Origin of the sequence: Enterobacter sp. ODB01 (assembly GCF_001623605.1) — a bacterium.
In the GTDB taxonomy this organism is placed as follows: domain Bacteria; phylum Pseudomonadota; class Gammaproteobacteria; order Enterobacterales; family Enterobacteriaceae; genus Enterobacter; species Enterobacter kobei.
Window position 1 is genome coordinate 2,180,703 of sequence record NZ_CP015227.1, and the last position, 114,796, is coordinate 2,295,498.

The 114,796-nt window shown below is 54.4% G+C and carries 105 protein-coding genes, 5 tRNA genes, 2 pseudogenes and 1 riboswitch (2 of these 113 only partly in view); of the genes and pseudogenes, 64 read left to right on the forward strand and 48 right to left on the reverse strand.

Features of this window, described 5'->3' with window-relative positions:
• From mngA to pnuC, 20 genes are all read left to right on the forward strand, one after another.
• On the forward strand, positions 1-242 hold the end of the coding sequence (gene mngA / locus A4308_RS10380) for a PTS 2-O-a-mannosyl-D-glycerate transporter subunit IIABC (protein ID WP_045134253.1). Its footprint begins 1,675 nt before the window's first position; only the last 242 of its 1,917 coding nucleotides appear in the window; its start codon lies beyond the left edge, outside the window; it ends in the stop codon at positions 240-242.
• Positions 243-265: 23 nt separating this feature from the next.
• Positions 266-2,896, forward strand: a complete 2,631-nt coding sequence (mngB, locus tag A4308_RS10385; protein WP_045134252.1) for a mannosylglycerate hydrolase — start codon at positions 266-268, stop codon at positions 2,894-2,896.
• A gap of 672 nt (positions 2,897-3,568) precedes the next feature.
• Positions 3,569-5,137 (forward strand): cytochrome ubiquinol oxidase subunit I, encoded by a 1,569-nt coding sequence (gene cydA / locus A4308_RS10390; RefSeq protein ID WP_014883043.1) that lies wholly within the window; start codon positions 3,569-3,571, stop codon positions 5,135-5,137.
• A 15-nt stretch (positions 5,138-5,152) separates the two neighbouring features.
• Positions 5,153-6,292, forward strand: coding sequence for a cytochrome d ubiquinol oxidase subunit II (gene cydB / locus A4308_RS10395; protein WP_014883044.1), 1,140 nt, complete (start codon positions 5,153-5,155; stop codon positions 6,290-6,292).
• A 14-nt stretch (positions 6,293-6,306) separates the two neighbouring features.
• Positions 6,307-6,420, forward strand: coding sequence for a cytochrome bd-I oxidase subunit CydX (cydX, locus tag A4308_RS10400; protein WP_003858598.1), 114 nt, complete (start codon positions 6,307-6,309; stop codon positions 6,418-6,420).
• The gene (ybgE, locus tag A4308_RS10405) at positions 6,420-6,710 is read left to right on the forward strand and encodes a cyd operon protein YbgE (RefSeq protein ID WP_010428735.1); all 291 of its coding nucleotides are present in this window, start codon (positions 6,420-6,422) and stop codon (positions 6,708-6,710) included. Before cydX ends, ybgE begins: the two co-directional genes overlap by 1 nt.
• 148 nt (positions 6,711-6,858) lie before the next feature.
• Positions 6,859-7,263, forward strand: a complete 405-nt coding sequence (gene ybgC, locus A4308_RS10410; RefSeq protein ID WP_003858593.1) for a tol-pal system-associated acyl-CoA thioesterase — start codon at positions 6,859-6,861, stop codon at positions 7,261-7,263.
• Positions 7,260-7,952, forward strand: a complete 693-nt coding sequence (gene tolQ, locus A4308_RS10415) for a Tol-Pal system protein TolQ (protein ID WP_008501101.1) — start codon at positions 7,260-7,262, stop codon at positions 7,950-7,952. Before ybgC ends, tolQ begins: the two co-directional genes overlap by 4 nt.
• Before the next feature lie 3 nt (positions 7,953-7,955).
• On the forward strand, positions 7,956-8,384 hold the full coding sequence (tolR, locus tag A4308_RS10420) for a colicin uptake protein TolR (RefSeq protein WP_003858589.1): 429 nt from the start codon (positions 7,956-7,958) through the stop codon (positions 8,382-8,384).
• A gap of 28 nt (positions 8,385-8,412) precedes the next feature.
• Positions 8,413-9,681: a cell envelope integrity protein TolA gene (gene tolA / locus A4308_RS10425; RefSeq protein ID WP_045281592.1), complete on the forward strand. Its 1,269-nt coding sequence runs from the start codon at positions 8,413-8,415 to the stop codon at positions 9,679-9,681.
• A gap of 130 nt (positions 9,682-9,811) precedes the next feature.
• On the forward strand, positions 9,812-11,104 hold the full coding sequence (tolB, locus tag A4308_RS10430; protein ID WP_013097529.1) for a Tol-Pal system beta propeller repeat protein TolB: 1,293 nt from the start codon (positions 9,812-9,814) through the stop codon (positions 11,102-11,104).
• Between the two features lie 35 nt (positions 11,105-11,139).
• Positions 11,140-11,661 carry a peptidoglycan-associated lipoprotein Pal gene (gene pal, locus A4308_RS10435; protein WP_003858578.1) on the forward strand — a complete coding sequence of 174 codons (522 nt, stop codon included), beginning with the start codon at positions 11,140-11,142 and terminating at the stop codon, positions 11,659-11,661.
• 9 nt (positions 11,662-11,670) lie between these two features.
• Positions 11,671-12,468 carry a cell division protein CpoB gene (cpoB, locus tag A4308_RS10440; RefSeq protein ID WP_023332428.1) on the forward strand — a complete coding sequence of 266 codons (798 nt, stop codon included), beginning with the start codon at positions 11,671-11,673 and terminating at the stop codon, positions 12,466-12,468.
• Positions 12,469-12,629: 161 nt separating this feature from the next.
• Positions 12,630-12,705: transfer RNA gene (locus tag A4308_RS10445), tRNA-Lys, on the forward strand.
• A gap of 26 nt (positions 12,706-12,731) precedes the next feature.
• A tRNA-Val gene (locus A4308_RS10450) sits at positions 12,732-12,807 on the forward strand.
• A 3-nt stretch (positions 12,808-12,810) separates the two neighbouring features.
• Positions 12,811-12,886, forward strand: a tRNA-Lys gene (locus A4308_RS10455).
• Positions 12,887-13,032: 146 nt separating this feature from the next.
• A tRNA-Lys gene (locus A4308_RS10465) sits at positions 13,033-13,108 on the forward strand.
• Between the two features lie 23 nt (positions 13,109-13,131).
• Positions 13,132-13,207, forward strand: a tRNA-Lys gene (locus A4308_RS10470).
• 191 nt (positions 13,208-13,398) lie between these two features.
• Positions 13,399-14,442 carry a quinolinate synthase NadA gene (nadA, locus tag A4308_RS10475; RefSeq protein ID WP_032637167.1) on the forward strand — a complete coding sequence of 348 codons (1,044 nt, stop codon included), beginning with the start codon at positions 13,399-13,401 and terminating at the stop codon, positions 14,440-14,442.
• Between the two features lie 22 nt (positions 14,443-14,464).
• Positions 14,465-15,184 (forward strand): nicotinamide riboside transporter PnuC, encoded by a 720-nt coding sequence (gene pnuC, locus A4308_RS10480; protein ID WP_014883049.1) that lies wholly within the window; start codon positions 14,465-14,467, stop codon positions 15,182-15,184.
• Here the strand turns inward: pnuC and zitB are convergent.
• Together zitB and A4308_RS10490 are read right to left on the reverse strand one after the other, a co-directional pair.
• On the reverse strand, positions 15,181-16,119 hold the full coding sequence (gene zitB, locus A4308_RS10485; RefSeq protein WP_045281113.1) for a CDF family zinc transporter ZitB: 939 nt from the start codon (positions 16,117-16,119) through the stop codon (positions 15,181-15,183). The two genes, pnuC and zitB, sit on opposite strands and share 4 nt — an antisense overlap.
• Positions 16,120-16,224: 105 nt before the next feature.
• On the reverse strand, positions 16,225-16,605 hold the full coding sequence (locus A4308_RS10490; protein WP_014883051.1) for a protein YbgS: 381 nt from the start codon (positions 16,603-16,605) through the stop codon (positions 16,225-16,227).
• A gap of 303 nt (positions 16,606-16,908) precedes the next feature.
• On the opposite strand from A4308_RS10490, the gene aroG reads away from it, so the two are divergent.
• Entirely contained in the window at positions 16,909-17,961 is a 1,053-nt protein-coding gene (gene aroG, locus A4308_RS10495; protein ID WP_014883052.1) for a 3-deoxy-7-phosphoheptulonate synthase AroG, read from the forward strand.
• Between the two features lie 61 nt (positions 17,962-18,022).
• Here aroG and gpmA read toward each other — a convergent pair whose 3' ends face one another.
• The 7 genes from gpmA to modE form a co-directional block, all read right to left on the reverse strand.
• Positions 18,023-18,775, reverse strand: coding sequence for a 2,3-diphosphoglycerate-dependent phosphoglycerate mutase (gene gpmA, locus A4308_RS10500; RefSeq protein WP_063308510.1), 753 nt, complete (start codon positions 18,773-18,775; stop codon positions 18,023-18,025).
• Positions 18,776-18,980: 205 nt separating this feature from the next.
• A complete protein-coding gene (gene galM, locus A4308_RS10505) occupies positions 18,981-20,024 on the reverse strand; it encodes a galactose-1-epimerase (RefSeq protein WP_045281112.1) in 1,044 nt (347 codons plus the stop codon).
• Entirely contained in the window at positions 20,018-21,166 is a 1,149-nt protein-coding gene (gene galK, locus A4308_RS10510; protein WP_045281111.1) for a galactokinase, read from the reverse strand. Before galK ends, galM begins: the two co-directional genes overlap by 7 nt.
• A gap of 3 nt (positions 21,167-21,169) precedes the next feature.
• The gene (gene galT / locus A4308_RS10515) at positions 21,170-22,216 is read right to left on the reverse strand and encodes a galactose-1-phosphate uridylyltransferase (protein WP_023332433.1); all 1,047 of its coding nucleotides are present in this window, start codon (positions 22,214-22,216) and stop codon (positions 21,170-21,172) included.
• Positions 22,217-22,225: 9 nt separating this feature from the next.
• Positions 22,226-23,242 (reverse strand): UDP-glucose 4-epimerase GalE, encoded by a 1,017-nt coding sequence (gene galE, locus A4308_RS10520; RefSeq protein ID WP_023332434.1) that lies wholly within the window; start codon positions 23,240-23,242, stop codon positions 22,226-22,228.
• 200 nt (positions 23,243-23,442) lie between these two features.
• Positions 23,443-24,915, reverse strand: coding sequence for a molybdate ABC transporter ATP-binding protein ModF (modF, locus tag A4308_RS10525; protein WP_023332435.1), 1,473 nt, complete (start codon positions 24,913-24,915; stop codon positions 23,443-23,445).
• A gap of 67 nt (positions 24,916-24,982) precedes the next feature.
• Positions 24,983-25,771, reverse strand: coding sequence for a molybdenum-dependent transcriptional regulator (gene modE / locus A4308_RS10530; RefSeq protein WP_023332436.1), 789 nt, complete (start codon positions 25,769-25,771; stop codon positions 24,983-24,985).
• A gap of 127 nt (positions 25,772-25,898) precedes the next feature.
• On the opposite strand from modE, the gene A4308_RS10535 reads away from it, so the two are divergent.
• From A4308_RS10535 to modC, 4 genes are all read left to right on the forward strand, one after another.
• Entirely contained in the window at positions 25,899-26,048 is a 150-nt protein-coding gene (locus tag A4308_RS10535) for an AcrZ family multidrug efflux pump-associated protein (RefSeq protein WP_014883059.1), read from the forward strand.
• A gap of 176 nt (positions 26,049-26,224) precedes the next feature.
• Positions 26,225-26,998 (forward strand): molybdate ABC transporter substrate-binding protein, encoded by a 774-nt coding sequence (gene modA / locus A4308_RS10540; protein WP_049010795.1) that lies wholly within the window; start codon positions 26,225-26,227, stop codon positions 26,996-26,998.
• Positions 26,998-27,687, forward strand: a complete 690-nt coding sequence (modB, locus tag A4308_RS10545; protein WP_023332437.1) for a molybdate ABC transporter permease subunit — start codon at positions 26,998-27,000, stop codon at positions 27,685-27,687. The genes modA and modB overlap by 1 nt, the downstream gene beginning before the upstream one ends.
• 2 nt (positions 27,688-27,689) lie before the next feature.
• Entirely contained in the window at positions 27,690-28,748 is a 1,059-nt protein-coding gene (modC, locus tag A4308_RS10550; RefSeq protein ID WP_032637159.1) for a molybdenum ABC transporter ATP-binding protein ModC, read from the forward strand.
• Here modC and A4308_RS10555 read toward each other — a convergent pair whose 3' ends face one another.
• Complete coding sequence (locus tag A4308_RS10555) at positions 28,749-29,567, reverse strand: pyridoxal phosphatase (RefSeq protein ID WP_045281109.1); 819 nt, start codon at positions 29,565-29,567, stop codon at positions 28,749-28,751.
• A 140-nt stretch (positions 29,568-29,707) separates the two neighbouring features.
• Here A4308_RS10555 and pgl point away from each other — a divergent pair, with 140 nt between their 5' ends.
• Positions 29,708-30,703, forward strand: a complete 996-nt coding sequence (gene pgl, locus A4308_RS10560; protein WP_023338174.1) for a 6-phosphogluconolactonase — start codon at positions 29,708-29,710, stop codon at positions 30,701-30,703.
• Positions 30,704-30,791: 88 nt separating this feature from the next.
• On the opposite strand, the gene A4308_RS10565 is transcribed toward pgl, so the two are convergent.
• A complete protein-coding gene (locus A4308_RS10565) occupies positions 30,792-32,075 on the reverse strand; it encodes a putative acyl-CoA thioester hydrolase (RefSeq protein ID WP_032637155.1) in 1,284 nt (427 codons plus the stop codon).
• 225 nt (positions 32,076-32,300) lie between these two features.
• On the opposite strand from A4308_RS10565, the gene hutI reads away from it, so the two are divergent.
• From hutI to hutH, 5 genes are all read left to right on the forward strand, one after another.
• On the forward strand, positions 32,301-33,521 hold the full coding sequence (hutI, locus tag A4308_RS10570) for an imidazolonepropionase (protein ID WP_045281108.1): 1,221 nt from the start codon (positions 32,301-32,303) through the stop codon (positions 33,519-33,521).
• On the forward strand, positions 33,518-34,456 hold the full coding sequence (gene hutG / locus A4308_RS10575; RefSeq protein ID WP_045281107.1) for a formimidoylglutamase: 939 nt from the start codon (positions 33,518-33,520) through the stop codon (positions 34,454-34,456). The genes hutI and hutG overlap by 4 nt, the downstream gene beginning before the upstream one ends.
• 19 nt (positions 34,457-34,475) lie before the next feature.
• The gene (locus A4308_RS10580) at positions 34,476-35,210 is read left to right on the forward strand and encodes a histidine utilization repressor (protein WP_014883068.1); all 735 of its coding nucleotides are present in this window, start codon (positions 34,476-34,478) and stop codon (positions 35,208-35,210) included.
• Positions 35,211-35,337: 127 nt separating this feature from the next.
• A complete protein-coding gene (gene hutU, locus A4308_RS10585; protein WP_063308511.1) occupies positions 35,338-37,026 on the forward strand; it encodes a urocanate hydratase in 1,689 nt (562 codons plus the stop codon).
• Positions 37,023-38,543, forward strand: a complete 1,521-nt coding sequence (gene hutH / locus A4308_RS10590) for a histidine ammonia-lyase (RefSeq protein ID WP_063308512.1) — start codon at positions 37,023-37,025, stop codon at positions 38,541-38,543. Before hutU ends, hutH begins: the two co-directional genes overlap by 4 nt.
• Positions 38,544-38,626: 83 nt before the next feature.
• Here hutH and A4308_RS10595 read toward each other — a convergent pair whose 3' ends face one another.
• Positions 38,627-39,103 (reverse strand): kinase inhibitor, encoded by a 477-nt coding sequence (locus A4308_RS10595; RefSeq protein ID WP_014883071.1) that lies wholly within the window; start codon positions 39,101-39,103, stop codon positions 38,627-38,629.
• Positions 39,104-39,151: 48 nt separating this feature from the next.
• Positions 39,152-40,441: an adenosylmethionine--8-amino-7-oxononanoate transaminase gene (gene bioA, locus A4308_RS10600; protein WP_072251790.1), complete on the reverse strand. Its 1,290-nt coding sequence runs from the start codon at positions 40,439-40,441 to the stop codon at positions 39,152-39,154.
• Positions 40,442-40,527: 86 nt separating this feature from the next.
• Here bioA and bioB point away from each other — a divergent pair, with 86 nt between their 5' ends.
• The 4 genes from bioB to bioD are packed head-to-tail and all read left to right on the forward strand — an operon-like array spanning position 40,528 to position 44,155.
• Positions 40,528-41,568 (forward strand): biotin synthase BioB, encoded by a 1,041-nt coding sequence (bioB, locus tag A4308_RS10605; protein WP_008501133.1) that lies wholly within the window; start codon positions 40,528-40,530, stop codon positions 41,566-41,568.
• Positions 41,565-42,722 carry an 8-amino-7-oxononanoate synthase gene (gene bioF, locus A4308_RS10610; protein ID WP_014883073.1) on the forward strand — a complete coding sequence of 386 codons (1,158 nt, stop codon included), beginning with the start codon at positions 41,565-41,567 and terminating at the stop codon, positions 42,720-42,722. The genes bioB and bioF overlap by 4 nt, the downstream gene beginning before the upstream one ends.
• Positions 42,706-43,461: a malonyl-ACP O-methyltransferase BioC gene (bioC, locus tag A4308_RS10615; protein ID WP_045281105.1), complete on the forward strand. Its 756-nt coding sequence runs from the start codon at positions 42,706-42,708 to the stop codon at positions 43,459-43,461. Before bioF ends, bioC begins: the two co-directional genes overlap by 17 nt.
• On the forward strand, positions 43,454-44,155 hold the full coding sequence (gene bioD / locus A4308_RS10620) for a dethiobiotin synthase (protein ID WP_045269738.1): 702 nt from the start codon (positions 43,454-43,456) through the stop codon (positions 44,153-44,155). Before bioC ends, bioD begins: the two co-directional genes overlap by 8 nt.
• Here bioD and A4308_RS10625 read toward each other — a convergent pair.
• Positions 44,118-44,840 (reverse strand): ABC transporter ATP-binding protein, encoded by a 723-nt coding sequence (locus tag A4308_RS10625; RefSeq protein WP_023332449.1) that lies wholly within the window; start codon positions 44,838-44,840, stop codon positions 44,118-44,120. The two genes, bioD and A4308_RS10625, sit on opposite strands and share 38 nt — an antisense overlap.
• 750 nt (positions 44,841-45,590) lie before the next feature.
• Here A4308_RS10625 and uvrB point away from each other — a divergent pair.
• Positions 45,591-47,606, forward strand: a complete 2,016-nt coding sequence (gene uvrB, locus A4308_RS10630) for an excinuclease ABC subunit UvrB (RefSeq protein ID WP_014883077.1) — start codon at positions 45,591-45,593, stop codon at positions 47,604-47,606.
• A gap of 73 nt (positions 47,607-47,679) precedes the next feature.
• Here uvrB and yvcK read toward each other — a convergent pair.
• Positions 47,680-48,587 (reverse strand): annotated as a pseudogene (yvcK, locus tag A4308_RS10635) (uridine diphosphate-N-acetylglucosamine-binding protein YvcK).
• A gap of 226 nt (positions 48,588-48,813) precedes the next feature.
• Positions 48,814-48,948, forward strand: a riboswitch (molybdenum cofactor riboswitch).
• Here yvcK and moaA point away from each other — a divergent pair.
• The 6 genes from moaA (at position 48,936) to A4308_RS10665 (ending at position 52,415) form a co-directional block, all read left to right on the forward strand.
• The gene (moaA, locus tag A4308_RS10640) at positions 48,936-49,925 is read left to right on the forward strand and encodes a GTP 3',8-cyclase MoaA (RefSeq protein WP_063308513.1); all 990 of its coding nucleotides are present in this window, start codon (positions 48,936-48,938) and stop codon (positions 49,923-49,925) included. It overlaps the preceding riboswitch by 13 nt.
• Before the next feature lie 24 nt (positions 49,926-49,949).
• Positions 49,950-50,462, forward strand: a complete 513-nt coding sequence (moaB, locus tag A4308_RS10645) for a molybdenum cofactor biosynthesis protein B (protein WP_032637144.1) — start codon at positions 49,950-49,952, stop codon at positions 50,460-50,462.
• Positions 50,463-50,465: 3 nt separating this feature from the next.
• On the forward strand, positions 50,466-50,951 hold the full coding sequence (gene moaC, locus A4308_RS10650; protein WP_014883081.1) for a cyclic pyranopterin monophosphate synthase MoaC: 486 nt from the start codon (positions 50,466-50,468) through the stop codon (positions 50,949-50,951).
• Entirely contained in the window at positions 50,944-51,189 is a 246-nt protein-coding gene (gene moaD / locus A4308_RS10655) for a molybdopterin synthase sulfur carrier subunit (RefSeq protein WP_014883082.1), read from the forward strand. The genes moaC and moaD overlap by 8 nt, the downstream gene beginning before the upstream one ends.
• 1 nt (position 51,190) lies before the next feature.
• Positions 51,191-51,643: a molybdopterin synthase catalytic subunit MoaE gene (gene moaE / locus A4308_RS10660; RefSeq protein WP_063308514.1), complete on the forward strand. Its 453-nt coding sequence runs from the start codon at positions 51,191-51,193 to the stop codon at positions 51,641-51,643.
• A 64-nt stretch (positions 51,644-51,707) separates the two neighbouring features.
• Positions 51,708-52,415: a Bax inhibitor-1/YccA family protein gene (locus A4308_RS10665; RefSeq protein WP_014883084.1), complete on the forward strand. Its 708-nt coding sequence runs from the start codon at positions 51,708-51,710 to the stop codon at positions 52,413-52,415.
• Positions 52,416-52,504: 89 nt separating this feature from the next.
• Here the strand turns inward: A4308_RS10665 and A4308_RS10670 are convergent, their stop codons facing one another.
• The 3 genes from A4308_RS10670 to A4308_RS10680 are packed head-to-tail and all read right to left on the reverse strand — an operon-like array spanning position 52,505 to position 55,463.
• Complete coding sequence (locus A4308_RS10670; protein WP_045281102.1) at positions 52,505-53,467, reverse strand: lysylphosphatidylglycerol synthase transmembrane domain-containing protein; 963 nt, start codon at positions 53,465-53,467, stop codon at positions 52,505-52,507.
• Entirely contained in the window at positions 53,467-54,705 is a 1,239-nt protein-coding gene (gene clsB, locus A4308_RS10675; protein ID WP_023332453.1) for a cardiolipin synthase ClsB, read from the reverse strand. Before clsB ends, A4308_RS10670 begins: the two co-directional genes overlap by 1 nt.
• Entirely contained in the window at positions 54,702-55,463 is a 762-nt protein-coding gene (locus A4308_RS10680) for an endonuclease/exonuclease/phosphatase family protein (protein WP_045268578.1), read from the reverse strand. Before A4308_RS10680 ends, clsB begins: the two co-directional genes overlap by 4 nt.
• A 133-nt stretch (positions 55,464-55,596) precedes the next feature.
• Between A4308_RS10680 and A4308_RS10685 the strand changes: the two genes are divergently transcribed.
• The gene (locus A4308_RS10685; protein WP_014883088.1) at positions 55,597-56,007 is read left to right on the forward strand and encodes a YbhQ family protein; all 411 of its coding nucleotides are present in this window, start codon (positions 55,597-55,599) and stop codon (positions 56,005-56,007) included.
• On the opposite strand, the gene A4308_RS10690 is transcribed toward A4308_RS10685, so the two are convergent.
• Genes A4308_RS10690 through cecR form a run of 5 tightly spaced genes read right to left on the reverse strand, consistent with a single transcriptional unit; the run spans position 55,969 to position 61,609 of the window.
• On the reverse strand, positions 55,969-57,075 hold the full coding sequence (locus A4308_RS10690; RefSeq protein WP_023332455.1) for an ABC transporter permease: 1,107 nt from the start codon (positions 57,073-57,075) through the stop codon (positions 55,969-55,971). The two genes, A4308_RS10685 and A4308_RS10690, sit on opposite strands and share 39 nt — an antisense overlap.
• A gap of 9 nt (positions 57,076-57,084) precedes the next feature.
• Complete coding sequence (locus A4308_RS10695) at positions 57,085-58,218, reverse strand: ABC transporter permease (protein WP_063308515.1); 1,134 nt, start codon at positions 58,216-58,218, stop codon at positions 57,085-57,087.
• Complete coding sequence (locus A4308_RS10700) at positions 58,208-59,947, reverse strand: ATP-binding cassette domain-containing protein (protein ID WP_045281101.1); 1,740 nt, start codon at positions 59,945-59,947, stop codon at positions 58,208-58,210. The genes A4308_RS10695 and A4308_RS10700 overlap by 11 nt, the downstream gene beginning before the upstream one ends.
• Positions 59,940-60,935: a secretion protein HlyD gene (gene hlyD, locus A4308_RS10705; RefSeq protein WP_023332458.1), complete on the reverse strand. Its 996-nt coding sequence runs from the start codon at positions 60,933-60,935 to the stop codon at positions 59,940-59,942. The genes A4308_RS10700 and hlyD overlap by 8 nt, the downstream gene beginning before the upstream one ends.
• A complete protein-coding gene (gene cecR, locus A4308_RS10710) occupies positions 60,932-61,609 on the reverse strand; it encodes a transcriptional regulator CecR (RefSeq protein ID WP_014883093.1) in 678 nt (225 codons plus the stop codon). Before cecR ends, hlyD begins: the two co-directional genes overlap by 4 nt.
• Before the next feature lie 208 nt (positions 61,610-61,817).
• Here cecR and rhlE point away from each other — a divergent pair, with 208 nt between their 5' ends.
• On the forward strand, positions 61,818-63,200 hold the full coding sequence (gene rhlE / locus A4308_RS10715) for an ATP-dependent RNA helicase RhlE (protein WP_023332460.1): 1,383 nt from the start codon (positions 61,818-61,820) through the stop codon (positions 63,198-63,200).
• A gap of 97 nt (positions 63,201-63,297) precedes the next feature.
• Positions 63,298-65,475 (forward strand): ATP-dependent DNA helicase DinG, encoded by a 2,178-nt coding sequence (gene dinG / locus A4308_RS10720; RefSeq protein WP_014883095.1) that lies wholly within the window; start codon positions 63,298-63,300, stop codon positions 65,473-65,475.
• Here dinG and A4308_RS10725 read toward each other — a convergent pair.
• The 5 genes from A4308_RS10725 to A4308_RS10745 form a co-directional block, all read right to left on the reverse strand.
• The gene (locus A4308_RS10725) at positions 65,462-65,974 is read right to left on the reverse strand and encodes a fimbrial protein (RefSeq protein ID WP_045281117.1); all 513 of its coding nucleotides are present in this window, start codon (positions 65,972-65,974) and stop codon (positions 65,462-65,464) included. The two genes, dinG and A4308_RS10725, sit on opposite strands and share 14 nt — an antisense overlap.
• 5 nt (positions 65,975-65,979) lie before the next feature.
• On the reverse strand, positions 65,980-66,969 hold the full coding sequence (locus A4308_RS10730) for a fimbrial protein (protein ID WP_063308516.1): 990 nt from the start codon (positions 66,967-66,969) through the stop codon (positions 65,980-65,982).
• A gap of 20 nt (positions 66,970-66,989) precedes the next feature.
• On the reverse strand, positions 66,990-69,500 hold the full coding sequence (locus tag A4308_RS10735) for a fimbria/pilus outer membrane usher protein (RefSeq protein WP_045281099.1): 2,511 nt from the start codon (positions 69,498-69,500) through the stop codon (positions 66,990-66,992).
• A 74-nt stretch (positions 69,501-69,574) separates the two neighbouring features.
• Positions 69,575-70,249, reverse strand: a complete 675-nt coding sequence (locus A4308_RS10740; protein ID WP_023332465.1) for a fimbrial biogenesis chaperone — start codon at positions 70,247-70,249, stop codon at positions 69,575-69,577.
• A 68-nt stretch (positions 70,250-70,317) separates the two neighbouring features.
• Complete coding sequence (locus tag A4308_RS10745; protein ID WP_014883100.1) at positions 70,318-70,854, reverse strand: fimbrial protein; 537 nt, start codon at positions 70,852-70,854, stop codon at positions 70,318-70,320.
• Between the two features lie 252 nt (positions 70,855-71,106).
• Between A4308_RS10745 and ybiB the strand changes: the two genes are divergently transcribed.
• Positions 71,107-72,069, forward strand: a complete 963-nt coding sequence (gene ybiB, locus A4308_RS10750; RefSeq protein ID WP_014883101.1) for a DNA-binding protein YbiB — start codon at positions 71,107-71,109, stop codon at positions 72,067-72,069.
• 118 nt (positions 72,070-72,187) lie between these two features.
• On the opposite strand, the gene ybiJ is transcribed toward ybiB, so the two are convergent.
• The 3 genes from ybiJ to mcbA form a co-directional block, all read right to left on the reverse strand.
• Positions 72,188-72,448, reverse strand: coding sequence for a DUF1471 family protein YbiJ (gene ybiJ, locus A4308_RS10755; protein WP_014883102.1), 261 nt, complete (start codon positions 72,446-72,448; stop codon positions 72,188-72,190).
• Positions 72,449-72,733: 285 nt separating this feature from the next.
• Entirely contained in the window at positions 72,734-73,000 is a 267-nt protein-coding gene (locus A4308_RS10760; protein WP_014883103.1) for a DksA/TraR family C4-type zinc finger protein, read from the reverse strand.
• A gap of 123 nt (positions 73,001-73,123) precedes the next feature.
• Positions 73,124-73,390 carry a DUF1471 family periplasmic protein McbA gene (mcbA, locus tag A4308_RS10765; RefSeq protein WP_014883104.1) on the reverse strand — a complete coding sequence of 89 codons (267 nt, stop codon included), beginning with the start codon at positions 73,388-73,390 and terminating at the stop codon, positions 73,124-73,126.
• A gap of 243 nt (positions 73,391-73,633) precedes the next feature.
• Here mcbA and rlmF point away from each other — a divergent pair, with 243 nt between their 5' ends.
• Positions 73,634-74,545 carry a 23S rRNA (adenine(1618)-N(6))-methyltransferase RlmF gene (rlmF, locus tag A4308_RS10775; RefSeq protein ID WP_023332468.1) on the forward strand — a complete coding sequence of 304 codons (912 nt, stop codon included), beginning with the start codon at positions 73,634-73,636 and terminating at the stop codon, positions 74,543-74,545.
• A 47-nt stretch (positions 74,546-74,592) separates the two neighbouring features.
• On the opposite strand, the gene ybiO is transcribed toward rlmF, so the two are convergent.
• The 6 genes from ybiO to rhtA all read right to left on the reverse strand — a co-directional run bounded on the left by ybiO (position 74,593) and on the right by rhtA (position 81,197).
• Complete coding sequence (ybiO, locus tag A4308_RS10780; RefSeq protein ID WP_045281098.1) at positions 74,593-76,806, reverse strand: mechanosensitive channel protein; 2,214 nt, start codon at positions 76,804-76,806, stop codon at positions 74,593-74,595.
• 123 nt (positions 76,807-76,929) lie between these two features.
• Positions 76,930-77,652: a glutamine ABC transporter ATP-binding protein GlnQ gene (glnQ, locus tag A4308_RS10785; RefSeq protein WP_014883107.1), complete on the reverse strand. Its 723-nt coding sequence runs from the start codon at positions 77,650-77,652 to the stop codon at positions 76,930-76,932.
• Positions 77,649-78,308 (reverse strand): glutamine ABC transporter permease GlnP, encoded by a 660-nt coding sequence (gene glnP / locus A4308_RS10790; RefSeq protein WP_003858462.1) that lies wholly within the window; start codon positions 78,306-78,308, stop codon positions 77,649-77,651. The genes glnQ and glnP overlap by 4 nt, the downstream gene beginning before the upstream one ends.
• Before the next feature lie 93 nt (positions 78,309-78,401).
• Positions 78,402-79,145, reverse strand: a complete 744-nt coding sequence (glnH, locus tag A4308_RS10795; protein WP_014883108.1) for a glutamine ABC transporter substrate-binding protein GlnH — start codon at positions 79,143-79,145, stop codon at positions 78,402-78,404.
• 361 nt (positions 79,146-79,506) lie between these two features.
• A complete protein-coding gene (gene dps / locus A4308_RS10800) occupies positions 79,507-80,010 on the reverse strand; it encodes a DNA starvation/stationary phase protection protein Dps (RefSeq protein WP_008501171.1) in 504 nt (167 codons plus the stop codon).
• Between the two features lie 299 nt (positions 80,011-80,309).
• A complete protein-coding gene (gene rhtA, locus A4308_RS10805) occupies positions 80,310-81,197 on the reverse strand; it encodes a threonine/homoserine exporter RhtA (protein WP_045281097.1) in 888 nt (295 codons plus the stop codon).
• Positions 81,198-81,552: 355 nt separating this feature from the next.
• Here rhtA and ompX point away from each other — a divergent pair, with 355 nt between their 5' ends.
• A complete protein-coding gene (gene ompX, locus A4308_RS10810; protein WP_014883110.1) occupies positions 81,553-82,071 on the forward strand; it encodes an outer membrane protein OmpX in 519 nt (172 codons plus the stop codon).
• Between the two features lie 110 nt (positions 82,072-82,181).
• Here ompX and A4308_RS10815 read toward each other — a convergent pair whose 3' ends face one another.
• Both A4308_RS10815 and mntS read right to left on the reverse strand, forming a co-directional pair.
• The gene (locus tag A4308_RS10815; RefSeq protein WP_045281096.1) at positions 82,182-83,765 is read right to left on the reverse strand and encodes a phosphoethanolamine transferase; all 1,584 of its coding nucleotides are present in this window, start codon (positions 83,763-83,765) and stop codon (positions 82,182-82,184) included.
• A 283-nt stretch (positions 83,766-84,048) separates the two neighbouring features.
• The gene (gene mntS, locus A4308_RS10820; RefSeq protein WP_014831181.1) at positions 84,049-84,177 is read right to left on the reverse strand and encodes a manganase accumulation protein MntS; all 129 of its coding nucleotides are present in this window, start codon (positions 84,175-84,177) and stop codon (positions 84,049-84,051) included.
• A gap of 183 nt (positions 84,178-84,360) precedes the next feature.
• Here mntS and mntR point away from each other — a divergent pair, with 183 nt between their 5' ends.
• The 9 genes from mntR to A4308_RS10865 all read left to right on the forward strand — a co-directional run bounded on the left by mntR (position 84,361) and on the right by A4308_RS10865 (position 95,011).
• The gene (mntR, locus tag A4308_RS10825) at positions 84,361-84,834 is read left to right on the forward strand and encodes a manganese-binding transcriptional regulator MntR (RefSeq protein ID WP_014169260.1); all 474 of its coding nucleotides are present in this window, start codon (positions 84,361-84,363) and stop codon (positions 84,832-84,834) included.
• Positions 84,831-85,940: an anion transporter gene (locus A4308_RS10830; protein WP_023332471.1), complete on the forward strand. Its 1,110-nt coding sequence runs from the start codon at positions 84,831-84,833 to the stop codon at positions 85,938-85,940. Before mntR ends, A4308_RS10830 begins: the two co-directional genes overlap by 4 nt.
• Positions 85,941-86,041: 101 nt before the next feature.
• Positions 86,042-87,136 (forward strand): HlyD family secretion protein, encoded by a 1,095-nt coding sequence (locus A4308_RS10835; protein ID WP_014883112.1) that lies wholly within the window; start codon positions 86,042-86,044, stop codon positions 87,134-87,136.
• Entirely contained in the window at positions 87,133-88,704 is a 1,572-nt protein-coding gene (locus A4308_RS10840) for a DHA2 family efflux MFS transporter permease subunit (RefSeq protein WP_023332472.1), read from the forward strand. Before A4308_RS10835 ends, A4308_RS10840 begins: the two co-directional genes overlap by 4 nt.
• Positions 88,704-90,224 (forward strand): efflux transporter outer membrane subunit, encoded by a 1,521-nt coding sequence (locus A4308_RS10845; protein WP_063308517.1) that lies wholly within the window; start codon positions 88,704-88,706, stop codon positions 90,222-90,224. Before A4308_RS10840 ends, A4308_RS10845 begins: the two co-directional genes overlap by 1 nt.
• 102 nt (positions 90,225-90,326) lie before the next feature.
• Positions 90,327-91,367 carry an aldo/keto reductase gene (locus A4308_RS10850; protein ID WP_014883115.1) on the forward strand — a complete coding sequence of 347 codons (1,041 nt, stop codon included), beginning with the start codon at positions 90,327-90,329 and terminating at the stop codon, positions 91,365-91,367.
• A gap of 161 nt (positions 91,368-91,528) precedes the next feature.
• Positions 91,529-92,905 (forward strand): glycoside hydrolase family 1 protein, encoded by a 1,377-nt coding sequence (locus A4308_RS10855; RefSeq protein ID WP_023336963.1) that lies wholly within the window; start codon positions 91,529-91,531, stop codon positions 92,903-92,905.
• Between the two features lie 51 nt (positions 92,906-92,956).
• Positions 92,957-94,279 (forward strand): PTS sugar transporter subunit IIC, encoded by a 1,323-nt coding sequence (locus A4308_RS10860; protein WP_014883117.1) that lies wholly within the window; start codon positions 92,957-92,959, stop codon positions 94,277-94,279.
• A gap of 15 nt (positions 94,280-94,294) precedes the next feature.
• On the forward strand, positions 94,295-95,011 hold the full coding sequence (locus A4308_RS10865; RefSeq protein WP_014883118.1) for a GntR family transcriptional regulator: 717 nt from the start codon (positions 94,295-94,297) through the stop codon (positions 95,009-95,011).
• Positions 95,012-95,052: 41 nt separating this feature from the next.
• Here the strand turns inward: A4308_RS10865 and ldtB are convergent, their stop codons facing one another.
• Positions 95,053-95,973: a L,D-transpeptidase gene (gene ldtB / locus A4308_RS10870; RefSeq protein WP_014883119.1), complete on the reverse strand. Its 921-nt coding sequence runs from the start codon at positions 95,971-95,973 to the stop codon at positions 95,053-95,055.
• A gap of 667 nt (positions 95,974-96,640) precedes the next feature.
• Between ldtB and A4308_RS21795 the strand changes: the two genes are divergently transcribed.
• On the forward strand, positions 96,641-97,363 hold the full coding sequence (locus A4308_RS21795) for a YagK/YfjJ domain-containing protein (RefSeq protein ID WP_063929238.1): 723 nt from the start codon (positions 96,641-96,643) through the stop codon (positions 97,361-97,363).
• Positions 97,364-98,131: 768 nt separating this feature from the next.
• On the opposite strand, the gene A4308_RS10880 is transcribed toward A4308_RS21795, so the two are convergent.
• The 3 genes from A4308_RS10880 to A4308_RS10890 all read right to left on the reverse strand — a co-directional run bounded on the left by A4308_RS10880 (position 98,132) and on the right by A4308_RS10890 (position 102,961).
• A complete protein-coding gene (locus tag A4308_RS10880) occupies positions 98,132-99,889 on the reverse strand; it encodes an ATP-dependent helicase (RefSeq protein WP_231867136.1) in 1,758 nt (585 codons plus the stop codon).
• A gap of 16 nt (positions 99,890-99,905) precedes the next feature.
• Positions 99,906-101,690, reverse strand: coding sequence for an ATP-dependent nuclease (locus A4308_RS10885; protein ID WP_045339457.1), 1,785 nt, complete (start codon positions 101,688-101,690; stop codon positions 99,906-99,908).
• 656 nt (positions 101,691-102,346) lie between these two features.
• Entirely contained in the window at positions 102,347-102,961 is a 615-nt protein-coding gene (locus tag A4308_RS10890) for a recombinase family protein (protein ID WP_029464057.1), read from the reverse strand.
• A 695-nt stretch (positions 102,962-103,656) separates the two neighbouring features.
• On the opposite strand from A4308_RS10890, the gene A4308_RS10895 reads away from it, so the two are divergent.
• The 5 genes and pseudogenes from A4308_RS10895 to A4308_RS10910 all read left to right on the forward strand — a co-directional run bounded on the left by A4308_RS10895 (position 103,657) and on the right by A4308_RS10910 (position 107,281).
• Entirely contained in the window at positions 103,657-104,595 is a 939-nt protein-coding gene (locus A4308_RS10895; protein WP_001198019.1) for a cation diffusion facilitator family transporter, read from the forward strand.
• 18 nt (positions 104,596-104,613) lie between these two features.
• The gene (locus A4308_RS10900) at positions 104,614-105,087 is read left to right on the forward strand and encodes a cytochrome b562 (protein ID WP_000923859.1); all 474 of its coding nucleotides are present in this window, start codon (positions 104,614-104,616) and stop codon (positions 105,085-105,087) included.
• Between the two features lie 463 nt (positions 105,088-105,550).
• Positions 105,551-105,781 (forward strand): annotated as a pseudogene (locus A4308_RS22755) (IS3 family transposase); the annotation flags it as partial.
• Positions 105,782-105,875: 94 nt separating this feature from the next.
• The gene (locus A4308_RS10905) at positions 105,876-106,457 is read left to right on the forward strand and encodes a cytochrome b/b6 domain-containing protein (protein ID WP_001004932.1); all 582 of its coding nucleotides are present in this window, start codon (positions 105,876-105,878) and stop codon (positions 106,455-106,457) included.
• 134 nt (positions 106,458-106,591) lie between these two features.
• Positions 106,592-107,281 carry a VIT1/CCC1 transporter family protein gene (locus tag A4308_RS10910; protein ID WP_000549951.1) on the forward strand — a complete coding sequence of 230 codons (690 nt, stop codon included), beginning with the start codon at positions 106,592-106,594 and terminating at the stop codon, positions 107,279-107,281.
• Positions 107,282-107,438: 157 nt separating this feature from the next.
• On the opposite strand, the gene A4308_RS10915 is transcribed toward A4308_RS10910, so the two are convergent.
• The 4 genes from A4308_RS10915 to A4308_RS10935 form a co-directional block, all read right to left on the reverse strand.
• On the reverse strand, positions 107,439-108,035 hold the full coding sequence (locus A4308_RS10915) for a hypothetical protein (protein WP_016537359.1): 597 nt from the start codon (positions 108,033-108,035) through the stop codon (positions 107,439-107,441).
• On the reverse strand, positions 108,019-108,387 hold the full coding sequence (locus A4308_RS10920) for a hypothetical protein (protein ID WP_029464058.1): 369 nt from the start codon (positions 108,385-108,387) through the stop codon (positions 108,019-108,021). Before A4308_RS10920 ends, A4308_RS10915 begins: the two co-directional genes overlap by 17 nt.
• Complete coding sequence (locus tag A4308_RS10925) at positions 108,377-109,138, reverse strand: lysozyme inhibitor LprI family protein (protein ID WP_029464059.1); 762 nt, start codon at positions 109,136-109,138, stop codon at positions 108,377-108,379. The genes A4308_RS10920 and A4308_RS10925 overlap by 11 nt, the downstream gene beginning before the upstream one ends.
• A 517-nt stretch (positions 109,139-109,655) precedes the next feature.
• Complete coding sequence (locus A4308_RS10935; RefSeq protein WP_029464060.1) at positions 109,656-111,143, reverse strand: recombinase family protein; 1,488 nt, start codon at positions 111,141-111,143, stop codon at positions 109,656-109,658.
• 58 nt (positions 111,144-111,201) lie between these two features.
• Here A4308_RS10935 and A4308_RS10940 point away from each other — a divergent pair, with 58 nt between their 5' ends.
• Positions 111,202-112,773, forward strand: a complete 1,572-nt coding sequence (locus A4308_RS10940; RefSeq protein ID WP_176602071.1) for an ABC-F family ATPase — start codon at positions 111,202-111,204, stop codon at positions 112,771-112,773.
• Between the two features lie 78 nt (positions 112,774-112,851).
• Here the strand turns inward: A4308_RS10940 and A4308_RS10945 are convergent, their stop codons facing one another.
• On the reverse strand, positions 112,852-114,796 hold the 3' portion of the coding sequence (locus tag A4308_RS10945; RefSeq protein ID WP_045281094.1) for a glycoside hydrolase family 31 protein. The gene runs 419 nt beyond the window's last position; the window shows 1,945 of its 2,364 coding nt (coding positions 420-2,364); its start codon lies off the right edge, out of view; its stop codon occupies positions 112,852-112,854.

A 114,796-nucleotide genomic window follows, 5' to 3' on the forward strand; every position in this document is an offset into this window, starting at 1 on the left:
TGCTCGGCTCCATGGTAACCGGCGCGATTGTTGGGGCGATGGGGATCGGGCTGTCTACCCCGGGGGCGGGTATTTTCTCCCTCTTTTTACTTCACGACGCAGGGCTGACCGGTGTGGTTGCCGCAGCGGGCTGGTTTGGCGCGGCGCTGCTGGGGGCCGCTATCTCCACGTTTGTTCTGCTGCTCTGGCGACGCCAGGCGGTAAAAAAGGGCAAATACGTCACTGAAGACGCCATACGGTAAAAACTCACACACAGGAAACGAAGATGAAAGCTGTATCTCGCGTTCATATCACACCGCATATGCACTGGGACCGTGAGTGGTATTTCACCACCGAAGAGTCACGTATTCTTCTGGTCAATAATATGGAAGAGATCCTGACCCGCCTGGAGCAGGATGACGAGTATAAATATTACGTCCTTGATGGGCAGACGGCGGTGCTGGAGGATTATTTTGCCGTCGTGCCTGAAAACCGCGCGCGCGTGAAGGCCCTGGTCGAGCGCGGAAAACTGATTATCGGCCCCTGGTATACCCAGACTGATACCACCCTCGTCAGCGGCGAGTCGATCGTCCGCAACCTTATGTATGGCATTCGCGACTGTATGGCGTTCGGCGAGCCGATGAAAATCGGCTATCTGCCGGATTCATTTGGTATGTCCGGTCAGCTTCCGCATATTTATAACGGGTTTGGCATAACGCGGACCATGTTCTGGCGCGGCTGCTCGGAACGACACGGAACCGATAAAACGGAATTTCTCTGGCAGAGCCAGGACGGCAGCGAAGTGACGGCACAGGTGCTGCCGCTGGGCTACGCGATTGGTAAGTACTTACCGGAGGACGAAGCGGGGCTGCGAAAGCGGCTCGACAGCTATCTCGAGGTGCTGGAAAGCGCCTCCGTCACCAAAGAGATTTTGCTGCCCAACGGTCACGATCAGATGCCGCTGCAGCAGAATATTTTTGCAGTAATGGACAAGCTGCGAGAAATCTATCCCCAGCGTCAGTTTGTGATGAGTCGGTTCGAAGAGGTATTTGACCACATCGATGCGCACCGCGATGAACTGGCGACGGTAAAAGGGGAGTTTATCGACGGGAAATACATGCGCGTTCACCGGACAATCGGCTCTACGCGCATGGACATCAAAATCGCCCATGCGCGTATTGAGAACAAAATTGTCAATATCCTCGAGCCGCTGGCGACCCTTGCCTGGACGCTGGGCTTCGATTACCACCACGGTCTGCTGGAGAAAATGTGGAAAGAGATCCTCAAAAACCACGCTCACGACAGCATCGGTTGCTGCTGCAGCGACAAAGTGCATCGTGAGATTGTCTCCCGCTTCGAACTGGCTGAAGACATGGCAGACAACCTGGTGCGTTTCTATATGCGCAAGATTGTCGACAACATGCAGCAAAGCGATGCCGATAAGCTGGTGATGTTCAACCTGATGCCCTGGCCGCGTGAAGAGGTGATGAACACCACCATCCGACTGCGTGCCAGCCAGTTCCGTCTGCGGGATGATAAAGGCAATGAGATTCCGTATTTCATTCGCAGCGCACGCGAACTCGACCCCGGTCTCATCGACCGACAGATTGTCCATTACGGCAATTACGAACCGTTTATGGAGTTTGATATTCAGCTCAGCCAGATACTGCCGTCGATGGGGTACCGTACGTTGTTTATCGAACCGAACGTGGCCGGGAAGCAGCGCCCAGAGGTGAAAAACACAGAATCCTTACTTGAAAATGCGTTCTGGCAGGTTGATTTCAATGAAGACGGCACGCTGCGCCTGCGTGACAAAGAAACCGGGCTGATTTATGACCGCGTACTGGAAATCGAAGAGAGTTCGGATGATGGCGATGAGTACGACTACTCGCCTGCCCGGGAAGAGTGGAGGCTCACTTCAGCACAGGGCGAGCATCAGGTTGAGGTGACGCATGAAGGCTGGCAGAGCAGGGCGGTGATCCGTCATCGGATCGCTGTTCCGGCTAATCTGGCCGAACGCACGGCACGTCAGAGGAACGGTTCTCTCAGCGCTGAGTTTGAAATAACGCTTAGCCACAACAGCAGACGCATTGATGTGGCGGTTCGTCTGGACAATCAGGCTGACGACCACCGCGTTCGCGTGCTGATCCCAACGCCGTTTACAACCCTGGAGGTGTTAGCGGATACGCAGTTTGGTACGGTCACGCGTGCTGCGCAGGATCCCGCCATGCAAAACTGGCAGGAGGAGGGCTGGAAAGAAGCGCCGGTTCCCGTCTGGAACTTACTCAATTACGCCGTCCTGCAGGAGAAACGAAACGGGCTGGCGCTGTTCACCGAGGGACTGCGCGAATTTGAAGTGGTGGGCGAGGATAAAAAAGCCTTTGCCGTAACCTTGTTGCGTGGCGTGGGGCTACTCGGCAAAGAAGATTTGCTGTTGCGTCCCGGCAGACCATCAGGGATCAAACTGCCCGTTCCTGACTCCCAGGTTCGGGGCGCGCTAAGCTGTCGCTTTAGTCTCTTCAGTTTCAGCGGTACGCCGGAAAATGCGGGTGTCGCGCAGCAGGCTAAATCGTGGTTAACGCCTGTACAGTGCTACAACAAAATTCCCTGGGATGCCATGAAACTGAACCGCGCACCGTTTACCACGCCGGAAAGTTACAGTTTGTTAGCGCTTTCGCCAACGGGATGTGTGCTCAGTGCTCTCAAAAAGGCGGAAGATCGTGATGAGCTTATTCTTCGTCTGTTTAACCCGTCAGCGTCCAGCGCATGTGATGCGACGTTATCTGTGAATCCGACGGTGAAACGGTGCTGCGAAACGGACATGAATGAACAGGTGTTAGCGCAGCATGAAGGCGAGGGCATTGCCGGGGTATTCAGGCCTGGACAGTCACGCACCTTTAGCGTGCTTGTCGGCTGAAAACAGTGATAAAAAGGCTGCAGCGTTAGCGGCCTTTTTTCATTGAATAGTCACACCGTGGTGTTAACTTATGGGGTGATAAAGGTAAATTAAATGTAATTTCTAAGAGTTGAAGAAAAGCAATGGAAAAATAATCTGGCTCGACTACGCTTTATTGTTGGTCGCGCTTGAAAAGGACAATTTCTCTCGCGTTAATAAAAATCACTTCTGTTTATATTTTTTCCTTCTTCGATAACCTATCACATCCTTGCATGTACATATCGTTAACATGGTTTTTACCATTCTCACCGCGTTTAAACATGATTAACATTGCTGCTTGTTTTTGATTTAAATCAATGTTTAATCCTTGGAAAAAGGCGTTGAAAAGCGCTAAATTGTTCCCGATCAAAATGGCCGAAAAGTGGTAATTTTGCTATAAATTGATCGCCGTCGAAAAACGTAAATGTGATTCAATAAAAACCTGTTTATTGTAAGGGTTTTGCAGCGTATTATATTTGCGGGATCAATTTGAGTTTTTTATTAACCTATTTGTAACCTGACGTCATCGTTTTTATCCTTCTTCAGGGTAATAACGACGACCAGGATGCGAATAATTTGTATTGGGGCATGCGTGTGGATCTCTTCTGACGGGGTTCACTCTCGGAGTCTTCATGCGATGAGCAAGGAGTCATAATGTTAGACGTAGTCGAACTGTCGCGCTTACAGTTTGCCTTGACCGCGATGTACCACTTCCTGTTTGTGCCGCTGACGCTCGGTATGGCGTTCCTGCTGGCCATTATGGAAACGGTTTACGTCCTCTCCGGCAAACAGATTTATAAAGATATGACCAAGTTCTGGGGCAAGTTGTTTGGTATCAACTTCGCACTGGGCGTGGCCACCGGTCTGACCATGGAGTTCCAGTTCGGGACTAACTGGTCATACTATTCCCACTATGTAGGGGACATCTTCGGTGCGCCGCTGGCCATTGAAGGTCTGATGGCCTTCTTCCTCGAATCCACCTTTGTAGGTCTGTTCTTCTTCGGCTGGGACCGTCTGGGTAAAGTCCAGCATATGGCCGTCACCTGGCTGGTGGCATTAGGTTCGAACCTGTCCGCGCTGTGGATCCTGGTGGCGAACGGCTGGATGCAGAACCCCATCGCGTCTGATTTCAACTTCGAGACCATGCGTATGGAGATGGTCAGCTTTGCCGAGCTGGTCCTGAACCCGGTTGCACAGGTGAAATTCGTTCACACCGTGGCTTCTGGTTACGTGTGCGGCGCGATGTTCATTCTGGGCATCAGCTCTTACTACATGCTGCGCGGTCGTGACTTCGCCTTTGCTAAGCGCTCCTTTGCTATCGCTGCAAGCTTCGGTATGGCTGCCATCCTCTCTGTTATCGTTCTGGGTGATGAATCCGGTTACGAAATGGGTGACGTGCAGAAAACCAAACTGGCTGCAATCGAAGCTGAATGGGAAACTCAACCCGCGCCTGCTGCCTTTACGCTGTTCGGTATTCCCGATCAGGACGCGCAGGAAAACCGCTTCGCGATTCAGATCCCTTACGCGCTGGGTATCATCGCCACCCGTTCTGTTGATAAGCAGGTCACTGGTCTGAAAGAGCTGATGGTTCAGCACGAAGAGCGTATCCGTAACGGTATGAAAGCCTACTCGCTGCTGGAACAGCTGCGTGCCGGTTCGACCGATCAGGCGGTACGTGACCAGTTCAACGACGTGAAGAAAGATCTGGGTTACGGTCTGCTGCTGAAACGCTATACCCCGAACGTTTCTGATGCGACGGAAGCGCAGATCCAGATGGCGACCAAAGACTCCATTCCGCGTGTTGCGCCACTGTACTTCGCATTCCGTATCATGGTGGGCTGCGGCATCATCATGCTGCTGATCATTGCGGCTTCCTTCTGGTCCGTCATTCGTAACCGCATCGGCGAGAAAAAATGGCTGCTGCGCACGGCGCTGTACGGTATTCCACTGCCGTGGATCGCTATCGAATCCGGCTGGTTTGTTGCGGAGTATGGCCGTCAGCCATGGGCCATTGGTGAGGTACTGCCAACGGCGGTAGCGAACTCTTCCCTGACTGCAGGCGACCTGATCTTCTCCATGCTGCTGATTTGCGGTCTGTACACCCTGTTCCTGGTGGCTGAACTGTTCCTGATGTTCAAGTTCGCGCGCCTTGGCCCAAGCAGCCTGAAAACCGGTCGCTATCACTACGAGCAGTCCACTGCGACTACTCAGCCGGCACGCTAAGACAGGAGTCATCAAATGATCGATTATGAAGTATTGCGTTTTATCTGGTGGCTGCTGATTGGCGTTCTGCTGATCGGTTTCGCTGTCACCGATGGTTTCGACATGGGGGTGGGGATGCTCACTCGTTTCCTCGGTCGTAATGACACCGAGCGTCGAATCATGATCAACTCCATCGCCCCGCACTGGGACGGTAACCAGGTGTGGCTGATCACCGCAGGCGGCGCGCTGTTTGCTGCCTGGCCGATGGTCTACGCGGCTGCGTTCTCCGGCTTCTATGTGGCGATGATTCTGGTGCTGGCCTCTTTATTCTTCCGTCCGGTCGGTTTCGACTACCGTTCCAAGATTGAAGACACCCGCTGGCGCAACATGTGGGACTGGGGCATCTTCATTGGTAGCTTCGTTCCACCGCTGGTGATCGGCGTGGCGTTCGGTAACCTGTTGCAGGGTGTACCGTTCCACCTGGACGAATACATGCGTCTTTACTACACCGGTAACTTCTTCCAGTTGCTGAATCCGTTTGGTCTGCTGGCGGGTGTGGTGAGCGTGGCGATGATCATCACGCAGGGCGCAACATACCTGCAGATGCGTACGGTGGGTGAACTGCACCTGCGTTCCCGTGCGACGGCTCAGGTTGCTGCACTGGTGACGCTGGTCTGCTTCGCACTGGCAGGCGTATGGGTGGTGTACGGTATTGATGGTTATGTCGTGACGTCTGCAATCAACCATACGGCACCGTCTAACCCGCTGACCAAAGAAGTGGCGCGTCAGGCTGGCGCATGGCTGGTGAACTTCAATAACATGCCTGCACTGTGGGCGATCCCGGCTCTGGGTGTACTGCTGCCTCTGCTGACCATGCTGACGTCTCGTCTGGAGAAAGGCGCGCTGGCGTTCCTGTTCTCCTCGCTGACCCTGGCGTGCATCATCCTGACGGCGGGTATTGCCATGTTCCCATTCGTCATGCCATCCAGCACCATGCTGAATGCTAGCCTGACCATGTGGGATGCAACCTCCAGCCATATGACGCTGAACTTAATGACTTACGTTGCTTGCGTGTTCGTTCCGATTGTTCTGGCTTACACCATCTGGTGTTACTGGAAAATGTTCGGTCGTATCACCAAAGAACATATCGAAAGCAACACCCACTCTATGTACTAAGTAAGGAGCTGAATATGTGGTATTTCGCATGGATTTTAGGGACGCTTCTTGCCTGTGCTTTTGGTGTCATCACCGCCCTGGCGCTTGAGCATGTTGAAGCGACGAAAGCGGGTGAAGAAAAACACTGATGAATATTATCGCGACGCTTTACGCGGTAATGGATAAGCGCCCGTTACGGGCGCTTTCTTTAGTGATGGCATTACTGCTGGCAGGCTGCATCTTCTGGGACCCGTCGCGTTTCGCGGCAAAAACCAGCGAACTGGAAATCTGGCATGGCTTCCTCATTATGTGGGCAGTGTGTGCTGGGGTGATCCACGGCGTGGGCTTTCGTCCGAAAGCGGTACACTGGCAGGGCATTTTCTGCCCGCTGATTGCCGATCTGGTTCTCCTCGCCGGTTTGATTTTCTTCTTCTTCTGAATAAGAAATGTCCTATAACGATATGGGCTTACCCGAGCCCATAAAAATTTACTCTCCGTTTACTTTCTCCCATTCCAAACCATCTTTCCCGCGCGTATAGTAGCGAAGTTTGAAAGCTCCAACTTTTCTTGTATTACTGGGATGTAAAGTGAATACAACGCTGTTTCGATGGCCGGTTCGTGTCTATTACGAAGATACCGATGCCGGTGGTGTGGTTTACCACGCCAGCTACGTTGCTTTTTATGAACGGGCACGCACAGAGATGCTGCGCCATCATCACTTTAGTCAACAGGTGCTGTTGGCTGAGCGAGTTGCCTTCGTGGTACGCAAGATGACGCTTGAGTATTTTGCGCCTGCCAGACTCGACGACATGCTCGAAGTCCAAACTGAAATTACATCAATGCGCGGGACCTCACTGGTTTTCACGCAGCGGATAGTCAACGCAGAGAACACCGTACTGAACTCAGCTGAAGTACTGATTGTTTGTGTTGATCCAACCATAATGAAGCCTCGTGCGCTTCCTAAGTCTATTGTCGCGGAGTTTAAGCAGTGACTGACATGAATATCCTTGATTTGTTCCTGAAGGCAAGCCTTCTGGTTAAACTTATCATGTTGATTTTGATTGGTTTTTCAATCGCATCCTGGGCCATCATCATCCAGAGAACGCGTATCCTCAATGCTGCTGGCCGTGAAGCGGAAGCGTTTGAAGATAAGTTCTGGTCGGGTATTGAGCTTTCTCGCCTGTATCAGGAGAGCCAGGGGCGCCGTGAAAACCTGACCGGCTCCGAACAAATTTTCTATAGCGGCTTCAAAGAGTTTGCTCGCCTGCATCGCGCAAATAACCATGCGCCGGAAGCGGTTGTGGAAGGCGCTTCTCGTGCGATGCGTATCTCCATGAACCGTGAGCTGGAAAATCTTGAAACGCACATTCCTTTCCTCGGTACTGTCGGCTCCATCAGCCCGTATATCGGCCTGTTTGGTACAGTATGGGGGATCATGCACGCCTTTATCGCGCTGGGTGCGGTGAAGCAGGCGACGTTGCAGATGGTTGCACCGGGTATCGCTGAAGCACTGATTGCGACCGCTATCGGTCTGTTTGCGGCAATCCCGGCGGTAATGGCTTACAACCGCCTGAACCAGCGCGTGAACAAACTGGAACTGAACTACGACAACTTTATGGAAGAGTTCACTGCGATTCTGCACCGTCAGGCGTTTACCAGCACCGAGAGCAACAAGGGGTAAACCATGGCCAGATCGCGTGGACGAGGTCGTCGCGAGCTCAAGTCCGAAATCAATATCGTTCCACTGCTGGACGTCCTGTTGGTACTGCTGCTGATCTTCATGGCAACAGCGCCAATCATAACCCAGAGCGTGGAGGTGGATCTGCCGGATGCGACAGAATCACAGGCGGTGAGCACCAATGACGATCCTCCGGTCATCATTGAAGTTTCCGGCGTAGGGCAGTACAGCGTGGTGGTAGAAAAAGATCGTATGGATCAGCTTCCACCGGAGCAGGTGATAGCTGAGGCGCAGCGTCGCCTGGAGTCAAATCCGAAAACGGTCTTCTTAATCGGTGGCGCGAAAGACGTACCCTACGATGAAATTATTAAAGCGCTGAACTTGCTACATAGTGCGGGTGTTAAGTCAGTTGGCTTAATGACTCAACCTATTTGATCATCCGCGTAGTTTTTGGGAACCGATAGTGTCAAAGGCAACCGAACAGAACGACAAGCTTAAGCGAGCGATAATCGTCTCCGCAGTACTGCACGTGATTCTTTTTGCAGCGCTGATCTGGAGTTCGTTCGATGAGCATATTGATGCATCAGGCGGCGGTGGAGGGTCTTCCATCGATGCCGTTATGGTGGATCCCGGTGCGGTAGTGCAAAACTATAATCGCCAACAGCAGCAGAAGGCGAGTGCAAAACGGGCTGAAGAACAGCGTGAAAAACAGGCGCAACAGCAAGCGGAAGAGCTGCGTGAAAAGCAGGCCGCGGAGCAGGAACGTCTGAAGCAGCTTGAGAAAGAACGTTTGCAGGCGCAGGAAGCGGCGAAAGAGCAGGCGGAACAGCAAAAGCAAGCTGAAGAGGCCGCGAAAAAAGCGCAGGAGCAGCAAAAGCAGGCGGAAGAAGCGGCCGCTAAAGCCGCAGCGGATGCCAAAGCGAAGGCTGATGCCCAGGCAAAATTAGCGGCTGAAGCAGCGAAGAAAGCGGCTGCCGATGCCCAGAAAAAAGCTGAAGCCGAAGCCGCGAAGAAAGCCGCTGCTGATGCTCAGAAGAAAGCCGAAGCCGAAGCGGCGAAGAAAGCGGCTGCTGACGCTCAGAAGAAAGCTGAAGCCGAAGCGGCGAAGAAAGCCGCTCAGGAAGCAGAGAAGAAAGCAGCGGCTGACGCTGCGAAGAAAGCGGCTGCTGCCGAGAAGGCCGCGGCTGAAAAAGCGGCTGCGGCTGAAAAAGCTGCTGCTGATAAAAAAGCGGCTGCCGAGAAAGCTGCAGCAGATAAAAAAGCGGCTGCCGAAAAGAAAGCTGCGGCTGAAAAAGCCGCTGCCAAAAAGGCCGCTGCAGATAAAGCGGCTGCGGCTGCCGGCGTCGACGATTTGCTGGGCGACCTGAGTTCAGGTAAGAACGCACCAAAAGCGGGTGGCGGGGCGAAAGGGAACGGTCAGCCGTCTAAAGACAGCGGGACCTCCGGCGCCAACGGCGGGGCAACGGGTGCAGATATCAGCGCTTATGCGAAGCAGATTCAGGTGGCGATCCAAAGCCGTCTGTTTGATGCGGGCCTGTATCAGGGCAAACAGTGCGTGCTGCATATCAATCTTGCCCCAGATGGACGGTTGAAAAGCGTCACTTCTGAAGGGGGCGATCCTGCGCTTTGTCAGGCAGCGTTAGCCGCAGCAAGATCGGCGAACATTCCTAAACCGCCGAGTGAGGCTGTTTACGATAAGATAAAAGATGCCAAACTAGACTTTAAGCTGTGATCGTCTTTCCTTTGGGAAGTATAGAAAACCGACTATTGTCATAGCCAGGATCGTGTAGTTTTGTCTATTTGAGTTTGTTAACATTCTGCTAAATTATCGTGGGTAAGGTTACCCGGATAAGGGAGATATGATGAAGCAGGCATTACGTGTAGCATTTAGTTTTTTAATGCTGTGGGCAGCTGTGCTGCACGCAGAAGTACGTATCGAGATCACCCAGGGGGTGGACTCGGCACGCCCAATCGGTGTTGTTCCGTTCCAGTGGGCCGGTCCTGGCGCTGCACCTGAAGATGCCGGTGGCATCGTGGCGGCTGACCTGCGTAACAGCGGTAAATTCAACCCGTTAGATCGTTCTCGTCTGCCTCAGCAGCCGGGCAGCGCACAGGAAGTACAGCCTGCTGCATGGTCTGCGCTGGGTATTGATGCGGTCGTTGTGGGTCAGGTTACCCCTAACCCGGACGGCTCTTACAACGTGGCCTGGCAGCTGGTAGATACCGGCGGTGCACCGGGTACCGTTCTGGCACAGAACTCTTACAAGGTCACTAAACAGTACCTGCGCTACGCGGCTCACGCGGCCAGCGATGCGGTATTCGAAAAACTGACCGGCATTAAAGGTGCGTTCCGTACCCGTATTGCTTATGTGGTGCAGACCAACGGCGGTCAGTTCCCGTATGAGCTGCGCGTCTCTGACTACGACGGCTACAACCAGTTCCTGGTGAAACGTTCTTCCCAGCCGCTGATGTCTCCAGCCTGGTCTCCGGACGGTTCTAAACTGGCATACGTGACTTTCGAGAGCGGTCGTTCTGCGCTGGTTATCCAGACGCTGGCTAACGGTGCTGTGCGTCAGGTAGCGTCGTTCCCACGTCACAACGGTGCGCCTTCCTTCTCTCCGGACGGCTCTAAACTGGCCTTTGCGCTGTCTAAAACCGGTAGCCTGAACCTGTATGTGATGGATATTGGCTCTGGCCAGATCCGCCAGGTGACCGATGGTCGCAGCAACAACACCGAACCTTCATGGTTCCCGGACAGTCAAAACCTGGCGTTTACCTCTGACCAGGCTGGCCGTCCACAAATCTATAAAGTAAACATCAACGGCGGTGCTCCGCAGCGTATTACCTGGGAAGGTTCGCAGAACCAGAACGCAGACGTGAGCAGCGACGGTAAATTCATGGTAATGGTCAGCTCCAACGGTGGGCAGCAGCACATTGCCAAACAAGATCTGGTAGCGGGTGGCGTTCAAGTTCTGTCGTCAACGTTCCTGGATGAAACGCCAAGTCTGGCACCTAACGGCACTATGGTAATCTACAGCTCTTCTCAGGGGATGGGATCTGTGCTGAATCTGGTTTCTACAGATGGGCGTTTCAAAGCGCGTATTCCGGCCACTGATGGACAGGTAAAATCACCTGCCTGGTCGCCGTATCTGTAAATAATAATTAATTGATTACTAAAGGAATCATAGAAATGCAACTGAACAAAGTGCTGAAGGGGCTGATGATCGCTCTGCCTGTAATGGCAATCGCAGCGTGTTCTTCTAACAAGAACGCAAGCAATGACCAGAGCGGCGAAGGCATGATGGGTGCCGGTACCGGTATGGACGCGAACGGCAATGGCAACATGTCTTCTGAAGAGCAGGCGCGTCTTCAGATGCAGCAGCTGCAGCAGAACAACATCGTTTACTTCGATCTGGATAAATACGACATCCGTTCTGACTTCGCTGCGATGCTGGATGCTCACGCTAACTTCCTGCGTAGCAACCCATCTTACAAAGTCACCGTAGAAGGTCACGCGGACGAACGTGGTACCCCAGAGTACAACATCTCCCTGGGTGAACGTCGTGCTAACGCTGTTAAAATGTACCTGCAGGGTAAAGGCGTTTCTGCTGATCAGATCTCCATCGTTTCTTACGGTAAAGAAAAACCTGCAGTACTGGGTCACGACGAAGCGGCTTACTCCAAAAACCGTCGTGCCGTACTGGTTTACTAAGAGAATGGCATGAGCAGTAACTTCAGACATCATCTGTTGAGTCTGTCGTTACTGGTTGGAATAGCGGCCCCCTGGGCCGCTTTTGCTCAGGCACCAATCAGTAGTGTCGGCTCAGGCTCGGTAGAAGACCGGGTCACTCAACTCGAGCGTATTTCTAACGCTCACAGTCAGCTTTTAACCCAACTCCAGCAACAACTTTCCGATAACCAAAACGATATTGACTCACTCCGCGGTCAGATTCAGGAAAGTCAGTATCAGCTTAACCAGGTTGTGGAACGTCAGAAGCAAATCTTGTTGCAGATAGATAGCCTGAGCAGCGGTGGTGGTGCAGCAGCACAACCCGCAGCAGGCGATCAGAGCGGAGCGGCGACATCCGCGCCCGCGCCGTCTGCGGATGCTTCCGCTTCCACAGGCGCGCCTGTACAGAGCGGTGACGCGAATACGGATTACAATGCGGCCATTGCCCTCGTGCAGGATCAATCTCGTCAGGACGACGCGATTGCTGCGTTTCAGAACTTTGTTAAGAAATACCCTGATTCAACCTACCAGCCAAATGCCAATTACTGGCTTGGTCAGTTGAATTACAACAAGGGTAAAAAGGATGATGCGGCGTTTTATTTTGCCTCCGTGGTGAAAAATTACCCAAAATCGCCGAAAGCGCCAGATGCGATGTATAAGGTTGGCGTGATCATGCAGGACAAAGGTGACACTGCGAAAGCCAAAGCGGTTTATCAGCAGGTGGTCGCCAAATTCCCTGGTACCGAAGGTGCCAAACAGGCGCAAAAACGTCTGAATTCGATGGGATGATTATCGCATGACCAGAAATCGCGTTATTTCTGGTCGTGCAGCATGATTCGTAAGCAGTTAAGTGATCTTCATCGAAATTTTTGTTGCGCAGAATTCTTAAATCAGTAATATATGCCGCCGTTGCCACGGGATATCAAACAACGTGAAAACAGCGTAAAAGTGGGTCGTTAGCTCAGTTGGTAGAGCAGTTGACTTTTAATCAATTGGTCGCAGGTTCGAATCCTGCACGACCCACCACTTAAGCAGTTCCGGTAGTACAGAGTGGGTGATTAGCTCAGTTGGTAGAGCATCTCCTTTACACGGAGGGGGTCGGCGGTTCGAGCCCGTCATAACCCACCACTCGGGTCGTTAGCTCAGTTGGTAGAGCAGTTGACTTTTAATCAATTGGTCGCAGGTTCGAATCCTGCACGACCCACCAATTTTAATGTCTTACTCAGATATTAAACGTGAAGGATAACGTTGCTTTAGCAACGGCCCGAAGGGCGAGGCGAAGCCGAGTCATCCTGCACGACCCACCACTTAAACGTGGTACCGAGTAAAAATCTTCGAAGTCAGCACCCGAATGGGTCGTTAGCTCAGTTGGTAGAGCAGTTGACTTTTAATCAATTGGTCGCAGGTTCGAATCCTGCACGACCCACCACTTCGAAGAAAAAATCCCGCAAGGGGTCGTTAGCTCAGTTGGTAGAGCAGTTGACTTTTAATCAATTGGTCGCAGGTTCGAATCCTGCACGACCCACCAATGTAGAAAGGCGCCCTAAAGGCGCCTTTTTGCTATCTGCAATTCTATAAATGCTCCACACCTCTATTCCCGGTGACTTTTCACTCCAGATTCGCTATCTTGTTTAGTATACAAAACACAATTGCCATGCGTTTTGCTATGTCAGGCAAAAGAAAGGCAATATTGTTAAGCCCGTAAAACGAGAAGCCATAATGAGTGTGATGTTTGATCCCGAAGCCGCCATCTATCCGTTTCCGCCAAAACCTGTTCCGCTAAGCCAGGACGAAAAACAGTTCTACCGCGAGAAGATCAAACGTCTTCTGAAAGAGCGAGACGCGGTGATGGTGGCGCATTACTACACCGACCCGGAAATCCAGCAACTGGCGGAAGAGACCGGGGGCTGCATCTCTGACTCTCTGGAGATGGCGCGCTTTGGCGCAAAACATCCTGCTTCCACGCTGCTTGTTGCTGGCGTGCGTTTTATGGGCGAAACGGCGAAAATTCTCAGCCCGGAAAAAACCATTTTGATGCCGACGCTGAATGCCGAGTGTTCGCTCGATCTTGGCTGCCCGATTGACGCGTTCACCGCCTTCTGCGACGCCCATCCTGACCGTACCGTGGTGGTTTATGCCAACACCTCCGCGGCGGTAAAAGCGCGGGCAGACTGGGTCGTGACCTCCAGCATCGCCGTTGAGCTGATTGAGCATCTGGACAGCCTGGGTGAGAAAATTATCTGGGCACCTGACCGACATCTCGGCAATTATGTTCAGAAGCAGACAGGCGCTGACGTCCTCTGCTGGCAGGGGGCCTGTATTGTGCACGACGAATTCAAAACCCAGGCGCTGGCACGCATGAAGGCGCTTTATCCTGACGCCGCCATTCTTGTTCACCCTGAATCCCCCCAGTCCATTGTCGACATGGCGGATGCCGTGGGTTCAACCAGCCAGCTTATCAACGCGGCCAGAACGCTGCCGCACAAGCAGCTCATCGTGGCGACCGATCGCGGTATCTTTTATAAGATGCAGCAGGCCGTGCCGGAGAAAGAGCTCCTTGAGGCCCCAACGGCAGGCGAGGGCGCGACGTGTCGCAGCTGCGCGCATTGCCCGTGGATGGCGATGAACGGTCTGAAAGCGATTGCCGAAGGGCTGGAGACGGGCGGCGCCGCGCATGAAATTCATGTCGATGCTGCGCTGCGCGAAGGTGCGTTAATTCCGCTTAACCGCATGCTGGATTTTGCGGCTACACTACGTACTTAATTCAAAACGTTCCGGGGAAAAGATGGATTTTTTTAGCACGCAGAACATTCTGGTTCATATACCGATTGGTGCAGGTGGCTATGACCTGTCATGGATTGAGGCCGTCGGCACGCTGGCGGGTTTACTCTGCATCTGGCTGGCAAGCCTGGAGAAAATCAGCAATTACGCGTTCGGGCTGATTAACGTTACGCTGTTTGCGATTATCTTCTTCCAGATCCAGCTGTACGCCAGCCTGCTTTTGCAGTTGTTCTTCTTCGCCGCCAATATTTACGGCTGGTACGCATGGTCGCGGCAGAACAGCCAGCAGGAGGCTGAGCTACAGATCCGCTGGCTACCCCTGCCGAAAGCCATTGCCTGGTTTGTCGCTTGCGTGGTTGCTATTGGTTTCATGACCGTTTATATCAACCCGGTGTTTGCCTTCCTGACCCGTGTGGCCGTTTCGGCTATGTCCGGTATCGGCCTGAGCGTAACGATGCCAGAACTTCAGCCGGATGCTTTCCCGTTCTGGGATTCCTGCATGATGGTGCTGTCAATTGCGGCGATGATCCTGATGACCCGTAAATACGTTGAGAACTGGCTGCTGTGGGTCATCATCAACGTTATCAGCGTGGTCATTTTCGCGCTGCAGGGCGTCTATGCGATGTCGCTGGAATATCTGCTGCTGACCTTCATTGCCCTGAATGGCAGCCGTATGTGGATTAAGAGCGCGCGTGAGCGAGGCTCTCACGCGCTTTCCCGCTAATGGTGATGATGATGTGAATGGTCGGGCTGCGCCTCGTTAAGGTGACAGTCCGGCCCGTTACAGGCCTGATACTCCATCTGGACGGTGGCGTGGCCAATCTCGTAATGATGTTCCAGGAAGTGATGAATGCGTTCCAGTAATGCATCATGATCGTGAGGTGGGATCACCTGAACGTGTAGCGTCATCACCGGTTTTTCGCCTACCTGCCAGACATGCACATGATGAACATTGCGCACTTCCGGGACAGAACGGCGCAGGTTACGCTTCAGCTCGTCAATGTCCATGGATGCGGGTGCCCCTTCAAGCAGTTCATTGACGCTCTCCTTCAGCAGACTCCAGGCGCTACGTAAAACCAGACACGATACCAGCACGGAGAGAATTGGGTCGACTGGCGTCCAGCCGGTATAGAGGATCACCAGCGCGGCGACTATCGCCCCGACTGAGCCGAGCAAATCCCCCAGCACATGCAGGGCAGCAGCGCGCACGTTGAGGTTCTTTTCTCCGCTGCCGCGATGCAAAATCCAGAATGCCAGAATATTCGCCAGCAGCCCCGCGACGGCAATCACCATCATTGTCGTTCCGGCTATTGGCTGCGGGTGCCTGAAGCGTTGGATGGCTTCCCAGACGATAAGAATAGTAATGACCACCAGCGCGATGGCGTTAACAAACGCGGCAAGCGTAGTCAGCCTCAACCAGCCGAAGGTATGGCGTGCGTTCGGAGGACGATGAGCAAATTGCACTGCCAGCAGAGCGAAGAGTAGCGCTGCGGCATCGGTCAGCATGTGACCGGCATCAGCCAGCAACGCCAGCGAGCCGGAGACCAGACCGCCAATGACCTCGATAACCATAAACGTGGCCGTAACGCCGAAGGCCAGCATGAGTCGTTTTACGTTGTCATTTCCGGGAGAAGATGCGTGTGAGTGGGTGTGCGCCATGTCTGCTTTCCTGTTTCGTTATTTTTTAGTGTAGCGTTTTTAACAGGTTATTCCAAAAAGAAAGGAGAGCCTGGGCTCTCCTTTCGCATTTAAAGCACTGACGACTTACTGGGTTGTGCCATCGGTTTTGGTATTGGCATCGTTACCCACTTTGTCGTTAGGGTCGGGACATTTGCCGTCCTTACACATTGAGTTCTTATGAACTTCATCTGAACTCATATTGTCGTGATTCATGGTGCCGGAATCACTGCCGTTCGGATGCAGCATGGTGCCCCCGGTATTGGTGTTGCCGGTATTGATCTGGCTGTTATCGACATTATTTGGGGCGATATTCTGTTTCGCATCAGGGGCGACCTGGCCTGCTTCTGCTGCCGCATTGGCATCACCGTTGCTGTCTGAGGTGCCCGTTTCAGCAGCCAGGACGCTGCCGCTTGCCAGGGTGAGAGTGGCGGTCAGGAAGAGGGTTGCCAGTTTTGTCATTTTCATCATGGTGCTCCTGTTCTTGTCGTTACGCTGGATAACTTTCTCCAACAGTGCATCTTTTTAGAGGCGAAAGATTCCGCCTTACGGACTTACGTCAGTAGGGAATCGCGTTTAGGCGTATAAAATTGGTTGTTACAGTTAAAAAGCTTAGGTTAGATCTCATTTTTCGCTATTTTGTGGCGATTTTTAGGCGAATTCCAGGAATTATCTGCGTGAAGTGTAAAACCGTGTTTACACTTCCTGGTCGACAAGATAGATTGAAAGGATTGCTTTCATTACTAAAGATATGGCAGAGCTGGAAAGAAAATGAATTATCAGAACGACGATTTACGCATTAAAGAGATCAATGAGTTATTACCTCCTGTAGCGCTCCTTGAGAAATTCCCCGCCACTGAAAATGCCGCAAACACGGTTTCTCATGCTCGCAAAGCGATCCATAAGATCCTGAAAGGTAATGACGATCGTCTTCTGGTGGTGATTGGTCCATGCTCTATCCACGATCCTGCTGCGGCAAAAGAGTATGCGGCAAGGCTGCTTCAGCTGCGCGAAGAGCTGAAGGATGAGCTGGAAATCGTCATGCGCGTCTATTTTGAAAAACCGCGTACGACCGTTGGCTGGAAAGGGCTCATTAACGATCCGCACATGGATAACAGCTTCCAGATCAACGACGGTCTGCGTATTGCGCGCAAGCTGCTGCTGGAGATCAACGACAGTGGCCTGCCTGCTGCCGGTGAGTTCCTGGATATGATCACGCCACAATACCTGGCTGATTTGATGAGCTGGGGCGCAATTGGTGCCCGTACCACGGAATCTCAGGTTCACCGCGAACTGGCATCCGGTCTCTCTTGTCCGGTTGGTTTTAAAAACGGCACTGACGGCACCATTAAGGTGGCTATCGACGCCATTAACGCAGCGGGTGCACCGCACTGCTTCCTGTCCGTGACCAAATGGGGTCATTCCGCCATCGTGAACACCAGCGGTAACGGGGATTGCCATATTATTCTGCGTGGCGGCAAAGAGCCAAACTACAGTGCAAAACATGTGGCCGACGTGAAGGTCGGGCTGGAAAAAGCCGGGCTGCCACCGCAGGTGATGATCGATTTCAGCCATGCCAACTCCAGCAAGCAGTTTAAAAAGCAGATGGACGTCGGGGCTGATGTCTGTCAGCAGATTGCCGGCGGTGAGAAGGCGGTGATTGGCGTGATGATTGAAAGCCATCTGGTCGAAGGTAACCAGAACCTGGAAGGCAGCGAGCCGCTGGTGTACGGCAAGAGCGTCACGGATGCCTGCATCGGCTGGGACGATACCGACACCCTCCTGCGTCAGCTGGCGAACGCGGTGAAAGCACGTCGCGGTTAAGTCCTGAGGCAGAAATAAAAAAGCGCGGAAGGTTCCGCGCTTTTTTTATGTCTGGCGAAAATTACTTCGCTTTACCCTGGTTCGCGACAGCCGCGGCTTTCGCTGCGATTTCATCCGCGTTACCCAGATAGTAGTGTTTGATTGGTTTGAAGTTTTCGTCGAACTCATACACCAGCGGTACGCCAGTTGGGATGTTCAGTTCAAGAATTTCGTCTTCACCCATGTTGTCCAGGTATTTCACCAGCGCACGCAGGGAGTTACCGTGAGCGGCGATGATCACGCGCTCACCGCTTTTCAGGCGTGGCAGAATGGTTTCGTTCCAGTAAGGCACAACGCGGTCGATGGTCAGCGCCAGGCTTTCGGTGGTTGGCAGCTCAGCGTCAGTCAGTTTCGCGTAACGCGGGTCGTGGCCCGGGTAGCGCTCGTCATCTTTGGTCAGCTCTGGTGGGGTTACCGCGAAGCCGCGACGCCACTGTTTAACCTGCTCGTCACCGTATTTCTCAGCGGTTTCGGCTTTGTTGAGACCCTGCAGCGCACCGTAGTGACGCTCGTTCAGTTTCCAGGATTTCTCAACCGGCAGCCAGGCCTGATCCAGTTCGTCGAGCACGTTCCACAGCGTGTGGATGGCGCGTTTCAGCACAGAGGTGTAAGCAAAATCAAAGCTGAAGCCTTCTTCCTTCAGCAGTTTACCTGCTGCTTTTGCTTCGCTTACGCCTTTCTCAGACAGATCAACGTCGTACCAACCGGTAAAGCGGTTTTCGTTGTTCCACTGGCTTTCGCCGTGACGCAACAGGACCAGCTTAGTAATAGCCATCTCTTACTCCTCAAGCATTTTTAGAATGATAACAATTCTCATTATATTGCTGTGGCCAGGCCAGCAGCAACGCTTAACCCTAACCATAGCGAAAATAGTCTCCGAGTGTAAGATGCTTGTGAATCCAGGGTTATGATTTTGTCTGCGATCGGCGCTATTTTCAGCAAGGGGAGCAGAAAAAAGCCCTCTATGTGAGGGCCTGTCGTTAAGCGCGCGGAATGAAATGATACTCGGTGACGCTCACGTACTCTTCACCCGGGCGCAGAACGCAATCTGGCTGCGGCCATTCCGAATGATTCGGGCTGTCAGGCAGGAACTCGCTCTCCAGTGCCAGACCCTGCCAGTCGCTGTATTCATTGTGTTCGCGTGCCGTTGTGCCGCCAAGATAGTTACCTGAGTAGAACTGCAGGGCAGGGGCGGTGGTATAAACGGTCATCTGCAGCTTCTCATCAGCAGACCAGACCTGCGCGGCGGGCTGGCTGAGATCGCCTTTGGCCTGCAACAGGAAAGCGTGGTCGTAGCCTTTCACCTTGCGCTGATCGTCATCACTCAGGAAATCCTGTGCGATAGCTTTCGCATTGCGGAAGTCGAAGCTGGTGTCGTTCACCTGCTTCAGGCCCTTATACGGTATGCCCATTTCGTCAACCGGCAGGTACGCCTCCGCAAGGATTTGCAGCTTGTGGTTGCGCACGTCGCACTGGTTGCCGTCCAGATTAAAGTAGGCATGGTTAGTCAGGTTAACCGGACACGGCTTGTCGACCGTGGCACGGTATTCGATGGCGATTCGGTTGTCGTCGGTCAGCGTGAAGCGTGCGGAGGCGATAAGGTTGCCCGGGAAGCCCTGATCGCCATCAGGTGAATCCAGCGAGAACAGCACTTCGCTGTCATTTTGACGGACAATTTTCCAGCGGCGTTTATCAAACCCTTCCGGTCCGCCGTGAAGCTGGTTCTCACCCTGACTTGGAAGGAGAGGGTACGCCACGCCGTCGAGTTCGAAACGGCTTTTAGCGATGCGGTTGGCATAGCGGCCGACGGACGCTCCCAGAAAAGCCGATTGGTTAATATACAGCTCAGGCGATGCACAGCCGAGCAGCGTTTCACGCACGCTGCCGTCCGGCATCGGTACGCGGGCGGAGAGCAGGGTTGCACCCCAGTCCATCAGCGTAACCACCATCCCCGCGCGGTTGCGCAGGGTTAACAGGCGATACGGCAGACCATCCGGTGCGAGGGTAGGTGTTTCGTTTAGCACTGTCCGGCTCCTTGTGATGCTTTACATACATAGAAGGTTTCTTTAATACCTGTCTTTGCTTCGTACTGCTTCGTCACGGCATCCTGTACGGCAGGGACCAGCTCTTCCGGTACCAGCGCAACGATGCAGCCCCCGAAGCCGCCGCCGGTCATGCGCACGCCGCCTTTATCGCCGATGGTCGCTTTGACGATCTCAACCAGGGTATCAATTTGCGGGACGGTGATTTCAAAGTCATCGCGCATGGAGGCATGCGATTCAGCCATCAGTTCTCCCATGCGTTTCAGGTCGCCTTTCGCCAGCGCGGACGCGGCTTCAACGGTACGGGCGTTCTCCGTCAGCACGTGACGAACGCGTCTGGCGACAACCGGATCCAGCTCATGCGCAACCTTATTGAATTCATCAAGCGTCACGTCGCGCAGGGCGGGCTGCTGGAAGAAGCGTGCACCGGTTTCACACTGCTCGCGGCGGGTGTTGTACTCGCTGCCCACCAGCGTGCGCTTAAAATTACTGTTGATAATCACAACAGCCGCGCCTTTGGGCAGCGGAACGGCTTTGGTGCCAAGCGAGCGGCAGTCGATCAGCAGCGCGTGCTCTTTTTTGCCCAGCGCGGAGATCAGCTGGTCCATAATGCCGCAGTTACAGCCCACGAACTGGTTTTCTGCTTCCTGACCGTTAAGGGCGATTTGCGCCCCGTCCAGCGGCAGATGATAAAGCTGCTGGAACACGGTCCCCACGGCGACTTCCAGAGAGGCAGAGGAGCTTAAGCCCGCGCCCTGTGGCACGTTGCCGCTGATCACTAAATCCGCACCGCCAAAGTTCTTGTTACGCTTCTGCAGATGCTTCACCACGCCGCGCACATAGTTAGACCACTGCTGGCTGTCGTGCGTCACAATGGGGGCATCAAGGGAAAACTCGTCGGTTTCGTTACCGTAATCCGCCGCTATTACGCGGACGTTACGGTCGTCGCGCTTTGCGCAACTAATAACCGTCTGGTAATCAATGGCACACGGCAGCACAAAACCGTCGTTGTAGTCAGTATGTTCACCGATCAGATTGACGCGGCCAGGCGCCTGAATAACATGGGTGGCAGAGTAGCCAAATTTCTCAGCAAACAGGGATTGTGTTTTATCTTTCAGACTCATTTTTTAGACTCCTGATTCGCGATAGTGGACGTCACTCACGGCACGCAGACGTTCGGCTGCCTGTTCCGCCGTCAGGTCACGCTGGGTTTCCGCCAGCATTTCATAGCCCACCATGAACTTACGTACCGTCGCAGAGCGAAGCAGTGGCGGATAGAAATGGGCATGCAGCTGCCAGTGTTGGTTCTCTTCACCGTTAAACGGTGCGCCGTGCCAGCCCATGGAATACGGGAAAGAGCACTGGAACAGGTTGTCGTAACGGCTGGTCAGTTTCTTCAGCGCCAGCGCAAGGTCGTCGCGCTGTGCGTCGCTGAGATCGGTCATGCGCTGTATGTGCGCTTTCGGCAACAGCAGCGTTTCAAACGGCCAGGCGGCCCAGTAAGGTACGACGGCGAGCCAGTGTTCGGTTTCCACCACGGTACGGCTGCCATCGGCCAGCTCACGCTGGGTGTAATCAACCAGCATGGGTGAGCCGTTTTCCTCGAAATAGGCTTTTTGCAGGCGGTCTTCGCGTTCGGCTTCGTTAGGCAGGAAGCTGTTCGCCCAGATCTGGCCGTGCGGATGCGGGTTGGAGCAGCCCATCGCCGCACCTTTGTTTTCAAATACCTGCACCCATGGGTAAGTCTGCCCCAGCTCAGCGGTTTGCGCCTGCCAGGTGCCGATCACCTCTTTCAGTGCCTCAACGCTCAGCTCCGGCAGCGTTTTGCTGTGATCGGGCGAGAAGCAGATCACGCGGCTGGTACCCCGCGCGCTTTCACAGCGCATCAGCGGGTCATGGCTCGCAGGCGCGTCCGGCGTGTCGGTCATTAGCGCAGCAAAATCGTTGGTGAAGACGAAGGTGCCTTTGTAGTCCGGGTTTTTATCTCCGGTGACGCGCGTGTTGCCCGGACACAGGAAGCAATCCGGGTCATGCTGCGGTAGCGTTTGTTTCGCAGGCGTCTCTTGCGCCCCCTGCCAGGGGCGCTTGGCGCGATGCGGAGACACCAAAATCCATTGTCCGCTTAACGGGTTAAAACGACGATGCGGATGATCGACGGGATTAAACGAAGTCATGAAGGATCCTTAGTCCGGATAGCCTTGCGGGTGGCGTGACTGCCAGTGCCAGGTATCCTGTGCCATTTCATCAAGCGTGCGGGTAACACGCCAGTTAAGCTCTTTGTCGGCTTTAGTGGCATCCGCCCAGTAAGCGGGCAGGTCACCATCACGACGCGGTGCGAAGTGGTAGTTCACTGGCTTACCGCAGGCTTTGCTGAAGGCGTTAACCACGTCCAGCACGCTGCTGCCGACCCCGGCGCCGAGGTTGTAAATATGCACGCCCGGTTTATCTGCCAGCTGTTGCATGGCCGCAACGTGACCGTCGGCCAGATCCATCACGTGGATATAGTCGCGCACGCCGGTGCCGTCCTGGGTTGGGTAGTCGTTACCAAAAATCGCCAGCGACTCACGACGGCCTACCGCCACCTGGGCGATATACGGCATCAGGTTGTTCGGGATGCCCTGCGGATCTTCACCCATATCGCCAGACGGATGGGCGCCGACCGGGTTGAAGTAGCGCAGCAAGGCGATGCTCCATTCCGGCTGCGCTTTTTGCAGATCGGTCAGGATCTGTTCCACCATCAGCTTGCTTTTGCCGTACGGGCTTTGTGGCGTGCCTGTCGGGAAACTTTCAACGTAGGGGATTTTTGGCTGATCGCCATAGACGGTGGCGGAGGAGCTGAAGATAAAGTTTTTAACGTTCGCCGCACGCATGGCGGAGATGAGACGCAGGGTACCGTTGACGTTGTTGTCGTAATACTCAAGCGGCTTCGCAACGGATTCACCGACGGCTTTCAGACCTGCGAAGTGGATCACCGCTTCAATGGCGTGGTCGTGAAGGATTTCGGTCATCAGCGCTTCGTTGCGGATGTCGCCTTCCACGAAAGTGGGTTGTTTCCCGCCAAGACGTTCAATCACCGGCAGCACGCTGCGCTTACTATTGCACAGGTTGTCGAGGATGATCACATCGTGACCATTTTGCAGCAGTTGCACACAGGTATGACTTCCGATGTAACCGCTACCACCTGTTACCAGAACTCGCATGATTCGCTCCATTAGGCTTATGGTATGTAATAACCATAGCATAACAGAGACGCTAAAAGTGTGACATGGGATAAAATAGTGGAATCGTTTACACTCGTTTTCAAACTCGCTTTTTCAATCACTCAGACCATTCTAGATCAAAGAGATAGTGTTGTAATGATGCAAGTTATCTGAAAAGAGGAGGGCGGGGCCCTCCACGGTTAGTCGATGTGGCTGAGAAGGTAGCGATAGCGCTCGCCGTCCGGAATGAACTCAAGACGATGGGTGATACAGGAAGGGGCATCCTCGGCATGGTGTGAAACAAACAGCAGTTGGGTTTCACCCTCGGCAATGAGAATATCCACAAAGCGACGAATCAGCTGGCGATTTAGCGGATCCAGACCCTGCAGGGGCTCATCCAGAATTAACAGTGTCGGGTGTTTTACCAGCGCGCGAACGATCAATGCCAGGCGCTGCTGCCCCCATGACAAACTGTGAAACGGCGCGTCAGCCACCCGGCTATCCATCCCCAGAATATCCAGCCACTGCTGGGCCAGCTTGTGCTGCTTGTCCGACACCGCCTGATAAATTCCGATGGAGTCAAAATACCCGGAGAGGATCACGTTACGTACCGTGGTACTGACCCGGTAATCCAGATGTAGGCTGCTGCTGACGTAGCCGATATGTTTTTTAATATCCCAGATGGTTTCACCGCTGCCGCGACGACGGCCAAACAACGTGAGATCGTTGCTATAGCCCTGCGGATGGTCGCCGGTGATGAGGCTCAGCAGCGTGGATTTTCCCGCGCCATTCGGGCCGACAATCTGCCAGTGCTCGCCCGGATTCACCGTCCAGCTAAGATGGTTAAGGATCGGGCGGTCGTCATAAGAGACGATACCATCACGCAGCACGATGCGTGGCTGGTGAGGATCGAGCGCGTGGCGGGCTGACGGGGCATCGGGTTCCGGAAGGGTGATGCCGTCGAGCTGTTCACTGTGCGCGAGCTGGGCAATCAGCGCCTGCTTAAGCAGCGCCGACTTTTCGCCCGTCTCGGTCAGATGACAGTCGGCCAGCACACCGGCATGCTGGACAAAATCCGGAATCTCATCAAAGCGGTTAAGTACCAGCACAAGGGTATATCCCTGCTGATTAAGCGAGCCCAGCAGATGCGCCAGCTGCGCCCTGGACTGGACGTCAAGGCCGTCGAACGGTTCGTCGAGGATCAGCAGCTCAGGCTCGCTCATCAGCGCCTGGCAAAGCAGGGTTTTCCGCGTTTCGCCGGTAGAAAGATATTTGAAGCGTCGGTTGAGCAGGGCGGTAATGCCGAACTGTTCAGCCAGGCGCTGACAGCGGGCAGGATCTTTCACCTCATCCTGGATAATTTCCGCCGTTGTACGGCCGGTATCTTCTTCTCCAGGACTGAGTAAATCGGTATTGTTGCGCTGCCATTCGTCGCTCACCAGCTTTTGCAGTTGTTCAAAAGAGAGGCGCGTCAGGCGCGTAACGTCGCTCTGGTATTCCCCTTTGAGGAGGGTGAGCTCCCCCGCCAGCGCACGGGCCAGCGCGGATTTACCGCTGCCGTTAGTGCCAACAAACGCCCAGCTTTCACCCGCGCGTATTGTCAAATCAGCAATCGCCAGCGTCCGGGTATCGCTAAGACGAAACGTACCTTGCGAAATATGCAATAATGCCATGATTTATCCCATTTTTTGCAGCAACAGATGTCAGGGATACTCACTGTCAGCGCGGTTGTCAATGCGCTCAGCACAATGTGGCGATAATCACCCGGTCTGCGTTGAAATATGCGGTGACGACAGCACCTTCTTCTAAGCCGTCCGCCTCGCTGCAAGGTACCGTCGCGCAGAGTGATTGTCCGTCCGCCAGCGTCATAAGCACTTCGCATTGCGCCTTGCCGCGTTCAATATGGCTGATTGCGCCCGATAGCTGGTTATCCGCTGCCTGTGCCGTGTCGGGGTTACGCGTGATATTGACCCATGGCGCTTTCAGTAACACCAGCACCTCTTTACCTTCATCCAGGCCAAGGCGCTCTGCACTCTGCGCGGTGATTGCGGCTTTCAGACGCGTTGTTCCATCGGCAAGCAGGATCTCAACATGCTGTTGTATCTGAAGATTATCGCGCGCCGTCACCGTACCAAACCACTGGTTGCGGGCGCTGGTTTGTAACGAGAAGCGGGAAATGGCGGCCAGCAAACTGTCCAGTGGAACGCTATCGTCATCACTCAGAACATCAAACGCTTTTTGCTGGATCTGGCCCAGAAGATCGTAAAGCTGAATCAGGCGCTGGCCGTAGCGCGTCACCCTGGCGCCGCCACCGCCCTTACCGCCCGTGGCTCTGTCGACCAGCGGGTGTTCGCTCAGGGTGTTCATTTCATTGATGGCATCCCAGGCGCTTTTATAGCTGATCCCGGCATTCTTTGCCCCCTGGCTAATCGAGCCCGTTTGTTCTATTTGTTTAAGCAGGGCTATACGTCTGGGGTCGGCAAAAAGCTTTTGCTGTAGTCGGAGAGTAAGAAGAATTTCGGCCTGCATAACAGTGTCCTGGCAAAAAGGATATTGTGACCCAAATGGTGCGGGGCGCAAAGGCTACCGCACAAAAGGGGATGTTTTTCTTACTTTTCAGGGTAGAATAAGCCCTTCACAATATCTGGAGAAAACCATGTTAGAGTTGTTGAAAAGTCTGGTATTCGCCGTGATCATGGTGCCAGTAGTGATGGCCATCATCCTCGGTGCCATCTACGGCCTGGGTGAAGTGTTCAACCTCTTTTCGAACATTGGTCACAAAGACCAGGCTAAAAAGCAGCATTGATTCCCTTCAAAACGCCCGGCTAGCCCGGGCGTTTTGCTCTCAAGCTTTTCTCATTTTCTCCGATAGTATTAAGAATCAGTCCAGCTTACCCCTTGAGCGGTACGATATAGCGCTGGGATCTCTATGAAGATATCGTTATATTATCGTCTATATAACGCTATATACAGGAGCTACAAATGGCACGTTCATGGGGACGTCTTTTCGCTGGGGCAACGCTGACGCTTTCACTTGCCGGGCAGGCGCTGGCGGACGACGGAAAAATTACGGTTTTTGCGGCGGCGTCGCTGACCAACGCGCTGCAGGATATTGCGGCGGCGTATAAAAAAGAGAAAAACGTCGATGTTGTCTCCTCTTTCGCCTCTTCATCTACGCTTGCGCGCCAGATAGAAGCGGGGGCACCGGCGGATCTGTTCATTTCAGCCGATCAGAAATGGATGGATTACGCGGCGGAGAAGAAATCAATTGATCCGGCAACCCGCGAAACGCTGCTGGGGAATAGCCTGGTTGTGGTGGCACCAAAAGCCAGCGCGCAGGCGGATATTACCATTAACAAAGAGACCAACTGGATGAGCCTGCTTAACGGTGGCCGTCTGGCGGTGGGCGATCCGGAGCATGTTCCGGCGGGGATCTACGCCAAAGAAGCGCTGCAAAAACTGGGCGCGTGGGAGACATTGTCGCCGAAACTGGCGCCGGCGGAAGATGTACGCGGTGCGCTGGCGCTGGTGGAACGCAACGAAGCCCCGCTGGGGATTGTATATGGCTCTGATGCCGTTGCCAGCAAGGGTGTGAAAGTGGTTGCAACGTTCCCGGAAGACTCCCACAAGAAAGTGGAATATCCTGTCGCGATTGTTGATGGACATAAAAACGCGACCGTGACGGCCTTTCGCGATTACCTGAAGGGGCCAGAAGCGTCCGCAATCTTTAAACGTTATGGATTTACGACTCACTGATGATATTGACCGATCCTGAATGGCAGGCTGTTCTGCTGAGCCTTAAAGTCTCTTCCCTGGCGGTTGCGCTGAGTTTGCCCTTTGGGATCTTCTTTGCCTGGTTACTGGTGCGCTGCCGGTTTCCCGGCAAAGCGCTGCTCGACAGCGTACTTCATCTCCCGCTCGTTTTACCCCCCGTGGTGGTCGGCTATCTGTTGCTGATTTCGATGGGGCGACGCGGTTTTATCGGCGAGAAGCTCTACGACTGGTTTGGGCTGACGTTCGCCTTTAGCTGGCGCGGTGCGGTACTGGCCGTGGCGGTGATGTCATTTCCGTTGATGGTGAGGGCGATCCGCCTCGCGCTGGAAGGGGTGGACATGAAGCTCGAACAGGCGGCCCGCACGCTGGGTGCCGGGCGCTGGCGCGTCTTTTTCACCATCACGCTCCCGCTTACGCTGCCGGGGATTATAGTTGGCACGGTACTGGCGTTTGCCCGTTCGCTGGGCGAGTTCGGCGCGACCATCACGTTTGTATCGAACATTCCCGGCGAGACGCGAACGATTCCGTCAGCCATGTACACCCTGATTCAAACACCCGGCGGAGAAGGCGCGGCGGCGCGACTGTGCATCATTTCAATCGTCCTGGCCCTGGCTTCGCTGCTGGTGTCTGAATGGCTGGCGCGGCTGAGTCGCGAACGGATGGGGAAATAAGGATGCTGGAACTGAATTTCACCCAGACGCTGGGGAACCACACGCTGACGCTTAACGAGACGCTGCCTGCAAGCGGCATCACCGCCATTTTTGGCGTCTCCGGTGCGGGAAAAACCTCTCTGATTAATGCGATTAGCGGCCTGACACGCCCGCAGTCAGGGCGAATTGTTCTGAATGACCGCGTTCTGAATGACGTGGAGAACAAAATATACCTCTCGCCGGATAAACGTCGCATCGGCTATGTTTTCCAGGACGCGCGCTTGTTCCCGCACTACAGCGTGCGCGGCAACCTGCGCTACGGTATGGCCAAAAGTATGGCCGGGCAGTTTGATAAGCTGGTGACGCTGTTAGGTATTGAGCCTCTGCTCGACAGGCTGCCTTCCTCGCTTTCCGGTGGAGAAAAACAGCGTGTGGCGATTGGCCGTGCCTTGCTGACCGCGCCCGAGCTGCTGTTGCTCGACGAACCGCTGGCTTCGCTGGATATTCCGCGTAAACGTGAACTGCTGCCCTACCTGCAGCGCCTGACCCGCGAGATTAACATTCCCATGCTCTACGTCAGCCACTCGCTGGATGAGATCCTCCATCTGGCCGACAAAGTGCTGGTACTGGAAGAGGGCAGCGTAAAGGCCTTTGGCAACCTGGAAGAGGTGTGGGGAAGCAGCGTGATGCATCCCTGGCTTCCAAAGGAGCAGCAGAGCAGTATCCTGAAAGTGAGCGTGCTGGAACACCACCCGCATTATGCGATGACCGCGCTGGCGCTGGGCGACCAGCATCTGTGGGTGAACAAGGTCGACAAGCCGTTACAGTCCGCGCTGCGTATTCGCATTCAGGCATCGGACGTCTCGCTGGTGCTGCAACCGCCGCTGCAAACCAGCATTCGTAATATTCTGCGCGCCAAAGTGGCGGAGTGCTTTGATGATAACGGTCAGGTGGAAGTGAAGCTTGAGGTGGGAAGCAGGACGCTCTGGGCGCGCATCAGCCCGTGGGCCAGGGACGAGTTAGGTATCAAGCCCGGCCTGTGGCTTTACGCGCAAATCAAGAGCGTCTCGATCACTGCCTGATTACAGCAGGTGGGTATAAATGTACTGCGCGATGCTATCGGTGGTGTTATCGCCAATCACCACGTTAGCGCGCGCTTTCACCGCGTCATCGGCGTTGCCCATCGCCACGCCGGTACCGGCAGCCTCCAGCATACTGATGTCGTTATAGTTATCGCCAAAGGCAATCACGTCACGCATCGACCCTCCCTGAGATTCCACGTACTGCGTCAGGCGCTTGCCCTTGCTGTTGCCTTTGCGGGCAATATCTACCTGATCGTGCCAGGACCATTCACATTCCAGACCCAGGGTCTGTTCAACCTGTTTCGCGAAGGTATTCAGTTTGGTGGTGTCTTCATCCGTCAGGGCGAATTTCCAGATAGCGTCAACTTCCTGAGCGGCCTGGCGCAGGGAGGACACCTGGGTAAAGACCGGACGCTGCGCTTCTGGCAGCGAAAGTGCCCAGTTACTGGTGCGCACCACATGGCCTGTAGGGCGCTCGTACAGCATCGCGTTGTCCACATACATCAGGCCATGAATGGCATGCTCATCCAGCAGATCAATCAGTTGCAGCGCCTGAGGAACCGGTAGCGGGTCGGAAGCTAAAACCTTTTTTGCCTGATAATCATACAAATAAGTGCCATTACAACAAATTGCAGGTGTATCTAACGCCAGTGCCTGATAAAAAGGATGAATGGCAACGTGATGTCGACCCGTTACGATAAGGAGTTGATACCCGGCTTCCTGGGCTCGTTTAAGCGCTTCAAGGGAGGAGGGGAGCAGGGTTTTCTGAGGGGTCAGTAATGTTCCGTCTAAATCCAGGGCAATCACACGCGAGGTCATTTGTTCTTCCGGGTTAATGTTGAATTTTAGGTCTCAGGCGATGTTACACCGAGAGTAAATCGCTGCAAAATTCCTGGCTAAAATTCAGCATTCACCGTTAAAAATAATCACTTTCACGCGCAGTGAGGAAAGGAGTATTCATGAAACAAACCGTTTATACCGCCAGTCCTGAAAGTCAGCAGATCCACGTCTGGCGTTTGAATGCAGAAGGTTCGCTCACGCTGGTTCAGGTTGTTGATGTTCCGGGGCAAGTACAGCCAATGGTCGTCAGCCCGGATAAACGTTTTCTCTATGTTGGCGTACGTCCTGAGTTCCGGGTGCTGGCCTACCGCATCTCGCCGGACGACGGCGCGCTGACCTACACTGCCGAAGCGCCGCTGCCGGGCAGCCCGACCCACATCTCGACCGATCGTAAAGGGCGTTTCATCTTTAGCGGCTCTTACAATGCGGGCTGCGTCAGCGTGACCCGCCTTGACGACGGCATTCCGGTCGACACAGTCGACGTGGTGGAAGGACTGGAAGGGTGTCACTCGGCGAATATCTCTCCGGACAACCGCACGCTGTGGGTGCCTGCACTGAAGCAGGATCGCATCTGCCTGTTTACCCTGAGCGACGATGGTCACCTGGTGGCGCAAAACCCGGCTGAAGTGACTACCGTTGAGGGCGCAGGCCCACGCCATATGGTCTTCCACCCGAACCAGCAGTATGCCTATGTGGTAAACGAACTGAACAGTTCGGTAGACGTGTGGGAGCTGAAAGATCCAAACGGTCAGATCGAATGCGTGCAGACGCTGGATATGATGCCGTCTGACTTCTCTGACACCCGCTGGGCGGCGGATATCCACATTACGCCTGACGGCCGTCATCTGTATGCCTGCGACCGTACCTCCAGCCTGATTACCGTCTTCAGCGTCTCCGAAGATGGCAGCGTGCTGGCCATTGAAGGTTTCCAGCCAACGGAAACTCAGCCGCGTGGCTTTAATATCGATCACAGCGGTAAATACCTGATTGCGGCAGGGCAGAAATCCCACCATATCGCGCTGTATGAAATCAAAGGCGTACAGGGTCTGCTGGAAGAAAAAGGACGCTACGCCGTAGGCCAGGGACCGATGTGGGTCCTGGTCAACGCTCACTAGGTGGCCTGAAACAAAAAACCTCGCGAATGCGAGGTTTTTTTTATCTCTGTAGGCCGGGTAAGGCGAAGCCGCCACCCGGCAAAACAGCTTACTGCTTCGGCTCTGCAACCACCTTGCTACCCAGACCGCGGTTGTTGTATTCCCACATGCGGTTGAAGTTCGCGTCATTCAGATTGCGCTGGACGTTCCCTTTATCATCCACCGCACCGGTATTGCCGGAGAACGGACGTTTGGAGATCGCGGCATCAGCCCACGGCTTCGCCATGTTAAAGCCTTCGTTGATCACGCTGTCGCGGATCACGACCTGACCGTTAGTGGCAGAGTCCACATCCAGGGAGCGACCCAGCTGTGCCACGCCGTCACCGGCAGCGTTAAAGCGGCTGTTAACGGCCAGGAAGCCGTAGAACAGGTTAGACTGTGTTGCTGGCGCAAACACGTAACCTTCCTGCTGAGTGCGCGAGTTCACCACGCGGAAATCGGTGTTTTCAAATACCACCGCGCCGCGACCGGACACCAGATCCACGTCACCTTCAACGTAGCTGTTGGTTACCAGCGTACGGGTCAGGCGGTTGTTCTGCAGCGTGTTCTTAACATCGCTGTTGGTCACGAAGAAGGTATTCTGACGACCCAGAATGTTGACGTTGTTAATCTGCACCTTATCGCCATCACTACGCAGCGCGACGGCCTGGTGGGTACCGGCATCGACGCTGTCGCCGAGGGTATTTTGAATGGTCAGGTTTTGCAGCTGCAGGCCATTATTTTGGGACCAGAATACCGCCGAGCACATCAGGCCAACGGTAGCGGAACGCTTGCTCTGGCAGTTATCAAACATGTACCACGCCGGTTTACCTGGCATATATTTACCGGCCGGGTTCACCAGGCGACGCCAGGTGGTGCTGTCGATTTCGGAATCAATCGCCAGGCCAATTTTCACGTCGATTGCTTTTTCGCCCAGACCGTAAAGGGTGATGCTGCCTGGTGCGGCCGGAACATACACGGTGCCTTCGTATTCACCCGGCAGGATCGCGATGTACTGGCGAGAGGCGCTGTGTTTGGTAATGGCCGCGTCAACCGCTGCCTGAATGGACGTGTGCGTTACGCCCTGGGCGCCAGCCGGGCCAACCACGAAGTCAGGCTGTTTCGGCAGGTTAATAGAAGACGGTGTCCACGGCGCAGCGTTAGGATCCATCGCTGAGAAGTAGTGGGCACGGTCGAAGTTCTTCGCTTCATCAGCGGACAAAATCGGGCGGGACGCGGTGCCCGGTGCTACCTGCTCAGAAGGCAGCTGATCCGGTGGTGTTGAACTGCATGCGGATAAGGTCACGCCAAAGGCGAGCGCTAACGCCAGACGGGAAATCCTGGAAATGTTCAAGGTGGAGCTCCTGGGTATGCAAGTCTTAAACGGGATAGACGAAATAGCCTGCTTTTTTATACTAAGTTGAGCGAAACGGGAAGATAAAAAGGGTAAAAGTTGCATTTTTTACCCCCGGGAGGCGGGAAAGTCATCACAAATAAATAACATTTTCTACCAGAACGGTTGACAGCAGACGGCGGATGAAAATAAATGTCTATACAACCTATGACAAGTGGAATGCCCATGCAGCTTCATCCTGACGATGTAATATGGCGAAATGCGCGACTGGCAACGATGGTTCCCGATGCCTCCGCACCCTATGGTCTGAAAGCGCAACACGCCCTGGTCGTGCGCGGTCAAACCATCCTGGCCGTGATCCCTGAATCTGACATTCCTTCCGGACACCGTCACTGCATCGATCTACAGGGGCGTCTGGTGACGCCGGGGCTGATTGATTGCCATACCCATCTGGTGTTTGGCGGCGACCGCGCGGCAGAGTGGGAGCAGCGCCTGAACGGTGTCTCTTATCAAACCATCAGCGCGCAGGGCGGCGGGATTAACGCCACCGTGACTGCGACACGCAACAGTTCGCCGGAAACCCTGTTGAAGCTGGCGCAGCAGCGGCTAGAGCGTCTGATGAATGAAGGCGTGACGACCATAGAAATTAAATCGGGATACGGACTTAACGCGGATGCCGAAGAGAAAATGTTGCTGGTTGCTCGCCAGCTTAGTCTGAGTAATCTGGTCGAGATTAGCCCGACGCTTCTGGCGGCACATGCCGTCCCTGCGGAATACCGACAGGATCCGGATGCGTATCTCACGCTGGTCTGCGAGCAGATCATGCCCACGCTGTGGCAAAAAGCGTTATTTGAAGCGGTAGATGTGTTTTGTGAAAACGTCGGCTTTACCCCGTCGCAAACCGAGCGCCTTTTCCAGGCCGCCACCGCGCTGGGTATTCCGGTGAAAGGGCATGTTGAGCAGCTGTCTAATCAGGGCGGTGCGGCGCTGGTCAGCCAGTATAAAGGGCTGTCAGCGGATCATATCGAATATCTCGACGACGCAGGCATTCAGGCGATGGCGCAAAGCGGTACGGTGGCGGTATTGCTCCCCGGCGCGTTCTATTTCCTTCAGGAGCGCCAGCGCCCGCCGGTTGAACAGCTCAGAAAACAGGGAGTGCCGATGGCGGTGGCCACCGACTATAACCCCGGCACCAGCCCGTTTGCGAGCCTGCACCTGGCGATGAATATGGCCTGCGTCCAGTTTGGCCTGACCCCTGAAGAGGCCTGGGCTGGCGTCACGCGACACGCCGCGCAGGCGCTGGGTCGCGGCGCAACCCACGGGCAATTGCAGGCGGGGTATGTGGCCGATTTTATCGTCTGGGATGCTGACCATCCGGTTGAGATGGTCTATGAACCGGGTCGCAATCCGTTGTATCAGCGTATTTTCCGTGGGGAGGCAGTATGAGGTTATGGCGGCCCGTAGCCGAAACGGTCTGGCAGGGGCGTGACGACAGCGCCGAGGCCAGCAATGCAAAGCGTATCTTTCAGACGATACAGCAGCAGGCGCAGTTTACGCCGCTTTCCTCTGGCATCGCGCTGATCGGGTTTGAATGCGATGCAGGGGTTAAACGCAATCAGGGCAGGCCTGGCGCCGTGCAGGCCCCTGATATCCTGCGCAACGCGCTGGCGAATATGGCCAGCCATCAGGGACACGAACGGCTTGCGGATATGGGGTCCGTGTATGTCGAAGGTGATGAACTTGAAGCGGCACAGCGGGTTTTAAGCGATGCGGTGACGGCCTGCCAGCAGTCCGGGATGCGCACGCTCATCTTTGGCGGCGGGCACGAGACCGCCTGGGCGCATGGTCGGGGCATTCTCGATGCCTTCCCGAACGAGCGCGTGGCGGTGATTAATCTTGATGCCCATCTCGATCTGCGCAAGGCCGAGCGTGCAACATCCGGTACCCCGTTTCGTCAACTGGCCCATTACTGCGAGGACCACGGTCGGGCGTTTCGCTACGCCTGCTTTGGCGTCAGCCGGGCAGCCAACACGCAGGCACTCTGGGATGAAGCGGAACGCCTGAACGTCACGCTGGTGGAAGACTGGCATTTCAGACGCGATGCGTTATCTGCGCTGGAAAAGGTGCTGGCGCAGGCCGATCGGGTCTACCTGACTATTGACCTCGACGTTCTGCCGGCGAGCGAAATGCCTGCCGTATCCGCCCCTGCGGCGTTAGGGGTACCGGCGCTGGATCTTCTGCCGGTTATCGAACAAATCTGTCGCAGCGGTAAGCTGCAGGCCGCCGATCTGGTAGAGTTTAACCCGCAGTACGACAGGGACGGACAGGGCGCGAAGCTTGCCGCTCGTCTGGCCTGGCAAATTGCTCACTGGTGGGCATAACCCTATTTAAGGAGTCATGATGTTTTCACGCTCGCCCCTGGCGCAGTCGAGCCCTCCTGCGCCTTTCTACGAAAAGGTGAAGCAGGCTATCAGCGAAAAAATTGCTACCGGTGTCTGGCGCCCTCACGATCGTATTCCGTCCGAGGCCGAACTGGTGGCGCAATTTGGATTTAGCCGGATGACCATCAACCGGGCGCTGCGCGAACTGACCGATGAAGGTCTTCTGGTGCGCCTGCAGGGGGTCGGCACTTTCGTGGCGGAGCCCAAAGGTCAGTCGGCGCTGTTTGAAATCCGCAGTATTGCCGATGAGATACACTCGCGAAATCATCAGCACCGCTGCGAGGTGCTGGTGCTCGAAGAGACCGAGGCGAGCGCCGAGCAGGCCGCCGAGCTGAATGTTAAAGAAGGGAGCCGTATCTTCCACTCCGTGATGGTGCATTTTGAGAACGACATTCCGGTACAGATTGAAGATCGCTGCGTTAACGCAGAGCGGATACCGGAGTATCTGAGCCAGGATTACACCCAAACCACGCCGCATGCGTACCTCTCGCTGGTCGCACCGCTGACGGAAGGGGAACACATTGTGGAGGCTGTGCGCGCCACGCCGCAGGAGTGTGAACGGTTGCGCATTAAAGAGCACGATCCGTGCCTGCTGATCCGCCGTCGAACCTGGTCATCATCGCAGATTGTCTCCCATGCCAGGCTGCTTTTCCCGGGTAACCGTTACCGGCTGCAGGGCCACTTTATGTCATAAGTTTTATAAGCGTGATCGCTAACGCAATATAACAAAATTGTATCTTTTTTGTTAAAACTGACCTTGTGTGTGCTTGTCTATACAAGTATATCTAAATGCATCATCTGTCCTTTATGAGGAGCACACAATGTCGTCAGGTAAATACCGCCAGCAGGATGTCCGCGCCGCGCGCGGCACCACGCTTACTGCCAAAAGCTGGCTCACCGAAGCCCCGCTGCGCATGTTGATGAATAACCTCGACCCTGAGGTGGCGGAGAAACCCCACGAGCTGGTGGTCTACGGCGGCATAGGCCGCGCCGCGCGTAACTGGGAATGCTATGACGCAATTGTAAAATCCCTGACTCATCTCGAACACGACGAAACCCTGCTGGTACAGTCCGGCAAGCCGGTCGGCGTATTCAAAACCCATAAAAATGCGCCACGCGTGCTGATCGCCAACTCTAACCTGGTGCCGCACTGGGCGACGTGGGAACACTTCAACGAGCTGGATGCCAAAGGGCTGGCGATGTATGGTCAGATGACCGCCGGGAGCTGGATCTACATTGGCAGCCAGGGGATTGTGCAAGGCACTTACGAAACCTTCGTGGAAGCCGGTCGCCAGCACTATAACGGCTCGCTGAAAGGCCGCTGGGTATTGACTGCCGGTCTCGGCGGTATGGGCGGCGCGCAGCCACTGGCTGCCACGCTTGCTGGCGCCTGCTCGCTTAACATTGAGTGCCAGCAGAGCCGCATTGATTTCCGTCTGCGTACCCGCTACGTCGACGAGCAGGCTGATAATCTCGACGATGCGCTGGCGCGCATCAAAAAATACACCTCGGAAGGCAAAGCGGTGTCGATCGCCCTGTGCGGCAACGCGGCAGAGATTCTGCCTGAACTTGTCGCCCGCGGCGTTCGCCCGGATCTCGTCACCGACCAGACCAGCGCCCATGACCCGCTGCACGGTTACCTGCCAAACGGCTGGACGTGGGAAGAATACCAGCAAAAAGCGGAAACCGACCCGGAAGGCACGGTACTTGCCGCGAAACGTTCGATGGCTGAACACGTCTCCGCGATGCTGGCCTTCAGCAAGATGGGCATTCCGACCTTCGATTACGGCAATAACATCCGCCAGATGGCGAAAGAGATGGGCGTGACGAACGCCTTCGACTTCCCGGGCTTCGTGCCTGCCTATATTCGCCCGCTGTTCTGTCGCGGCATTGGGCCGTTCCGCTGGGTTGCCCTGTCCGGTGACCCGGAGGATATCTACAAAACCGATGCCAAAGTGAAAGAGATCGTCGCGGATGACGAACATCTCCACCACTGGCTGGACATGGCGCGCGAGCGCATTAACTTCCAGGGCCTGCCGGCGCGTATCTGCTGGGTCGGTCTGGAGTGGCGGCAAAAACTGGGTCTGGCCTTCAATGAAATGGTGCGCAGTGGCGAAGTCTCCGCACCGATTGTCATTGGTCGCGACCACCTTGATTCCGGCTCCGTTGCCAGCCCTAACCGTGAAACGGAAGCCATGCGCGACGGCTCGGATGCCGTTTCAGACTGGCCGCTGCTGAATGCCCTGCTCAATACCGCCAGCGGCGCGACCTGGGTCTCGCTGCACCACGGCGGTGGCGTGGGAATGGGCTTCTCCCAGCACTCGGGGATGGTTATCGTTTGTGACGGTACCGATGAAGCCGCCGCGCGTATCGCTCGCGTGCTGCACAACGACCCGGCCACCGGCGTGATGCGTCACGCGGACGCGGGTTACGAGATTGCTATTGACTGTGCCAAAGAGCAGGGGCTAAACCTGCCGATGATCCCTGCCACACAAGGAAATCATGAATGAACGCCTTAACACTTACGCCCGGTTCCCTGACGCTTAAACAGCTGCGAAACGTCTGGCGTCAGCCGGTTACGCTCTCGCTTGATGAAAGTGCCCACGCCGCCATTAACGGCAGCGTTGCCTGCGTGGAGGCCATTGTTGCCGAAGGGCGCACGGCTTACGGGATCAACACCGGCTTTGGTCTGCTGGCACAAACGCGCATTGCAACGCACGATCTGGAAAACTTACAGCGTTCACTGGTGCTGTCTCACGCGGCGGGGGTCGGCCAGCCGCTGGATGACGAGATTGTCCGTCTGATGATGGTGCTTAAAATCAACAGCCTGGCGCGCGGTTTCTCCGGCATTCGCCTGAGCGTGATCCAGGCGCTGATGGCGCTGGTTAATGCCGACGTCTATCCGTGGATCCCGGCGAAAGGTTCCGTCGGCGCCTCCGGCGATCTTGCGCCGCTGGCGCATATGTCGCTGCTTCTGTTGGGGGAAGGGCAGGCACGCTGGCAGGGCGAATGGCTTCCTGCCAAAGAGGCGCTGAAAAAAGCCGGTTTAGCCCCGATCACCCTGGCGGCGAAGGAGGGGCTGGCGCTGCTGAACGGCACGCAGGCGTCGACCGCCTTCGCGCTGCGTGGCCTGTTTGAAGCGGAGGATCTGTTTGCCTCGGCGGTGGTGTGCGGCGCGCTCACCACCGAAGCCGTGCTGGGTTCGCGTCGTCCGTTCGACGCCCGCATCCACGAGGTGCGCGGCCAGCGCGGCCAGATTGACGCCGCCGCCATGTATCGCCACGTGCTCACCGACACAAGCGAAATTGCGGATTCACACCACAACTGTGAAAAAGTGCAGGATCCGTACTCTCTGCGCTGCCAGCCGCAGGTGATGGGCGCGTGCCTGACGCAGCTGCGCCAGGCCGCAGAGGTACTGCTGATAGAGGCCAACGCGGTATCCGATAACCCGCTGGTCTTCGCCCAGGAAAACGAGGTGGTCTCCGGCGGTAACTTCCACGCCGAGCCGGTGGCGATGGCGGCGGATAATATCGCCCTGGCCATTGCCGAAATTGGCGCGTTGTCAGAACGCCGTATCGCGCTGATGATGGATAAACATATGTCGCAGCTGCCACCGTTCCTGGTGCGTAACGGCGGGGTCAACTCGGGCTTTATGATTGCCCAGGTGACGGCTGCCGCGCTGGCGAGTGAAAACAAAGCGCTGTCGCACCCGCACAGCGTCGACAGCCTGCCAACCTCGGCGAACCAGGAGGACCACGTCTCGATGGCCCCGGCTGCCGGACGTCGTCTCTGGGAGATGGCCGCCAACACCCGCGGCGTGCTGGCGGTGGAATGGCTGGCGGCAAGTCAGGGTATTGATTTGCGTGAAGGGCTGAAATCCAGCCCGCTGCTGGAGCAGGCGCGTCAGGCGCTCCGTGAGCACGTATCGCATTACGATGACGACCGTTTCTTTGCGCCGGACATTGATAAAGCGATGCAGCTTCTGGAAGAGGGACGGCTGGTAGGGCTGCTACCTTCCGTGCTGTGATTCGTGCCCGGTGGCGCTGCGCTTACCGGGCCTACGAGTGCAAAATGTAGGCCGGGTAAGGCGTAGCCGCCACCCGGCTTTTTTTACGAATACATCGCCGTAATCGACGCGCTACCAAGCGAATGGAAATGCACGTTAAAGCCTACCATCGCGCCACTCGCGCCTTCATCGACCTCAATCTTGTCCACATCCAGCGCATGCACCGTGAAGATATAGCGGTGGGTTTCCCCTTTTGGTGGCGCTGCGCCGCCGTAGCCCGCTTTACCAAAGTCAGTGCGCGTCTGAATAGCGCCTTCCGGCAGGGCGACCAGGCCGGAGCCGGAACCCTGCGGCAGCACGCGCGTGTCGGCAGGCAGGTTTGCTACGATCCAGTGCCACCAACCGGAGCCGGTTGGCGCATCCGGGTCGTAACAGGTCACGACAAAGCTTTTCGTGCCAGCCGGAACCTCATCCCACGCCAGGTGCGGGGAGATATTATCGCCCTGATACCCCATGCCGTTGAAAACGTGGCGTTCCGGCAGCTTTTCGCCGTCGCGCAGATCTTTGCTGATGATTTTCATACGGTTTACCCTCGTTAATCACTCGTTCTCGAAGTGTAACGCATAGGGCTAAATCGTGAAATGCGCGGGTATGTTGACCGCGTCGACTACCGCGGCGGTGAGCTTACGCAGCTGCTCAGCAGTGATGATATACGGCGGCATCAGGTAGATAAGCTTGCCGAAAGGCCGCACCCAGACGCCCTGCTCAACGAAGAAGCGCTGCAGCGCCGCCATATTCACCGGATGCGTGGTTTCAATTACCCCGATGGCGCCCAGCACGCGCACGTCCGCCACAAAATGGGCTCCCGAGGCGGCGCTCAGCTCGTCTTTCAGCTGCGCTGCAATCGCCGCGACCTGCGTCTGCCACTCGCCGCTCTCCAGTATGGCGAGGCTTTCACTTGCGACGGCGCAGGCCAGAGGGTTGCCCATAAACGTCGGACCGTGCATAAAGCAGCCCGCGTCGCCGTCGCTGATGGTGTCGGCAACATGACGGGTCGTGAGGGTGGCCGAGAGCGTCATGGTGCCGCCAGTCAGCGCTTTGCCCAGGCATAAAATATCCGGGGCGATACCCGCATGCTCACAGGCAAACAGCTTCCCGGTGCGGCCAAAGCCGGTGGCGATTTCATCGGCAATCAGCAGAATGCCCTCGCGGTCGCACATCTTGCGAATACGCTTCAGCCATTCCGGATGATACATCCTCATTCCGCCTGCGCCCTGCACAATCGGCTCCAGGATGACGGCGGCGATATCATGACGATGTGCCGCCATGAGTCGCGCGAAGCCAACCATGTCCATCTCGTTCCACTCGCCGTCGAAGCGGCTTTGCGGGGCAGGCGCGAACAGGTTTTCCGGCAGGTACCCTTTCCACAGGCTGTGCATGGAGTTATCCGGGTCGCAGACCGACATCGCCCCGAAGGTATCACCATGATAGCCGTTGCGGAACGTGAGGAAGCGCTGGCGCGTTTCGCCTCTGGCGTGCCAGTACTGCAGCGCCATTTTCATCGCCACTTCCACCGCCACGGAGCCGGAATCGGCCAGGAAGACACACTCCAGCGATTCAGGGGTCATTGCCACCAGGCGACGGCACAAATCCACCGCAGGTTGATGGGTGATCCCGCCAAACATGACGTGCGACATCTGGTCAATCTGGGCCTTCATCGCCGTATTCAGGCGCGGGTGGTTATACCCGTGAATGGCCGCCCACCAGGAGGACATCCCGTCGACGAGCTGTTCACCGCTGGCAAGGTGCAGCTCGCAGCCGTGGGCCGAGGCCACCGGATAGACGGGAAGAGGGCGGGTGGTGGAGGTGTAAGGGTGCCAGATATGCTGCTTGTCGAAGGCGAGATCGTCCTGGGTCATAATCGACTTGTAAACCATTTTGAAAAGTTTTAGGTTTACGAGTATAAACCGAACCGAAAATTAACAAAACCCTTTGGAGAAGCCCGATGGCTCACCACGCACGCTGGACGATGTCGCAAGTTACTGAATTATTCAATAAACCTTTCCTTGAGCTGATGTTTGAAGCCCAACAGGTGCATCGTCAGCACTTCGATCCGCGCCATGTTCAGGTCAGCACGCTGCTGTCGATCAAGACCGGCGCCTGTCCTGAAGACTGCAAATATTGCCCACAGAGCGCACGCTATAAAACCGGTCTTGAATCCGAACGCCTGATGGAAGTAGAGCAGGTGCTCGATTCCGCGCGTAAGGCGAAAAACGCCGGCTCGACCCGCTTCTGCATGGGGGCGGCGTGGAAGAACCCGCACGATCGCGATATGCCGTATCTGGAGCAGATGGTGAAAGGGGTGAAGGAGATGGGCCTCGAAGCCTGTATGACGCTCGGAACGCTGAACGAAGAACAGGCGCAGCGCCTCTCGGCGGCAGGACTGGATTACTACAACCATAACCTCGATACCTCGCCGGAGTTTTACGGCAACATCATCACCACGCGCACCTATCAGGAGCGTCTGGATACGCTGGACAAAGTGCGTGACGCGGGGATCAAAGTCTGTTCCGGCGGTATTGTGGGCTTAGGTGAAACGGTGAAAGATCGTGCGGGTCTGCTGCTGCAGCTGGCGAACCTGCCAACGCCGCCGGAAAGCGTCCCGATTAACATGCTGGTGAAGGTCAAAGGCACGCCGCTGGCGGATAACGAAGACGTGGACGCGTTTGATTTTATTCGCACTATCGCGGTGGCGCGCATCATGATGCCGACCTCTTATGTACGCCTTTCTGCGGGCCGTGAGCAGATGAACGAGCAGACCCAGGCAATGTGCTTTATGGCCGGGGCCAACTCCATCTTCTACGGCTGCAAGCTGCTGACCACTCCGAACCCGGAGGAAGACAAAGATGTTCAGCTGTTCCGCAAGCTGGGGCTGAACCCGCATCAGACCGAGGTGCTGACGGGCGATAACGAGCAACAGCAGCAGCTGGAGCAGCAGATTTTCAATGCCGACACCGACCAGTTCTACAACGCGGCAGCAGTATGACCTGGCAGGCACGTATCCAGTCGGCGCTCGACGAGCGTCGGGCGACTGATGCGTTTCGCGTACGCAAGGTGGTCGAAAACGGCGCAGGCCGTTTTCTGACCCGCGACAGTCGGCGTTACCGTAACTTCTCCAGTAACGATTATCTCGGTCTTAGCCAGCATCCGGCTATCGTTCGCGCCTGGCAGCAGGGGGCAGAGCGGTTTGGCGTGGGCAGCGGTGGATCGGGGCACGTTAGCGGCTACACCCCGGCACATCAGGCGCTGGAGGAGGCGCTTGCCGACTGGCTGGGCTACCCGCGCGCGCTGTTGTTTATTTCGGGTTTTGCCGCCAATCAGGCGGTGATTACCGCCCTGATGGGGAAGGACGACCGCATTGTCGCCGACCGCTTAAGCCATGCCTCGCTGCTGGAAGCGGCAAGTTTGAGTCCGGCTCAGCTGCGCCGCTTTGCCCATAACGATGCGGGGCAACTCGCTGCGCTGCTGGATAAACCGTGCGAGGGGCAACAGCTGGTGGTCACGGAAGGGGTATTCAGCATGGACGGCGACAGCGCACCGCTTGCCGTACTGCACGAGGCTGCCAGACAGCAACATGCCTGGCTGCTGGTCGACGATGCCCACGGTATCGGCGTGACGGGTGATGAAGGGCGGGGAAGTGTTCACCAGCAAGGCGTCAGGCCGGAGCTGCTGATAGTCACTTTCGGCAAAGGTTTTGGCGTGAGTGGCGCCGCCGTACTGTGCAGCGAGTCCGTTGCAGACTATCTGCTGCAGTTTGCCCGGCACCTGATCTACAGCACCAGCATGCCACCGGCGCAGGCCGTGGCGTTGTCTGCGTCCCTGGCCGTCATTCGTAGCGCAGAAGGGGAGGAACGTCGCCAGCGGCTGGCAGAGCATATCTGCCGCTTCCGTCAGGGACTGGCGGCGCTTCCTTTCCGCAGTACTGATTCGCAAAGTGCCATCCAGCCGGTGATCGTAGGGGAAAACGCGCAGGCGCTCTCCCTGGCACAAACGCTGCGCGATCGGGAGATGTGGGTCACGGCTATTCGTCCACCCACCGTACCGCCGGGCACGGCGCGTCTGCGGCTCACGCTGACGGCGGCGCACGAGACCGAGGATATTGCTGCACTTCTGGAGGCGCTGCATGTTGCCAGTCAATAAGCAGGCCATTGCGGCGGCGTTCGGCCGGGCCGCGCGCAGCTATTCACAGCACGATGAACTGCAGCGCCAGAGCGCACAGGGGCTGATGACGTTGCTCGGCGAGAGGCGCTTTACCCAGGTACTTGACGCCGGGTGCGGCCCCGGCGGGAATAGCCGACTCTGGCGCGAGGAGGGAAGTCACGTGACGGCCATCGACCTGTCTCCCGCTATGCTGGATGAGGCGCGCCAGCAGCAGGCTGCGCATCGTTATCTGGTGGCGGACATCGAGGCGATTCCGCTGGCGGACGCGCAATTCGATCTGGTCTGGAGCCATCTGGCGGTGCAGTGGTGCAGCAGCCTGCCGCAGGCGTTGAGCGAGCTTTATCGCGTCGCCTGCCCGGGCGGCAAGGTGGCGTTTACCACGCTACTGGAAAGCTCGTTACCTGAGCTCAATCAGGCCTGGCAGGCGGTGGATGAACAGCCGCACGCCAACCGCTTTTTGTCATATGAGCAGGTTACGCAGGCCCTGGCAGGCTGGCGCTATCGCAGTACGGTGCAGACCATCACTCTCGATTTTAGCGATGCTTTAAGCGCGATGCGCTCGCTGAAGGGCATTGGCGCCACGCATCTGCATGCCGGGCGCGAGAAAAAACCGCTGACCCGGGGCCAGCTGCAGCGCCTTGAGCTGGCCTGGCCGCAGCAGCGGGGCCAGTTCCCGCTCTCTTATCAACTTTTTCATGGGATTATTGAACGTGACTGAACGTTATTTTGTCACCGGGACGGATACGGAAGTGGGCAAGACGGTTGCCAGCGCTGCCCTTTTGCAGGCGGCGCGAAAGCTTTGGAAAAACACCGCCGGGTATAAGCCTGTGGCTTCCGGCAGCGAGATGACGGCGGAGGGGTTACGTAACACCGACGCGCTGGCGCTTCAGCGTAACAGCACGCTCGAACTCGCCTATTCAGCGGTGAACCCGTATACCTTTGCCGAGCCGACCTCGCCGCACATTATCAGCGCTGATGAAGGCCGTCCGATTGATTTTGCCGTGCTCTCTGCCGGGTTACGAACCCTGGAAAGCCAGGCCGACTGGGTGCTGGTGGAAGGTGCAGGCGGGTGGTTTACGCCGCTCTCTCAGGACCAGACGTTTGCTGACTGGGTGCAGGCCGAGCAACTGCCGGTCATACTCGTTGTCGGCGTCAAGCTCGGGTGTATTAACCACGCCATGTTGACGGCACAGGCCGTTCAGCAGGCAGGGCTGCGTCTCGCGGGCTGGATAGCCAACGACGTGGTCACGCCGGGCAAGCGACACCATGAGTATCTGACGACCCTCAAACGGGTGCTCCCCGCGCCATTCCTGGGGGAGATCCCCTGGCTTGCAGACGATGCCGAACAGGCCGAAACCGGTCAGTATCTTGACCTCAGCGTCTTGCTTCCAGCGACATCCAGTGGGCAATAAGCTCATCGTTGAGTTCGTTAACGTGGCCCTGTGCCACGTTACGTCCGCGGTAGAGCATGCAAAACCGATCCGCAACCCGGCGGATAAACGACAGCTGCTGTTCTGCTAGCAGCACCGTCATCCCAAGCTCCCGGTTTAGCCGTACCAGCAGTTGTGCAAGCTTATGGGCAAAGCCCTGGCCGGCACCGTGCATAGGTTCATCCAGAATCAACATACGCGGGCGATTGACCAGCGCATTTGCCAGAGCAAGCTGATACTGCGCCTCTGGCGAAAGGGCGTTGCCTCGCGTCTGACGCAGCGCGTAAAGTTCGGGAAAGAGCTCGTACACTTCACTTTTCGCTGCCGGGTCGGATTTATCCATCGCCCGCATGGCAATGTGCAAATTTTCCTCAATCGTCAGCTGAGAAAAAATCCGCCTGTCCTGCGGGACATAGCCAATCCCCGGTCCGGAACGTTGTTCGGCCGTCTGGCTGAGTAAATCACGCGGCGGTGCACCCGCTTCATGCCAGATGATGGTGCCGCTATCCACGGGCACTTTCCCGGCGATGCAATTCATTAGGGTGGTTTTTCCCATCCCTGGCAGGCCAACAACGCCGGTACACATCCCTTGCGGAAAATCTAAATCCACGTTCCATAGCGTATGTTGGCTTCCGTAAAACTGATTCACTGCACGCAGACTCAACATCTTTCTCTCCTTAAAAATGTGTCGGTGACGCTCGGTTTTTGATTGTGCAAAACCCCTGCCAGAAACCGTGAAGTGATTAAAAAAGCGGCTTTTTTAAGAATGTTCCACCACTAAGTGGGGTAAGGAAACCCGGAATTGCACATCGACGGTGCTGGCGGTGTTGAGTCGTGGTGCAGGGTAAAATGGCGGAAATGTGAGCAAGATCCCATCAGGTGGTTATGAATGACGCAACTATTTATCGACAAAAAATAGCGATAAAAATTTTTTGTTACCGTCTCGTGGGAAAATCCGGGAATTTGCCGAGCGGCAGTCTGCATGGGCTGGAAGCAGTTATCCACTATTCCTGTGGATAACCATGTGCATTAGAGTTAGAAAACACGCGATAAGCGAGAGAAGACGCGGCTTTCGCCCAAATTGACGCGAAACGCGGCTTTAGAAAATATCGTTTAAAATTTAATTGCTTAGATAAAAGCAATTACCGTAATGAAAGTGTCACGCGCTACCATAAAACTCTCATTACCTGGCTTGACAAATGTTAAAAAAGAAAAAGTTCTGGGGATAACCCACGTTGACTGGTTTTTTATCTCGTCAGAGTCGAAATTTTATCCATTAACGCGCTAATCCTTAAGCCGCTATGCTAAATATCCTGACATGCTACTGGTTTTTCATCCAGTGTTTTTTACTGGCATTCCTGGCAACAACGAGTAAAATTACTCACCTGCCGCTTATAACGTCATCAGGTCGTCGCCCATGAGTAAACCGTTCAAACTGAATTCTGCTTTCCGTCCATCTGGCGATCAGCCTGAGGCGATCCGTCGTCTGGAAGAGGGGCTGGAAGATGGGCTTGCGCACCAGACGCTGCTGGGGGTAACCGGTTCCGGTAAAACGTTCACCATCGCCAACGTGATCGCGGATCTGCAGCGCCCTACGATGGTGCTTGCCCCCAACAAAACCCTCGCGGCACAGCTTTACGGCGAGATGAAAGAGTTCTTCCCGGAGAACGCCGTTGAGTATTTCGTCTCCTACTACGATTACTACCAGCCGGAAGCCTATGTGCCGAGCTCTGACACCTTCATCGAGAAAGATGCCTCAGTGAACGAACACATCGAGCAGATGCGACTGTCGGCGACCAAGGCGCTTCTGGAGCGTCGCGATGTGGTTGTGGTGGCGTCGGTTTCGGCGATTTACGGCCTGGGCGACCCGGACCTCTATCTGAAGATGATGCTCCACCTGACGCAGGGGATGATCATCGATCAGCGTGCGATTTTGCGCCGACTGGCGGAGTTGCAGTACACCCGTAACGACCAGGCATTTCAGCGCGGAACGTTCCGCGTGCGCGGGGAGGTGATCGACATCTTCCCGGCGGAATCGGACGATATGGCGCTGCGCGTTGAGCTGTTTGATGAAGAGGTTGAACGTTTATCGTTGTTTGACCCGCTAACCGGTCACGTTGAGTCGGTGATCCAGCGTTTTACCATCTACCCTAAAACGCACTACGTGACGCCGCGCGAGCGTATCGTGCAGGCGATGGAAGAGATCAAAGTGGAGCTGGCTGAACGCCGTAAGGTGCTTCTGGCGAACAATAAGCTGCTGGAAGAGCAGCGCCTGAGCCAGCGAACCCAGTTCGATCTGGAGATGATGAACGAGCTCGGCTACTGCTCCGGTATTGAAAACTACTCCCGTTTCCTCTCCGGTCGTGGGCCGGGTGAGCCGCCGCCGACGCTGTTTGACTACCTCCCGGCCGACGGCTTGCTGGTGATAGACGAATCCCACGTCACCATTCCGCAGATTGGCGGGATGTACCGCGGTGACCGCGCGCGTAAAGAGACGCTGGTGGAGTACGGGTTCCGTCTGCCGTCGGCACTGGATAATCGTCCGATGAAGTTTGAAGAGTTTGAGGCGCTGGCGCCACAGACTATTTACGTGTCGGCCACGCCGGGCAACTACGAGCTGGAGAAATCGGGCGATGAGGTGATTGATCAGGTGGTTCGTCCGACCGGGCTGCTGGATCCGATTATCGAAGTGCGTCCGGTGGCGACCCAGGTGGACGATCTGCTCTCTGAGATCCGCAAGCGTGCCGCCATCAACGAGCGTGTGCTGGTGACCACGCTCACCAAGCGTATGGCGGAAGACCTGACGGAGTACCTGGAAGAGCACGGCGAGAAGGTGCGTTATCTGCACTCGGATATCGATACCGTGGAGCGTATGGAGATCATCCGCGATCTGCGTCTGGGTGAGTTTGACGTGCTGGTAGGGATCAACCTGTTGCGAGAGGGGCTGGATATGCCGGAAGTCTCGCTGGTGGCGATTCTGGACGCGGATAAAGAGGGCTTCCTGCGTTCCGAGCGCTCGCTGATCCAGACCATTGGCCGCGCCGCGCGTAACGTCAATGGCAAAGCGATTCTCTACGGCGACAAAATTACCCCGTCGATGGCGAAAGCGATTGGCGAAACGGAACGCCGCCGTGAGAAACAGCAGCGCTATAACGAAGAGCACGGCATTACTCCGCAGGGGCTGAACAAGAAAGTGGTGGATATTCTGGCGCTCGGTCAGAACATTGCGAAGACCAAAGCGAAAGGCCGCGGCAAGGCGCGTTCCGTGGTGGAAGAAGATACCGTCGTACTGACGCCGAAAGCGCTGCAGCAGAAGATCCACGAGCTGGAGGCGCAGATGATGCAGCACGCCCAGAACCTGGAGTTCGAAGAGGCGGCACAGATCCGCGATCAGCTTCATCAGCTGCGGGATTTGTTTATTGCGGCATCGTGAGTTGGTGATGTGTTTTCTCCCTCTCCCTGTGGGAGAGGGCCGGGGTGAGGGCAACAGGCCGCATAAAACGAACCTAACCCAGCGCCTGAATCGCCTTCTCCAGCGCTTCGCGCAGCAGATGGCGGTCGTGGCGGTATTTAATATCGCTGGCCTCCAGCGGCACCTGAATCACCACCCGCTCGCCGATACCGGAGACATCCACCTTAGGCCCAACCACCACGCCGTCGATGATTTTCTTGCCGACGTACTGCTCCATCAGGCTCAGTTTGTCTGCCAGCGACAGGCTTGCCGCCGCCGGGCTCAGCTCACGCCCCAGATTACCGATGTAAACCATCGGAGCAGGGGTGCGACGCAGCGCCTGCGCCAGCTCTTTGACCAGCAGGATCGGCATCAGGCTGGTATAAAAACTGCCCGGGCCAATCAGGATTAAATCCGCTTCGCCAATCGCTTCGACGGCTTCACGCGTCGCCGGTACGCTCGGGTAGGTCATCAGCTCTTTGGGCGGCAGCAGAAGCTGGTCGATATTCACTTCGCCGTACACTTCGTGATCGTCAGCATCAATGGCCATTAAATCCACCGGCTGTTCTGACATCGGGATCAGGAACGCATCCACCTTCAGCAGATTTCGTATCAAATTGATGGCTTCAAGCGGGCGCACGCTCAGGTGATCCAGCGCCTTAAGCATTAAATTTCCAAGGTTATGCCCGGAAAGTTCCCCGTTGCCGCCAAAACGGTACTCAAACATCGCTGATGCGACGCTCGGTTCGGTAATCAGCTGGTTGAGACAGTTGCGCATATCCCCCAGGCGATGCCGCCTTCGGCACGTCTGATCCGCCCGGTTGAGCCGCCATTATCGGTGGTTGTCACTATCCCTGTCAGCCTTGAGCCCAGTGACGACAAAGAGGACATCACCCGGCCCAGACCGTGGCCTCCGCCAAGAGCGACCACTCGGTCAAGATCCGCAAAAGTGCGATTGCGCATACCAATTCCTTATCACGTTTGATCTGCGTAACACTACCTGAACTACCCCTAAAAGACGATGCCTCATACGAAGCAAAATGACGTATATCAATGCGAAAAGAGGGTTTTTAGGTATTCTGTAGCGAAAATGCACGATTGAGTCGCTATATACATAATTATATAGCGAAAGGCGATGATGGCGAAGTGAGAATTTCCGCGCTACTATCGCCATAACCACGTTTTCGAATTTGAAAACATACACTCTAGCCTTTGTGCCTGTGTCGAAAGATATGGCGCTCTGGCCGTGGCGGATCTGCCACCAGGGTACAGAAAGAAATGACTGTGCCTCCCGTATCTGGAAAGGTGTACATGGCTTCACAACTGACTGATGCTTTCGCGCGTAAGTTTTATTACTTACGTCTGTCGATTACCGATGTGTGCAACTTCCGTTGCACCTACTGCCTGCCCGACGGTTACAAACCGGGCAGCGTCACCAATAACGGCTTTCTCTCCGTGGATGAGGTGCGCCGCGTTACGCGCGCGTTCTCCGGGCTTGGCACCGAAAAGGTCAGGCTGACCGGAGGCGAACCTTCTCTGCGCCGTGATTTCCCCGACATCATTGCCGCCGTGCGTGAAAACGAACATATCCGCCAGATTGCGGTGACCACCAACGGTTACCGGATGGCGCGTGATGTGGCGACCTGGCGCGACGCGGGCTTAACCGCCATCAACGTCAGCGTGGACAGCCTCGATGCCCGCCAGTTTCACGCCATTACCGGCCAGGACAAGTTCCGCCAGGTGATGGACGGCATCGACGCGGCATTTGCGGCCGGGTTCGAGAAAGTCAAAGTCAATACGGTGCTGATGCGTGATGTGAACCATCATCAGCTCGATACCTTCCTGGCATGGATGAAATCCCGCCCCATCCAGCTGCGTTTTATCGAGCTGATGGAAACCGGTGAGGGCAGTGACCTGTTCCGCCGCCATCACATTTCCGGCATGGTGTTGCGCGACGAGCTGCTCAAACGTGGCTGGATCCGCCAGATCCGCCAGCGCAGCGACGGCCCGGCGCAGGTCTTCTGCCACCCGGATTACGAGGGTGAGATTGGCCTTATCATGCCCTATGAGAAAGACTTCTGCGCCAGCTGTAACCGTCTGCGCGTCTCCTCCGTGGGCAAGCTCCATCTCTGCCTCTTCGGCGACGGCGGCGTAGATCTGCGCGATCTGCTGGAAGACGATGCTCAACAGGAAGCGCTTGAAGCGCGCATTTCTGAAGCTCTGACGCACAAAAAACAGACCCACTTCCTGCATCAGGGCAACACCGGCATTACTCAGAACCTGTCTTATATTGGCGGGTGATCAGGCTTAAGAAGGAATCAGAAGATGAGTCAGGTAAGCGCAGAATTTATCCCGACACGCATTGCTATTCTTACCGTTTCCAACCGCCGTGGCGAAGAGGATGATACGTCCGGCCACTGGCTGCGCGAGGCGGCCCATGATGCGGGGCATCACATCGTCGATAAAGCGATTGTGAAAGAGAACCGCTACGCCATTCGCGCGCAGGTTTCGCAGTGGATTGCCAGCGATGAAGTGCAGGTGGTATTGATCACCGGCGGCACCGGTTTTACCGCAGGCGATCAGGCGCCTGAAGCGCTGATCCCGCTGTTTGACCGCGAAGTGGAAGGCTTCGGCGAAGTATTCCGCATGCTCTCCTTTGAGGAGATTGGTACCTCCACGCTGCAGTCGCGCGCCGTCGCCGGGGTGGCCAACAACACCCTGATTTTCGCCATGCCGGGCTCGACCAAAGCCTGCCGCACCGCATGGGAAAACATCATCGCCCCGCAGCTGGATGCCCGTACCCGTCCGTGTAATTTCCATCCCCATTTAAAGAAATAAGCTATGTCACAACTGACCCACATTAACGCCGCCGGCGAAGCGCATATGGTGGATGTCTCCGCCAAAGCGGAAACGGTGCGCGAGGCGCGCGCGGAAGCGTTCGTTACCATGCAGCCGGAAACGCTGGCGATGATTATCGACGGCAGCCACCACAAGGGTGACGTCTTTGCCACCGCCCGCATCGCCGGTATTCAGGCCGCCAAGCGCACCTGGGACCTCATTCCCCTTTGCCATCCGCTGATGCTTAGCAAGGTGGAAGTGAACCTGCAGGCGCAGCCGGAGCATAATCGGGTGCGCATTGAGTCCCTGTGCCGCTTAACCGGGAAGACCGGCGTTGAGATGGAAGCCCTGACGGCAGCCTCCGTTGCCGCGCTGACCATCTACGACATGTGTAAAGCGGTGCAGAAAGATATGGTGATTGGCCCGGTTCGCCTGCTGGCAAAAAGCGGCGGCAAATCCGGTGATTTTAAGGTGGACAGCCATGATTAAGGTGCTCTTTTTTGCCCAGGTGCGCGAGCTGGTGAATACCGACAGCCTGACGCTGGAGGGCTCTTTTGAAAACGTCGCCGCCCTGCGTGCGCATCTGGCCGCACAGGGCGAACGCTGGGCGCTGGCGCTGGACGAAAGTAAGCTGCTGGCCGCCGTGAACCAGACGCTGGTTGAGTTCAGCCATCCACTAACCGCAGGGGATGAAGTGGCCTTCTTTCCGCCGGTCACAGGAGGTTAAGATGGCTGAGCCCCGAATTCTGGTGAGCCCGGCGCGTTTTAACGTGGGGACAGAATATGACTGGCTGGCCGAGCGTGACGAAGACGGCGCGGTCGTGACGTTCACCGGCAAGGTACGCAATCACAACCTCGGTGACAGCGTGAAGGCGCTGACGCTGGAGCACTACCCGGGCATGACGGAGAAATCGCTGGCGGCCATTGTGGAAGAAGCGCGTGGCCGCTGGCCGCTCGGGCGCGTCACGGTGATCCACCGCATCGGCGAGATGTGGCCAGGCGAAGAGATTGTCTTCGTGGGCGTGACCAGCGCGCACCGCGGCAGCGCGTTTGCGGCAGGGGAGTTCATGATGGATTACCTCAAAACTAAAGCGCCGTTCTGGAAGCGGGAAGCGACGCCGGAAGGGGAGCGCTGGGTGGAATCCCGCGATAGCGATAAACAAGCCGCCAGCCGTTGGTAGTCGGTTGACGTGGATGTGTTAATCTTAACGTGTGTGTCTACTTAATCTTAATCAGGAGTGAATCATGGACCGATTTCCGCGTTCCGATTCAATAGTACAGCAGACCCGTAGCGGCCTGCAGACGTATATGGCTCAGGTGTACGGCTGGATGACAGTTGGCCTGCTGCTTACCGCGTTTATCGCGTGGTATGCGGCGAACACGCCTGAACTGATGATGTTTATCTTCTCCAGCAAAATCACCTTCTTTGGGCTGATTATCGCGCAGCTGGCTCTGGTGTTTGTCCTCTCCGGGCTGGTGCAAAAGCTCAGTGCGGGGATGGCGACCACGCTGTTTATGCTCTATTCGGCGCTAACGGGGCTGACGCTTTCCAGTATTTTCATCGTCTACACCTACTCCTCCATTGCCAGCACGTTTGTGGTAACCGGCGGGATGTTCGGCGCGATGAGCCTTTACGGCTACACCACCAAACGTGACCTGAGCGGTTTCGGCAGCATGCTGTTTATGGGGCTGATCGGGATTGTGCTGGCGTCGCTGGTGAACCTGTGGCTGAAGAGTGAAGCGCTGATGTGGGCCGTGACCTACATTGGTGTGGTGGTCTTCGTTGGGCTGACGGCGTATGACACCCAGAAGCTGAAAAACATCGGCGAGCAGATCGACGTGCGTGACAGTTCAAACCTGCGCAAATACTCGATTCTGGGCGCGCTGACGCTCTATCTGGACTTCATCAACCTGTTCCTGATGTTGCTGCGTATTTTCGGCAACCGTCGTTAAGGTTGTTTTGCCGGGTGGCGGCTTCGCCTTACCCGGCCTACGAAACGCGAACCGTAGGTCGGGTAAGGCGAAGCCGCCACCCGACTTATTCACTTCGCTAACATCCTCTCATTCTTCGCCCGTAATTTCTTCGCCCGACTCTCCAGCACCAGATAACAGACCGTGGCCAGCGCCAGCGGCAGGAAGTAATAGAGCATGCGGTAGGCGAGCAGGGCGGCAATAATCGTTCCCTGAGAAACATGCTCTCCGGCCAGAAGCGCAATGAACACCGCCTCCAGCACCCCGATCCCCGCCGGGATATGCACAATAACCCCGGCGATACTGCTCACCAGCAGCACCCCCAGCACGAAGAAGTAATTCACGTCCTCGCCAATCAACAGCCAGATAATTGCTCCCATCGCCATCCAGTTAGCGCTGGATACTGCCATCTGCAGCATGGCAAACTTCCACGACGGCAATACCAGTTTCTGCCCTCTGAGGGTCATATGACGGCGTTTAGCAAACGCGCAGGCCCACAGATAAAAAGCGATAATCAGCAGCAGCACGATGCCGAGAATGCGCAGCGTGGCTTCATCGATGTACCAGTGCGCGGGCAGCTGGACCACGCCGATGGTGAAAATCACCCCGCCGAGCAGAATATAGCCCAGCCAGTTAGTGGTGATGCTCAGGGAAAAAATGCGGGTTATAGTCCCGCCCGGCAGCCCGAGACGCGAGTAGAGGCGATAGCGCATGCCAATCCCCCCGACCCAGGTACTCAGCGTCAGGTTGAAGGCGTAGCAAATAAACGACACCAGCATCACCTGGCGTTTAGCCAGCTTGTGGCCGCAGTATGCCCGGCCCAGCAGGTCGTAGCAGCCGTACATCAGGTAGCTCACGATCACCAGCCCTGTCGCGCCCAGCAGCACCATCCGGTTGTAGTTGCGGATAACTTTCCACACCTCCTCCCAGTCAACTTTTTGGGCGTAAACCACCAGCAGCACGGCGACCGCAATAAAGAACACCCAGGTGAGAATTTTTTTCGCCAGCCGCCAGCGCGGATGTGATTTCGACATCAGGGTTTGCCTCCATCTTCCGCTTCAACGCGGTCCTGGGTTTCCATTTCGGGTTGTACCGGCGGGTCCACCTGCGCCAGCTTCGGCGTATGCGCTGGCAGCCAGCCGACCATCGCCGGGAAATGGCGAAGGAAGTGGAACACCACGACGCTGATGCCCAGGTTCCACCAGGTGCGTTTCGGCACCATAGACTCATCCACGCGCACGCAGTCGTTAACAATTAGGGCCTGCAAATTATCCCGCAGGGTCTGATTAAACTGGCGATCGTGGATGATCAGGTTAGCTTCGAGATTTAGCGATAAGCTCAGCGGATCCAGGTTGCTGGAGCCGACGGTGGCCCAGTGATCGTCCATCAGCGCGACTTTGCCATGTAGCGGTCGACGGCGATATTCGTAGATCTGAACGCCGCCTTTGACCAGATAGTTATACAGCAGCCGCGCGCCAACTTTGACTATCGGCATATCCGGCTCGCCCTGCACAATCAGCTTCACCCGTACGCCGCGCCGGGCCGCATTACGCATGGCATGCAGCAGGCGATAGCCCGGGAAAAAGTAGGCGTTAGCAATGATCACTTCGCGCTTCGCGTTGGCGAGCATCTTCAGGTAATGGCGTTCAATATCGTCCCGGTGCTCGCCGTTATCGCGCCAGACGAAAAGGGCCTGCGCTTCGCCGGGCTTGCGGTTCTCCTCCGGGCGATGGCGGCGTTTCCACCAGCGGCGAACGGCCTCTTTCCCCGGCAGGTTCTCCAGTTCGAATAATACGATGTCCTGTACTACCGGGCCCTCAATGCGAATGGCGTAATCCTGTTTTGCTTCCGGGCCGTAGTCGGACATATGTTCAGCTGAGTAGTTAATGCCGCCGACAAACGCCACCGCCTCATCCACCACCACAATTTTGCGGTGCATCCGCCGGAAAAGGTTGGTACGCATGCCAAACAGGCGCGGGCCGGGATCGTAGTAGCGGAACACCACGCCCGCAGCGGTCAGTTCATTCACGAACCCGTCGCTGAGGTCCGGTGAGCCATAGCCGTCCAGCAGCGCTTCAATTTTGACGCCGCGCCGGGCGGCACGCAGCAGTACGCTGTGTAACTGTTTGCCCACGTCGTCCTCGAACCAGATAAAGGTTTCGAGGATCACTCTCTGCTTAGCGTTATCAATTGCCTTAAAGACGGCCGGGTAATACTCGTCGCCGTTGACCAGCAGCGAGATCCGGTTGCCTTCCTGCCAGGAACATTTCATAAGTGGATCTCCGCGCTGAGCGGGGCATGGTCGGACAGATGTCGCCAGTTAAGTAAGGCCAGCGCCGTCGGGCTGCTGGCATGGGCATTTTTCACGTAGATACGGTCCAGGCGCAGCAGGGGAAAGCGCACCGGGAACGTCCGTGCCGGGCGACCATGGGCCCGGGTAAAAATCTCCTCCAGCCCTGCATTGACCTTCAAAGGATGGTTCGCGCGCTGCCGCCAGTCGTTAAAATCACCGGCCACGACCACGGGTTCACCGTCGGGAAGCGCATTGGTCCAGTCAGCCAGCATCTGTAGCTGCGCCTGACGGTGGACTTCGCGCAGGCCAAGATGCACGCAACCGACATGAATGGGCACCGTGAGTGCCGGTGGCGTGATGCGGCAGTAAAGCAGCCCGCGCTTTTCGCTCTCACCTACGGAAACGTCCCGGTTCTCATAATGTTCGATAGGAAAACGTGACAGCACCGCGTTCCCGTGATGGCCTTCCGGATAGACCGCGTTGCGCCCGTAGGCGTAATCACTCCACATCGTGTCGGCCAGAAATTCATAGTGCGGCGTATCGGGCCAGTTCTCGAAATGCATGGGATGCACCTCGTGCGCGCCCATCACCTCCTGCAGACAGACAATGTCCGCGCTGACGGTGCGAACCGCGTCGCGCAGCTCCGGTAAAATGAAGCGGCGATTAAATGCTGTGAAGCCTTTATGAATGTTTATCGTCAGCACTTTAAGCGAGAAATGCTGCATTTTTTGAGTCATAAGCCCCTTCCTGAGTGACTATCCCAATGAAAATAAAGTGTAGTCGGCGTCACAAAAAGATGCGGCGTTACGGAATTTTCCGTAAAGTGCGGTAGTCTGATTAAGCAGATAAAAATCCTTCAGGAGATAAGCCATGAAGTGGCAACAACGTGTTCGTGTCGCAACGGGGTTAAGTTGCTGGCAGATAATGTTGCATTTACTGGTCGTGGCCGTACTGGTGATGGGCTGGATGAGCGGCACGCTGGTGCGTGTTGGCCTGGGGCTATGCGTCCTCTATGGCGTCACCGTGCTGTCGATGCTGTTCTTACAGCGCCACCATGAAGCGCGCTGGCGCGAGGTGGGTGATGTGCTCGAAGAGCTCACCACCACCTGGTACTTTGGTGCCGCGATGATTGTGCTTTGGCTGCTGTCACGCGTGCTGCAAAACAACCTGCTGCTGGCCCTGGCGGGTCTCGCAATCCTTGCAGGGCCTGCGGTGGTCTCATTGCTCACCAAAGAGAAAAAGCTACGCAATGTTGCGTCTAAACATCGCGTACGCCACTGACCCCGTCGTGGCCGCTATGACCAGTAGCGGCCACAAACTCCCCCAGACAATATCCAGACTCGCATCCTTCAGATAGATCTGCTTGGTAATGTCCGTAAAGTGGCGTATCGGGTTTATCCATGTGATGTCCTGCAGCCACACCGGCATGTTCTCGACAGGGGAAACGTACCCGGAGAGCAAAATTGCTGGCATCATAAAGACAAACACGCCGATAAACGCCTGCTGCTGCGTCGAGCACAGCGCCGAAATTAACAGCCCAAACCCCACCAGCGACAGCCCGTAAATCACCATCGTGAAGTAAAACAGCGCCAGCGAACCGGCAAACGGGATTTGATAGGCCCAAATTCCCACGCCCAGCACGATAGTGGCCTGAAATGTCGCGACAATCAGCGCCGGCACCGCTTTGCCCACAAAGATTTGCCAGGTCGCGAGTGGGGAAACCAGCAGCTGATCCAGCGTACCTTGCTCCCGCTCGCGGGCGACGGACAGGGAGGTGACGATCATCACCCCGATGGTGGTGATCATGGCGATCAGCGACGGCACCACAAACCATTTGTAGTCCAGATTCGGGTTGTACCAGTTACGCACCACCAGCTCGCTGTTGTTGGGCTTCGGTTTGCCGTCCATCAGCTCCTGCTGATAATTCTTCACCACCTGCTGCAGATAGTTGGCCGCAATCTGGGCGCTGTTAGAGTTGCGCCCGTCGAGGATAAGCTGCATCGGCGCGGTCTGGAAGGTATCCAGGTTACGGGAAAAATCTGCCGGGAAGCGCACCAGCAGCAGGGCTTTTTGCGTATCGATGGTCGGCTGGATTTCCTGCGGGCTTTTCAGCAGCAGGATATGGGTAAACGCTTTTGCACGGGCAAAGCGCTGCGTCAGCTCGACGGAATGTTTACCGTTGTCTTCGTTGTAAATGGCGATGGTGGCGTTGGTCACCTCAAGCGTCGCGGCAAAGGGGAACAGCAACACCTGGATCAGCACCGGCAAAACCAGAATGGCGCGGGTTTGCGGCTCGCGCAGCAGGGATTGCAGCTCTTTTCGTATTAACGTCCATAGTCGGTGAAACATGTTCGCTCCTTAATCCAGACGCCGTTTGGTTTTCAACCACGTCAATCCGATAAACATCACCGCTGACGCCATTAAAAACAGCGTGTTGATAATCAGCACCACCGGAATATTCCCCGCCAGGAACAGGCTTTGCAGCGTGCTCACGAAATAACGCGCCGGAATGATGTAGGTCAAGGCGCGGATCACCGCTGGCATACTGTCTATCTGGAAAATAAACCCGGACAGCATAATCGACGGTAAAAAGGCGGCGTTGAGCGCCACCTGCGCGGCGTTAAACTGGTTGCGGGTGATGGTGGAGATGAGCAGCCCCATCCCCAGCGTGCTGAGTAAAAACAGGCTGGTGATAAAAAACAGCACCACCAGCGAGCCGCGGTACGGCACGCCGAGGATAAAGACGGCGACAAGCATACAGAGCAGCATCGCCAGCATGCCGAGGAAATAGTAGGGGATGAGCTTACACAGCAGCAGCTCGACGCGCGTCACTTCTGTGGAGAGCAGCGCCTCCATGGTGCCACGCTCCCACTCGCGGGCGATCACCAGCGAGGTCAGGATCGCGCCAATCACCGTCATGATAATCGTCACCGCGCCCGGAATGATAAAGTGCTGGCTGATGGCGGCAGGGTTAAACCAGTAGCGTGTTTGCACGTCGATGAGCGGTTCAAACGTCTCCCCCCGGTCTTCGGCGCGCTGCATCTGCCATAGCTGCCAGATCCCCTCCACGTAGCCCTGCACGAAGTTGGCGGTGTTCGGCTCGCTGCCGTCGGTAATCACCTGGATCGGCGCGTCGGCATTCGCCCGCGCCATATTGGCGGCGAAATCCACCGGGATGACCACCAGCCCACGAATTTTCCCGGCCTGCATCTTCTGGATCAGCGCCTGCCGGCTATCGCTGATGGTGGCGTCAATGTACGGCGAGCCGGTCATGGCGTGGGTGAAGTCCAGCGCCTCTTCGCTCTGCTGTTCCAGCAAAATGCCGACCCGCAGCTTGCTGGAGTCGAGGTTGATGCCGTAGCCAAAGATAAACAGCAGCAGCAGGGGGATCACCACCGCAATCAGCCAGCTACTCGGGTCACGCACGATCTGCCGCGTCTCTTTTATGCATAACGCGCGCACACGGCGCCAGGAAAGGGCGTTACTGCGCATGGGCATTCTCCTTATCCCAGTCGTGGATAAGGGTGATAAACGCCTGCTCCATGGTCGGGTCTGGCACGGCATCGTCGGCGGCCTGGTTTTTCAGGTCGTCCGGGGTGCCGTGGGCAATCAGCTTGCCGCGATAGACCAGCCCGATGCGGTCGCAGTATTCCGCCTCATCCATAAAGTGGGTGGTCACCATCACCGTCACCCCTTTTTCCACCATGCTGTTGATATGCAGCCAGAACTCGCGGCGGGTGAGGGGATCCACCCCGGAGGTCGGCTCATCGAGGAAAAGAATATCGGGCTCGTGCATCAGCGAGCAGGCCAGCGCGAGGCGTTGCTTAAAGCCGAGGGGCAGTTCGTCGGTGGCGTGGGAGGCAATATTCGTTAACCCGAAGGCATCGCTCATGCGGCGGATTTTCTCGTTCTGCGCGCGCCCGCGCAGGCCGTACACGCCGGAGAAAAAGCGCAGATTCTGCTCGACGGTCAGGTTGCCATACAACGAGAATTTCTGTGCCATATAGCCCAGATGCTGGCGCGCCTTGCCGGAGCTGACTTTGAGATCCATATCCAGCACCAGCGCCTTGCCGGACGTCGGCACCAGCAGGCCACACATCATTTTAAAGGTGGTGGATTTCCCCGCGCCGTTCGGCCCGAGCAGGCCAAAAATCTCGCCGCGTTTTACCGCAAAGTTGACGTTATCGGTGGCGGCGAAATCGCCGAACTTTTTGGTCAGGGATTTGGCTTCAATCACCGTCTCGCCCGGCGTACCTTCAACCGTGTGGAGGATCGCGCCGAGAGGCGATTCCGATGTCCCCGCGCCGCCCAGCAGGTCGATAAACGCATCTTCAAAGCGCGGCGCCGTCTCTGCCATTTCAATTTCAGGCATGCCAGGCGCGCGGCGAATATCCTCGACGGTGGCCTCCTTTTTGAGGATTACGCGCACGGACCGACCCTGAATCATCCCGTCGCTCACCTGCGGCAGTTTCAGCACTCTCTGCAGCAGCCTGCGGTTGGACTCCTGCGGGCTGTGGAGGAGGAAACTGCGTCCGGCCATGCTCTGCGTCAACGTCGTTGGCTCGCCCTGATAAAGCAGCTCGCCTTCGTTCATCAGCAGCACGTCCCGGCACTGTTCCGCTTCGTCGAGGTAGGAGGTGCTCCAGAGGATCAGCATCCCGTCGCCTGCCAGCTCGTGCACCATCTGCCACAGCTCACGGCGGGAGATGGGGTCCACGCCGACGCCGGGCTCGTCCAGCAGCAGGACCTTTGGTTCGCCGACGAGCGTACAGGCCAGCCCCAGCTTTTGCTTCATCCCGCCGGAGAGCTTGCCCGCCAGCCGGTCGGTGAACGGGCCGAGGGAGGTGAACTCAAGCAGGCGGGCGAAGGTTTTCTGCCGGGTTTCGCCGGTCACGCTGCGCAGGTCGGCATACAGGTTCAGGTTTTCCATCACCGTCAGATCTTCATACAGACCAAACTTCTGCGGCATATAGCCGAGCATGGCGTGGAGCGCGCCGTCGTCTTTGATAGGGTCAAGGCCAAGCACGCTGGCTGCGCCTTCATCCGGCTTTAGCAAACCGGCCAGCATCCGCATCAGCGTGGTTTTGCCTGCGCCGTCCGGGCCGACCAGGCCGGTCACATAGCCTTTCTGAATGGTGCAGTTCAGCGGGGCGACCGCCGGTTTGTCCATCCCTGCGAAGCGTTTGACCAGATTGTTGAGCTGGATAACCGCGTCATTCATGTCGTTCCCCGTTGTTCACTTTTACGGTAACAGGCATGCCCTGACGCAGCGCGTCGTCCGCATCGGTGACGATGATGCGCAGACGGTACACCAGGTCGGTACGCAGGTCCGGCGTTTCAACGGTTTTCGGGGTGAATTCGGCGGTGGGGGAGACAAAGCCGACTTTGCCGTGATACGGCTTATCCGGACGACCATCGGTATAGAGCAGCAGCTCGCGGCCCGGCTGCATCTGGCCGAGATTTGGCTCGTCAATGTAGGCGCGCACCCAGACCGGGCGGGTCAGGGAGAGCGTTAATACGGTGCTGCCCGCGCTGAGCATGCTGCCCGGCTCCACGGCACGGGTCATCAGCGTACCGTCAGACGGGGCGATGAGGGTTGTATCATGCAGATCCAGCTCTGCCTGGGCCAGTTGCGCCTGCGCCTGTTCAAGGCTGGCTTTGGCCTGGGCAATGTCCTGCGGGCGGTTACCGGTGGTGTACTGGCTTAATTTATCCTGCGCGGATTTCAGCGTCGCCTGCGCCTGGTCGCGGGATGAACGCGCATTCTCCAGATCGTTGGCTGAAATGGTGCGGCTTTTCCACAGCCCCTGCTGACGGTTATAGAAATTCTGCGCGTAGTCGTAGGCAGCTTTCGCCTGCTTAACGGCAGCGGCGGCCTGGGCGATCTCTTCGTCACGATAACCCGCCAGCATCAGGTCATATTGCGCCTGGGCAACGGAAACGCCCGCTTTGGCCTGCATCAGGGCGTTCTCGTAGGGGGCTTTATCCAGCATGCCCAGCGTTTGCCCGCGTTTAATGGCATCACCTTCGTCAACGCTCAGCGAGGCGAGACGGCCACCCACGCGGAAGCTCATATTCACGGTACGAATATCCACATTACCATACAGCGTCAGGCCCCGGTCCTGATGGCTCTGATACCACAGCCAGCCACCGACGCCCGCGGCAAGCAAAACAACAACCACCAGAATGATGGCGACAGGTTTTTTCATGACTTCAGGCTCCTTTGCGTTAAGCCTTGCAGGATCAGATCGAGATGACAGGTGATGACCTGGCTAATCTGCGCGGCTTTATCCTCATCGAATTGTGTCCAGCCGGTGCGTAACAGGATGGTTTCCCGCCCCAGACGAAAGGCAAGGATTTCACCCAGCAGGGCATGGGTATGCAAAATGGTCACGGTATCGCTGGCGTCCCGCCCGGTATAGGCGGCGATCAGGTGGGTCAGGTGGGTATGCATCGGAGCAATGACCTGATCGTGTACCAGCTGATAGGCAGTTGTAGGGGAGAGCTGCTCGCGGGAGATAAACTTACTCAGGTTGAGCGTATCGTCGTGCGTCAGCAGGCGGATCATATTATGGCAGGCATTCAGGATAAGCCGCCGGATAGCGTCACGATCCGGCGTCGGCTGGCTCAACAGCTCGCTGGCTTCTTCAACGTGCGGACGAAAATGTGTGCCGATAAAATCGGCAATCCACTGGGCGCAGGCGAGGTACAAATCCTCTTTTGAACCAAAATAGTAGGTAATCGCCGCAATGTTTTGCCCGGCCTGGGCGGCGATATCTCGCGTGGTCGCGTGCAGGCCATACTCGCCAAACTGCGCCAGCGCGGCAGCAATCAGCTGGCTTTTGGCCTGTTCACCTTTGGTTGTCGTTGGGGTCGTATTCATGGCGGCATTAAAAATTAATCAATCGATTGATTAAAAATAGCCCCGAATTGCTGAACCGTCGAGCGTTCGTGCTGGGATATTTTATGCGCCACGTCACAAAAGCTGCTACACTCCGCACCTTCACGACATTGTGGTTTTTGTCCTTCCCCTTTTCGTTATATCTCCCTGAAAACTACACCTGTGATGGTCGGGGCGGTTCGGAGTTTTTATGTCTTTTGATTCCCTTGGCCTGAACCCGGAAATTCTGCGTGCCATCGCAGAGCAGGGCTACGTTGAGCCAACCCCCATCCAGCAGCAGGCGATCCCCGCCGTTCTTCAGGGGCGTGACCTGATGGCCAGCGCCCAGACCGGCACCGGTAAAACCGCGGGCTTTACGCTGCCGCTGTTAGAGCTGCTGGTAAAAAACCAGCCGCACGCCAAAGGCCGTCGTCCGGTTCGTGCGCTGATCCTGACTCCAACCCGTGAGCTGGCGGCGCAGATTGGTGAGAACGTGCGTGACTACAGCCGCTATCTCAACATTCGCTCGCTGGTCGTTTTCGGTGGCGTCAGCATTAACCCACAAATGATGAAGCTGCGCGGCGGCGTGGACGTGCTGGTGGCAACGCCGGGCCGTCTGCTGGATCTCGAACACCAGAACGCGGTGAAGCTCGATCAGATTGAAATTCTGGTGCTGGATGAAGCTGACCGCATGCTGGATATGGGCTTTATCCACGACATCCGTCGCGTGCTGGCCAAGCTGCCTGCGCGTCGTCAGAACCTGCTGTTCTCTGCCACTTTCTCCGACGAGATCAAGGCGCTGGCAGAAAAGCTGCTGCATAATCCGCTGGAAGTGGAAGTGGCGCGTCGCAACACCGCCTCTGAGCAGGTGACGCAGCACGTTCACTTTGTCGATAAAAAGCGTAAGCGGGAGCTGCTCTCCCAGATGATCGGCCAGGGTAACTGGCAGCAGGTGCTGGTCTTTACCCGCACCAAGCACGGTGCGAACCACCTGGCGGAACAGCTCAATAAAGACGGTATCCGCAGTGCCGCCATCCACGGTAACAAGAGCCAGGGTGCGCGTACCCGTGCGCTGGCGGACTTCAAATCTGGCGACATCCGCGTGCTGGTGGCAACCGACATCGCCGCGCGTGGTCTGGACATTGAAGAGCTGCCGCACGTAGTAAACTACGAGCTGCCAAACGTCCCGGAAGATTACGTTCACCGTATCGGTCGTACCGGCCGCGCGGCGGCAACCGGTGAAGCGCTCTCTCTGGTCTGTGTCGATGAACACAAGCTGCTGCGCGACATCGAACGTCTGCTGAAGAAAGAGATCCCACGCATCGAAACCCCGGGCTACGAAGTGGATCCGTCCATCAAGGCGGAGCCGATTCAGAACGGTCGCCAGGGCGGCGGTCGTGGTCAGGGCGGCGGTGGTCGCGGTCAGCAGCCGCGTCGTGCTGAAGGCGGCGCGCCGAAATCATCCGGCAAACCCCCGCGCCGCAACAACGACAGCAAACCGGCCGGCGAAAGTCCGTGGCGCAGCGGTGAAGGGAAACCGGCAGGGGAAGGGCAGCGTCGACGCCGCCCGCGTAAACCTGCTAACCCGCAGTAATCTGGAAGCCCGGTCGTAAAGCCGGGCTTTTCTTTTTGCGGCAGCGAAGAGAAAGTGCCACAATAGTGGCTGTTTATACAGTATTTCAGGTTTTTCGATGGCTTTAACCGCGGCGCTGAAAGCGCAAATTGGCGCATGGTACAAGGCGCTACAACAGCAGATCCCCGACTTTATCCCCCGAGCGCCGCAGCGGCAGATGATTGCTGACGTGGCAAAAACGCTTGCCGGGGACGACGGGCGACATCTGGCGATTGAAGCGCCGACCGGCGTCGGGAAAACCCTGTCATATCTCATTCCCGGTATTGCCATCGCGCGGGAAGAGGACAAAACGCTGGTGGTCAGCACCGCCAACGTGGCCCTGCAGGATCAGATTTTCAGCAAAGATTTGCCGCTGCTGCGCAAAATCATCCCCGACCTGCGCTTTACCGCCGCCTTTGGGCGCGGGCGCTACGTGTGCCCACGTAACCTGGCGGCGCTCGCCAGCAGCGAGCCGAATCAACAGGATCTGCTCGCGTTTCTTGATGACGAGCTGACGCCGAACAATAAGGCCGAGCAGGAGCAGTGTGCAAAACTCAAAGCCGAACTCGACGGCTATAAGTGGGACGGCCTTCGGGATCACACCAGCCAGGCCATCAGCGACGACTTATGGCGCAGGCTCAGCACCGACAAAGCAAGCTGTCTGAACCGCAACTGCCACTACTACCGCGAGTGTCCGTTCTTTGTCGCCCGGCGCGAAATTCAGGAGGCGGAGGTGGTTGTCGCCAACCACGCGCTGGTGATGGCCGCGCTGGAGAGTGAGGCGGTGCTACCGGAGCCCAAAAATCTGCTGCTGGTGCTCGACGAAGGCCACCATCTGCCCGACGTGGCTCGGGACGCGCTGGAGATGAGCGCCGAGATCACCGCGCCCTGGTTCCGCCTGCAGCTGGATCTGTTCTGCAAGCTGGTGGCAACCTGCATGGAGCAGTTCCGCCCGAAAACCACGCCGCCGCTGGCGGTGCCGGAACGGCTAAGCGAGCATTGTGAAGAGGTTTACGGCCTGATCTCCTCGCTCAATAACATCCTCAACCTTTATCTTCCCGCAGCCCAGGAGGCGGAACATCGCTTTGCGATGGGCGAACTGCCGGAAGAGGTGATGGAAATTTGTCAGCAGCTGGCAAAGCACCTTGAAAAGCTGCGCGGGCTGGCGGAGATGTTCTTAAACGATCTGAGCGAGAAAACCGGCACGCATGACGTGGTGCGTCTGCACCGTATTCTGCTACAGATGAACCGCGCGCTGGGCATGTTCGAAGCGCAGAGCAAACTCTGGCGGCTGGCCTCGATGGCGCAGGCATCAGGCGCGCCGGTCACCAAATGGGCCACCCGCGACGTGCGGGACGGGCAGGTGCATCTCTTCTTCCACTGCGTGGGCATCCGCGTGGCCGATCAGCTGGAAAAGCTGATCTGGCGCAGCGTGCCGCACGTGGTGGTGACCTCTGCCACGCTGCGTTCTCTGAACAGTTTTTCTCGTTTGCAGGAGATGAGCGGGCTTAAAGAAAAAGCGGGTGACCGCTTTGTGGCGCTGGACTCGCCGTTTAACCACTGCGAGCAGGGCAAGCTGGTCATTCCGCGCATGACGTTTGAGCCGCTGATCGACAACGAAGAACAGCACATTGCGGAAATGGCGGCCTATTTCCGCGAACAGGTCGAGAGTAAAAAATACCCTGGCATGCTGGTGTTATTTGCCAGTGGACGCGCCATGCAGCGTTTTCTGGAACACGTCACCGATCTGCGTTTACTCCTACTGGTGCAAGGTGACCAGCCGCGTTACAGGCTGGTGGAAACCCACCGTAAACGCATTGATAACGGCGAGCGTAGCGTGCTGGTGGGATTGCAGTCTTTCGCGGAAGGTCTTGACCTGAAAGGCGACTACCTGACGCAGGTCCACATTCATAAAATTGCCTTCCCCCCCATCGACAGCCCGGTGGTGATCACCGAGGGCGAATGGCTGAAAAGCCTTAACCGCTATCCGTTTGAGGTGCAGAGTCTGCCTGCGGCATCGTTTAACCTGATTCAGCAGGTGGGGCGTTTGATTCGAAGCCACGGCTGCTGGGGCGAAGTGGTGATCTACGATAAACGTCTGCTGACCAAAAATTATGGACAGCGGCTGCTCAACGCGCTTCCGGTCTTCCCGATTGAACAGCCGTCGGTACCGGAGATAAAAAAACGCCCGGCAAAACAGGCTGCCGGGCGTCGAAAAAGCATCCGTGCTAAGGGGCGCGGTCCTACTGGTAAGTGAAGGTCACCTGAACGACGCTGCTGAACGTGCCTGCGGTAACAGGCATAGCGGTGGCGTAATAGCGTGCGGCCAGCGGGAAGGTAGCGGTATGGTCGTTCTGGTCAATCAGCGCGTTAAAGCTGGCCTGCGGTGCGATGAGGATATGGTCCTGGCTGTCCGCCAGCTCCAGCGCCAGCCCCTTCGCGCTGCCCGTGTTGGCAAACTTGGTTGGGTGGGTAGCATCCGCCTGACCGTAAAAGAAGGCGGTCGCCAGGGCGAGGGATTTAGGACAATGCGTTACCTTCAGGCTGAAGGTTTTCCACGCGCCGGTATCCCCCACGTCGTGGAATTCACTGGAAGCCGCCTGGCCTAAATCAACGGTTAAATCCTTGCTGGCGCTGTCCACGAGGCAGGTGTTGGCATAAATGTTACCGACCATTTGCAGCTGAATATCGTCAGCCCGGGCCAGACAGGTGAGCGTGCTGGCCAGCGCGGCCAGCACAAAGAGATGTTTCTTCATTTTCATCACTTATAGGCCAGAGTAATGGTGGCGACGGCGTTCGCCGGGCCAGGGGTGACTTCATCTGCCACCTGCAAATAGTTCAGCTTGACCGGGATATCCATCGTCTGGTTGGCATAGGCCAGGGTTTCAGTTGGGGTGTAGGTATCGAACGTTGCCAGCTCGTTGTCGATCGCCATTTCAATCCCGACCCCCGTTGCCATGCCATCCTCCGGCGTGAGCTTAAGCACCCCCTGATAACCGGGTACGTAGCCGTCGCTGCTGGTGACCTTAAATTCAGGCTGAACGGTGGAGTTACAGTTCACCGTGATGTTGAACTCCTTCGCGGGCATCGCCAGCGTGCCGACCATGTTGAAATCGCTGACCGGGAAATCGCCCATGTTGACGGTCAGGCTTTTTGGCAGTACGGAGCAGGTGACGTTTTCAAGGTTTACGTTACCAGCATAGCTAACATTGTTAGGTGAACCGATGCCTTCGTGACCAAAAACGCCAATGCCAAAAACGGTCTGGCTTTGATTTAGCGTACCGGATTCTACGGCGGTATCCGTTTTTACCAGCTCCAGCGTGACGTTAAAATCGAACGTCTGGTTGCCGTCAGTTGAGACATAGCCAATTGGCGTGCCGCGGGAGTCACAGGTGACCCCGCCCGCACCGCTGATGCGCTGACCTTTGTCATTCATCAGCGCAATACCAACCCCCTTCACGCCGGATTCATAGACCCCGGTAAGGCCGGGGATTTCTGTGCCGTAGCCGTAGTAGCAGGAGACGATCTCCAGACCCTTATCTGCAGCACTATCGCAGTGGCCCGCGACGTGTACCGTCTGTTCGGTGCCGGGGATGGTCGCGCCGACGTGAAGCGTGGTGGAGACGGAAACCGTGGCCAGGTTAATGGTCTTTGGCATATCCGGCGACGTACAGGTGGCTTTTGCATGCGGCATAAACAGCGATGCGGTTGCCAGTATGAGTAAGAAAAAGCATTGTTTTACAAGCTGCATAGGTGAACCTGCTCGGTTGATTACTGACACTGCGCGGCAGCGTTAATAATGTCTGTTTTCTCTTTTTCATCCGTGAGCGTGTATTCCGCAACGCAGTGGTCGCTGGCTTCCTGTCCCCATGAGACGGAAAGCTTGCCGCGATCGGGCATTCCGGAAAGATAGGTTTGGCCATCAGTGCCGACGATAAATTCGCTGTCCTTATCCTCGGTGGTGACCGTTGCGCCGAAGGGCAGCGGCTTCCCGTTGTGCGTCAGCGTCATCAGGACGCGATGACCTACGCGGGTATTGAAGCTTGCCCGCACCACCGCACCGCGGGTTGGCGTGACGATCTGCGAAGCGTGCGTCACGTCAGCCTCGTCAGGCAGCGTTTCGGTATCCAGCGAAATCGTGTTGTGGCGATAGGCGGTGACAAAGGGCACCACGGTATAGCCGCGGAAGTCAGTTTCCACGCCCGTCTGGTTAGCGATGTGCGTGCCGCTGGCTCCGGGCGCTTTCACCAGCGCGATGGTCTCGCCCAGCGGCTGGCTCAGCGTCAGGCCGTTAGCGTGGGCTATCATGCCCCCCTGCAGACCGACGTTGGTGGTCCGCTGGTATTTGTCCTGGCTGAAACCGCCACTCACTTCCCCGTAGGTGGCTTTATAATCGGCGTTCAGACTGGTAGAGGTACCGTTCTCTGATGAGTCATAGCCTTCCTGCACGTTCCAGTTAAGGTTGTTCTCCTCCAGCGCCGTCCCGTTCAGGCCCAGCGTGTGCGTGGTGCCGTCTTTATTGTTATTCATGTTGTAGGAGGCCCAGGTGTTGCTCATCCAGCGATCCAGCGGTACCGACACGCTCAGCGCGAACAGGTTATCGTTACTGACCGAATCGCCTTCGTCATCACGGCTGTTGGTGTTTTTGTTGAGGCTATAGCTCATGCTGTAGGTGATTCCCTTCCAGCTGTTGTTATAGCTGACGCTCATCGAGGTCATATCCTGACCCTGGTTCCAGTAGGTCTCTTTGACCAGGCTCAGCGTAAACGATCCCCAGCCTTCGCCGAGGGTTTGATCGATGGTGGCCTCGGTACGCGCGCGGCGCTGCTGCGGTGCTGACCAGTCATCGGCGCGGGTATAGGACTCCATGGTGTCTTCGAGGGTGTAAAACCCTTTACTGTTGTAGCGATAGCCAGCCAGAGCGAAGTTTGTGCCCGTACCCGCGAAATCTTTGCTGTAGCGCAGACGCCAGGATTGCCCCTTGCTGGCCTGCTGTTTTTTGAGCAGCGCTTTGGCGCGCGTCACGTCGACAGAAAACGCGCCAAGATCGCCAAAGTTTTTACCGGTGCCCAGCGCCTGTGACTGATAATGGCTGCTTTGCTGTACGCCACCGTAGGCGGTGAATCCGTACGGCAGGCCATAAATGGCACTTCCCTGAGCGAAGGGCGTTTTTTCCACGTCTTTGTCATAAGAGCGGTAGCGCCCGGCAGTGACGCTGTATTTCAGGTGCTTTTCGCGCTGGAGGACCGGAACGGAGGCGTAGGGCACCACAAAGTGACGTTCGCTGCCGTCCGTCTCTTTCACGGTGACCTGGAGATCGCCGCTGCTGCCGGTGGGATACAGGTCATTGATTTCAAATGCACCCGGCGCAACGGTATTTTGATAAATCACGTAGCCGTTCTGACGTACCACCACCAGCGCATTACTGTGGGCCGTACCGCGGATGATCGGGGCATAGCCTTTTTCGCTGTCCGGCAGCATATCGTTGTCGGAGTTCAGCTGCGCGCCGGTATACGGAACGCTGTCAAATACGTCTGCCGGGGAGCTGCTTTGGCCTACGGTCAGATCGCTTTTTAACGCCACGATATCGCGCTGGGCATAGGTGTAGACCGAGTTAAAGGATTGCTCTTCTTCGTGACCGCTGGTGCTGCGACTCCAGGTGGAATAGTTGCGCAGGCGCCACGCGCCGACGTTCAGGCCCGGACGCAGGTTAACGTACTGGCTGCTGTTGTCCTGCATGCCCTGCTGACGGGCGTGGCTCTGGCTGGCGCTGGCGCTGTAGTTGAGGATGCCCGCCGTGATCCCCTCATCAAATTCTGTTGGGTCAATATAGCCACGGGGAACCTGACCGAGCGCGGACTGCGGAATGCTCAACAGAAGCTGCTGGTTGCTGACGCGAAATGTCGCCGTCGCCGCCGGTATGGCGTGCAAATCCGCGCATGAGCCTTTCACGGCAAGCTGAGGATAGTCGTCAGTTTTAATACCCAGGCTTTTTAAATCGGACAGAGTAAAGCAGGGCTGAAGGGAATTTTCTCCATTATCCTGCTTTTGCAATATAAAGGTCACGTCGCGGGTATCAATTTTATTATTATTGATAAAGATCGTGACCTGATATTTCCCTGGCGCCTGTCCCGGCCCTTTTTCATAAATGGAGAGATCGGTTTTTCCCTGCTGTGGATTATCCACATCCAACAACGCTGGATTAAAATAATCATCCGCCCGCGTTTGCTGCGAAAAACCCACGGCCGCTAACCCGCATAGCAGGGTCAGCAGCGTAAGCATCCGACAAACGGAAGGCAATTGCCTTCTTTGGGTTGAAGAATAGGTAATCATAAGGTGCGTTATTGGGTACGGTATTAATGCACGGATGCAGAGAGCGTTTTGCTGATGCTGCCGTAATCAGTAATAATTGACCAGGACACGGTTGAACCGCCGGTATGTGCAGGCAACGCAAAATGGGTTTCGGTTTTTGGTACGGCCCAGGTCGCTTTATCGACCTTATGACCGTTAAGGGTGACCGACTGGAAATTCATATAAAACGGCGTCGGGTTGTTAACCACTAAATCATTGCCCTCGCGGTGCCACTCAAGCTGATCCGCGACCGCTTCCGGTTTACCCTTGACGGAGGCCGGGCGGTACATCAGCTTAATGCGCGTGTTAACCGCAATTTGCAGGGTATTGACCCCTGCCACCTTTTTTGAGGAGGGGATGGCTTTTATATTCAGCCAGAACATCGACTCGCGATCTTCAGGCAAATTTCCGCCGGTACGTACGACGCGCAAAACGTTTTCCTGCTTCGCATCAAGACGAAACAGTGGCGGCGTAATCAGAAAGGGGGCTTTGGCCAGGTCTTTACCGCCAGAATCCGCCCAGGATTGCACCAGATAATCCGTTGCATCTGGGTTTGAAATACCGATAGAGGATTCCTTTTTGCCTCCCTGGTAGACCAGGCGCGTGCCGTTAATAATAACGCCTGCATGTGCCGTTGCAGCTACCAGTAAAAGGGTGCTGAGTAAATAACCGTGACGCATAGTTTTTTCTCAAAATAAGGCGGGACTATCTCTTTTTTGCAAAAGGAAATAGTCCCTGGTGAGCAATATCAGTTATAAATAACCGTGAATGTTGAAACAGAGTTTGCCGGGCCAGCGGTAATAGCCGCACCGGTTTGAATATAACGCGCGGCAAACTGCAGATCGTTTACTGCGGTGCCGGAGGCCAGCGGATACTCTTTTGACGGAGTATATAAACTGACGGGCTGCTCAGAAGAGTCGATCAGCTGAATGGCTACGCCGGTTGCGGCATCTGCATCGGGGGTTAACGCCAGGGTGCTGTTGTTATTGGCATCCGGGGTTCCACCGAAGTTGATTGCCGCCGCCGTAACGGTTTCCGGGCAGTTTTTTAACTCAATATCAAACTTCGTGGCGGTGCTGGTGGAGCCGGCACCGGTAAAGACCGTCTTGGAGACTTTGCCTAATGTCACGTTCAACGGGTTACTTAAACCATTCACAACCTGACAGGCGGAATCGATGATTTCGCCCGTAAAGTTGATCTGTCCTTCACCGTCTGTTGCTGCAAAAGCGGATGCCGAGCAGCCAATCACCGACGCGATAAAAAGACCTAACGCAATCTTGTTCATAATAGTTCCTGGTGTGTGGGTAAAAACGTGCCTAAGGTTTTTGCCCGTTGTCCTCAATGATTTCCGTTCGTTATTTAATCAAAGAATGGATGGATAAGAATCTTCTATAGGCATCACAAATAATTGAATCAGTGCTTGCATAATTTTTTTCTTCGGTAAAACAGATGGCTCTGGCGGTGGGGATAAAAAGCTACCGGGCAGGTTTCATCGGGGATATAGTGTTAACAAGGTGACGTTTTCAGGAGAGATACCGTGGATTATCGTAAAATTATCAAAGAGGTAGGGCGTGGAAAAAACCATGCCCGCGACCTGGATCATGAGACAGCGCGTGCGCTTTACACCCGTATGCTCAACGGTGAGGTTCCCGATCTCGAACTCGGCGGCATTCTTATCGCCCTGCGCATTAAGGGAGAAGGTGAAGCGGAGATGCGCGGCTTTTATGAGGCGATGCAGGCGCAAACGCTGCGTCTGACGCCACCGGTGGCAAAACCGATGCCGATCGTCATTCCCAGCTATAACGGCGCGCGCAAGCAGGCCAACCTGACGCCGCTGCTGGCTATTCTGTTACATAAGCTGGGTTTTCCGGTGGTGGTGCATGGGGTGAGTGAAGATCCGACCCGCGTGCTGACAGAAACGATTTTTGAACTGCTGGGGATCGAACCCACTCTCCACGCCGGGCAGGCGCAGGCGAAGCTCGATAGCCATCAGCCGGTCTATATTCCCGTTAAGGCGCTCTGCCCGCCGCTGGAAAAGCAGCTCGCAATGCGCTGGCGAATGGGCGTGCGTAACAGCGCGCATACGCTGGCGAAGCTGGCCACGCCGTTTGCCGAAAATGCCGCGCTGCGCCTTTCCAGCGTTTCGCACCCGGAATACGTGGGGCGCGTGGGGAAATTCTTTGAAGAGATTGGCGGCAACGCGTTGCTGATGCATGGGACGGAAGGCGAGGTGTACGCTAATCCGCAGCGCTGCCCGCAAATAATGCTGATCGACGCGGCTGGGACGCGTATCGCGCTTGAACGTGGGGAAGAGAACAGCGGCGTTATTCTGCCGGAGGCGAAAGATCCCTACATCACCGCGAAGTGGATTGAACAGTGCCTTGCCGGAAATGTGCCGGTGCCGCAGTCCATCAGGTTACAGATGGCCTGCTGCCTGCTGGCGACCGGGGAAGTTGACACGGTCGAGGCTGGCATGAAACGGGTTGAGGCGGCATTTTAGGCAAAAAAAAGCCCGTCCAGTGGCGGACGGGCAAGCAAGGGTAACAAACAACAGGGTCAATGAGGGTTGGAGCAGCTCACCAGAGGGTTTGGTGAGGGTACAGCATTCATTCAGGCGATTATTTGTAGATAACCGCAGTACCGCTCAGCTTGTTGTTGGTGTTAGCGGAGGTGATGGTGTATCCGCTTGCACCGGCAGCAGCCGCTTTCTCAGCCAGTTTGGCTTCCAGACCGTCCAGCGTGGTCGCGCCTTCTGCACTCACCACACCGATTTTATTCATGCTCTGCGCCTGAGTAGATGAAACAGGCTCTACAGCGAATGCGCCAAAAGACAGAGCGGACAGGGCAACAGCAGCAACAGCATATTTGATGGTTTTCATAATTAATCTCTCGCAGGTTATTCTGTTAAGGGGACGATGTTCCGTCGATGTGATAAGTATCACGTTTTTTCTGCAGAGATAAAATCGAAGAGAATTGACGTGGTTAATCAAAAAAATTGAATGACAAATAACTTATTGATTATTAATAAATTCAAATTACGGCTTTACACTTCTTGTTGATACGCTTTACAGAAGAAAGATGAATGGCACATTTTGCTACGCGGTTCGCTAAAAAGCGTGAGCGTAAAGGTAAGCATTCGGGCGGTTAACTTAGGTAAAGGAAAGTCAGCGTAACTGGCTGTCTTTCGATCCTCTGCGATTATATCCCGAATGTGAAGCGTTTTTTGAATCTTTATCCTGCTGACAGGTTATACATAACCTTACCCCGGGAATGGCTTTTTGCCGCGCCTCAGGAATGGGCTCTCCGCACTCTTCGCATTCCGTTAAACTTTCGCCGCGCGGAATTTCGCCGCGAGCGCGCGCAACCGCATCTTCAATCGTACTGTTGATCTGTTCGTTCACGGCATCATCATTTGCCCAACCGGAAGCCATCTTGCCCTCCTGATATCGGTTTAAGCCATAGCGTTAATATGGGGTTAAAAAATGCACAATCAAGGTGAGAGGGGAGACAAACTGCATCTGGCAGGCAGATGCAGTCGGGTGAAAGGAAACACGTTATTTATAGATAGTCGCTGTGCCGTACATATGGTTATCTCCACCTGCGGAGTTCACCACGAAGCCTTTAGCGCCTTCCTGGCGAGCTTTTTCAGCCAGTTTATCCTGAAGATCGTCAAGGTTGCTTGCGCGGCTTACCGAGACGGTACCGGCCGGGCGCAGCTGGCTGGTGTCCGTGCTTTGGGTCAGGGACTGAACGGCCATAGCGGAGAAAGAGGCGCTCGCCAGGGTACCGGCGAGAAGAGCAAGGGTCAGATACTTTTTCATAATCACATCCTCATGAGGAAACAACAGGTGATTCCCTTTAAGTTTAGAAGCCTGACGAGTGTGATTTAGCGCAAATATTTGATGATGATCTGCTTATTTTTTGAACGATAAAAGCTGACAATCCGCTGACAGATCATAGACATAAAGGTGTTTGATTTATGGCGGTTTTTTAAGGGTTGCAGAGAAAGATTTACCGTAGAGCCAGCACAAGGTATCTTACGCCGCTGTTTAAAGGAGAATGCCATGACTTCCCAAAAGCCGGGATTGCACCCACGAAATCGCCATCGCAGCCGCTACGACATGAACGCACTGTGCCAGAGTTGTCCGGCGCTGCAGGACTATATTGTCGAGACCCCCGCGGGTGAACCGTCGGTTAACTTTGCCGATCCGCTGGCGGTGAAAACCCTGAACAAGGCGCTGCTGGCGCATTTTTACGGTGTGGCGCACTGGGATATCCCGGAAGGCTTTCTCTGTCCTCCTGTTCCGGGCCGTGCTGATTACGTTCATCACCTTGCCGATCTTCTCGCCGACGATCGTGACGGCGCGATCCCCCAGCAGGCTTCCGTCCTGGATATTGGTACCGGGGCAAACCTGATTTACCCCCTGATTGGCGTGCATGAGTACCACTGGCGCTTTACCGGGAGCGAAATCGGTGCCGAGGCGTTTGCCAGCGCGCAGGCGATAATCAGCGCTAACGCTGGCCTGAGTCGTTCCATTCGTTTGCGTCGCCAGAAGGAGGCGACGTCAATCTTCAACGGCATCATTCACAAAAACGAAAGCTATGACGCCACGATGTGTAATCCGCCATTCCATGATTCGGCGGCAGCGGCCCGTGCAGGCAGCGAGCGCAAACGCCGCAACCTGGGGCAGGCCGAAGATGCCGTGCTGAACTTTGGTGGACAGCAGCAGGAGCTGTGGTGCGAGGGCGGTGAAGTCGCCTTCATCCTGCGGATGATTGCCGAAAGCAAACAGTTTGGTCGCCAGGTGAAATGGTTCACCACGCTGGTTTCCCGCGGAGATAACCTGCCGCCACTCTACCGGGCCCTCACCGAAGCAGGCGCGGTGAAAGTGGTGAAAAAAGAGATGGCGCAGGGCCAGAAGCAGAGCCGCTTTATTGCCTGGTCGTTTATGGATGACAACAAACGCCGCAAATAAGGTGTCCCGCAGGCCGGGTCAGGCGAAGCCGCCACCCGGCAACACGGCTACAATGTCGGCTCCTGCGGAGGTGGCATCGATGCCGGTGAAGGCAACACCTGATACGTCTGCACCGGCATCCGCACGTTTGCCAGATCAAAGTGTTTTTTCACCATGCTGTCGAGCGCAAAGCGCACCGTCCACTGCTTCAGCGGCTGGGTGGTGAACGACACGCGAAGCGTAAATGCCGTATTCGTCAGCCCGACGATCCCGGCAAATGACGGCTCGCCAATTACCAGGCCGCGAATATCCTCCATCTGCATTAACTCTTCAACGGCATCCCGCAGCGCCTGCTTCGCTTTGTCCGCATCCTCATGACGATCCACATCGTAGTTCGCCACAACGGAGCCAATGCCGCGCACAAAGTTGGCGAAGGTGGTGATCGATGACCACGGAATAATGTGGTATGCCCCGGTATCCTGACGCACGCCCACCGAACGAATCGACATCCGCTCGACCGTGCCGGTCAGCGGCCCGATGGTTACCAGATCGCCGGTGTTCATTCCGTTCTCAAACTGGATAAAAATGCCGGTAATAATATCCTTCACCAGCGTTTGTGACCCGAAGGAGATCGCCAGTCCCAGCGCACCGGCACCTGCCAGCAGCGGAGCGATGTTTACGCCGATTTCCGACAGCACAATCATGATGGTGATGGTACTGATGATCACCGCCAGCGCATTGCGGAACAGGGTCAACAGCGTGCGTGCACGGGCGCTGGGGAGCGGTCTGCCGTGAATATCGGACACCAGACGGTTCTCGATAAGGCTCGCCAGCAGCGTCCACCCAACGGCGGAGAAAAACAGAATCAGTGCGATACGAATTAAAATATCAACGGTCTTCTCGCCTGTGCCGTTATGCAGCCAGTTCCAGAAATCAAACAGGTTCCACGCATTCAGCAGCAGCATAATCGCCACGCAGACGGTCAGAATGCGCGCCACCTTGAGGGAGACTGACATCCAGCCGTTCACGCGTTTTTGCAGTTCCGGATAATTACGCTGTACGTGCGGGGACAGGGTGATGGTTTTCGAAATCCAGCGCGACAACAGCCCCGACACAAATGCCGCGATGCCGATAATCGCCAGGCTTTTGAACGTCGCCCCCATCATAAATTTCAGGCTATTACCCGGGTCGAACAGCGAGAAGAAGCACAGCACGATGAAATAAGCGCTTGCCAGCCAGTACCACACCAGCGCGAAGGCGCGAATGAAGAGGCTGAAGAACGACAAAGAACGATCGGCCAGATGCAGCAGACTCTCCGTGATCGCCTTTTTATTGTGGAAGATGAGGTACAGCGACCAGACGGTAATACAGAGCATGATCAACACGTTCGCCAGCGCGCCAAACTGCACGTTGACCTGGTTGGAGATGATCGGCACCGCGACCAGCAGGCCGTAGCCAATCAGGCCGCTGAGCACGCTGAGCCGCACGGCCCAGTATTTCGCGCTGTCATCACTGATATTAAACGGGCGGAGTTCAGGCACGCGCGGGCAAAAGATGACGCGCAGTACCGCTTTAAAAAATTCGATGAGCGCAAACGCGTTCAGAAAGAGCGCCTGCTGGAAGGCAATGGTTTTGTTGCCCGTATTGAGACGGTCCGCCAGCACCTGACCCACAAACAGCGTCAACGCCAGCAGCAGTAAATCAATAATAAAGGCTCCGGCGATCATGGCGGGGAGGTGCAGCCAGCTGTTTTTATGCTGGTTCTTTTTTCGGCCCCAGTAGCCCATCTTGCGGTAAAGCGGCCAGGCACAGAGGCGTATCAGCCAGTAAAAAAGAAATACCGCGCCCGCCAGCATCAAAAACTGGGTGGCGGCGGCGCTAAAGGTTTGCGGGTTAAATGCCTTATGCGGTGATCCCATCAGGTTGCGAAAGAGCTGGGCAAAGCGTGTGGAGAGCGCTTCACCAAAGCGTCGGCTCACTTCGGTGACGTTTTCCAGCACGGTTTTTTGTTCCTCTACCTGCGGCGGGGTGAGGGTGGGAACGGTCTCCTTTGGCGGCGTGGCGGCGGCTTTACGCAGCTGATCGATTAACTCTTTTCGGGAGGCATCGTTTTCAAGCACGTCGGCAAGTGCGCCGTAAGCCGCTTTTTTTTGTTCAACATCCGGTTCCGGGGGCGGCGTACTTTGCTGGGACGCGGTCGTTCCGGTGGTCACGCCGGGGATCGCCACGGCGAGGGATGGCGCACTAAACAGGCTTATCAACAGCAGCAGGAACCACGGCACGGCGTCCTCCGACAAAATATCGTGCAAAATGATAAGTATAGAGGGCGCGGGGAGGAGGGGAGTTTTTGGGAACAATCTGGCGTAAAAAAGCCGGGCAAGCCCGGCTCAGCGTGAAGCGTAAGATCAGGAGACGTGCTGCAGGAACTCCTGCAAACGCTGGCTCGGCGGATTAGCAATCAGTTCCTGCGGGTTACCGTCTTCCGCGATACGACCTTTATCGATAAAGATCAGGCGGGACGCGACTTTCTCCGCAAAGCCGATTTCGTGGGTCACGATAACCATCGTCATCCCTTCCTCTGCCAGGTCCTGCATGACTTTCAGCACTTCGTGGCGCAGCTCCGGGTCGAGTGCGGACGTTGGCTCATCAAACAGCATCATCTTCGGCTTCACTGCCAGCGCGCGGGCAATCGCGACGCGCTGCTGTTGACCACCGGAGAGCTCGGAAGGGTAGTGGTGCGCACGTTCTGCCAGACCCACTTTTGCCAGCAGATCTTTTGCCAGCGCTTCCGCCGCCGCTTTGCTGGCACCGCGCACGCGCAGCGGGCCGAACATGACGTTTTCCAGCGCCGTCAGGTGCGGGAACAGGTAGAACTGCTGGAACACCATGCCCGCTTCCTGACGAATCAGGCGCTCGTCCACTTTCGGGTCATTGACCTTCAGACCGTCGACAATCAGATCGCCGCTGGTGACCTCTTCCAGTTTGTTAATGCAGCGCAGCAAAGTGGATTTACCGGAACCGGACGGCCCGATAATGACCACCACTTCACCCTGGGTAATGTTCAGATCAATATTGTGCAGCACCTGGGTTGGGCCAAAGTGCTTGGAAACGTTTTTAAATTCAATCACAGGATTTTCATCCTTCTTTCAAGACGACGCAGAACGAAGCTCAGAACCAGAGTAATGATCAGGTAGACAACGGCTACCGCACTCCAGATTTCCAGCGCGCGGAAGTTGCCAGCAATGATCTCCTGCCCCTGACGGGTCAGCTCAGCCACGCCGATAACGATGAACAGCGACGTATCTTTAATACTGATGATCCACTGGTTACCCAGCGGTGGCAGCATGCGACGCAGCGCCAGCGGAAGAATGACGTGGCGGATCGTTTCGCGACGCGAAAGGCCCAGCGCCAGACCCGCTTCACTGAAACCTTTATGAATCGACAGCACCGCACCGCGGGTGATTTCCGCAATGTAGGCGCCCGAGTTGATCATAATGGTCACGACGGCTGCGCTGAACGGATCGATACGCAGGTCGGTGAAGGCCATTGGCAGGGCGAAGTAGATGAACATGACCTGCACGACAATCGGGGTGCCGCGGATCACTTCGATGAAAACCAGTGCGATGTGGTTTGCAATCCAGCCGCCGTAGGTGCGGGCGAAACCGGCGACAAGACCGATAATCAACCCGCCCACCAGACCCAGGACCGAAATCCACAGGGTCATTTTAGCGCCTTCAAGCAAGAGTGGAATGGCAGGCCAGATGGCGCTCCAGTCAAACTGCATGATGTATTCCTGTATACCGTGGTGAAAAACGAAAAATGTAGGCCCGGTAAACGTCAGCGCCACCGGGCGTTACAAACCTGATTTCAGGTGAAATTATTTAGGCTCAGTACCGAACCATTTTTTGTAGATTTCGTTATACGTGCCGTTCTCTTTAAGCGTTTTCAGCGCGCCGTTCACTTTCGTGCGCAGATCGTCGCTGCCTTTCGGGAATGCGATACCGTACTGCTGTGCTTCCAGAGAGTCGCCTACCGCTTTGAACTTGCCGTTACCTGCGGTTTTGATGAAGTACAGGATGTTCGGTGTATCGTGCAGAACAGCGTCAGCACGGTTAGTGCCGAGTTCCATGTACGCGTTGTCGATGTTCGGGAACTGACGCAGGTCTTTGGTTTTAATGTTCGCCTTTGCGTAATCCACGGAACCGGTACCGCCCTTCACGGCGACAACTTTACCGTCGAGGTCTTTCACGCTTTTGACGTCATTGTTATCGGCTTTGACCATGACCAGCAGACCACTTTTGTAGTAACCGTCAGAGAAGTCGATCGCTTTTTTACGCTCTTCGGTGATGGTGATACCCGCCAGGGCCAGATCAACGTTTTTGGTTTGCAGTGCCGGGATGATGCCGCTGAAGTCCATTGGCTTCAGGGTGTAATCCAGTTTGAGTTCTTTTGCGATAGCGGCCCACAAATCAACATCGAAACCAACGTATTTATCACCCTGTTTGAATTCAAACGGAACGAACGCCGTGTCGGTCGCCACAACCAGTTTGTCGGCAGCCTGAGAGGACACCGCAAAAGCCAGGGTAAGTGCAGCCAGTGAAACTTTTAATACAGACTTCATAGCATTTCCTTTTATATCCACGGGGCGATCCCCTGAGAGAACGACAGGCACAATGAAAAATCGTGCCAACTTTACAAGCTGTTGTTTTGCAAAGGGGATGGAGTCATGCATTGCACAAAAAACGGGGCAATGATGTTGTGTTGCACCATGATGGAGCACCATTTTGGTGCGCGTCGTTTGGCTCAACTGACGGGGAGATATTTAGCGTAAATTCTGACGAAAAAACAATCTTCCATTAACGGTTGTGTGAGGTGATTATTACAATTTCTTCACTTTTGCACCGTATCAGGCCAAAAGTGTGCACCATAGATGTGCAAAACCCTCACCGGCAGGCGAGGGTTCGATAGAAAAATCGTATGGATTACTCGATGTTAGATTCGATAAACCACAGGAACTGATCCAGATCGCGGGAGGCGGCGGTGAAGATATCTGCCGTATCCTCATCTTTGGCTTCGCTAATCGCTTTGCGCACGTCATTGGCCACAATCGCGTAACGGTCTGCCAGCTCTTTCAGGTGATCCTGAACGGTATGGATATCCAGCGGGTAGCTTTTCAGTGGCGTTTTACTGTTAATCACCTGCGTGGTACCCAGCGCAACACCACCCAACTGTACGGCACGTTCAGCCATCGTATCGAGGTGTGTCACCAGTGCTGTGCGGAAGCCATCCAGCATTTCATGAACGGCAATAAAGTTTGCACCGCGCATATTCCAGTGGGCCTGTTTGGTGATCAGCGAAAGATCGATGAACTGGATCACCTGGCGATTCAGCAACTCAATGGTCGCTTTTTTGTCGCTATCCGATACATCGTTACGGGTATAAAGCAGATTAGACGCTTTCGTTTTCACCAGTTTAGCGGTACTCATAATCTCATATCCTCTTGATGTTAATGTCCCAGGTAATTACGGAACTAAGTATAGCACCGGATTTTTTCTCTGCGGTCTGGCTGTGCCTATCGGTTTAATAGCAAGAAGGAGGTTGATAATATAATTTATTGATATAAATAGATTATTTTAGAATTGATACAGATCAATCTTAATTGGTGACAGAGAAAACAGGCCTCGCAGGATATTTCGATAATATGACAAAGTATGTAAGAAATTATAACGCCTGACGATCTGGCCTTTATTCTGCATGGCCAGAAAGCCATGCAGAATATATGGCATCAGTTGATGTCGATTTTCTCAACTTTGGGTTCCGGGCGCATGGTGAGCGTTGACCCCATTGAGGCTGCAATAATAGAGCAGAGTGCCAGCGTCTGGGTAAACGTCAGCGTTTCGCCAAGGAATACCATTCCGGAGATTGCCGCCAGGGCAGGCTCCATGCTCATCAGGGTGCCAAAAATGCGTGTCGGCAGACGCGTCAGGGCGATCATCTCCAGAGAATAGGGGAGCGCCGTTGAGAGCACTGCGACCGCCAGTCCAATGGGCATAACTGACCATTGCCAGATAGACGCCGTGGCCTGCGCCATACCGATCGGCACAAAAACGATAGCCGCAATCACGGAACCCAGGGCGACCGTTGCCGGGCCATGTTCTTCGCCTGCGCGCTGCCCGGTGAGGATATAAACGGCCCAGCAGGCACCGGCTCCGAGAGCCAGCGCGGCACCCGTAAGATCAATCTCAGTGACATTCTGGCCGAGCGGCAACAGGAACCATAAGCCCAGCACCGCCAATACGACCCAGATAAAATCCACCGGACGACGGGAAGAGAAAAGTGCCACCGCAAGCGGACCGGTAAACTCCAGCGCGACGGCGATCCCGAGGGGGATGGTCTGGATGGAGAGGTAGAACATATAGTTCATCGCCCCAAGGGACAGACCATAAAACAGCAGGGGGAGACGTTGCTCTTTTTTGAAGCGCAGACGCCAGGGTTTGAAAATGGCAACCAGTATCGCCGTGCCCAGCAAGATACGCAGGGCCGTCACCCCGGGTGCCCCTACCAGTGGAAAGAGCGATTTTGCCAGCGAGGCACCGCTTTGAATGGACAACATGGCAATGAGTATGACTGCTACCGGCAACCAGACCGACGACGTGCGGGATAACCCAGGCATCCTTTCTCCTGTCAGCTTCTGTCAAATGAAGTAAAGGTTGCAGTGTAAAGGAAATATACAGCGACGGTTGAGACTCTGTTGAAAAAAAAGCCCCATGAAATCCGTAAAATGGTTAACTACTGCTGGATTAATCGTCTTAAAGATTAGGAATAATCTGGATGAATGTAACAGCACAGACGCGCAATATGGGCGTTTTGTAGGAAAAATCGCATGTGATTTGAAAGAGTTAGCTGAGGTTGGAAACGTTCTGTTACAGGAAAGACCTCGTTAGACATCACGAATCACAAAGAGTTTCGCAAAATTTTTTGATATATTTAAAACTTACGGACTTACTTGAAGCACATTTGAGGTGGTTATGAAAAAAATTGCATGTCTTTCAGCACTGGCCGCTGTACTGGCTGTTTCCGCAGGTACCGCTGTAGCGGCTACTTCTACTGTAACCGGTGGTTACGCTCAGAGCGATATGCAGGGCGTAATGAACAAAACTAACGGTTTCAACCTGAAGTATCGTTACGAGCAGGATAACAACCCGCTGGGCGTGATCGGTTCTTTCACCTACACCGAGAAAGATCGTACTGAAAACGGCGCGTACAACAAAGGCCAGTACTACGGTATCACTGCTGGTCCAGCTTACCGTCTGAATGACTGGGCAAGCATCTACGGTGTTGTAGGTGTTGGCTACGGTAAATTCCAGCAGACCGAAAACCAGGGTCTGAACCGCACTGCAAGCACCAGCGACTACGGCTTCTCCTATGGCGCAGGCCTGCAGTTCAACCCAATCCAGGACGTTGCTCTGGACTTCTCCTATGAGCAGAGCCGTATCCGCAACGTTGACGTTGGCACCTGGATCGCGGGCGTAGGTTACCGCTTCTAATCACTCCGGTGATCGAATAAAAAATCCGCCCAATGTGGCGGATTTTTTTTGTTTGTTCCCTCTCCACGTGGGAGAGGGTCAGGGCATCAGTCTGCACGAGACGGCAGAAATCACTTACTCTTAATATCAAAAATATCCGTACCCAGATGGTTATAGTCAACTTTCTGTAACTTGAAGTTGGTAACGTACACTGGGGGCGCTTTCTTGTTGGAGATAAACGGATACGCATTTTTTATCTCTTCGGCTTTAATCCCCGTCCACTGAGAGAAGAACTGCAGGAAATCATTCGCCGAACGGCGCGCTTTAATCACGCGATGCGTTTTATCATCACTCGACAGCACCATAAACGGTACCTGGAAGTTCTGCTGGAACTTGTCGTCATGGGCCAGGTATTGCACTTCTTTGCCACGCTCTTTAAACGCCAGCCCGTGATCCGAGAAATAGACCACAGAGAAACTGTCGCCCGTATTGCGCAGCTGATCGTACAGCTTGCTGAGCAGGTCATCGGTTTGCGTCATGGTGTAGAGATAACAAGAGGTCTCTTTGGACTGCACGAAATCCGTGTATTTCCCGTCAGTGCGATCGCAGGCCTGCGGGTGTGAGCCCATCAGGTGAAGGACAATCAGCTGAGGCTGGGTGCGTGGGGTGGCAAACACCTGCGCCGTCATTTTCAGCAACGCTTCGTCTTTCGTATTTTTGTCGGCCTCAAAGTCACCGCTCTTCAGGAACTGCACTTCGTCAGCACGCTTCGCGATACTGGCGATGGCCGTATCGTATTCGCCAATTTGCCCCTGATTGGAGAACCACCATGTCTGGAAGCCTGCGCGGTTTGCCAGGGTAACAAAATTATCCTGGTACTGGGGTTTGCCCTCTACCACACGGTTCAGCGTCAGGCCCAGCGATTTCTGCGTCGAGCCACTGGCCGCGACATAATCAGTAAACAGGGTGCCATTGACCGAGCTGGCAAACGGCGTGTTATTCCAGTGTCCACCGAATGCGCCCATTGCGTCGCGACGGGCACTCTCGCCGATCACCACCACGTAGGTATGGTATTTCGGCTTCACCGCCAGCACGTTCCAGGTGTCTTTCTTATTGGAAAGTTCAGCCATGCGCGCCTGCTCGTCGAGCACTTCTCTGTTATTCACGACAACGTCTTTCACGAAGCGGAAAACCGGATAGCCTACGTTAATGAGCCTTAACTTACCGTCCCAGGGAATATTCTGGATGGGGGCGACGAACGCCACGGCAATACTGAATACCAGACAGAGAATTTCGATCTTGCCCCAGGATTTTTTCTCAACTGACTGACGGCGGAGGGCAATAACCCCCAGCGCGAAGATAAAGAGCCCTACCACGTAGCTGTACCACGGGAAGATGGTCAGGATCTCCGTCGACTCTTCCATATTGGTCGAGTGAAGCGCGAGCAGGGTATTAAAGTTTGGCGAGCCATAAGCCTGGCCAAACGGGAAATAGAGGGCAGCGACCAGCGAACAGATTCCAATCAGCGTTTTTTGCACGCGCGGAGCGGCCCGCCACAGCACATGCAGAATGCAGGTGAACGCCACCGCATACAGCAGGCTGAAGGGATAGCCGAGTGCAAAGTTAATCAGCAATGACTGCAAAAAGTAAAACGCCGTCCACGGGCTTAAGGCCCGGCTACGGGTAACGACAGAATCTATCAGGGTTAAATTCATAGGTCACTATCATGGATAAAAACGCCATGTGCTCACCCTGGCGTCAAGGGTCATAACCTGCCTGACAGTGCGTAGAAAGGGAATGAGGGTCCGCTTCAGCGAGCCGCAAATAGTGCAGGGCTGCAAGAAGATAGTGCTAGCGCAAAATAATAGCAACAGTTGCTCAACAGATGTTTTGCGAAGAGGATTGCAAATCCGTAAAAAAGATCGGGAATAGGGCGGCCGGAAGCCAGTTTACAGCAGGAATGTGACGCAGAGATGAAGCGGCGTACCGCAACGCCGCTTAGTGGGAAGGTTTGTCGTCCTGATGCGGTTTGTTGTTAAACATATCGCACAGCATGTTCAACAGCATCAAGCGCACTTTAAAGGGAGAGTGGGTAAACACGGTCATACACCTCTTGAATTCGTTCATAAGACCTCCTGATTTTTGATCCCTTCGATCCGTGAAGGGTGACTGCATTACATACAGATATAGCACAGGCTATATTGTATAGCTATGGCTATTTCGTTAATTTTTTGTGCTTGCAGAGGGATGGTTTACAATGTGCGCTCTCGATACCGGGCGCTGGAAGCGTCACCCCACTGAGGAAGTACAATGAACCGTCGCGCAGGTAAGCCAACAATCAGAAAAACGACGCAGCTGGTGAATGTTGAAGAACATGTCGAAGGGTTTCGCCAGGTCCGTGAAGCGCACCGTCGTGAACTGATTGATGACTATGTTGAGCTGATTTCCGATCTGATCCGTGAAGTCGGGGAAGCGCGGCAGGTCGATATGGCCGCCAGACTGGGGGTATCACAGCCGACAGTGGCTAAAATGTTAAAACGTCTGGCTTCGGTGGGCTTAATTGAAATGATCCCCTGGCGCGGTGTATTTCTGACGCCGGAAGGGGAGAAGCTTGCGCAGGAGAGCCGCGAGCGTCACCAGTTGGTCGAGAACTTTTTACTGGTACTGGGCGTTAGCCCGGAGATTGCCCGCCGGGATGCGGAAGGAATGGAGCACCACGTAAGTGAAGAGACGCTGGTGAAGTTTCGTGAATTTACCCTTAAATACGGTCCCTCCGCTGAATGAAAATCCCCGGACTGCATGCCCTGGCACGCGATCGTTTCTTCCATCTCTTATTAATCATTGGCGCAGGGTTAAGCCTCTTTGTGCCGTTTGCGCCCCGCGCCTGGGTTGCCGCCATTGACTGGCGCACCATCATTACCCTGAGTGGGTTAATGATGCTGACCAAAGGGGTTGAGCTGAGCGGCTATTTTGACGTGCTGGGCCGTAAAATGGTGCGCCGTTTTGCCACCGAGCGCAGGCTGGCGCTGTTTATGGTCTTCTCCGCTGCGGTGCTGTCGACGTTTCTGACCAACGATGTGGCATTGTTTATCATCGTGCCCCTCACGCTGACGCTACGCAGGCTTTGCGAGATCCCGGTCAGCCGGCTGATCATCTTTGAAGCGCTGGCCGTGAACGCCGGTTCTCTGTTGACCCCTATCGGCAACCCGCAAAATATCCTGCTCTGGGGGCGGTCCGGCCTGTCGTTTGCCGCCTTTACCTGGCAAATGGCCCCGCTGGCACTGGTGATGATGCTGTCGCTACTGGCGGTATGCTGGTTTGCTTTTCCGGATAAAAAACTGCAGTACCATAGCGGAACCGCGGGCCCGCAGTGGCAGCCGCGTCTGGTCTGGAGCTGCCTCGGGTTGTACATCGTCTTTCTCATCGCGCTGGAACTGAAGGTTGAGCTGGCGGGTGTGCTACTGGTCGCCGCAGGCTTTGTCGTGCTGGCACGCCGGGTGCTGGTGAGCGTGGACTGGACGCTGCTGCTGGTCTTTATGGCGATGTTTATTGATGTGCATCTTCTTATCCAGCTTCCGGTGCTGCAAAACGTGTTGCACAGCGTCAGCACGCTGTCTCAGCCGGGTCTGTGGCTGACGGCCATTGGCCTGTCGCAGTTTATCAGCAACGTGCCTTCCACCATTCTGCTGCTCAACTATGTTCCGCCTGACACCCTTCTGGCCTGGGCGGTGAACATTGGCGGGTTTGGGCTGCTGCCCGGCTCGCTGGCAAACCTCATCGCCCTGCGTATGGCCAGCGATCGTCGTATCTGGTGGCGCTTCCATCTCTGGTCCCTCCCCATGCTGGTGTGGGCTGCGGCGATCGGTTTCGGATTATTCCTTCTCATATAGTGCGCAATTTGTCAGTTTTTCCTGGCAAACGTATAGCAACGTCCTAGCTTTAGTGAACGGCATAGTGTGATGCCGCTCACTGACAGGACCGTTGCTGAACTATGGCTGAAGATCAAAAAACGCCTGCTGACGAGCAGGAAAACAACAATAATGAACGTAAGCGACCGGGCAAAAAACCGTTAATTATCCTCGGCATTGTCGTGGTAGTGATGGTTGTCGTGGCGCTGGTCTGGTGGTTTTTAACCCGTAACGAAGAGACAACTGACGACGCCTTTACCGATGGCGATGTGGTGACGATTGCCCCCAAAACTGCGGGCTATGTCACCGGGCTGCACGTGCGCGATAACCAGCGCGTGAAAAAAGGCGATCTGCTGGTGGTTATCGATCCACGCGATACCACCGCCCAGCGCGATCAGGCTCAGGCTCAGCTTGGACTGGCTATCGCGCAGCTCCATCAGGCCCAGGCGCAGCTGGCGCTCTCAAAAGTGCAGTATCCTGCCCAGCGCGACGAAGCGAAAGCGCAGGTACTGAAAGCGCAGGCCGATCTGGCGAACGCGCAGGCGGAGTACCGTCGTCAACGCGGCGTCGACCCGCGGGCGACCACGCAACAAAGTATTGATTCTGCGAACGCACAGCTGCGCAGCGCGCAGGCTGCACTGGCCAGCGCCCAGGCGCAGCTGGAAGTGGCGGAGCAGGTTCAACTGCAAATTCGCCAGCAGGAAACCAACGTTGAAGCACGTGAGCGTCAGGTCGAGCAGGCGAAAGCGCAGCTCGAAACGGCCAATCTGAATCTCTCCTACACCGAAGTCCGCGCCCCGTTCGACGGCTTTGTCACCAAACGCAACGTGCAGCCCGGGACGCTGGTGCAGGCGGGCACCGCGCTGTTCTCACTGGTTTCCCCTAACGTATGGGTGGTGGCGAACTTTAAAGAGTCACAGCTTGAACGCATGAAGCCCGGCGATAAGGTCACCGTCTCCGTGGATGCGTGGCCGGATATGGAACTTGAGGGCCACGTCGACAGTATTCAGCAGGGCAGTGGCTCACGCTTCTCCGCTTTCCCGGCAGAAAATGCCACCGGCAACTTCGTCAAAATTGTGCAGCGCGTGCCGGTGAAAATCGTGATTGATAAGGGACTCGACCCGAATAAACCGCTGCCGCTGGGGCTGTCGGTGGCGCCGAAGGTGACAGTGGAATGACGGATCATAGCCACGACAGCTGGAAACCCGCCAGTAACCCGTGGGCGGTGGCGATTGTTGTCACCCTGGCGGTGTTTATGGAAATTCTGGACACCACCATCGTTAACGTGGCGCTGCCGCACGTCGCGGGTTCGCTCTCCTCCAGCTATGACGAATCGACCTGGGTTTTAACCAGCTATCTGGTGGCGAACGGCATCGTGCTGCCCATCTCGGCGTTTCTGAGCCGGGTGTTTGGCCGCAAGCAGTTCTTCTTAATCTGCATTGTGATGTTCACCGTCTGCTCGTTCCTGTGCGGGATCGCCACCGAGCTGTGGCAGATCATCCTGTTCCGCGTGATGCAGGGTTTCTTTGGCGGCGGGTTGCAGCCTACCCAGCAGTCGGTGCTGCTCGACTACTTCAAGCCGGAGGACCGGGGCAAAGCGTTTGGTCTCTCCTCTATTGCGATTATCGTTGCGCCGGTGCTTGGCCCGACGCTCGGCGGCTGGATCACCGACAACTACTCCTGGCGCTGGGTGTTCTTTATCAACATCCCGGTGGGGATCGTCACGGTACTGGCGATCTATCAGCTGCTGGAAGATCCGCCGTGGGAGAGTAAATCGAAAGAGAAGCTAACCATCGACTGGACGGGGATCGGGCTGATCGCCTTAGGGCTCGGTTGTTTGCAGGTGATGCTGGACCGGGGAGAGGATGAAGACTGGTTCTACTCAAACTTTATCCGCACTTTCGCCGTGCTGACGCTGATCGGCATCATCGGCGCGATCTACTGGCTGGTGTATGCCAGAAAGCCGGTGGTGGATCTGTACTGCCTGAAAGACCGCAACTTCGCGATCTCCAGCCTGTTAATGGCTGGGATGGCGATGATTTTATACGGCAGCTCGGTGGTGATCCCGCAGCTGGCGCAGCAGGATCTGGGCTATACCGCCACCTGGTCCGGGCTGGTGCTGTCGCCCGGCGCGGTGCTGATTGTACTCACCATCCCGCTGGTGCTGAAGCTCATGCCGGTGGTGCAGACGCGCTGGATTATCGCCTTTGGCTTTACCTGCCTGGCGGTGTCGTTCTTCTGGTCGCGCACGCTGACGCCGGATATCGACTTCGAGACCCTGGTGCTGTTCCGCAGCGCTCAGTCGATTGGGCTGGGGTTCCTGTTTGTGCCGCTCACCACGATTGCCTTCATCTCGATACCGAGACGGCTCAACGCCGACGCGGCGGCGCTGTTTACCATGTTCCGCAACGTGGCGGGCTCGATTGGGATTTCGCTCTCGACGGCGGCCATTACCGAGCGCTCGCAGGCCCATAGCGCGCATCTGGCGTATCACGCTTCACCGTTTAACGAGCAGTTTCAGCAGGCGATACGCGAAAGCGCCCAGGCGATCCAGAACTTCACGACTCAGGTGGGTGACCCAACCGGCATTGCCACCGGGCGGATGTACCAGACCATGATCGAGCAGTCGCGCTTCCTGGCCTACATCGACGTCTTCACCCTGCTGAGCGTGGTGGCCTTGTTACTAATTCCGTTTTGTTTGTTGCTCTCGCCGGTTAAGAGCGAGGGGAGTGCAGGAGCACATTGATGATACACAGACGTTTACACCCCCTGATGATAATGCTGCTGGCTGGCTGTGCCGTGGGACCGGATTACCAGCCACCCGCGCCGCCGGCCGTCACGCACTGGAACGATAAGGGCGACAGCGGCGTGAAATCGCTAACCACCTCCGCTGCGACCAACCCGCGCTGGTGGAAAACCTTCGGCTCGCCGCAGCTCGATAGCCTCGTTGAACGGGCTATTGCCGGAAACCTGACCCTGCAGCAAACGGTGCTACGCATTGCCGGGGCACGTGAACAGATTAATCAGGCAGGCGGAGCATTTTTCCCGTCGGTTAATGGCAATCTACAGGCGACGCGCCAACAGCTCGGGCTGGAAGGCGAGCTGAAATCCCACGGCGTGTATGACCAGCTGGATAATGTCGATCCAGCCCTGCGGGGCGCGTTAGGCCCGCTGACGCAGCCTATCAACCTCTACCAGGGCAGTTTCGACGCCCAGTGGGAAATTGACCTGTGGGGCAAGGTGCGCCGTCAGGTGGAAGCCGCGGAAGCCCAGCAGAAGGCGGCTATCGAGCAGCGTAACGACGCGCTGGTGTCGCTGGAAGCGGAAGTGGCGCGGGCGTGGCTACAGCTGCGCGGCGCGCAGAGCATTATCGCCACCCTGAATACCCAGATTGAGAGCGCGCAGCAGACGCTGGATCTCACCGAAAGCCGCCAGCGCGGCGGGCTCTCGCCACAGATGGACGTAGAAAATGCCCGGGCGCAGCTGGGAAATCTGGAAGCGCAACTGCCGCAATATCAGGCGCAGGCGCGGCAGGCGATGAACGGCCTGGCAATCCTCCTCGGCAAGCCGCCGGGCGCTTTGGATGCCGAACTCCAGTCAGCGCAGCCAATGCCTGCGCTGCCGGATATCGTGCAAACGGGCATTCCGTCCACGCTGGCGCGCCGTCGTCCGGACGTGCGTGAGGCGGAGGCGAATCTTCATGCCGACACGGCGCAAATCGGCGTCTCGGTGGCCGAGCTGTTCCCGAGCTTTACCCTCTCCGGGCAGTTTGGCCTGCGTAACAGCGAAACCAACTGGCTGACCGACTGGAGCAGCCATTTCTACAGCTTCGGTCCGCAGGTTTCTATTCCGATCTTCCAGGGCGGACGACTGGTCTCCAGCGTGAAGGTGGCGCGCGCGCAGCAGGGGGCAGCGGTGCTGGACTATCGGCAGACGGTGCTCACCGCGCTCGGCGATGTTGAAAACGCGCTCGTCAGCTACCGCACCGACCAGCAGCGTGAAGCCGGCCTCGCAAAAACGATCGACGCCCTGCAAAACGCCTTTGACTTAGCCAGCGACAGTTACCGACAGGGCATCGCCAGCTTTATCGACGTACTGGATGCCCAGCGTCAGCTCGCCCAGGCTCAGCAGCAGCGCGCTCAGGCGCAGGTACAAAGCGCGCTCGACCTGGTGGCGCTCTACAAGGCGCTTGGCGGCGGCTGGGAGCCGTATCAGCAGGTGCAGCTCCCGGATTACAGCGTCTTTGGCGACGCCCCGCGCGGATAAATTCAGAGGATTGGGCAAGAAACGGACAGGAACGCCACATTCGCGATGACAGAGGGGCGGGTATAACTAACTGGCACCCATTCGACATGTGAGGAATGACTTATGCGTTATCAAAAACTGGGCAACACCGGTCTGTTTGTTTCTGAACTCTGCCTCGGGACCATGACCTTCGGCGGAGAAGGCGGCATGTGGGGCAAGATTGGCCAGCTGCAGCAGAGCGAGGCCGAACAGCTGGTGGGCCGCGCGCTGGATGCCGGGATCAACTTTATCGACACCGCCGACGTTTACTCGGAAGGGCGCTCGGAGGAGATCACCGGCCAGGCGCTGAAGAACCTGAAAGTTCCGCGGGAGAACGTGGTAGTCGCGACCAAAGTGTTCGGTGAAACCGGCACCGCGGGCGTGAACTCGCGCGGCAGCTCGCGGTATCACATCATCGGCAGCGTGAAGGAGAGTCTGCGCCGCCTGCAGCTGGATCATATCGATCTCTACCAGCTGCACGGCTTTGACCCTGCCACCCCCATTGAAGAGACGCTCCGTGCGCTGGATACCCTGGTACAGCACGGCCACGTGCGCTATATCGGCGTCTCGAACTGGGCAGCGTGGCAGATTGCCAAAGCGCTTGGCATCTCCGAGCGTCTGGGGCTGGCACGCTTCGCGTCGTTGCAGGCGTATTACACCATCGCCGGGCGCGATCTTGAGCGCGAGCTGGTGCCGATGATGCAGAGCGAAGGCGTCGGGCTGATGGTCTGGAGCCCGCTGGCGGGCGGTCTGCTGAGCGGGAAATACGATCGCAACGGGCAGAGCGAATCGGGCGGGCGCCGTCTGGAGTTTGACTTCCCGCCGGTCAATAAAGATCGCGCCTTCGACTGCGTGGATGTAATGCGCACGATTGCCGAAAGCAAAGGCGTCTCCGTCGCGCAGATCGCGCTGGCGTGGCTGCTTCATCAGAAAGCGGTAACTAGCGTGATCGTGGGCGCGAAACGCGTCGATCAGTTGAATGACAATATCGCCGCAACCGGGATCCGCTTAAGCGAAGACGAGCTTAAAAAGCTTGATGCCGTCAGCGCGTTGCCGGGGGAATACCCGGGCTGGATGCTTGAGCGCCAGGGGGAATATCGTCGTAACCAGCTTGCACAGCAATAACCGTCCTCTCCCCGGTGGCGCTTCGCTTACCGGGGCTACTTTCCGTAGGCATTATTTCAATCCATCTCACAAAAAACGATCCTCCCCTTTGATCACCTTTTCATCTTCGCCTATATGACTAGTCATGAAATTTAAAATGACTAGTCATATAGGGAGAGAGCATGAATACATCGCTGCCAGCCAATTTTTTATGGGGCAACTCGGTCTCCAGCATGCAGACGGAAGGGGCATGGAACGAGGGCGGAAAGGGCATGTCGGTCTACGACATTCGTGAAGCCGGGGAAAATATCTCCGACTGGAAAGTGGCGACCGACTCCTACCACCGCTACAGGGAAGATTTCGACCTGATGCAGGATCTGGGCATGAACTGCTACCGCTTTCAGATCTCATGGAGCCGTGTCTGCCCGCAGGGTGATGGCGCGTTCAACGACGAGGGGATCGCCTTTTACGACCGATTTATTGACGATCTTATCGCGCGCGGCATCGAGCCGATGATCTGCCTCTATCACTTCGATATGCCGTTGGCGCTGGCGCAGGAGTACAACGGATTTAACGATCGCCGCGTGATGGAGGCCTTTATCCGCTACGGCAAGAAGATGATCGACTGCTTTGGCGACCGGGTGAAGTACTGGCTGACCTTCAACGAGCAGAACATTTTCCATATGCCGGAAGCCTTCCGCATTTCCGGTTACCTGAAAGGGGAGCAAACTCTTCGCGAGCTCTATGAGTTACAGCACCATGCGATGGTGGCGCATATGTCGCTGACCGAGTATCTGCACCAGACCAAACCGGGCCAGCTGATGGGCGGCATGCTGGCGCACCAGCTGATTTACCCGGCGACCTGCAAACCGCGCGATATCTTCTGCGCCCAGCAGTACGATGAATTCCTCAACCAGAACCTGCTGCGCGTTTTTGCGGGTCAGGGTTACAGCCCGGCGGTGATGGCGGTGGTGGAGCAGGAAGGCTTTGGCGATATCTACCGCGACGAAGATTTAGCGCTGCTGGCGCGCACCAAAAACGACTTTATGGCCTTCAGCTATTACGCCAGCAAAACGCTGGACAGCGATGCCATCCCGGAAGGCACGCCGGTCAACTATTACCTGCTACACGGTGAGAAAAATAACCCGTACCTGAAAGCCACCGAGTGGAACTGGCAGATCGACCCTATGGGCTTTCGCACCATCATCACCCGCTACGCCAACGACTGGCGGATGCCGGTCTTCCCGATTGAAAACGGTATTGGCGTGATTGAGTCCTGGGACGGCGTCAACCCGATTGAGGACACCTACCGCATCGACTACCACCGGGCGCATATCGACGCAATGAAAGCGGCGATGTTCGAAGATGGCGCAGAGGTCATCGGCTACCTCGGCTGGGGGTTAATCGACATTCTCAGCTCCCAGGGCGACATGCGTAAGCGCTACGGCGTGGTCTACGTCAACCGAGAAAACCACGACCTGAAAGACCTGAAGCGCGTGCCGAAGAAAAGCTACGCCTGGCTGAAACAGGTCATTCATACCAACGGACGCGAGATGTAAGCCGTACGCTGCCGGGCCGTTTTTGTGACTGATTGATGGGAACTATCCGCTATGTCTGAAACAAAAATCACACCGCATATGCAGTCCTTTGTCGATAAATTTGTTGAGTTCTCGGCGCGCCTGGCAAACCAGGTGCACCTGCGCTCCCTGCGCGATGCCTTCGCCACGGTGATGCCGATTTTCATCCTCGCCGGTCTGGCGGTGCTGGTGAACAACGTGGTGTTCCCGTGGATTTTTGACGGCGACACGCTCACGCAGTTTAAGGTATGGGGGGAGGCGATAATCAACGGCACGCTGAATATCGCCGCGCTGCTGCTGGCCCCGATGATTGCCTGGTCGCTGGCGCGCAATAAAGATTTCGACAATCCGGTCTCGGCAGTGGTTATCGCCGTCAGCAGTTTTATCATCATGATGCCGATGCGCCTGCAGTTGACGCCCGTCGGCAGCGAGACCACGGTGAACGTCACTCAGGTACTGACGTTCGCCAATATCGGCTCTACCGGGATTTTTGCCGGAGTGCTGATCGGGCTACTCTCAACGGAGCTGTTTATTGCCATTTCGCGGCTCAAGGCGCTGCACATTTCGCTGGGGGAAAATGTGCCTCCGGCGGTGAGTAAATCCTTTACCGCGCTGATCCCAACCATTCTGACATTGTCAGTATTTGCCGTGCTGGCAGCACTGCTGGCAAACGTGCTGCACACGGACCTGATCCATCTCATCACGACCTTTATCCAGCAGCCGCTGCGGCTGATCAACACCAGCCTGCCGGGAACGATTTTTATCTACAGCTTCGGTAACTTCCTGTTCACGCTAGGGATTCATCAGTCGGTGGTCAACAGCGTGGTACTGGAACCGTTCCTGCTGATCAACACCAACGAGAACATGCTGGCCTTTGCCAATGGCCAGCCCATCCCGCATATCATCAACAACATCTTCGTGCCGACGTTTGGCATGGTGGGCGGGACGGGCAGCACCATTTCGCTGCTGATCGCCATCTTTATCTTCTCCCGGCAGAAGTCGGCGAAGCAGGTGGCGCGCCTGTCGCTGGCGCCCGGTTTATTCAACATCAACGAGCCGGTGATTTTTGGCCTGCCGATTGTCTTTAACCTGCCGCTGATGATCCCGTTTGTGCTGTTGCCCGCGATTGGCATTTACGTTGCCTGGCTCTGCACCACGCTGGGGTTAATGTCGCGCTGCGTGGTGATGATCCCGTGGACCACGCCGCCGATTCTGAGCGCCTGGCTGGCCACGGCAGGGGACTGGCGGGCGGTGGTGGTGCAGTTGGCAATCATTGTTTTTGGTGTATTCTTCTACCTGCCTTTCCTCAAGATTGCCGAGCGAGTGGCGTTGAAAAACAGCGGGATAGAAAACTAATTGAAAGGAAGGACGATGGCGGCGAAGTACATCACCATAGCGCGGGAAATTAAAAAACGCATTATCAGCCAGCAGTACGCCGCCAATGAACCCCTGCCGGACCAGTTTGCGCTGGCGGCGGAGTTCAGCACCAGCCGGATGACCATCCAGCAGGCGATGCGCCAGCTGATTGTCGAAGGTCTGGTTTATACCCGTCAGGGGCAGGGCACCTTTATCCGCAAAAACTTCCTTCAGCTTTCCCAGTGGGATCTCTCCGGCAGCGACTATTTTGGTGCCACCAAAACCTGGGAACATCTGGGTACGGTCACGAGCCAGGTGGTGCATTTTGAACTGCGCTTCCCGAACGAGAAAGAGCAGGCGTCGCTGATGATTAATGCCGATGCGCCGGTCTATGATTTTATTCGCCTGCGTTTATTAAACGGTGAACCGATGTCGCTGGATTCAACGGTAATGCCGATGACCCTGGTGCCCGGCCTGACGAAAAGCCATCTTGACGGTTCGGTGTTTCAGTATGTTCAGGAGACGCTGGGGCTGAAAATTATGGGGTCATACAGGGTGGTGCGGGCGCTAAAACCCAATGCGCTGGACAGGCAACATCTGGTCTGCGAGGAAACCGATCCGGTGCTGGAGGTGGAGCAGGTCATTTATCTGGAAGATGGCACGCCGCTGGAATATGCCCACTGCCACTATCGGTACGACCACGGGGGGATAGTTATCGTGAATAACGGGTAAAAAAAAGCGGGCATCGAAGCCCGCTTTTTTAATGCTCGTTATTAGTTCAAACGCACCGGCATACCGGAGCGGTTCTGCACGGCCTGGTCAACGATGGTCGTTTCCACGTCAGGCTGAGAGGTCACCGCCTGCACCGCGCTGTTCAGCGTCACAGGGACGACTTCGTTGTTGTTGATCTGGTCTTCGCTGGTAGACAGCGGGTTGTGCACTTCAATGTAACGGCTACCGTCTGGCTCAGTGGTCGCTTTTACCGGTTCGTTAATGAACTGCACGCGCGTACCGACCGGCACGTTTTCGAACAGGAACTTGATGTCGTCGTTACGCAGACGCACGCAGCCGTGGCTTACGCGCAGGCCGATACCGAAGTTGGCGTTGGTGCCGTGAATTGCGTACAGACGGCCAATGTACAGCGCGTACAGACCCATCGGGTTATCCGGGCCGGCTGGCACAACGGCTGGCAGCGGTTCGCCGGCAGCAATGTATTCTGCGTGCATTTTGGCGGTAGGGGTCCAGGTTGGGCCCGCTTTCTTACGCTCAACTTTGGTGGTCCAGTTCATTGGGGTGTCTTTACCCAGCTGGCCGATACCGATTGGCAGCACGATAACGGTGTTGGTGCCTTTCGGGTAGTAATACAGACGCATTTCGGCGCTGTTAATGACGATACCTTCATGAACGGTATCCGGCAGGATCAGCTGCTGAGGAATATTCAGTACGGTACCCGCTTTTGGCAGATACGGGTCAACGCCCGGGTTTGCTTCCAGCATGTTGGACAGGCCCAGCTGGTACTGTGCGGCGAAATACTCCAGCGGCTGAGAGTTACCTTCTGGTACCGTCACCACCTGGTTTTCGCCCACCAGACGGCTTCCGTCTGTCGGCAGGGGATACGTCACCGCAGACGCGGTCTTACAAAAACCTACTACGGCTAACGCCGCCGCAAAAAGCGTTGTTAATTTCATGTTCATGTTGTGCGAGGTATCTAAGCCATTCAGGCGATGAGTTGATAAGTCTGAATCTATGATGGGAGCGCATTATATGTGCATTCCCGCTCGCAGGGAATTCAGATGTGTACGAAATCACATTTTTTTCGATTTTGTTAAAGTTTAGTGGATTGCCGCAACACGGGATCTCAATTCGGAATTGTGGCATAATGCCGTGTTTATCACACTTTTCGCAGGAATCTCCCCGTGTTAGTTACCAGCAACGTCACCATATAGTTTCAAAGGGGGAAATTAAGAGATGCGGAGAGAAGTTTCTTTCATCCTGCTTGCGTACTTTGGTCAGTCTTCGTTGTTTAAAATTTTGGTTTCATTTGGGCCAATATCCTTATACTGGCCTGGTGGTTTTTACCACTCAACCCAAGAATATCATAAGGTCAACCCGCAGATCGGACACACTGTTCAGCACGGATAAATTTTAAATTGCATTTTTTTTTCTTGCTGTTATGATGTAATGTTGAATAAATATATCCGTAAGCTTTGTTCCGTAGTATTTCTCTCCTCCAAAACATCCCCAACGTCAGATACAAGGCGGCTTTGCGCTATCGCAAATGCCATCGTTTTACCGTGGTTTTAGGTAGTAACTATGTAGGAGGTGTGATCTCTTTCTGAATACAAAAAGGTTAATTTAACAATGATGCAACAATCACAAACCCTGTTCGAATCGTCGATTTTATCGACAACAAGTTTTCGTACCGTCTACCATGAATACGGACGTTACAAAACCATCAATGGGAACTCCTTTGTTCATGATGGTCATGAATACCGGATTAACACAAGAATCGGCTCTGGTGTTCGTCATGACATACTTATGTCAACAATCAACGAACTGAACGCAATCCTGAAGCTCTACAGTCGAGTGTTCCTGACCCGTTTTGATCTCCACCTCCCTGAGTTCACTTCTGTTGAAGCAGGTAACAAATACATACGCAACCTGTTCAAACGATTACGTGACCGCCTGGAGTCTGGAAACAACGGGTTATCAGAACCTATCATTGATTTTGCTTACGGTTGGGTTTGCGAACAGGAAAAGGCTTCACAACCCCATTACCATTGCTGGATTGCACTTCCACATCGTTCGGTAAGATGGTTTGGAACGCCAGAAAGAGGGATCGCTGGTATTATTACGGAAATCTGGATGAAACTGACAGGTGGTAAAGCAACGCTGGTAAACTTGTCTAAAGCCACTAAAGACTATCCAGATCACTACGTCATTCATCGTGAAAATCCTTCAACACTCGAAGGTCCGGTCTTCTGGCTTTCTTACCTGGCAAAAGAACGCGGTAAAGCGCAAACAGGGAAGGGAACACGCATGTACTCAACATCGAAATTGAGTCGTAAAGCACTGAATTCGTAAATATCGCACAGGAAGCCCGTAGAGCGTTTTTCTTCCCGAGACATGCAATCGCATTACCCACATCATGAAAATTGCTTACAGCCTCGCTCAGGGCGTTTTAAGGCATGATTTGTTACTGGTTAACTTTATGCTTCGGTCAGTTGCATGAGAGTTCAACGATAATTGCTTTGCTTATAGAATAATACATTCCTTCAAAATTCCGAGCGCAGCGAGGGACACGAACGAAGTGAGTGTCTGTGTACGATGTACTGTTTATAATATTTATATTTTATATATAGAGAAAACAGTACATTTCCGTATGTTTTTTAACCAGCATTAACTATCCGTCTTCGCTTCGCTTGACGGAACTCGCTTCGCTCGTAATTCAGTACCTCACTTTAACGTTTGAAGCAATGTACACTAACGAAGTGAATGTTTTATGTATCCACATCCTTAAGAACTCTCTGTTCAATGAACCTGCCCGGTCAGAATCGAAAAAAATATTGGCTCAGATTTGGCCTGACTCAGCTTTGGTAAAGAGCCGGACTAAATTTAACATTCCTCTCCGTGCCTGCAGCGGACGTTGTTACTGTTACGGCGATTAATTTTAGCCAATGGGGTGCAGGTAAATCGCTATCTGAGTGAATAATCTTTCCTTATTTGGCTCCTGGGTCACAAGATAGTTTCATGGCGATAAAGAACTGCAGAAGCAGACGATCCACTATACGGTACTCACGATTATTCGTAAGCTATGACTTATAGCGACTGAACCACTCGTCAGACCGGATGCTAAGTCTGCTGGCTGCGATGATAGAGTTCCGCAATCCAAGGGGAATGTTCACCTTTTCTATAAACCATGTGCAACTCTTTGCGTGGTCGTGTAACGCCGACATAAAACAACCGCCGTGCCTCGCGTAATGCATTGTCTGAAACAAGGTCGCGTTTACCCGGAAAATCATACTTGTTAACGCCAAACATAATGGCGACATCAAATTCTCGGCCTTTTGCACTATGTAGAGTGCTCAGTGTAATTCGTCTGGTACTTTCTTCCTTTCCGGCAAATACGATCAGAGCCATATCTTGCTTTAATGCAGGATCGGTTCGTTTCAGTAGCTCTTTAACAACATTCCACTCAACCTGGGGATTCTCCGTGATTATCTGCCAGCCGGAAATAAGTTCTTTGTCGAATCGCAAAAGCCATTGATGAGCAGTTTCAGCCTGATCAATTCCGCTTCGTAAAAATGTGATGAGTTGTACGGTGAGCACTTGTTCTTCAGTACGGCTTGCACGGCGGCCATAGACTAAAGAAAGTGCCTGACCCAGCAGCAAATTAAAGGCAGGGGACGCTTCTTTCCATCCCCCTGTTACCCACTGGCTGCAGGCCTCGATGAAGCGGGCAAGGCGTGAATTGCGTTTTATTAATGCATTGGTGTCAGTACGCATGAGTGCGATGCCCTCGGCTTTAAGCGCATCCGCAACTTTATCTCCGAGCCAAGCTGCCCGGTAAAGTACTCCGATGCGCTCAGGTTTAAATCCCCGTGCTGTCAGGGAGGGGATTAAATCCTGAGCGATATAACGTGCCTGTTTTTCATAATCACCTTCTACTCCGTGAAATCCTATTTCTCCTTCTGCCGTTCCATCTGGCCCACGATAATTACGCTCTTCTCCCAGTGCTCCCATTGATGCCCTAATGATTTTAGCGCCGGACCGATAGTTGAAGCGAAGACGGAACGTTTTCACATCTGCACGTGAAACGAGGCTATCCAACAATCGCGGATTTGCACCATTGAATCCATAAATGGATTGGTCAGCATCACCTACCGCAAAAAGCCGTATTCCGGCATCAAAGCACAGCAGCAACACTAGTTCATGAAGGGCATGTCCCAGATCCTGATATTCGTCTACGAATAAGACGGGATAGCGAGACCGAATACCATTACAGATCCAGTCATGCTCTCTGAGCATACGGAAGGCGATTAGCGGCATATCATCAAAGTCAATAAGACCTGAACGCCTAAGATGTGCTTCATATAATTCGATGAAATCTGCAAGCTCCGGGTTGTTACTCCGCCACGATGGTAACAGTCGGTTAACGTCCCGACGCCGCTTTTCTTCTGCAAACTTCCACCGGGTATGAGGGTCCCCGATTGCGCCAAATTTTGCCAGATAAGCAGCCTCAACTGCGGCACGGCACTCGTCTCGTGTCGCCACTCGAAAGTCATTAGGTAGCAAACCAGGTATACAGCGCGAATAGGGTATTAAAACTTGGTTTAATGCAAAGCTGTGCACAGTACCAATAAAGTTTCGTTCGCTGCAGGCAATGCTAAAGCAAGCCAGACGTTCTTCAAGTTCAGCTGCACACTCATTATTGAAAGTAATGCAGGCAACGCCTCGAGGATCAGTAATATCATCCATCAAGGCTCGCGCCATGGCGGTCGTGAGCGTTTTTGTCTTACCACTACCGGGGCCGGCAATGACAACGCAGTGTCCTTGCTCGGTGGCAGCGCCATACTGCTCTTTATTCGATGAGAGCTCACTTAACGCCATTGACAGTGCGTGCCGGTCAGACATTGGACACCACATACTGAATCGCTGCTGCGATGTATTCCGGTGGTGCTAAGCCGGAGGCTTTTTTCTTGAGTTTCGCCGCCAGCCGACCTTTTCCAATATCAGATATCATCGCGAGGAGTTGCGCAGGCTCTGGATCCTGACCGGTTCTCCAGGAGGCAATTCTGGAGGATCTAAGTGATCCAAAACCTTGCGCATCGAGAATATTAAGTAGCGCGTCTTTCAGGATTGGGGTATTTGCTACAGAAACTTCAAATGTTTGCGGACTAAGAAATATACCGGCTTTTTTCCATACGTCGCTACACTCCTCAAAACCTTTATCCACAAACCAAGCCTTCTCTTCAGCACTAAGCTTGTGCATTTCTGGACGGACAGCACAGAAAGCATCCCAGATACTAATGGCTCGTGCTTTTCCCAAAGGTTGTTTGCTTCCGTCAAGTGGATCCCAATCAGTTATAACAGCTATGCGAATACCCAAACTGCCTGCAAGCTTAACGTAAGGTTCAAAATTCACTCCTGCAACACTACATACAGTGATACCAAGCTCGTCAAGGTTGAGTCCCATGGCTTCTGCAAATCCCGGAATTAAAACCTCTTCAGCATCACCTTCCACAAATATAACTCCTTTGGCAAAAAGTAATTCCGCTCTGGTTGCAGTGAGGTACCGCTCAATATCATCGAGTTCATCAGTTGTTACAGGAAGTTTAGCTAGGGAAAAAGCGTGAGTACGCCCACAATCATCTCTACAAAGGCGTACAACTGAACGAAGCGGAGCAATGCTTGCCAGAGTTGGGGAATGGCTCGTTACAATCAGTGACTGCGCCTTATCGGCATTATTAAAGAGCTTATCAAAAACAGCCCGTTGAAGTTGAGGGTGCAGGTGTGCTTCAGGTTCTTCAATACAGAGAAGTGAGAAATTTCGTTCGTTCTTGGCGCGGCGCCAGGCAAACTCAGCCAGTTTAAGAGATATTAATGCCACATTAGCAGAGCCGAGGCTTGCTTCAGTGATTCCTCTTTTTCCGTCATCGATGAACATTGATAGTGAGCGCATCAATCTGAGCGGGTCTGTTGGTGCAAAACGAAGACGCGCATTAAGATCGTGAGCAGTACCGGCAAGATTAAGGATGCCACCACGCAGAGATTCCTCAAGATTCTTAATAGGAGTGAATGCCTCCATTGTACCCGTTGCTGATTCAAGGGCGCTGGCAACCCTGTCCAGATCTACTCGACTTAGCGAACCGAACGCATCTTCAAGTAAAGGACGTAACGGAGAGTTACGCCATGATGCGAGTTGCGCTTCAGCGTCTCGTAAGGCATCTAGCATATCGATGGCTATCCGGCGACGAACGCGACTGGGGATGGTGCGTGATTCCTGACCACCGCCAAACACGATAAATTCACAATCCTCACTTGACTTGGGTTCTCCTGCAATATCTTCCTTCTTTCGAAAGACGTAGCTGAGTCTCGCCAAGGCTGGGTTTTCTGCTATGCGAAAATCGGTTAGCAGCGCTGAGAGTGAAGCGTCGCTGTCGAAATCAGCGAACTCAAGATGTATTTCAATTTGAGGGGAAGTGGATAAATCGCAACCATCCCAGAAATCTGATAATTTTAGCTGTCTGGCTGAATCAGGTAATGTTGGATCAATCACAAGGCGGATAGCGAACAGCAGGTTGCTCTTACCTACTCTGTTTTCACCCAGCAAAACAATGTTACCATCCAGGGGAATATCTACCGTCTCGAAATTTCGGAAGTTGGCTATCCTTAAATTAGACAGATACATTATTATCCTTTTTCAGTAAGTAAGATTCGCGTGCAATTTATGTTCACACTATTCTGGCGGCTAGTTCACGACGCATTGAAGACCTGTCCTGATAAGCTTCCGGCTGTTACTTGGTGAATTATTCGGACTGGTGTTTTAAACCTATATCCGTTTCAGTTACGTCTAACGGCTTACCAAAGAGTAGACCGCTACTATAAAACCACACCAAATGCCGATTTCTATTGCTCAGACTACAGCCCTCGAAGGAAATGATATTTATTATCTTTTTTCTGCGGCACCATCTGTCTTAGTGGAATGGACTTCGCAGCATCGACCTGAGAGCGTGACCTGAATCCAGTCGTCCTTAAGGCCAGCGCGACCAATGACGAATATATATAAATCAGGCATGAGCGTTTTTGCAGCGTAGCTTATCAGATTGAACTGGTTTACAGCGTTTTCCACTTGGTACTTTTATCTAACTTCCTCGAAAACAGGATACTCAATGCCTTATGAATTTTATTGATATTATTCTGAAAGACTTGCGTGTCAACGATAATCTGGACAAGAAGTTAAAAATTAAGTGGTTGGAGCTGTAAACTTCTGCTTCTCGAACAGTGCGGACGGTCAGATTCGAATGCATTCTGTCAGAACACTCTTCCGAGCTAATACAAATATAATTATTTTCCTAACTCATTCTTGATTCGGTAAAACGTGGCACGGCTGATATCTGCCGCTTTCATGATGTGGGCTGGTTTAACGTTCTGCGCCAGCATTTCGCGAACAGTCTCACGGGCTTCCATATCTTTTTCTTTCCCCGTATACAAACCAGCCTGTTTTGCTCTTGCGATACCCTGTGCTTGGCGTTTACGTCGGGTTTCATAATCTTGTCGTGCCATTGTCGCAAGAATATCGATCAGCATTGCATTGACTGCCCGAAGAATGCCACTGGTTAGGTCGTTACCGGACATTTCAACCATCTGCCAACTGGTCGGTAAGTCCATTGATACGATCACCAGCCCTTTACTGTTCAACGTAGCTTTGAGTTCAGCCCATTCTTCATGTTGAAGACGACTGAGACGGTCAATCGCTTCAATTAGAAGCAAATCGCCAGGCTGTGCTTCCGCAAGTAGGCGCATCAGTTCCATACGTTCCAGCTTCGCACCGCTGGCATTCTCAATGTATTCTCCGGCTACTTGCCAGTTTTTGCTTTGCGCAAATTCGCGCAGGCTAACTAATGCACGATCAGCATGTTGGCCTTCGGTAGATGCACGGCAATAGATACGGACATTCATTATACATTCTCTTTTAAATATCAAATTGATACCCATATGATACAGTGCGTGTTTTTATTGTCAATAGAGTCAAATTTAACCCTATTGATACTTTGTATCATGGTCTTTATCAGGTATACCTAAAAGAGATATTGTTCGGATGGTATTCAGATCTTGCTTGGGGTATACGATTTGGTCAGTTTCTGTAGCTGAAGCACTCCGGTTTCATTTCAGCAGGTCTTAATCAAATTCAGTGTGCCATACATGCGGCACGAAAAAGTCTGGCATCAATGTGACCAGTTCTATCACCCACCACAGTCACTACAGTGGCCACACAGTTGGGGACCCAAAGGATGTTGTTTACCATTTTGCAATGGTTGACAGCTACCCGAAAGCAACTCCTCTTCGAGAGCGCTCAATTCCTCAGTTAATCGGGTTTGCAATTTTAGTTTGTTGAACCCATCCACACTGGGCGTAAGTGTATAGTTGTGATAACTGTCAACTTTTCTTCTCTCTTCTGTTCAGAATAAATTAATGTTCAGGCGTTATGATAAATAGATGTTATCGCCACCATGGCGCGGTCTTTACAGGAATAAATCTCACCATTTTTATATTTTCACCACAGTACCTCAAAATTTCATATACCAAAACTGAACTTGGCCGGGTAGTATTGGCTGCTTAGTATTAACTGTAGATGCTGTTATTAGGAGTTTCAGGTGCAGGTAAACAAACTTACGGATGATATTGATATTAGTTCTCATGAGCGTTTCCTCGCGGCCCGTAAAAGCACATGGGTTAGTGTGCTTGTTAATTGTTTTCTGACATCCGGGCAAGTGATTACTGGCGTATTTTCCGGATCTCAGGGGCTTATTGCGGATGGTATCCATTCTCTGTCTGATTTAGTTTCAGACTTTGTGGTGCTTATTGCTAATCATAAAAGTAAAAAAAATCCCGATGATGACCATCACTACGGGCATCATCGTTATGAAAATGGTGCATCATTAATTCTGGGGACAATTTTATTCATTGTTGGCATCGGGATGTTATGGTCAGCAGCAAATAAAATGCAACAACCAGATGATATTCCTCAGGTACATATTGTTGCTCTGTGGGTGGCCTTAGCCGCACTGGTTATCAAAGAGCTTCTTTTTCGCTATATGCTGGCAGTAGCAACCCGAGTAAAATCCACTATGCTGGTTGCCAATGCCTGGCATGCCCGCTCTGATGCCGCCTCATCTTTGGTGGTGGCTATTGGTATTATTGGTAGTTTATCAGGGTTTAAATTGCTTGATCCGGTAGCTGCACTGGTTGTGGGACTGATTGTGACCAGAATGGGATATTCATTTATGTCAGATTCGCTTCATGACTTGATGGACAGGGCCGTGGATATTGAAACTGAAAATAGTATAAAAACAACATTATTGTCCACGCCTGGGGTCGAAGGCATCCATGACCTCAAGACCAGAAAAATGGGGGACCTTGTTGTGGTTGATGTTCATCTGGAAATTGATGGTGATTTATCAGTGAAAGTAGGACATGACATTGCTGTTTTGGCCAGGAAATCAGTTTTAGATAATCATCATGTTTTAAATGTTATGACACATGTTGACCCTTATTTTAAAGGTGATAATAGTCCTGGTTGCGGGGGCAAATAATCCTGAAAAATAATATGAATGCTGCTGTTTTTTGAGAAGATTGGGAAGGGATTATTTTTTTGCGCAATATTACCCCTTCTGACTGTGAAAACGAGAGTAAACAATATGGAGGCTATTATGAGAAAAATTATGCGTACTGTTGTGATAGGAGCCACCCTTCTTTTATCCCCCTGTGTAATGGCTGGTTCTGACGGTGTTGAACATGCCATGAAGATGATGAATAAAAGCTACCGCGCAGCACTTAAGGAGGAGGACGTTACATCCTTCAGGAAAGATATGCGGGAACTGAAAGCAACAGCAGAGTCCATCCTGAACAGCCCTGTAGAAGGGTATGACAGGGAAACGTATGTTGCAGGCATGTCACTTCTAATTGATGAGGTAACTGCCGTTGAAAGTACCGCTGAGAAGGAAGGTCTTGACGCCGGGAAAATTGCAGCACAGAAACTAGGCAGTCTGATGAGAAAATACCACAATAAACTAGGTGTTGACTGAGACCGGGAATTATTCGGTGAAGGTAGATATGCTGGAAAGATATCCCTGAACTGACATGATACACGTGCCTGTAATCAAGCAGATAGCTATGCACTGGTGAGGAAATTTCACAACGTTATCTTATCTGCAAAATACATATAAAAATGTTGGGGTAACAAACATGCATTATCAATGCTACATATTTTAGTTTGTTGCCTCAACATAAGTTAAGTACCTATTGGTGTTGCGCGGGGTGGATTCAGGGGGCCAAATTATATTTGGTGGTCACGCGTCAGTCTGTGTTTTGTTTGTTGGTCATGATGACCTGCTCCCCGTTGATTAACACACTGATGCCCGTAATGTCTTCATCATCGGTATGAGACCCTCATTAAGATGCTTTTTTCCGGCAAATAAATCATCAGTATCCTCTTCGAGGCTGGAACAGGGATTCTAAGCCATGTGCTTTGCCGTAAGAAGATCATTTCCGACGTCACCTAATGTGGCTTGGTGAATGGATTTTGTCATGGCTGCACTCTTCATCGGTCGTCGGATTAAGTGCCGTACGATCCACGTCGCTTTTGGAATTTCAAGCGTTCAGATATAAGCATTCTGTACAGCATTGCGTTGTTTCGTGGCTATCTGGCGACGATAAGAACCACTCAGGAACCTGAATTTACCTGTCGAGTACTGGGCCTTTGAACATGGTTTGGATATTACTGAGTGCATCTTGGTTTTGAGAAGTTAAGGTTATCATTAATAAAAAGGCATAATATTGAGTGGTCAACCAACCTTAAAAAAGTGGCTAAATTATGAACGAAAATTTACGTAATGCTCTTCCTCACAAAAACACACCATTTCTACGTGTGCTGCATATCATCGTAGCTGTATTGATTTTATTGCAGATTATTAATTCAAACCTTACCGAAAGCGATGCGCTTAGTGACTATACTCTCACTGGGTTCGTAACATGGTTCCATGTTATCACTGGGTTATCACTGATTGTCCTTGGGTTTGTCATGCTTGCATGGATGCTGACACAACGAGGATTTCGTTACTATTTTGCCTGGGTGGTCCTTGATTTTCGAGGTGTGGTTGAAGATATCAAAATGCTGATATCATTCCGTCTTCCTGAAGCTCATGCTGGTGGGATTGCTGCTCTGGTTCAGGGGCTTGGTGTACTTGCACTATTGGGCGTTGCATTATGTGGTGGATTCTGGTTTGCTCTCAATACTGCTCTTGGCACGTCACCTGTGCTGACAGAAACCGTCCTGCATGTGCATAAGTTTCTGACTGTATTTATTGAAACCTATTTCTGGGCACATGGTGCGATGGGGTTGCTGCATATCTTCCTCACCGTTCGTAGCCAAAGGAAAAATCCCGTTACCGAATAGTGCTGTAGGTTTATGATGGATAAGATGCCCTGTAATGGTTGGCTAAAACAGACTATAACCGCGCATTTATCCGTCAATGCATTTTCTATTTATCCGTAATTCCGATGAGTATGCGTATTTGAAGGAAAAAATATATGCATCTTGAACGACATAGTATCGAAAAAGTGGGATGGCTGAGGGCAGCTGTACTGGGGGCAAATGACGGAATTGTTTCGACAGCGAGCCTTGTTCTTGGGGTTGCATCTGCAAATAGCAGTCCTTCCGGTGTTTTACTTGCAGGTGTTGCAGGACTGGTTGCCGGAGCTATGTCAATGGCTACAGGGGAATATGTTTCCGTCTCATCTCAGGCGGATACCGAAAACGCAGCACTTGCCCAGGAAAAAAGGGAGCTGGAAACTGATTATCAGGGAGAGGTGCGGGAACTGACTTCACTTTATATGCAACGTGGACTGGAGCCAGAGCTTGCCCGGCAGGTTGCGGAGCAACTTATGGTCAAAGATGCCCTGGATGCTCATGCCCGTGAAGAACTGGGGTTGACGGATATAAATTCTGCACAGCCCCTACAGGCAGCTGTCTTTTCTGCCCTGAGTTTTTCCGCTGGTGCGGTGTTACCCTTAATCGTGGCATGGCTCTCCCCTCTGAAACTGGCTTTTTTGTTGATAATCCTTTCCACCCTTTTTTCACTGGCGGTCCTTGGCTATATATCTTCGGTTTTGAGTAAAGCCTCTCCTGTCAGGGCGATCATAAGAATTACGTTCTGGAGTACCATGGCTATGCTTTTGTCTATGGGGATTGGTCATTTTGCAGGGCAGGCCCTGCTTTAATGTTATGAAGCACAATTCGAGTACCATCTTACTGGCGATGCTTCGCAAAACAATTTGCAATGCAGCTCCCTTCAAACTCGATTCCTGCTTGCGCCAATACCTGTTGAAGGGGTGATGGAGGGGATTCTCCCCCTCCATTTCAAGGGCAAGGACAACGCTACTTCTGGCAAATTTCCCGGTCGTAAACGCCACCATTGACAACCAAAATTTGTCGTTTCTTCTTTGAAATCATATCAGTCATTATCTTCGAGTCATCAAGAAAGATACCACCAAAGGTTCCAGGTCGTGCATTCTTCCCGGCGATTATAATCAGATCCCCAATATTCAATGCAGCAACTTTATCGTTATTGTAATTCGTATCTTCAAATATGAACTTCAGGCCTTCATCTGAACCGGGAATACCCAATGTTACTACAGGATTTTTTCTGAAAGTAACAGTACCGATACCAGTTATTTTTCCTGTTACCATTAACTGACATTTTTTGAAGTCATTTGTTGCCCTGAATTCATGTTGTTCAAACCGCGCATAAACTTCCCCTGTTGTATACATTCGCGGAAGTATATCGATTATCGATGGTTTGGATGGTTGCTCAGGTTGTTGCTGAGTTACGGTATCAGCATTTACCTTGGCCTTCACTTCGGGGGTTTTAGGCTGATATGGGGGGGGCGTCAGCCCGTAAAGGAGATTGATGCCGTAGGCTATTGCGACGGTTATGACTGCTATTTTAATATAACGTTCATAGGGTGATTTCATTTCGTTCTTCCATGAATTCTATTTTGGTAACATGATTGCCATTGCGGTGTATTTTCATATTGTCTGTTGGGGACTTCACCGTATTACGAATTTCGTTCATTGTTTCTTTCGATAACATATCGCAGCCTTCCATATACATAACCCTACGGGTATCGGTATCTGGTATGTTAGTGAAACTGCTACTGACCCATAAATCGGGTATTTCAATTCCATGTATCAGCTTCATATACACAACGATGAACGCATCTGTCAGGTGAAACCGTCCAACTGTGTATTTTCCGGTATAGGTATTACCAGAAGACGATGCTACCCAATCGTTTTTTAAAACCAAAGTCAGTGCATTATTTTCCATTTTCAGACTCCAGTTCACGAATGCGATTGTTCGTCATGTCGGTAAGACATTTCTGTTCATTATTGCAGCCGGATTTGTGCTTTATCCATTCTCTTTGAGAAGGAAGCAATCGTTTTCGGGTTTCAGGGCTAAGGCTTTTCCAGACCGAATTAAGTTTCTCATCGCTTGCTTTATAACTGTGTGTATCGACGTTTGAGGTTACTGCATTGTTTTTGGGAGCTTCGCTACCGCTGCTATAGAAAACGGGTGCACGTACTCCCTGAGCGTAGTCTTTAGCTGCTTTTTCCCACACGCCTTTCCCATTGGCAGTCAACATTTTTCCGAACTCTGTGGTGTCGAAACTGTAATTGCGGATCTCGCCATTGAAATCCAGCTTCACGTTAACGGCTGTTGACTTCGAAATGCCAGTCAAGAAATCACCAGCTTCGGACCCGAAGGAACAAGCGACTTCTTTAGTATCACTGACATTAGGGCGTAACCCGTGCATCGTGAATCTGCCGTTATCAGTTGTAGCAGTGATATCTACCAGCGGAATGATTGATGAGGATTGCTTTGTCATCGCGAAGCATATCCCCTTCAGATTTACATCCCTGTCCATCCCGAGAAACATCAGGGCGTTTTTGTCGCTGCTTGCGACACCTGCTGATTTTGCCTCTGGCAAGAAATAGACGGTACTGGAGGCGGTGGTTATACCTGAAACGAAAACAACACCTGACGCCATGATTTTTAAGGTTTTTATAAGGATAGTCATTCTGGATGCCTTCTATCGTTCTCACTCCATTGTGGACAGAGTATTCATTCCATGAGTCTTGTTTACGAGAAACACCAACCGAAGAATCATAATCTTACATTGATCTATGATATCTATCAATATTGCAAGATTGATCTATAAAAACGATCAATTGACATGAGAGGAAGAGAGGGGATTGTTACTAAGTCGATTGTATTTACAGGGTTTTTGTATGGTTCATATGCTTGATGCTAATGTGGGGCGGGGCTGCGCTTAGTCTTGAATACTGCGATTGAAAGACATAACCATCTACTTTGTGCGGGGTTTCCGGCAACCATAAAGGTGTTTCGATAAGAAGCGGTGCAACTCGCACAGTTCGTAGACATAATGAATACGATGTAATTTGAACCCTTGCTCTAAAACGCTCGGTATCAAGTTTTACGTGGTTTTTATATTGAGCGAAGTCTGAAGTCTGCTTTAATCGCTCTGACAAGATACAGAGCGATGCATGGCGATAGAGCTAAGGATAGACGCTCATTTACCCCCAGGAGTTAACGAGATCTAATATTTCTTTAGTATCGGTAATGAAAGTAATGTTTTCGCCATCCCAAAGGAAACTCTGAACGTGTTTGTTTTTGTACTGAACCTTTATTCTCCACTTTTTTCCTATGTTATAGACAATGATATTTTCGATGATTCGTTTAAGCATCATATTCAGTTCTTGAGGCTCTTTGATATCCTGTAATAGTTTCAAGTCAAACGCCCGCTCAGAGATAATCATACGATCCTGTTGTTTTATTTTTTCTTCAACTTCTTGTAGTTTATCTTCAAGGTTATTTATCGTTTCCATTACACTTTTCGGGATCTTGGCCGCAGTAAGAAGCATATCATTTAGCTCCTGAATCCTCTTTTTTATTGTTTCTTGTTCTAACGGTAATGCCCTGTCAAAATTGGTGTTTTTCTCAAGTTTAAGTTTTTTCATTATCCTGTAAAGTGCTTTTTCTATATTTTTGAAATTCTTGGTTGTGTTACATTTTCCATCTCTTGCATTAGCGCAAACATGGTATTGATATGTTTTTCCGGAAGCGATGTGAAATTTTCTGACAAGTGAGCCGCCGCATTCGTGCTTTAATATCCCGGCGAAGGCATTATGTTCAGATTTATATCCCGGTTTGTTTTGTTTATGATCAGACTGCAAGAGCGTGAATTCTTCTTTACTGATAACAGCAGGATAATAATCCTCTATGATATCAAGCAGAATGACTTTGCGATCTTTAGTTGTCTCTGATGTTTGATATGCACCGTAAAGTGCAACCGAATTTATTGTTTTTCCAACTGTTGTATGATTCCAGCCAGCAGAACGTAATGGTTTGTGGCCTTCGTCATTTAACATTTTAGCGATTTTATTTGTTCCAAACCCTTCACGTCGTAACTCAATGATTCTCCTGACCGTATCAACTTTGTCACTAAAAACAAATTTACCTTCTTTCCGTTTTAACCAGAAAGGCAGGATTTTATTGATAACCTCACCGCTTAGCGCTCGTTGTCGCTGCTGACTTTTCGTTTCACGCAGGCGCTGCGATTTTTTTTCAGATTCTTTATGGGCAAGGTCCGCAGCCAAAGCTATCCTAATGACACTCACGAGGTCATTGACGGATTCACGATTAAGTAATAAACCATCAACCAGTGAAGCGATAAAGACGTTGTGTTGCAGAATCGACTTAATAATCTGTTGAGTTACGTCAATACCTCTGCGGCTCAGACGATCTAACGACTCGATGATGATGGTTGAACCGGGTTCAATCTGTCCTTTCTCGATTGCTTCGAGCATGTCGCCCAGTGAAGGCCTGTTTCCCTCTTTGAATGCTGAGATTCCGAGGTCTTGAAAGTTCTTATCTGATAGAATCAAGCCATGCATGTGTGCGTACTGTTCTGCAAGCTCAGTTTGACGTCTTACGGAGTCACCTTGTTCTTGCTTCTTTGATGAGAACCTTATGTAAGAGTATGCTTTTCCGTTTTGTTTCATAAGTACCTCAGTAACTTACAAGAGAGTATCAATTTTGCTTCTTTGCAACAATATTACTATGCAGTTTGGCAGTAAGCCGCTGTTCGAAAACATTTCCGTCAAATTTGGCGGCGGCAACCGTTACGGCCTGATTGGTGCCAACGGTAGCGGAAAATCCACCTTTATGAAGATCCTCGGCGGCGACCTGGAGCCGACGCTTGGCAACGTGTCGCTCGATCCGAACGAGCGCATCGGTAAGCTGCGTCAGGATCAGTTCGCCTTCGAAGAGTTCACCGTGCTGGACACCGTGATCATGGGGCACGCGGAGCTGTGGGAAGTGAAGCAGGAGCGCGATCGCATTTACGCCCTGGCTGAAATGAGCGAAGAGGACGGCTACAAAGTGGCCGAACTGGAAACGCATTACGGCGAGATGGATGGCTATTCAGCTGAAGCGCGTGCGGGCGAGCTGCTGCTGGGCGTGGGCATTCCTGTTGAACAGCATTACGGCCCGATGAGTGAAGTCGCGCCAGGCTGGAAGCTGCGTGTCCTGCTGGCGCAGGCGCTGTTCTCTAACCCGGACATCCTGCTTCTCGACGAACCAACGAACAACCTGGACATCGACACCATCCGCTGGCTGGAGCAGACGCTGAACGACCGCGACAGCACCATGATCATCATTTCGCACGACCGTCACTTCCTGAACATGGTCTGTACGCACATGGCGGATCTGGACTACGGCGAGCTGCGCGTGTACCCGGGCAACTACGACGAATACATGACGGCTGCGACCCAGGCGCGTGAACGCCTGCTGGCCGACAACGCCAAGAAGAAAGCGCAGATTGCGGACCTGCAATCCTTCGTCAGCCGCTTCAGCGCGAACGCCTCTAAGTCTCGTCAGGCGACGTCCCGCGCCCGTCAGATCGACAAAATCAAGCTGGAAGAAGTCAAAGCTTCCAGCCGTCAGAACCCGTTCATCCGCTTCGAGCAGGACAAGAAACTGTTCCGTAACGCGCTGGAAGTGGAAGCCCTTACCAAAGGCTTCGATGAAGGTCCGCTGTTTAAAAACTTCAACCTGCTGCTGGAAGTGGGCGAGAAAATTGCCATTCTGGGTGCCAACGGCGTGGGTAAATCCACCATGCTGAAAACCCTGGTTGGTGAACTGCAGCCGGACAACGGCACCGTGAAGTGGTCAGAAAACGCGCAGATTGGTTACTACGCGCAGGACCATGAATACGAGTTCGAAAACGACCTGACCGTCTTTGACTGGATGAGCCAGTGGAAGCAGGAAGGCGACGACGAGCAGGCGGTGCGTAGCATTCTGGGTCGTCTGCTGTTCAGTCAGGACGACATCAAAAAGCCGGCGAAAGTGCTGTCCGGTGGTGAAAAGGGTCGCATGCTGTTCGGCAAGCTGATGATGGAAAAACCCAATATCCTGGTAATGGACGAACCGACTAACCACCTGGATATGGAATCTATCGAATCGCTGAACATGGCGCTGGAGATGTATCAGGGCACGCTGATCTTCGTTTCTCACGACCGTGAATTCGTCAGCTCGCTGGCGACCCGCGTGATCGAAATTACGCCAGAGCGCGTGGTGGACTTCACCGGTAACTACGAAGATTACCTGCGCAGCAAAGGTATCGAGAGTTAAAAAAAGCCGGGTGGCGGCTTCGCCTTACCCGGCCTACGTTCCATTCCCTCTCCCTGTGGGAGAGGGCATCAGGCCGCACTACACCACCCAATCACACCTTTCTTCACCATTCACCAGCAGCTTACGTTTTTCCCCCGCCGGTAACGACACCTTCAGCGCGTTCCACGCCGGACGATAATCACCGCGTGCACTGATGTTCAGGTTGACGGTTGCCCCGTCGCACACCATTTCCCACGCCACCCACAGCGCATTGCCGTTCTGGTAGCCCCAGGACTCGCCGTCATCTTCAAACAGCAGGCCGGACGTGGTGCCGACGCCTTTCACCGGGAACAGCTTCAGCTCGCGGGTATCGTCTTTTTCGGCGCTCACGTGACGGATGCGCTCGCTGAGCGGCAGACCGGCACCGGCGCGCACCAGCAGCGGCAGTTTCTCCAGCGGCGCGTCGAGGACGATCGCTTGCCCGCCAGCGAACCATTCGTGAGTGTAGAAATCGTACCAGCCGGTTTCGTTATCCGGCAGCCAGACGTGGCGTTTACGCTGCCCGGCCTCGACGACGCTGGCGACAAGGAGGTCGCGGCCCAGCAGGAAGTCATCGCACTCTTCGAAGGTCTGCGCGTCGTGCTCGTGGTCGAGGAAGGTCGGGCGCAGCATCGGTTCGTCGTCGGCGTGCGCCTGCCAGAGCAGGGTGTAGAGATAGGGCAGCAGACGGTAGCGCAGCTCAATCGCACCGCGAATAGCGGGGGTGACGCCCGGGTACATCCACGGCTCGTTGACCGTGTGGTCATCGTTCCACGAGTGAATGGTAAAGCGCGGATGCATCACGCCGTTTTGCACCCAGCGCACGAACAGCTCGGCGTCTGGCTTGTCGCCGGAGAAACCGCCGACGTCGTGGCCGACGTTGAACAGCCCGGAGAGGCTCATGCCCAGCCCCATGCGGATGTTATAGCGCAGGGTATCCCAGTGAGTGCGGTTATCGCCGCTCCAGGTCTGGACGTAGCGCTGCATCCCGGCGCAGCCGGAGCGGGAAATGAGATACGGACGTTTTTCCGGCGCGAAACGCTGCTGCGCTTCCAGCGAGGCGCGCATCATCAGCAGCGGCATCACCGGGCGAATGTGTTTGATGGCAATCTCTTTGCCGAAGCCAAAACAGCGTGCTTCCCCGTCCCATACTTCGTATTCGTTGTTATCGTTCCAGGTCGAGTCGATCCCCATCTCCAGCAGCTGCGTGGTCACACCGTTCTGCCACCACTGCACCGTCTGCGGGTTGGTGAAATCGAGATGCGACCCTTCGTCATCCCAGAAGCTGGAACGTTCAGGTGCATCAGTTTCTGAGTCGCGAATGAACAGGCCACGTTCCGCCACTTCGTTATAGCGGGGATGATCCTGCAGCAGACACGGCTTGATGTTGGCGGCCAGCTTTAACCCGGCATCGTGGAACGCCCGGCTCATCACCTTCGGCTGCGGCACTTTGTCATGGTTCCAGTTAAAGACGTAGCGCTTGCCGTTAATGGAGGTATAGCCGGAGGAGAGCTGGAACGAGTCGCATGGAATCGCGTGTTCTTCACACAGGCGGATAAAGTTCATCAGCTGGTTTTGCGCGTCCGGCGCGTCGGTATAGTGCATGGTCGAGCCGCTGTAGCCCAGGCTCCATTTCGGTCCGAACAGCGTTTTCCCGGTCAGGCGCACGAAGGCTTTGGTGACGTCCAGTACGCGCTTGCCGGTAAAGATGTAGTAATCGATATCGCCCGCTTCCGCCTGCCAGCGCCGATAGGCGGTGTGGTAGTTGTCGATCTCGTTGCCCAGATCCAGCCAGCAGCTGCTCAGGTTATCGTAGAACAGGCCGTAGCTCACGTCGTCGCGACGGGTAAGGGTGAATGGAATGTGCTTGTACAGCGGGTCGGTGCTGGCGGCGTTGTAGCCCATCGCATCCAGGTTGCGCATCTCGTAGCGTTTACCGTTGCGCTGTAGATCGCCCGCTTTCTCGCCCAGCCCGTAGAAACGTTCGTCCTTGCGACGGCTCAGA

What these genes read in the sequence shown, in the direction of transcription:
- galK (WP_045281111.1), bottom strand. Translation starts at nt 21,166, where the DNA reads ATGAGTCTGAAAGATAAAACACAATCCCTGTTTGCTGAGAAATTTGGC.
- cydB (WP_014883044.1), top strand. Translation starts at nt 5,153, where the DNA reads ATGATCGATTATGAAGTATTGCGTTTTATCTGGTGGCTGCTGATTGGC.
- A4308_RS10860 (WP_014883117.1), top strand. Translation starts at nt 92,957, where the DNA reads ATGTCTGAAACAAAAATCACACCGCATATGCAGTCCTTTGTCGATAAA.
- A4308_RS10915 (WP_016537359.1), bottom strand. Translation starts at nt 108,035, where the DNA reads ATGAAATCACCCTATGAACGTTATATTAAAATAGCAGTCATAACCGTC.
- galT (WP_023332433.1), bottom strand. Translation starts at nt 22,216, where the DNA reads ATGACTTCGTTTAATCCCGTCGATCATCCGCATCGTCGTTTTAACCCG.
- mntR (WP_014169260.1), top strand. Translation starts at nt 84,361, where the DNA reads ATGAACCGTCGCGCAGGTAAGCCAACAATCAGAAAAACGACGCAGCTG.
- A4308_RS10580 (WP_014883068.1), top strand. Translation starts at nt 34,476, where the DNA reads ATGTTTTCACGCTCGCCCCTGGCGCAGTCGAGCCCTCCTGCGCCTTTC.
- modF (WP_023332435.1), bottom strand. Translation starts at nt 24,915, where the DNA reads ATGGCATTATTGCATATTTCGCAAGGTACGTTTCGTCTTAGCGATACC.
- A4308_RS10830 (WP_023332471.1), top strand. Translation starts at nt 84,831, where the DNA reads ATGAAAATCCCCGGACTGCATGCCCTGGCACGCGATCGTTTCTTCCAT.
- A4308_RS10535 (WP_014883059.1), top strand. Translation starts at nt 25,899, where the DNA reads ATGTTAGAGTTGTTGAAAAGTCTGGTATTCGCCGTGATCATGGTGCCA.
- A4308_RS10900 (WP_000923859.1), top strand. Translation starts at nt 104,614, where the DNA reads ATGCTGCTGTTTTTTGAGAAGATTGGGAAGGGATTATTTTTTTGCGCA.
- A4308_RS10835 (WP_014883112.1), top strand. Translation starts at nt 86,042, where the DNA reads ATGGCTGAAGATCAAAAAACGCCTGCTGACGAGCAGGAAAACAACAAT.
- rhlE (WP_023332460.1), top strand. Translation starts at nt 61,818, where the DNA reads ATGTCTTTTGATTCCCTTGGCCTGAACCCGGAAATTCTGCGTGCCATC.
- nadA (WP_032637167.1), top strand. Translation starts at nt 13,399, where the DNA reads ATGAGTGTGATGTTTGATCCCGAAGCCGCCATCTATCCGTTTCCGCCA.
- modC (WP_032637159.1), top strand. Translation starts at nt 27,690, where the DNA reads ATGCTGGAACTGAATTTCACCCAGACGCTGGGGAACCACACGCTGACG.
- ldtB (WP_014883119.1), bottom strand. Translation starts at nt 95,973, where the DNA reads ATGAACATGAAATTAACAACGCTTTTTGCGGCGGCGTTAGCCGTAGTA.
- A4308_RS10745 (WP_014883100.1), bottom strand. Translation starts at nt 70,854, where the DNA reads ATGAACAAGATTGCGTTAGGTCTTTTTATCGCGTCGGTGATTGGCTGC.
- A4308_RS10925 (WP_029464059.1), bottom strand. Translation starts at nt 109,138, where the DNA reads ATGACTATCCTTATAAAAACCTTAAAAATCATGGCGTCAGGTGTTGTT.
- bioB (WP_008501133.1), top strand. Translation starts at nt 40,528, where the DNA reads ATGGCTCACCACGCACGCTGGACGATGTCGCAAGTTACTGAATTATTC.
- moaA (WP_063308513.1), top strand. Translation starts at nt 48,936, where the DNA reads ATGGCTTCACAACTGACTGATGCTTTCGCGCGTAAGTTTTATTACTTA.
- clsB (WP_023332453.1), bottom strand. Translation starts at nt 54,705, where the DNA reads ATGAAATGTTCCTGGCAGGAAGGCAACCGGATCTCGCTGCTGGTCAAC.
- A4308_RS10735 (WP_045281099.1), bottom strand. Translation starts at nt 69,500, where the DNA reads ATGCTTACGCTGCTGACCCTGCTATGCGGGTTAGCGGCCGTGGGTTTT.
- A4308_RS10685 (WP_014883088.1), top strand. Translation starts at nt 55,597, where the DNA reads ATGAAGTGGCAACAACGTGTTCGTGTCGCAACGGGGTTAAGTTGCTGG.
- cpoB (WP_023332428.1), top strand. Translation starts at nt 11,671, where the DNA reads ATGAGCAGTAACTTCAGACATCATCTGTTGAGTCTGTCGTTACTGGTT.
- A4308_RS21795 (WP_063929238.1), top strand. Translation starts at nt 96,641, where the DNA reads ATGATGCAACAATCACAAACCCTGTTCGAATCGTCGATTTTATCGACA.
- A4308_RS10665 (WP_014883084.1), top strand. Translation starts at nt 51,708, where the DNA reads ATGGACCGATTTCCGCGTTCCGATTCAATAGTACAGCAGACCCGTAGC.
- A4308_RS10760 (WP_014883103.1), bottom strand. Translation starts at nt 73,000, where the DNA reads ATGGCTTCCGGTTGGGCAAATGATGATGCCGTGAACGAACAGATCAAC.
- hutH (WP_063308512.1), top strand. Translation starts at nt 37,023, where the DNA reads ATGAACGCCTTAACACTTACGCCCGGTTCCCTGACGCTTAAACAGCTG.
- A4308_RS10625 (WP_023332449.1), bottom strand. Translation starts at nt 44,840, where the DNA reads ATGTTGAGTCTGCGTGCAGTGAATCAGTTTTACGGAAGCCAACATACG.
- modE (WP_023332436.1), bottom strand. Translation starts at nt 25,771, where the DNA reads ATGCAGGCCGAAATTCTTCTTACTCTCCGACTACAGCAAAAGCTTTTT.
- galE (WP_023332434.1), bottom strand. Translation starts at nt 23,242, where the DNA reads ATGCGAGTTCTGGTAACAGGTGGTAGCGGTTACATCGGAAGTCATACC.
- hlyD (WP_023332458.1), bottom strand. Translation starts at nt 60,935, where the DNA reads ATGAAAAAACCTGTCGCCATCATTCTGGTGGTTGTTGTTTTGCTTGCC.
- rhtA (WP_045281097.1), bottom strand. Translation starts at nt 81,197, where the DNA reads ATGCCTGGGTTATCCCGCACGTCGTCGGTCTGGTTGCCGGTAGCAGTC.
- mntS (WP_014831181.1), bottom strand. Translation starts at nt 84,177, where the DNA reads ATGAACGAATTCAAGAGGTGTATGACCGTGTTTACCCACTCTCCCTTT.
- A4308_RS10910 (WP_000549951.1), top strand. Translation starts at nt 106,592, where the DNA reads ATGCATCTTGAACGACATAGTATCGAAAAAGTGGGATGGCTGAGGGCA.
- dps (WP_008501171.1), bottom strand. Translation starts at nt 80,010, where the DNA reads ATGAGTACCGCTAAACTGGTGAAAACGAAAGCGTCTAATCTGCTTTAT.
- bioA (WP_072251790.1), bottom strand. Translation starts at nt 40,441, where the DNA reads ATGACCCAGGACGATCTCGCCTTCGACAAGCAGCATATCTGGCACCCT.
- moaD (WP_014883082.1), top strand. Translation starts at nt 50,944, where the DNA reads ATGATTAAGGTGCTCTTTTTTGCCCAGGTGCGCGAGCTGGTGAATACC.
- dinG (WP_014883095.1), top strand. Translation starts at nt 63,298, where the DNA reads ATGGCTTTAACCGCGGCGCTGAAAGCGCAAATTGGCGCATGGTACAAG.
- pal (WP_003858578.1), top strand. Translation starts at nt 11,140, where the DNA reads ATGCAACTGAACAAAGTGCTGAAGGGGCTGATGATCGCTCTGCCTGTA.
- cecR (WP_014883093.1), bottom strand. Translation starts at nt 61,609, where the DNA reads ATGAATACGACCCCAACGACAACCAAAGGTGAACAGGCCAAAAGCCAG.
- modB (WP_023332437.1), top strand. Translation starts at nt 26,998, where the DNA reads ATGATATTGACCGATCCTGAATGGCAGGCTGTTCTGCTGAGCCTTAAA.
- aroG (WP_014883052.1), top strand. Translation starts at nt 16,909, where the DNA reads ATGAATTATCAGAACGACGATTTACGCATTAAAGAGATCAATGAGTTA.
- A4308_RS10865 (WP_014883118.1), top strand. Translation starts at nt 94,295, where the DNA reads ATGGCGGCGAAGTACATCACCATAGCGCGGGAAATTAAAAAACGCATT.
- hutG (WP_045281107.1), top strand. Translation starts at nt 33,518, where the DNA reads ATGAGGTTATGGCGGCCCGTAGCCGAAACGGTCTGGCAGGGGCGTGAC.
- A4308_RS10730 (WP_063308516.1), bottom strand. Translation starts at nt 66,969, where the DNA reads ATGCAGCTTGTAAAACAATGCTTTTTCTTACTCATACTGGCAACCGCA.
- A4308_RS10490 (WP_014883051.1), bottom strand. Translation starts at nt 16,605, where the DNA reads ATGAAAATGACAAAACTGGCAACCCTCTTCCTGACCGCCACTCTCACC.
- A4308_RS10845 (WP_063308517.1), top strand. Translation starts at nt 88,704, where the DNA reads ATGATACACAGACGTTTACACCCCCTGATGATAATGCTGCTGGCTGGC.
- A4308_RS10815 (WP_045281096.1), bottom strand. Translation starts at nt 83,765, where the DNA reads ATGAATTTAACCCTGATAGATTCTGTCGTTACCCGTAGCCGGGCCTTA.
- A4308_RS10740 (WP_023332465.1), bottom strand. Translation starts at nt 70,249, where the DNA reads ATGCGTCACGGTTATTTACTCAGCACCCTTTTACTGGTAGCTGCAACG.
- mngB (WP_045134252.1), top strand. Translation starts at nt 266, where the DNA reads ATGAAAGCTGTATCTCGCGTTCATATCACACCGCATATGCACTGGGAC.
- moaE (WP_063308514.1), top strand. Translation starts at nt 51,191, where the DNA reads ATGGCTGAGCCCCGAATTCTGGTGAGCCCGGCGCGTTTTAACGTGGGG.
- bioF (WP_014883073.1), top strand. Translation starts at nt 41,565, where the DNA reads ATGACCTGGCAGGCACGTATCCAGTCGGCGCTCGACGAGCGTCGGGCG.
- uvrB (WP_014883077.1), top strand. Translation starts at nt 45,591, where the DNA reads ATGAGTAAACCGTTCAAACTGAATTCTGCTTTCCGTCCATCTGGCGAT.
- A4308_RS10905 (WP_001004932.1), top strand. Translation starts at nt 105,876, where the DNA reads ATGAACGAAAATTTACGTAATGCTCTTCCTCACAAAAACACACCATTT.
- pnuC (WP_014883049.1), top strand. Translation starts at nt 14,465, where the DNA reads ATGGATTTTTTTAGCACGCAGAACATTCTGGTTCATATACCGATTGGT.
- A4308_RS10695 (WP_063308515.1), bottom strand. Translation starts at nt 58,218, where the DNA reads ATGCGCAGTAACGCCCTTTCCTGGCGCCGTGTGCGCGCGTTATGCATA.
- cydX (WP_003858598.1), top strand. Translation starts at nt 6,307, where the DNA reads ATGTGGTATTTCGCATGGATTTTAGGGACGCTTCTTGCCTGTGCTTTT.
- tolR (WP_003858589.1), top strand. Translation starts at nt 7,956, where the DNA reads ATGGCCAGATCGCGTGGACGAGGTCGTCGCGAGCTCAAGTCCGAAATC.
- A4308_RS10855 (WP_023336963.1), top strand. Translation starts at nt 91,529, where the DNA reads ATGAATACATCGCTGCCAGCCAATTTTTTATGGGGCAACTCGGTCTCC.
- ompX (WP_014883110.1), top strand. Translation starts at nt 81,553, where the DNA reads ATGAAAAAAATTGCATGTCTTTCAGCACTGGCCGCTGTACTGGCTGTT.
- A4308_RS10700 (WP_045281101.1), bottom strand. Translation starts at nt 59,947, where the DNA reads ATGAATGACGCGGTTATCCAGCTCAACAATCTGGTCAAACGCTTCGCA.
- tolB (WP_013097529.1), top strand. Translation starts at nt 9,812, where the DNA reads ATGAAGCAGGCATTACGTGTAGCATTTAGTTTTTTAATGCTGTGGGCA.
- A4308_RS10935 (WP_029464060.1), bottom strand. Translation starts at nt 111,143, where the DNA reads ATGAAACAAAACGGAAAAGCATACTCTTACATAAGGTTCTCATCAAAG.
- moaC (WP_014883081.1), top strand. Translation starts at nt 50,466, where the DNA reads ATGTCACAACTGACCCACATTAACGCCGCCGGCGAAGCGCATATGGTG.
- hutU (WP_063308511.1), top strand. Translation starts at nt 35,338, where the DNA reads ATGTCGTCAGGTAAATACCGCCAGCAGGATGTCCGCGCCGCGCGCGGC.
- ybgE (WP_010428735.1), top strand. Translation starts at nt 6,420, where the DNA reads ATGAATATTATCGCGACGCTTTACGCGGTAATGGATAAGCGCCCGTTA.
- A4308_RS10670 (WP_045281102.1), bottom strand. Translation starts at nt 53,467, where the DNA reads ATGTCGAAATCACATCCGCGCTGGCGGCTGGCGAAAAAAATTCTCACC.
- hutI (WP_045281108.1), top strand. Translation starts at nt 32,301, where the DNA reads ATGCAGCTTCATCCTGACGATGTAATATGGCGAAATGCGCGACTGGCA.
- ybiJ (WP_014883102.1), bottom strand. Translation starts at nt 72,448, where the DNA reads ATGAAAACCATCAAATATGCTGTTGCTGCTGTTGCCCTGTCCGCTCTG.
- zitB (WP_045281113.1), bottom strand. Translation starts at nt 16,119, where the DNA reads ATGGCGCACACCCACTCACACGCATCTTCTCCCGGAAATGACAACGTA.
- A4308_RS10595 (WP_014883071.1), bottom strand. Translation starts at nt 39,103, where the DNA reads ATGAAAATCATCAGCAAAGATCTGCGCGACGGCGAAAAGCTGCCGGAA.
- bioC (WP_045281105.1), top strand. Translation starts at nt 42,706, where the DNA reads ATGTTGCCAGTCAATAAGCAGGCCATTGCGGCGGCGTTCGGCCGGGCC.
- A4308_RS10940 (WP_176602071.1), top strand. Translation starts at nt 111,202, where the DNA reads ATGCAGTTTGGCAGTAAGCCGCTGTTCGAAAACATTTCCGTCAAATTT.
- A4308_RS10555 (WP_045281109.1), bottom strand. Translation starts at nt 29,567, where the DNA reads ATGACCTCGCGTGTGATTGCCCTGGATTTAGACGGAACATTACTGACC.
- modA (WP_049010795.1), top strand. Translation starts at nt 26,225, where the DNA reads ATGGCACGTTCATGGGGACGTCTTTTCGCTGGGGCAACGCTGACGCTT.
- A4308_RS10725 (WP_045281117.1), bottom strand. Translation starts at nt 65,974, where the DNA reads ATGAAGAAACATCTCTTTGTGCTGGCCGCGCTGGCCAGCACGCTCACC.
- rlmF (WP_023332468.1), top strand. Translation starts at nt 73,634, where the DNA reads ATGACTTCCCAAAAGCCGGGATTGCACCCACGAAATCGCCATCGCAGC.
- A4308_RS10890 (WP_029464057.1), bottom strand. Translation starts at nt 102,961, where the DNA reads ATGAATGTCCGTATCTATTGCCGTGCATCTACCGAAGGCCAACATGCT.
- A4308_RS10680 (WP_045268578.1), bottom strand. Translation starts at nt 55,463, where the DNA reads ATGACTCAAAAAATGCAGCATTTCTCGCTTAAAGTGCTGACGATAAAC.
- A4308_RS10880 (WP_231867136.1), bottom strand. Translation starts at nt 99,889, where the DNA reads ATGGCGTTAAGTGAGCTCTCATCGAATAAAGAGCAGTATGGCGCTGCC.
- A4308_RS10690 (WP_023332455.1), bottom strand. Translation starts at nt 57,075, where the DNA reads ATGTTTCACCGACTATGGACGTTAATACGAAAAGAGCTGCAATCCCTG.
- cydA (WP_014883043.1), top strand. Translation starts at nt 3,569, where the DNA reads ATGTTAGACGTAGTCGAACTGTCGCGCTTACAGTTTGCCTTGACCGCG.
- moaB (WP_032637144.1), top strand. Translation starts at nt 49,950, where the DNA reads ATGAGTCAGGTAAGCGCAGAATTTATCCCGACACGCATTGCTATTCTT.
- mcbA (WP_014883104.1), bottom strand. Translation starts at nt 73,390, where the DNA reads ATGAAAAAGTATCTGACCCTTGCTCTTCTCGCCGGTACCCTGGCGAGC.
- pgl (WP_023338174.1), top strand. Translation starts at nt 29,708, where the DNA reads ATGAAACAAACCGTTTATACCGCCAGTCCTGAAAGTCAGCAGATCCAC.
- A4308_RS10885 (WP_045339457.1), bottom strand. Translation starts at nt 101,690, where the DNA reads ATGTATCTGTCTAATTTAAGGATAGCCAACTTCCGAAATTTCGAGACG.
- glnH (WP_014883108.1), bottom strand. Translation starts at nt 79,145, where the DNA reads ATGAAGTCTGTATTAAAAGTTTCACTGGCTGCACTTACCCTGGCTTTT.
- gpmA (WP_063308510.1), bottom strand. Translation starts at nt 18,775, where the DNA reads ATGGCTATTACTAAGCTGGTCCTGTTGCGTCACGGCGAAAGCCAGTGG.
- A4308_RS10850 (WP_014883115.1), top strand. Translation starts at nt 90,327, where the DNA reads ATGCGTTATCAAAAACTGGGCAACACCGGTCTGTTTGTTTCTGAACTC.
- glnP (WP_003858462.1), bottom strand. Translation starts at nt 78,308, where the DNA reads ATGCAGTTTGACTGGAGCGCCATCTGGCCTGCCATTCCACTCTTGCTT.
- A4308_RS10840 (WP_023332472.1), top strand. Translation starts at nt 87,133, where the DNA reads ATGACGGATCATAGCCACGACAGCTGGAAACCCGCCAGTAACCCGTGG.
- A4308_RS10920 (WP_029464058.1), bottom strand. Translation starts at nt 108,387, where the DNA reads ATGGAAAATAATGCACTGACTTTGGTTTTAAAAAACGATTGGGTAGCA.